92 protein-coding genes and 2 tRNA genes (1 of these 94 cut by a window edge) are annotated in these 115,343 nt (G+C 44.3%); 56 read left to right on the forward strand and 38 right to left on the reverse strand.

Annotated elements, in window-relative coordinates; all coding sequences use genetic code 11:
- The 3 genes from ACXACS_RS15650 to ACXACS_RS15660 form a co-directional block, all read left to right on the forward strand.
- On the forward strand, positions 1-1,266 hold the end of the coding sequence (locus ACXACS_RS15650) for an insulinase family protein (RefSeq protein WP_474807936.1). 1,482 nt of this gene lie to the left of the window's left edge; 1,266 of the gene's 2,748 nt are visible here — the last part of the coding sequence; its start codon lies off the left edge, out of view; the stop codon is at positions 1,264-1,266.
- Between the two features lie 398 nt (positions 1,267-1,664).
- Positions 1,665-6,215, forward strand: a complete 4,551-nt coding sequence (locus ACXACS_RS15655; protein ID WP_474807938.1) for an EAL domain-containing protein — start codon at positions 1,665-1,667, stop codon at positions 6,213-6,215.
- A gap of 299 nt (positions 6,216-6,514) precedes the next feature.
- The gene (locus ACXACS_RS15660; protein WP_474807940.1) at positions 6,515-6,682 is read left to right on the forward strand and encodes a hypothetical protein; all 168 of its coding nucleotides are present in this window, start codon (positions 6,515-6,517) and stop codon (positions 6,680-6,682) included.
- A gap of 99 nt (positions 6,683-6,781) precedes the next feature.
- On the opposite strand, the gene ACXACS_RS15665 is transcribed toward ACXACS_RS15660, so the two are convergent.
- The 3 genes from ACXACS_RS15665 to fadI all read right to left on the reverse strand — a co-directional run bounded on the left by ACXACS_RS15665 (position 6,782) and on the right by fadI (position 10,658).
- Positions 6,782-6,979, reverse strand: coding sequence for a hypothetical protein (locus ACXACS_RS15665; RefSeq protein ID WP_474807942.1), 198 nt, complete (start codon positions 6,977-6,979; stop codon positions 6,782-6,784).
- A gap of 207 nt (positions 6,980-7,186) precedes the next feature.
- The gene (gene fadJ / locus ACXACS_RS15670; RefSeq protein WP_474807943.1) at positions 7,187-9,328 is read right to left on the reverse strand and encodes a fatty acid oxidation complex subunit alpha FadJ; all 2,142 of its coding nucleotides are present in this window, start codon (positions 9,326-9,328) and stop codon (positions 7,187-7,189) included.
- A 19-nt stretch (positions 9,329-9,347) separates the two neighbouring features.
- A complete protein-coding gene (gene fadI, locus ACXACS_RS15675; RefSeq protein WP_474807945.1) occupies positions 9,348-10,658 on the reverse strand; it encodes an acetyl-CoA C-acyltransferase FadI in 1,311 nt (436 codons plus the stop codon).
- 472 nt (positions 10,659-11,130) lie between these two features.
- On the opposite strand from fadI, the gene ACXACS_RS15680 reads away from it, so the two are divergent.
- From ACXACS_RS15680 to ACXACS_RS15760, 17 genes are all read left to right on the forward strand, one after another.
- A complete protein-coding gene (locus ACXACS_RS15680) occupies positions 11,131-12,087 on the forward strand; it encodes an AAA family ATPase (protein ID WP_474807947.1) in 957 nt (318 codons plus the stop codon).
- A 3-nt stretch (positions 12,088-12,090) separates the two neighbouring features.
- Positions 12,091-13,065: a DUF58 domain-containing protein gene (locus ACXACS_RS15685; protein WP_474807948.1), complete on the forward strand. Its 975-nt coding sequence runs from the start codon at positions 12,091-12,093 to the stop codon at positions 13,063-13,065.
- A complete protein-coding gene (locus ACXACS_RS15690; protein ID WP_474807950.1) occupies positions 13,065-13,685 on the forward strand; it encodes a DUF4381 domain-containing protein in 621 nt (206 codons plus the stop codon). The genes ACXACS_RS15685 and ACXACS_RS15690 overlap by 1 nt, the downstream gene beginning before the upstream one ends.
- Positions 13,678-14,754 carry a vWA domain-containing protein gene (locus ACXACS_RS15695; RefSeq protein WP_474807952.1) on the forward strand — a complete coding sequence of 359 codons (1,077 nt, stop codon included), beginning with the start codon at positions 13,678-13,680 and terminating at the stop codon, positions 14,752-14,754. Before ACXACS_RS15690 ends, ACXACS_RS15695 begins: the two co-directional genes overlap by 8 nt.
- Positions 14,754-16,802, forward strand: coding sequence for a vWA domain-containing protein (locus ACXACS_RS15700; RefSeq protein ID WP_474807954.1), 2,049 nt, complete (start codon positions 14,754-14,756; stop codon positions 16,800-16,802). The genes ACXACS_RS15695 and ACXACS_RS15700 overlap by 1 nt, the downstream gene beginning before the upstream one ends.
- On the forward strand, positions 16,803-18,602 hold the full coding sequence (locus ACXACS_RS15705; RefSeq protein ID WP_474807956.1) for a BatD family protein: 1,800 nt from the start codon (positions 16,803-16,805) through the stop codon (positions 18,600-18,602).
- Positions 18,603-18,806: 204 nt separating this feature from the next.
- Positions 18,807-20,660 (forward strand): DUF885 domain-containing protein, encoded by a 1,854-nt coding sequence (locus ACXACS_RS15710; RefSeq protein WP_474807958.1) that lies wholly within the window; start codon positions 18,807-18,809, stop codon positions 20,658-20,660.
- A 116-nt stretch (positions 20,661-20,776) separates the two neighbouring features.
- Positions 20,777-21,334 (forward strand): sigma-70 family RNA polymerase sigma factor, encoded by a 558-nt coding sequence (locus ACXACS_RS15715; RefSeq protein ID WP_118489846.1) that lies wholly within the window; start codon positions 20,777-20,779, stop codon positions 21,332-21,334.
- Positions 21,327-22,031, forward strand: coding sequence for a DUF3379 family protein (locus tag ACXACS_RS15720; protein WP_474807960.1), 705 nt, complete (start codon positions 21,327-21,329; stop codon positions 22,029-22,031). Before ACXACS_RS15715 ends, ACXACS_RS15720 begins: the two co-directional genes overlap by 8 nt.
- A gap of 195 nt (positions 22,032-22,226) precedes the next feature.
- Entirely contained in the window at positions 22,227-24,188 is a 1,962-nt protein-coding gene (locus ACXACS_RS15725; RefSeq protein WP_474807961.1) for a GGDEF domain-containing protein, read from the forward strand.
- 117 nt (positions 24,189-24,305) lie between these two features.
- Positions 24,306-25,811, forward strand: coding sequence for a sodium/proline symporter PutP (gene putP / locus ACXACS_RS15730; protein ID WP_474807963.1), 1,506 nt, complete (start codon positions 24,306-24,308; stop codon positions 25,809-25,811).
- 252 nt (positions 25,812-26,063) lie between these two features.
- On the forward strand, positions 26,064-26,978 hold the full coding sequence (gene cysD, locus ACXACS_RS15735; protein WP_474807965.1) for a sulfate adenylyltransferase subunit CysD: 915 nt from the start codon (positions 26,064-26,066) through the stop codon (positions 26,976-26,978).
- The gene (cysC, locus tag ACXACS_RS15740) at positions 26,978-27,574 is read left to right on the forward strand and encodes an adenylyl-sulfate kinase (RefSeq protein ID WP_474807967.1); all 597 of its coding nucleotides are present in this window, start codon (positions 26,978-26,980) and stop codon (positions 27,572-27,574) included. The genes cysD and cysC overlap by 1 nt, the downstream gene beginning before the upstream one ends.
- Positions 27,574-28,365, forward strand: coding sequence for a 3'(2'),5'-bisphosphate nucleotidase CysQ (gene cysQ, locus ACXACS_RS15745; RefSeq protein ID WP_474807968.1), 792 nt, complete (start codon positions 27,574-27,576; stop codon positions 28,363-28,365). Before cysC ends, cysQ begins: the two co-directional genes overlap by 1 nt.
- A 1-nt stretch (position 28,366) precedes the next feature.
- Positions 28,367-29,782, forward strand: coding sequence for a sulfate adenylyltransferase subunit CysN (cysN, locus tag ACXACS_RS15750; RefSeq protein WP_334057748.1), 1,416 nt, complete (start codon positions 28,367-28,369; stop codon positions 29,780-29,782).
- 16 nt (positions 29,783-29,798) lie between these two features.
- Complete coding sequence (locus ACXACS_RS15755; RefSeq protein WP_474807970.1) at positions 29,799-31,523, forward strand: SLC13 family permease; 1,725 nt, start codon at positions 29,799-29,801, stop codon at positions 31,521-31,523.
- A gap of 295 nt (positions 31,524-31,818) precedes the next feature.
- Positions 31,819-32,523: a YIP1 family protein gene (locus tag ACXACS_RS15760; protein ID WP_474807972.1), complete on the forward strand. Its 705-nt coding sequence runs from the start codon at positions 31,819-31,821 to the stop codon at positions 32,521-32,523.
- Between the two features lie 79 nt (positions 32,524-32,602).
- Here ACXACS_RS15760 and ACXACS_RS15765 read toward each other — a convergent pair whose 3' ends face one another.
- Entirely contained in the window at positions 32,603-33,556 is a 954-nt protein-coding gene (locus tag ACXACS_RS15765; RefSeq protein ID WP_474807974.1) for a DUF3025 domain-containing protein, read from the reverse strand.
- Between the two features lie 70 nt (positions 33,557-33,626).
- Here ACXACS_RS15765 and ACXACS_RS15770 point away from each other — a divergent pair, with 70 nt between their 5' ends.
- Both ACXACS_RS15770 and asnB read left to right on the forward strand, forming a co-directional pair.
- The gene (locus ACXACS_RS15770; RefSeq protein ID WP_474807976.1) at positions 33,627-35,294 is read left to right on the forward strand and encodes a M28 family metallopeptidase; all 1,668 of its coding nucleotides are present in this window, start codon (positions 33,627-33,629) and stop codon (positions 35,292-35,294) included.
- A 399-nt stretch (positions 35,295-35,693) separates the two neighbouring features.
- Positions 35,694-37,364: an asparagine synthase B gene (gene asnB, locus ACXACS_RS15775; RefSeq protein ID WP_118489858.1), complete on the forward strand. Its 1,671-nt coding sequence runs from the start codon at positions 35,694-35,696 to the stop codon at positions 37,362-37,364.
- A 51-nt stretch (positions 37,365-37,415) separates the two neighbouring features.
- On the opposite strand, the gene ACXACS_RS15780 is transcribed toward asnB, so the two are convergent.
- Complete coding sequence (locus tag ACXACS_RS15780; RefSeq protein ID WP_474807978.1) at positions 37,416-38,315, reverse strand: type 2 periplasmic-binding domain-containing protein; 900 nt, start codon at positions 38,313-38,315, stop codon at positions 37,416-37,418.
- Between the two features lie 88 nt (positions 38,316-38,403).
- The gene (queE, locus tag ACXACS_RS15785; RefSeq protein ID WP_474809304.1) at positions 38,404-39,078 is read right to left on the reverse strand and encodes a 7-carboxy-7-deazaguanine synthase QueE; all 675 of its coding nucleotides are present in this window, start codon (positions 39,076-39,078) and stop codon (positions 38,404-38,406) included.
- A gap of 94 nt (positions 39,079-39,172) precedes the next feature.
- Between queE and queC the strand changes: the two genes are divergently transcribed.
- Entirely contained in the window at positions 39,173-39,829 is a 657-nt protein-coding gene (gene queC, locus ACXACS_RS15790) for a 7-cyano-7-deazaguanine synthase QueC (protein ID WP_474807979.1), read from the forward strand.
- Positions 39,830-39,938: 109 nt separating this feature from the next.
- Here the strand turns inward: queC and ACXACS_RS15795 are convergent, their stop codons facing one another.
- The 3 genes from ACXACS_RS15795 to ACXACS_RS15805 all read right to left on the reverse strand — a co-directional run bounded on the left by ACXACS_RS15795 (position 39,939) and on the right by ACXACS_RS15805 (position 44,696).
- Complete coding sequence (locus ACXACS_RS15795; RefSeq protein WP_118489862.1) at positions 39,939-40,865, reverse strand: LysR family transcriptional regulator; 927 nt, start codon at positions 40,863-40,865, stop codon at positions 39,939-39,941.
- A 336-nt stretch (positions 40,866-41,201) separates the two neighbouring features.
- Positions 41,202-43,217: an excinuclease ABC subunit UvrB gene (gene uvrB / locus ACXACS_RS15800; RefSeq protein ID WP_474807980.1), complete on the reverse strand. Its 2,016-nt coding sequence runs from the start codon at positions 43,215-43,217 to the stop codon at positions 41,202-41,204.
- Between the two features lie 96 nt (positions 43,218-43,313).
- Positions 43,314-44,696, reverse strand: coding sequence for an MATE family efflux transporter (locus ACXACS_RS15805; RefSeq protein ID WP_474807982.1), 1,383 nt, complete (start codon positions 44,694-44,696; stop codon positions 43,314-43,316).
- A gap of 998 nt (positions 44,697-45,694) precedes the next feature.
- On the opposite strand from ACXACS_RS15805, the gene ACXACS_RS15810 reads away from it, so the two are divergent.
- From ACXACS_RS15810 to ACXACS_RS15850, 9 genes are all read left to right on the forward strand, one after another.
- Positions 45,695-45,771: transfer RNA gene (locus ACXACS_RS15810), tRNA-Asn, on the forward strand.
- A gap of 27 nt (positions 45,772-45,798) precedes the next feature.
- Positions 45,799-45,875, forward strand: a tRNA-Asn gene (locus ACXACS_RS15815).
- A gap of 194 nt (positions 45,876-46,069) precedes the next feature.
- Positions 46,070-46,651: an electron transport complex subunit RsxA gene (gene rsxA / locus ACXACS_RS15820; protein ID WP_179982770.1), complete on the forward strand. Its 582-nt coding sequence runs from the start codon at positions 46,070-46,072 to the stop codon at positions 46,649-46,651.
- Entirely contained in the window at positions 46,651-47,232 is a 582-nt protein-coding gene (gene rsxB / locus ACXACS_RS15825) for an electron transport complex subunit RsxB (RefSeq protein WP_179982769.1), read from the forward strand. The genes rsxA and rsxB overlap by 1 nt, the downstream gene beginning before the upstream one ends.
- A 5-nt stretch (positions 47,233-47,237) precedes the next feature.
- Positions 47,238-49,826 (forward strand): electron transport complex subunit RsxC, encoded by a 2,589-nt coding sequence (gene rsxC, locus ACXACS_RS15830; protein ID WP_474809306.1) that lies wholly within the window; start codon positions 47,238-47,240, stop codon positions 49,824-49,826.
- Positions 49,823-50,908 (forward strand): electron transport complex subunit RsxD, encoded by a 1,086-nt coding sequence (rsxD, locus tag ACXACS_RS15835; RefSeq protein WP_474807984.1) that lies wholly within the window; start codon positions 49,823-49,825, stop codon positions 50,906-50,908. The genes rsxC and rsxD overlap by 4 nt, the downstream gene beginning before the upstream one ends.
- A complete protein-coding gene (locus tag ACXACS_RS15840) occupies positions 50,908-51,762 on the forward strand; it encodes an RnfABCDGE type electron transport complex subunit G (protein WP_474807986.1) in 855 nt (284 codons plus the stop codon). Before rsxD ends, ACXACS_RS15840 begins: the two co-directional genes overlap by 1 nt.
- Position 51,763: 1 nt before the next feature.
- The gene (locus ACXACS_RS15845; RefSeq protein ID WP_474807988.1) at positions 51,764-52,456 is read left to right on the forward strand and encodes an electron transport complex subunit E; all 693 of its coding nucleotides are present in this window, start codon (positions 51,764-51,766) and stop codon (positions 52,454-52,456) included.
- Positions 52,457-52,578: 122 nt separating this feature from the next.
- The gene (locus ACXACS_RS15850) at positions 52,579-53,301 is read left to right on the forward strand and encodes an endonuclease III domain-containing protein (protein WP_474807989.1); all 723 of its coding nucleotides are present in this window, start codon (positions 52,579-52,581) and stop codon (positions 53,299-53,301) included.
- A gap of 68 nt (positions 53,302-53,369) precedes the next feature.
- On the opposite strand, the gene ACXACS_RS15855 is transcribed toward ACXACS_RS15850, so the two are convergent.
- A complete protein-coding gene (locus ACXACS_RS15855; protein ID WP_474807991.1) occupies positions 53,370-54,170 on the reverse strand; it encodes a hypothetical protein in 801 nt (266 codons plus the stop codon).
- A gap of 198 nt (positions 54,171-54,368) precedes the next feature.
- Here ACXACS_RS15855 and ACXACS_RS15860 point away from each other — a divergent pair, with 198 nt between their 5' ends.
- On the forward strand, positions 54,369-55,787 hold the full coding sequence (locus tag ACXACS_RS15860; protein ID WP_474807993.1) for a M20/M25/M40 family metallo-hydrolase: 1,419 nt from the start codon (positions 54,369-54,371) through the stop codon (positions 55,785-55,787).
- A 234-nt stretch (positions 55,788-56,021) separates the two neighbouring features.
- Here the strand turns inward: ACXACS_RS15860 and ACXACS_RS15865 are convergent, their stop codons facing one another.
- Together ACXACS_RS15865 and cspE are read right to left on the reverse strand one after the other, a co-directional pair.
- Positions 56,022-56,201 (reverse strand): hypothetical protein, encoded by a 180-nt coding sequence (locus tag ACXACS_RS15865; protein ID WP_474807995.1) that lies wholly within the window; start codon positions 56,199-56,201, stop codon positions 56,022-56,024.
- A gap of 163 nt (positions 56,202-56,364) precedes the next feature.
- A complete protein-coding gene (gene cspE, locus ACXACS_RS15870) occupies positions 56,365-56,577 on the reverse strand; it encodes a transcription antiterminator/RNA stability regulator CspE (protein ID WP_025254517.1) in 213 nt (70 codons plus the stop codon).
- A 328-nt stretch (positions 56,578-56,905) separates the two neighbouring features.
- On the opposite strand from cspE, the gene ACXACS_RS15875 reads away from it, so the two are divergent.
- The 3 genes from ACXACS_RS15875 (at position 56,906) to glpQ (ending at position 59,517) form a co-directional block, all read left to right on the forward strand.
- Positions 56,906-57,616: an SDR family oxidoreductase gene (locus ACXACS_RS15875; protein ID WP_474807998.1), complete on the forward strand. Its 711-nt coding sequence runs from the start codon at positions 56,906-56,908 to the stop codon at positions 57,614-57,616.
- A gap of 200 nt (positions 57,617-57,816) precedes the next feature.
- Positions 57,817-58,212, forward strand: a complete 396-nt coding sequence (gloA, locus tag ACXACS_RS15880) for a lactoylglutathione lyase (RefSeq protein ID WP_474808000.1) — start codon at positions 57,817-57,819, stop codon at positions 58,210-58,212.
- 108 nt (positions 58,213-58,320) lie between these two features.
- On the forward strand, positions 58,321-59,517 hold the full coding sequence (gene glpQ / locus ACXACS_RS15885) for a glycerophosphodiester phosphodiesterase (RefSeq protein WP_474808002.1): 1,197 nt from the start codon (positions 58,321-58,323) through the stop codon (positions 59,515-59,517).
- Positions 59,518-59,554: 37 nt separating this feature from the next.
- On the opposite strand, the gene ACXACS_RS15890 is transcribed toward glpQ, so the two are convergent.
- On the reverse strand, positions 59,555-60,427 hold the full coding sequence (locus ACXACS_RS15890; RefSeq protein ID WP_474808003.1) for a flagellar protein MotY: 873 nt from the start codon (positions 60,425-60,427) through the stop codon (positions 59,555-59,557).
- Positions 60,428-60,766: 339 nt separating this feature from the next.
- Here ACXACS_RS15890 and rnt point away from each other — a divergent pair, with 339 nt between their 5' ends.
- The gene (gene rnt / locus ACXACS_RS15895) at positions 60,767-61,402 is read left to right on the forward strand and encodes a ribonuclease T (RefSeq protein ID WP_474808005.1); all 636 of its coding nucleotides are present in this window, start codon (positions 60,767-60,769) and stop codon (positions 61,400-61,402) included.
- Between the two features lie 71 nt (positions 61,403-61,473).
- Here the strand turns inward: rnt and ACXACS_RS15900 are convergent, their stop codons facing one another.
- A complete protein-coding gene (locus ACXACS_RS15900) occupies positions 61,474-62,079 on the reverse strand; it encodes a peroxiredoxin (RefSeq protein WP_474808007.1) in 606 nt (201 codons plus the stop codon).
- Positions 62,080-62,375: 296 nt separating this feature from the next.
- On the opposite strand from ACXACS_RS15900, the gene ACXACS_RS15905 reads away from it, so the two are divergent.
- On the forward strand, positions 62,376-62,570 hold the full coding sequence (locus ACXACS_RS15905; protein ID WP_179982758.1) for a bacterioferritin-associated ferredoxin: 195 nt from the start codon (positions 62,376-62,378) through the stop codon (positions 62,568-62,570).
- A 150-nt stretch (positions 62,571-62,720) separates the two neighbouring features.
- On the opposite strand, the gene ACXACS_RS15910 is transcribed toward ACXACS_RS15905, so the two are convergent.
- The 5 genes from ACXACS_RS15910 to ACXACS_RS15930 all read right to left on the reverse strand — a co-directional run bounded on the left by ACXACS_RS15910 (position 62,721) and on the right by ACXACS_RS15930 (position 70,930).
- The gene (locus ACXACS_RS15910) at positions 62,721-65,792 is read right to left on the reverse strand and encodes a TonB-dependent receptor domain-containing protein (RefSeq protein ID WP_474808009.1); all 3,072 of its coding nucleotides are present in this window, start codon (positions 65,790-65,792) and stop codon (positions 62,721-62,723) included.
- Between the two features lie 100 nt (positions 65,793-65,892).
- Positions 65,893-66,948 (reverse strand): FecR family protein, encoded by a 1,056-nt coding sequence (locus ACXACS_RS15915; protein WP_474808010.1) that lies wholly within the window; start codon positions 66,946-66,948, stop codon positions 65,893-65,895.
- Between the two features lies 1 nt (position 66,949).
- The gene (locus ACXACS_RS15920; RefSeq protein ID WP_474809307.1) at positions 66,950-67,510 is read right to left on the reverse strand and encodes an RNA polymerase sigma factor; all 561 of its coding nucleotides are present in this window, start codon (positions 67,508-67,510) and stop codon (positions 66,950-66,952) included.
- A gap of 165 nt (positions 67,511-67,675) precedes the next feature.
- Positions 67,676-70,246, reverse strand: a complete 2,571-nt coding sequence (locus tag ACXACS_RS15925) for a TonB-dependent receptor plug domain-containing protein (RefSeq protein WP_474808012.1) — start codon at positions 70,244-70,246, stop codon at positions 67,676-67,678.
- Positions 70,247-70,579: 333 nt separating this feature from the next.
- On the reverse strand, positions 70,580-70,930 hold the full coding sequence (locus ACXACS_RS15930) for a Grx4 family monothiol glutaredoxin (RefSeq protein ID WP_136780857.1): 351 nt from the start codon (positions 70,928-70,930) through the stop codon (positions 70,580-70,582).
- A 349-nt stretch (positions 70,931-71,279) separates the two neighbouring features.
- On the opposite strand from ACXACS_RS15930, the gene sodB reads away from it, so the two are divergent.
- From sodB to ACXACS_RS15950, 4 genes are all read left to right on the forward strand, one after another.
- A complete protein-coding gene (gene sodB / locus ACXACS_RS15935; protein ID WP_025254504.1) occupies positions 71,280-71,861 on the forward strand; it encodes a superoxide dismutase [Fe] in 582 nt (193 codons plus the stop codon).
- Positions 71,862-72,101: 240 nt separating this feature from the next.
- Complete coding sequence (locus ACXACS_RS15940; RefSeq protein WP_474808014.1) at positions 72,102-74,024, forward strand: PrkA family serine protein kinase; 1,923 nt, start codon at positions 72,102-72,104, stop codon at positions 74,022-74,024.
- A 102-nt stretch (positions 74,025-74,126) separates the two neighbouring features.
- Positions 74,127-75,413 (forward strand): YeaH/YhbH family protein, encoded by a 1,287-nt coding sequence (locus ACXACS_RS15945; protein ID WP_474808015.1) that lies wholly within the window; start codon positions 74,127-74,129, stop codon positions 75,411-75,413.
- Between the two features lies 1 nt (position 75,414).
- Positions 75,415-76,962, forward strand: a complete 1,548-nt coding sequence (locus ACXACS_RS15950) for a SpoVR family protein (RefSeq protein WP_474808017.1) — start codon at positions 75,415-75,417, stop codon at positions 76,960-76,962.
- Positions 76,963-76,990: 28 nt separating this feature from the next.
- Here the strand turns inward: ACXACS_RS15950 and ACXACS_RS15955 are convergent, their stop codons facing one another.
- From ACXACS_RS15955 to prmB, 3 genes are all read right to left on the reverse strand, one after another.
- Complete coding sequence (locus ACXACS_RS15955; protein ID WP_474808019.1) at positions 76,991-78,208, reverse strand: MFS transporter; 1,218 nt, start codon at positions 78,206-78,208, stop codon at positions 76,991-76,993.
- Positions 78,209-78,344: 136 nt separating this feature from the next.
- Positions 78,345-79,442: a chorismate synthase gene (gene aroC / locus ACXACS_RS15960; RefSeq protein WP_474808020.1), complete on the reverse strand. Its 1,098-nt coding sequence runs from the start codon at positions 79,440-79,442 to the stop codon at positions 78,345-78,347.
- 9 nt (positions 79,443-79,451) lie between these two features.
- On the reverse strand, positions 79,452-80,387 hold the full coding sequence (gene prmB, locus ACXACS_RS15965) for a 50S ribosomal protein L3 N(5)-glutamine methyltransferase (protein ID WP_474809309.1): 936 nt from the start codon (positions 80,385-80,387) through the stop codon (positions 79,452-79,454).
- Between the two features lie 152 nt (positions 80,388-80,539).
- Between prmB and smrB the strand changes: the two genes are divergently transcribed.
- Positions 80,540-81,190, forward strand: coding sequence for an endonuclease SmrB (gene smrB, locus ACXACS_RS15970; protein WP_474808021.1), 651 nt, complete (start codon positions 80,540-80,542; stop codon positions 81,188-81,190).
- A gap of 21 nt (positions 81,191-81,211) precedes the next feature.
- On the opposite strand, the gene ACXACS_RS15975 is transcribed toward smrB, so the two are convergent.
- The 6 genes from ACXACS_RS15975 to ACXACS_RS16000 all read right to left on the reverse strand — a co-directional run bounded on the left by ACXACS_RS15975 (position 81,212) and on the right by ACXACS_RS16000 (position 88,185).
- Positions 81,212-81,337, reverse strand: coding sequence for a hypothetical protein (locus ACXACS_RS15975; protein WP_259462646.1), 126 nt, complete (start codon positions 81,335-81,337; stop codon positions 81,212-81,214).
- Positions 81,338-81,526: 189 nt separating this feature from the next.
- Complete coding sequence (locus tag ACXACS_RS15980) at positions 81,527-81,946, reverse strand: hypothetical protein (protein ID WP_474808023.1); 420 nt, start codon at positions 81,944-81,946, stop codon at positions 81,527-81,529.
- 135 nt (positions 81,947-82,081) lie between these two features.
- Positions 82,082-82,540, reverse strand: a complete 459-nt coding sequence (locus tag ACXACS_RS15985) for a hypothetical protein (RefSeq protein WP_474808025.1) — start codon at positions 82,538-82,540, stop codon at positions 82,082-82,084.
- 395 nt (positions 82,541-82,935) lie between these two features.
- Positions 82,936-83,574 carry a transglycosylase SLT domain-containing protein gene (locus tag ACXACS_RS15990; protein ID WP_269916053.1) on the reverse strand — a complete coding sequence of 213 codons (639 nt, stop codon included), beginning with the start codon at positions 83,572-83,574 and terminating at the stop codon, positions 82,936-82,938.
- A 67-nt stretch (positions 83,575-83,641) separates the two neighbouring features.
- Entirely contained in the window at positions 83,642-85,240 is a 1,599-nt protein-coding gene (gene gshA, locus ACXACS_RS15995) for a glutamate--cysteine ligase (protein WP_474808027.1), read from the reverse strand.
- A gap of 74 nt (positions 85,241-85,314) precedes the next feature.
- Entirely contained in the window at positions 85,315-88,185 is a 2,871-nt protein-coding gene (locus tag ACXACS_RS16000) for a M16 family metallopeptidase (RefSeq protein WP_474808029.1), read from the reverse strand.
- Positions 88,186-88,521: 336 nt separating this feature from the next.
- Between ACXACS_RS16000 and ACXACS_RS16005 the strand changes: the two genes are divergently transcribed.
- From ACXACS_RS16005 to ACXACS_RS16015, 3 genes are read left to right on the forward strand one after another with little or no spacing between them, the layout of a single operon-like run.
- Positions 88,522-89,082, forward strand: a complete 561-nt coding sequence (locus tag ACXACS_RS16005) for an Hpt domain-containing protein (RefSeq protein WP_474808031.1) — start codon at positions 88,522-88,524, stop codon at positions 89,080-89,082.
- Positions 89,082-89,849, forward strand: coding sequence for a pseudouridine synthase (locus ACXACS_RS16010; protein ID WP_474808033.1), 768 nt, complete (start codon positions 89,082-89,084; stop codon positions 89,847-89,849). Before ACXACS_RS16005 ends, ACXACS_RS16010 begins: the two co-directional genes overlap by 1 nt.
- Positions 89,850-89,907: 58 nt before the next feature.
- Positions 89,908-90,849, forward strand: a complete 942-nt coding sequence (locus tag ACXACS_RS16015; protein WP_474808035.1) for a ketopantoate reductase family protein — start codon at positions 89,908-89,910, stop codon at positions 90,847-90,849.
- A gap of 40 nt (positions 90,850-90,889) precedes the next feature.
- Here ACXACS_RS16015 and lysS read toward each other — a convergent pair whose 3' ends face one another.
- Entirely contained in the window at positions 90,890-92,458 is a 1,569-nt protein-coding gene (gene lysS / locus ACXACS_RS16020) for a lysine--tRNA ligase (RefSeq protein ID WP_474808037.1), read from the reverse strand.
- Positions 92,459-92,481: 23 nt separating this feature from the next.
- Positions 92,482-93,580, reverse strand: a protein-coding gene (gene prfB, locus ACXACS_RS16025; RefSeq protein ID WP_474808039.1) for a peptide chain release factor 2 whose coding sequence is annotated in 2 segments (ribosomal slippage) — positions 92,482-93,504 and positions 93,506-93,580 — 1,098 coding nt in all. Because the reading frame shifts where the segments join, the coding sequence is not laid out codon by codon here.
- 336 nt (positions 93,581-93,916) lie between these two features.
- On the opposite strand from prfB, the gene ACXACS_RS16030 reads away from it, so the two are divergent.
- On the forward strand, positions 93,917-94,135 hold the full coding sequence (locus ACXACS_RS16030; RefSeq protein ID WP_474808041.1) for a hypothetical protein: 219 nt from the start codon (positions 93,917-93,919) through the stop codon (positions 94,133-94,135).
- A gap of 162 nt (positions 94,136-94,297) precedes the next feature.
- Here ACXACS_RS16030 and ACXACS_RS16035 read toward each other — a convergent pair whose 3' ends face one another.
- Positions 94,298-95,383 (reverse strand): alkene reductase, encoded by a 1,086-nt coding sequence (locus ACXACS_RS16035; RefSeq protein ID WP_474808043.1) that lies wholly within the window; start codon positions 95,381-95,383, stop codon positions 94,298-94,300.
- 290 nt (positions 95,384-95,673) lie between these two features.
- On the opposite strand from ACXACS_RS16035, the gene ACXACS_RS16040 reads away from it, so the two are divergent.
- Positions 95,674-96,732, forward strand: a complete 1,059-nt coding sequence (locus tag ACXACS_RS16040; protein WP_474808044.1) for a flavin reductase family protein — start codon at positions 95,674-95,676, stop codon at positions 96,730-96,732.
- Positions 96,729-97,892 (forward strand): fatty acid desaturase family protein, encoded by a 1,164-nt coding sequence (locus ACXACS_RS16045; protein WP_474808046.1) that lies wholly within the window; start codon positions 96,729-96,731, stop codon positions 97,890-97,892. The genes ACXACS_RS16040 and ACXACS_RS16045 overlap by 4 nt, the downstream gene beginning before the upstream one ends.
- Here ACXACS_RS16045 and ACXACS_RS16050 read toward each other — a convergent pair.
- Positions 97,870-98,307, reverse strand: a complete 438-nt coding sequence (locus ACXACS_RS16050) for a DUF2177 family protein (protein ID WP_474808048.1) — start codon at positions 98,305-98,307, stop codon at positions 97,870-97,872. The genes ACXACS_RS16045 and ACXACS_RS16050 overlap by 23 nt on opposite strands.
- A gap of 203 nt (positions 98,308-98,510) precedes the next feature.
- On the opposite strand from ACXACS_RS16050, the gene ACXACS_RS16055 reads away from it, so the two are divergent.
- Positions 98,511-98,969: a hypothetical protein gene (locus ACXACS_RS16055; RefSeq protein ID WP_474808049.1), complete on the forward strand. Its 459-nt coding sequence runs from the start codon at positions 98,511-98,513 to the stop codon at positions 98,967-98,969.
- A gap of 52 nt (positions 98,970-99,021) precedes the next feature.
- Here the strand turns inward: ACXACS_RS16055 and ACXACS_RS16060 are convergent, their stop codons facing one another.
- Positions 99,022-99,480, reverse strand: a complete 459-nt coding sequence (locus ACXACS_RS16060; RefSeq protein ID WP_474808051.1) for a hypothetical protein — start codon at positions 99,478-99,480, stop codon at positions 99,022-99,024.
- A 231-nt stretch (positions 99,481-99,711) separates the two neighbouring features.
- Here ACXACS_RS16060 and ACXACS_RS16065 point away from each other — a divergent pair, with 231 nt between their 5' ends.
- The gene (locus ACXACS_RS16065) at positions 99,712-100,590 is read left to right on the forward strand and encodes a DUF417 family protein (RefSeq protein WP_474808053.1); all 879 of its coding nucleotides are present in this window, start codon (positions 99,712-99,714) and stop codon (positions 100,588-100,590) included.
- 61 nt (positions 100,591-100,651) lie between these two features.
- On the opposite strand, the gene ACXACS_RS16070 is transcribed toward ACXACS_RS16065, so the two are convergent.
- On the reverse strand, positions 100,652-103,510 hold the full coding sequence (locus ACXACS_RS16070) for a ligand-binding sensor domain-containing diguanylate cyclase (protein WP_474809311.1): 2,859 nt from the start codon (positions 103,508-103,510) through the stop codon (positions 100,652-100,654).
- A 102-nt stretch (positions 103,511-103,612) separates the two neighbouring features.
- Positions 103,613-104,827 (reverse strand): endonuclease/exonuclease/phosphatase family protein, encoded by a 1,215-nt coding sequence (locus tag ACXACS_RS16075; RefSeq protein ID WP_474808055.1) that lies wholly within the window; start codon positions 104,825-104,827, stop codon positions 103,613-103,615.
- Between the two features lie 410 nt (positions 104,828-105,237).
- Between ACXACS_RS16075 and ACXACS_RS16080 the strand changes: the two genes are divergently transcribed.
- The 5 genes from ACXACS_RS16080 to ACXACS_RS16100 all read left to right on the forward strand — a co-directional run bounded on the left by ACXACS_RS16080 (position 105,238) and on the right by ACXACS_RS16100 (position 111,165).
- Entirely contained in the window at positions 105,238-106,281 is a 1,044-nt protein-coding gene (locus tag ACXACS_RS16080; RefSeq protein WP_474808057.1) for a PLP-dependent cysteine synthase family protein, read from the forward strand.
- A 154-nt stretch (positions 106,282-106,435) separates the two neighbouring features.
- Complete coding sequence (locus tag ACXACS_RS16085) at positions 106,436-107,596, forward strand: DUF2891 domain-containing protein (protein WP_474808059.1); 1,161 nt, start codon at positions 106,436-106,438, stop codon at positions 107,594-107,596.
- 105 nt (positions 107,597-107,701) lie between these two features.
- A complete protein-coding gene (locus ACXACS_RS16090; RefSeq protein ID WP_474808061.1) occupies positions 107,702-108,337 on the forward strand; it encodes a response regulator transcription factor in 636 nt (211 codons plus the stop codon).
- Positions 108,338-108,580: 243 nt separating this feature from the next.
- Entirely contained in the window at positions 108,581-110,431 is a 1,851-nt protein-coding gene (locus ACXACS_RS16095; RefSeq protein WP_474808063.1) for a methanol/ethanol family PQQ-dependent dehydrogenase, read from the forward strand.
- Positions 110,432-110,493: 62 nt separating this feature from the next.
- Positions 110,494-111,165: a pentapeptide repeat-containing protein gene (locus ACXACS_RS16100; RefSeq protein WP_474808065.1), complete on the forward strand. Its 672-nt coding sequence runs from the start codon at positions 110,494-110,496 to the stop codon at positions 111,163-111,165.
- A gap of 42 nt (positions 111,166-111,207) precedes the next feature.
- Here the strand turns inward: ACXACS_RS16100 and ACXACS_RS16105 are convergent, their stop codons facing one another.
- The 3 genes from ACXACS_RS16105 to prfC form a co-directional block, all read right to left on the reverse strand.
- Positions 111,208-111,774, reverse strand: a complete 567-nt coding sequence (locus ACXACS_RS16105; RefSeq protein WP_474808067.1) for an NADPH-dependent FMN reductase — start codon at positions 111,772-111,774, stop codon at positions 111,208-111,210.
- Between the two features lie 204 nt (positions 111,775-111,978).
- Positions 111,979-113,709 (reverse strand): arginine--tRNA ligase, encoded by a 1,731-nt coding sequence (gene argS, locus ACXACS_RS16110; RefSeq protein WP_474808068.1) that lies wholly within the window; start codon positions 113,707-113,709, stop codon positions 111,979-111,981.
- Between the two features lie 33 nt (positions 113,710-113,742).
- Positions 113,743-115,332 (reverse strand): peptide chain release factor 3, encoded by a 1,590-nt coding sequence (prfC, locus tag ACXACS_RS16115; RefSeq protein ID WP_461851326.1) that lies wholly within the window; start codon positions 115,330-115,332, stop codon positions 113,743-113,745.
- Between the last annotated feature and the right edge of the window lie 11 nt (positions 115,333-115,343).

The following is a 115,343-nucleotide window of genomic DNA, read 5'->3' on the forward strand; positions in this document are numbered from 1 at the left end:
GGTTATCGCTTTTGGTTTGCCCAAGACCAGCAATTCCATAGCCCTAAAGGCGATATTTATATCTCTTTTGACGCCGCAAAATTTTCTGACTCTTTACTGGCGGTTGCTGCGAAACGCATTTGGTTGGGCGCATTAAATGATTACCTGCAGGCGAAATACTACAGAGCCGAAATAGCGGGCCTGCATTATCGTATATACGGACATCAGGCTGGGTTTACGCTTCACACTCGAGGCTTCACTAATCAACAAACTTTATTAGCCAACCAGCTTCTTGCTGCCGTGCTTGATTTCATACCTGATGAAAAAGCCTTTGAACATCACAAAGCGCTGCAGATTCAGAGTCTTCACAATTCGCTATTAAATAAGCCCACCAACCGATTATTTTCACGATTGAGCGTGCTTATCCAGCGCAACACCCAAGCCCCAGTAGAGCTGTTAGATGTAATAGATAGTATCACCTATGAGCAAATGCTTAACTTCAGAAAACGTGCTTTTGAACATTATTTCATTGAAGCATTTATGCACGGGAACTGGTCTAGCGAAGAGGCAAAAGTATTTTCAAAGGCGCTTCAAGAACAGTGTCCTAATGCTGGTGGCGGCCCACTTTCACGAGCGGTGTCTAAACTGCCTGTGGGGGGAACGCTTTACCATGAGGTACTTTGTAACCACGATGACTCGGCGGTAGTACTCTATCTTCAAGCTCCCTCCCCGGGCTTTACCGATACGGCACTTTGCATGATTTTAGAGCAAATGCTGGCCGCGCCATTTTTCAATGCATTAAGAACAGAACAGCAATTAGGCTATATCGTAGGAACCGGCTATGTTCCGCACAACCAGCATCCCGGCATGGCGTTCTATATTCAAAGCCCGCAATGTAGCCCAAAACATTTGCTAGATGCTATGACAGAATTCTTGTTTCAGCAGCTAAATGAAATTGAGTTTTATCGCTTCTACTGGCCTACTATTCAGCAAAATCTAATAAAACAGCTAGAGGAACGAGACCTAACACTTTCTATGAAATCTCAGCGACTATGGGTGAGCTTGGGTACCCAAGACTTAGGGTTTAATAGAAACGTAAAACTAGCAGAGCGAGTTAAAGCGCTGAGCTTTGAAGAAATTCAAGATTTTGCGCATCAACTTGCCAAGCGTGAACGCTGTGGAGAGCTAGTCCTATTTTCGAAAGGAAAATTCGAGACAATTCCAACTCAAGAGAAACGTACGATAAACAGTATTTCCCACTTCAAACAAGAGATACCGTACTACTAAGCACAGTTTTCAATAATCACACTGTTACACACTTCCAACTACTCTGCTTTTTGTTTAAGGACAATCTTATGCATTAGTTTAGCGCTAACTTCATTGCTTTTTCTTAAATAACGCGGTTAACCTCCCCACAATATTCCCTTTATTGTCAATACATTATAGAAAACACATACTAACCAGCGATTTAAAAAAGATATAAACGTCAAGTTTTTGACCGAGGTGTCGATAAATAGACACCGGATTTATTTAGTTTTGCTTAATAAGTAACCCATCATCCCTGCAAACCCTAAAAAGTGCTTGTGGAGACTCAGTTAATTCGGCATATTTATTGTTCTGGTCGTTAGGGATGCTGCCAGTCACAAGTAAAAAAATAATAAATGGCGTATGCCAAAGGTGTATAGGTGCGCTCAACCCTAATTTATTCAATGCTGCTTCTTTTGTTGGCTTTGTCAGGAATGTGTTTTAATCCTGCGAAGGCGATAGAAGTGTCTGATCTTCATTTCACAGAATTAAATAAGCAACACGGCCTCTCAGACACCGCAGTTTTGGATATCGTGGAAGATGACATGGGCTTTATTTGGCTGGCAACGTCAAATGGCCTCAACCGCTATTCAGGTTATAACGTAAAGCAATACCACCCATCAGATGTCGATCCCAACTCCTTACCCTCCGGTTACATTCAAACACTATTTGTCGATTCCGAAGGACAACTATGGGTTGGAACGCATTCAGGGCTGGCGCTCTACCAGCCAGTGACAGACGACTTCAAAGTCTTCAATAAAGACAACTCTGTGATAAAGACAGAGTTTATCACTGCAGTCTCGGAGGCTAAAAACGGAGACATTTTATTCGCGGATAAGAAATTTCTTTACCGCTATTCAAAACAAACTTCACAAATAAGCGTTCTTGTTCAAGTCTTTAAAGAAGAAAGCTTTATAAAGGTGATTTTTGAAGAGGCCAACCGTATATGGGTTGGATCCAATAAATTCGGCGCTGCACTAATAGATACTGAGACGCTGGATGTTTACGACGCAAACAAAGTCAATCCCTGGGGTGTTACTTTAGACATACGTGCACTGCACGATATCACTGTAATTAACGGCAATTATTGGTTAGCAACCAATGAGGGGCTTATTGTATTGGCTTCTAACGGCCGTATTTTAAAGCGGATTAAAAGCGATGACTTGGGAGTCACCGAAGAGGTTAATTCTTTTTCACTCTCTGTGGTTGGTGAAGATATTTGGGTGGGCACTTATATTGGACTGTTTTTATTATCAGACGCTGCTGAAGCGACAATATCTCCCGATTATCGCCCTGATTATCTGCATTTAAACTCAGACACCTACAGTACTACCGGCATACCCTCTGCAATAGTAATGCGGGTGATTGAAGATCGCACAGGCGTGGTGTGGGCCGCCACTTTTCACCGCGGCGCTTTTAAGTATCACCCTGAATATGCCAGCGTACATTTTCAACCGGTTTATAATTCCGAGCGCCAAAGTGAAGACAATTTTTCCACATTGTGGGGCTTTGCAGAAAGCAGCGACAAGACACTTTACCTAGTGTCCCAGCAAAAGGGACTAGGCAAAATATCCCGAGAGACGGGAAATGTTACGTTTTTCGACTTTTTCGAAGAAATGGACCCAGCTATTCATTATTGGGATATTGAAATTGATGATCAGGATAATATCTGGATAGCATCCTCTGTCGGGTTACTTGTGGTCAAAGATTCTGGAGACAACTTGACGCTAGTTCGTGAGTATTTCAAAGGTTCATTTATTGATTATATCTTCAAAAGTGACTCAGTAATTTGGGTTCAGGTAACTGTTGGTCATGTATACTCAATAGACACTATTTCAGGGGAAGCTCGAAACGCCAGAGTATTAAATACAGCACTAACAGAAAAACAGGGGGATATGTTAGCCATATATGAGGATGGCAATAATAACATTTGGTTTAGATCGGGTGAAAAGCTTGTTATTTACTCTGTTAACGATGGCAAAGTCATTAATGCTTTAGACTCTTCGAACGGAATAAACTCCATGGTCTATGGCGTACATGAAACCCCATCAAGCTTATGGCTAACAACCCGTTCTGATGGCGTTATCCAATTAGATAAAAAAAGCTTTACCCTAATTAATAAACAAAAAAGAGACAACCAAAGTGGTTTTATAACTTCAACAGTAGCTGTAGGAAACAGCATTTGGTATTCCGATGCAAAGGGCGTGCACAAGGTTCACCTACCTTCGCTCAGAGAGGCTGATAGTATTCCTAACGCCCAGTTAGAATTTAACTCACTTGGTGAAGGCGCCGTGATTGCCACTTCTGATAAGACAATTTATTTTGGCGGCAACAAAGGCTTTGTTAAAATTTCAAAGCAGGCTATAAGCGAAAGTGACCAAGTAAAGCGCACTCTTTCCCCTCAACTTTATCAAGTCAGTGTGTTTGGCTCGTTGGCTAAGACCAAACGCAAAACAGTTGAAAATGACGAGGCTTCAAGCTACTTATCGTTAAAAGAAAATATCACGTACGAAGAACAGTTATCATTAAAGCACGATGAAAGCCGCTTTAGTATTTCCTTTGGCCTTGTTAATCCGATTTATCCAAACCAAGTAACCTATAGGTACAAGCTGACCGGTTTTGAAAGTGATTGGGTTTACGTCGACAAAGAACGTACTGCTCAGTTTAACAATATTTCTTTCGGTAACTACGTATTTTCAGTGCAAGCGAAAGAGCCGGGTAAAGCTTGGTCTGAAAGCAGAAATTTGAAAGTAACCATTGAGCGCCCCCCTTGGCTTCACACCGTAGCCCTTGTTTTCTACGGTTTAATTGCATTGGCTATTTTTGCCTTTATTTTACGACAATACCAAATAAGAAAAGCAAACCAGCTTGCCATTAAAGAGTCGGAAGAGCGTTTAAAGCTAACCCTGTGGAGCTCTGGCGATGAGTTATGGGACTGGGATGTATATCGAGGGCAGGTATACAGAGCAAACACCTGGGGCACACTAGATTTTCCTCAAGACGATATTCGTACTACTGGCGCCTATGACGCCAATATTCATCCTAACGATATTACTCGAGTTAAATCTGCGCTAAGAGCACATTTAGAAGGCGATAGTGACTTTTACGAGCTAGCCTATCGCGCTAAGACATTTAAAAATCAGTGGATTTGGATACTAGATCGCGGAAAAGTGGTAGAGCGCGACCACAACGAACAGCCGGTGCGAATGACGGGCACGCTCAAAAACATTCACCACTTAAAAGAAGCTGAAGAACAGCTTAATTTGTTTAAGCGCTCTATAGAGAACATCTCAGAAGGGGTATTTATTACCAATACCCAATTCAAGTTTATTAGCGTTAATAATGCATACTGCAGCTATACCGGTGAAACGCGTGACCAAGCGCTTGCTAGCTATATGCACTTTCATTTATACCCAGATGCCTTTACCGAGGAAATTAAGAAAACCCTCAAATCAAAAGGCAACTGGTCTGGCGAAGTAGAGAGCGTACGAGTAAACGGTGAACGTTACGAAATGGAGCTAAATATTGACGCTGTACACGATGAAGACGGCAAAATCAGTCACTTTGTCGGGGTGTTCAGCGACATTACGTCTCGTAAAAGTACTGAAAAAGAGCTTTTAAAACTTGCCAATGTCGACCCGTTGACCGAGCTCCCTAACCGTTCGTTCTTCCAAGCCAGTCATCAGAATTTAGTGCGTAAGTCTAGCGCCCACTCCTTGCTTTGCTTGGACATGGATAACTTTAAGAAGATAAACGACTCGTTGGGCCATCAAACCGGCGACATTTTAATTAAACAAATTGCTAAACGGCTACAGCGTATTACCGGCAAAAATGCCACTTGTTATCGCCTTGGCGGAGATGAGTTCAGTATCTTAATGGAAGATAACGCCGATATTCATACAGTGACTCATTATGCGCAAAGCTTGTTAGACACCTTATCGCGCCCCTTTATTATCAATAAACAAGAGTTTGTGCTAGGCGCGAGTATTGGTATCGCCTTTTACCCTGACGATGGTGAATCCCCACAGGAAATGCTGAAAAATGCCGATACAGCAATGTATTTTGCAAAAAATAATGGCGGCAATAGCTATCAGTTCTTTAGTGGTGAAATGAATCAAAACGCGGTTAGGCAGCTGCAAATTGAAAATTTGATCCGTCAAGGTATCAAAGACGACCTTTTCACCGTTTACTACCAGCCTAAAGTGGATATAGCCTCTGGTAAGTTAGTCAGTATGGAAGCCCTAGTGCGTTTTGAACACCCGCAAAAGGGCATAGTAAGTCCGGGGCAATTTATTCCGTTAGCAGAGCAAACCGGCCAAATTATTGAGATTGGCGAGCAGGTACTTCGCAAGGCCTGCGCCGATACTAAACGCTGGGTTAAGCAAGGTTTATTTAGTGGCCGTGTTGCCGTTAATATTTCGGCAAAACAGTTCGAACTGCCAGATTTGGACGACAGAATAAATAGAATACTAAGCGATGTCGGTCTGTCACCACTGCATCTTGAGTGTGAAATTACCGAAGGTACGCTGATGGAAAGCCCTGAAAACGGCCTGCAAATGATGACGCGACTACGCGAGCGGGGCATTCACTTAGCACTAGATGATTTCGGTACCGGCTACTCATCACTTGCGTACTTAAAACGCTTCCCTTTAAATACTTTAAAAATCGACAAAGCCTTTATTGATGATATTGCAAAAAGCAATGTAGACCGACATATGGCTGCGGCCATCATCAACATTGCGCACAACTTAGGCCTTAAAGTTGTAGCAGAAGGTGTAGAAGAAGAGTCTCAACTAGAGATACTGCGTCGCTACGACTGCGAAATGTTGCAGGGCTTTCTGTACAGCCGCCCGTTAAATGCAGAACGTTTTGAAAAGCTGCTTACAGAAAACCAAAAGCTGCACACGCTCTTAGGCAATAGCCAGTTTTAAAATCCCCTTCTTTCTTTGAGAAGGCATTAATTGGCTTTTAGCTTCCTCTAAAACGGCAAACTAGGGCAAAAAATCTCCCCATAAACCTTCGTATATTAGACTTTAGTGTCATTATAATGGCGCTAGCGCTTTTTCTACTTCCACCACAATAATCAAACAAACATAAACCTCTGATTTGTAAGCACTATATTCATTCCTGTCTATGTTGGCACGTATCTAGCTTTTACTAGGGAGCCGGTAACAAATATAAAAAATCGGCTTTGTTTGTTCGTTCAAAATAATAATCAGAGGAAATCAACATGTTAAAAGAGTACGCAGTTGCACTAGTACTTTCTACCGCTACCCCAGTTGCTGCCGACAAACTAGAAGGCGCTAAACAAGCTCCTGAGTCGCAAAAAGAAACCACTACTCAGCCAGAGTATATAAGACCTAAGACAGGCGGTGCCGGTCATGGCGTGGGCTTCTAATTGAAGTTGAAACGATTTTCAAAAAAAGAGAGTACATACTCTCTTTTTTTATATCTGAAAATTAGAGCCCGTCGTTAGTGGGTAACGTAATCGGTATGTCTACGCTGCAATACAAAGATTATTAAACCCTACCGCGTTGCGCCAATGCATGTGGCGGGAGATAGAGAACATAGGTAATAAGATTGGACCTAACGCAAAACCCGCTATTGCCCACTTCTTCGCGTTCATTCCCCATTTAAACGCTTCTACATAAAAATACAGAGAAAAGATAACGCCTAGTATTACGAGTGAAATCACACTACCTCCAGCTGTTTTACCTAATAATGCGAAGTCTCTTGTTTCCATCAATTATTTGAGTTAACCCACTGATAATCGACGCCAACAATTTGACACGTTTATTTTTTAATCACGCGAATTCTACTCAAAATAGAACAATAAACCAGCAAAAATAAACGCTGGACATAAAAAAACCGGGCTAAGCCCGGTTTTTAACATTTTATAAACTTATTCGTAAAATTTCTGATCATTTTCTGCCATTTTGACTAACACATCAGCAGGTGCAAACTTATCACCCACTGCTGTAGCATAATGGTTTAAACGAGCAACTACGTGCTTAATGCCCAATGTGTCCATGTAGCGGAATGGGCCGCCTAGGAATGGAGGGAAGCCAATACCAAAGATAGCACCAATGTCGCCATCGCGGGCATTGCGGATAACACCCTCGTCTAGACAGCGTGCAGCTTCATTTAGCATCATAAGCACGCAACGTTCAGCAACTTCTTTTTCGCTTAGCTTGGCAGATGGTGATAGCCCAAGTAATTCGTAGATTGACTCATCCACTTCTTTACCTGGCTTCTTACCCTCATAAGAATAGAACCCTTTCTGGTTCTTCTTACCTTTTCTGCCATCTGCCAGTACTTTATCGAAAGCACTTGGCGCAGTGAAGCGCTCGCCGAATGCCTCTACAAGGAATGGAATAATCTTAGTACCAACATCAATGCCCACTTCATCAAGTAGTTTCACTGGTCCCACAGGAAAGCCAAATTTAACCAAAGACTTGTCGATGTGTTCAATTGGCTCACCATCAAGAATCAAGTTTGCCGCTTCGTTCATATAAGGGGCCAAAATACGGTTTACGTAGAAGCCCGCACCGTCTTTAACAACAACTGGCGTCTTACCTTGCTTCTTAGCAAACTCTACCGTTGATGAAATAACTTGGTCAGACGTTTTGTCGTGAGCGATAACTTCAGCCAATGGCATTTTGTCTACAGGCGAAAAGTAATGAAGGCCAATCACGTTTTCAGGACGTGCTGCTTTTGCTGCAATTTGTGTAATTGGAATAGACGAAGTATTCGAAGCGAAGATCGTGCTTTCTTTGCAGTTCTCTTCAATATCCGCCACCATCTTCTGCTTAAGATCTAAGTCTTCAAATACAGCTTCAACCACGATATCCGCGTCTTGGTAGCCGCTGTAATCCAGTGTACCGGTAAGAAGCGCTAACTGCTTCTGCATTTCGCTGTTACGCATGAAACGCTTCTTCACCTTTTTGTTTAGGATGTCATAGCTGTATTTCATTGCGTTCGCGATGCCATCGGCACGTACGTCTTTAATGCGCACAGGCACGCCGGCTTTCGTTGAGGTTACATAAGCGATACCACCGCCCATCAAACCGCCACCAAGCACGCCTACTTTCTTCATCTTTTCAGGTTTAACACCTTCAACGCCGTTTTCTTTCTTCATTTCTGTGGTAGCAAAGAAAATCTGACGAAGTTGGAAAGATTCTGGCGTCATCACTAGCTTACCAAAGGCTTCTGCTTCGGCTCTAAGCCCCGCTTTCATGCCTTCGTTCATGCCTGTTTCAATAACGTCGATAATATAACCCGGCGCAGGGTAATTACCTTTGGTTTTAGCAAACGTTGCTTCACGGGCTTTTTTGAACATCATGTTACGGCCTGGGCCCGTTTTTTCTAACATTTTGTCCATAGCGCTTTTTTGCGGCGCTTCACGTTCTGGCTTGCGTTTAAGGGCAAACTGCTCTGCCACTTTCAAAAGTACGCTATGCGGAACAACTTCATCAACAATGCCGTATTTCTTGGCTTGCTTGGCCCTTGCAGGTGAGCCAGTTAGCATCATTTTCATAGCTGCCTGAATACCGATAAGACGTGGAAGACGCTGAGTACCGCCACTGCCTGGCAATAGCCCAAGCTGCACTTCAGGTAGACCTACCTGAGTACTAGATGAATCGGTACATACGCGATAGTGACACGCAAGCGCAAGCTCTAAACCACCACCTAACGCAGGGCCGTGAATCGCTGCAACGAAGGTAGCCTTCATGTTTTCAATTCTATCGAAAATGGCTTGTCCACCAGCTGCTATAGTCGTTGCATCCTCAGCAGTTTTACACGCCGCTAGCATGGTAATATCAGCGCCAGCAACAAAAGAACTTGGCTTACCGCTCGTTAATACAACGCCTTTAATGCTGCTATCGCGCTCAATATCGTCAAGCATGGCTGATATTTCATCACCAAACTCAGCTTTAAGCGTATTCATGCTCTCGCCAGGTACGTCCATACTAAGAATAGCAACGCCATTATCTTGCTTAGTTAGCGTAAATGCGCCTGATGTTGGCTGAACTTCATTTGTCATTTCTTGTTCCTGACTCATATTATTCTGTCTCCACGATCATTGCGGCACCAAGACCACCCGCAGCACATGCAGTCAGTAGACCTGTACCACCGCCACGGCGATTTAGTTCGTTAAGCATTTGCGTAATCATACGTGTACCGGTTGCAGCAAACGGGTGACCATAGGCAATTGAACTACCCATTACGTTAAACTTGTCCATGTCAATTTCGCCAGTCGCTTTATCGCGGCCTAGTTTCTCTTTGGCGAACTTGTCACTTGCGAACATCTTAACGTTAGCCAAGGTTTGCGCTGCAAAAGCTTCGTGCATTTCAATTAGCGTTAAGTCATTTAGGGTCATTCCCGCACGGTCTAGTGCGATAGGTGTCGCGTACGACGGCCCCATTAGCATGTCTTCCCATACGTCGATTGCCGAGAATGCGTAGCTTTTGATGTAGCCTAACGGTGTATAGCCTAATTCTTTGGCTCGGCTTTCTGTCATCATGATCACAGCAGACGCACCGTCTGTTAGCGGTGTTGCGTTCGCAGCTGTTACAGAGCCGTATTTCTTATCAAACACTGGGCGAAGTTTCGCGTAGCTTTCAAGCTTTGAATCGAAACGTACGTTGTTATCGCGCTCAAGCGCACCTTTGTACGGTTCTGCATAGGCAGTCATCACTTCGCTAGACAGTTTACCTGCTTCCCAGCTTTCAGCGGCTAGGCTATGCGAGCGATGAGCTAGTTTATCCTGCTCTTCACGAGAAATTTGGTGTGTTTTTGCCATTTGCTCTGCCGTTTGCCCCATCGACAAACCTGTAGAATACTCAGCAACCGCTGGAGGAACTGGCGCTAAATCTTTTAAGCTTAAGCGCTTGAAGATGTTGAGCTTCTGACCCAGTGTTTTAGTTTTCTGCAAATCCACCAACGCACGTGCAAGGTTCTTAGACACGCCGATAGGTGATACTGATGTTGAATCTGCACCACCAGCGATACCCACCTGAACCGTACCGGCCATCATGCTTTCAGCGATGTTGACCGTAGACTGAAAACTCGTGGCACAAGCGCGAGATACGCTGTAAGCATCGGTATGAACATTCATGCCTGTACCGAGTACGATTTCACGCGCAATATTTGGCGCCTCAGGCATTTGTACTACCTGACCGTAAACTACTTGGTCAACCCATTCTTTTTGAACACCATGGCGAACGAGTAGTTCGTTTACGACCATTTTACCTAAATCAACAGCCGGTACGCCGTGGAAATATGTAGCCATTTTAGCAAACGGAGTACGCAACCCCGCGACAATGGCGATGCGATCACCCTCTCGGGTAGTAACTGATTGTTTTGTTGCCATAATGCACCTAAATTGATGACCGACTTCATGATTAGCTCGTTGCTATAAAGTGGTCTGACCTGTAATAAACCTGATTTTTACAAACAATGAACAAAATAGCAAATAATGCAGAGCTAAGGGCAATATAAATGAAACTAAAGTTTACCTGAGCAGCTCAAACAATCGGCAAAACTTCCTCTTGCCTCCTATAAATACGCTCTGGTGGTCCAAGTAACTTGTTATTGCCCTCCCAAATATCGCATTTTTATTACTATTTAACGACTTGAAGAAAGATAGAATGAACCTTATATCGAAATTAAAGTCTGTTTTGTGTCAGTCTTGCTAAGGTAAAAAGTGGCTAAGGTAAAGTGTGACTAGCGTAAGATTAATTAATTCACTTTTTACTAAGGCGATCACATTTTAATAGATTAGTTAACCCCATTGTCCAACTGACACTTCCTGATAACGAGAACTCAAACGGAAATTTTGCATTATGGCAGCAGCGCAATTTCAACAGTTACACGCTTATTTAGACCAGCAGATTATTGGTCAGAGTGCGTTAACCAAAAGTCTTCTAATCGCTCTTTTGGCCGATGGCCACCTTCTAGTAGAAGGCCCACCAGGACTTGCTAAGACACGTGCAATTAATGCATTAGCTAACGGTATTGACGGTGATTTCCATCGTGTACAGTTCACGCCAGACCTTTTACCGGCCGACTTAACCGGGACAGACATTTATCGTCCCGAGACCGGCGAGTTTGTTTTTCAAAAAGGGCCCCTTTTTCATAACCTAGTGTTAGCAGACGAAATTAACCGTGCTCCAGCCAAAGTGCAATCTGCACTGCTCGAAGCTATGGCTGAACGCCAAATTACCGTGGGCAGTAAAACTTATCCCCTGCCCCCGCTATTTTTAGTTATGGCAACGCAAAACCCATTAGAGCAAGAAGGAACGTATCCGCTACCTGAAGCGCAGCTTGACCGTTTCTTAATGCACGTAGACATAGATTATCCAGGTGCAGAGACTGAATTAGAAATACTGCGCTTAACTCGAGGCGAAGCGCTTTCAGAGCCGCCTATTACACCGCCTACGCTAACTCAGGATGATATATTTACATCTCGCAAAGAAGCCTTGTCCTTATACATGGCACCAGAGCTAGAGCAATACTTGGTACAACTAATAATGGCGACCCGTCAGCCAGCTAATTTTGATGCAGAATTAGGCCAGTGGATAGCGATGGGAACAAGTCCTCGCGCCACCATTAGCTTGGACCGCTGTGCACGCGCCCACGCTTGGCTTAGCGGTAGAGATTTTGTCGGCCCTGACGACATCCAAGCCGTCGTTCATAACGTACTTCGCCATCGTATTATCTTGTCTTATCAAGCTGAGGCAGAAGGTATAACGATTAACGACGTACTCGATAAGATTGTTGCTACTGTCGCAGTTCCTTAAGCTATGGTGAATGTACAAGCGCAGCTGAGTAAGCTGCAATGTAACGGTGTCTCGCTGTCTAGTGCAGAGTTACTTCGCTACCAGCAGTTGGCCAAGCTTTTTAGCTTGGCGCCAAAACGTATGCCACAAGCCAAACTTGCTGGGAGTTATTTGACTAAGCACAAAGGCCGAGGTATGGAGTTTGACGAGGCCCGTCACTACCAACCCGGTGACGATATTCGCGCTATTGATTGGCGTGTTACTGCGCGCACGGGTAAAACCCACACCAAAGTGTATCGGGAAGAGCGGGAACGCCCGGTTTTTCTTTTCTGTGATTATCTGCCTTCAATGGCCTTTGGTACGCAGCTGCTTACCAAAGCAGTTCAGGCCGCGCATGTATCGTCATTGATTAGCTGGTCTGCTGCGGCCCGCGGCGATAAGGTTGGCGCATTGGTATTTAACCAACAACAGCACAAAGAAATTAAGCCCCTTACTCGTAAAAAAGCCGTACTTCACGTTTGTCATGAGCTTATGGCATTACATGAACAAAGCACACAATCTAAAGCTGACAAAGCAAAAGACGAACAAGCTTTTGCTGATGCTTGTGCCCGCGCAAGACGTTTAGCTAGGCCAGGAAGCTTAGTTTATTTGGTATCAGATTTTCAGCACTTAAGTACCCAGGCTATTCAGCATTTAAGTCACTTAACGCGCCATTGTGAAGTAAGGGCTATCGTGATCCATGACCCGATAGAGCATGCGTTGCCACAAACCAATTCACTGCAAACCGTTAGCGTTTCAGATGGTCACAATCAACAGCGCTGGGTATTAGGCGACAATACCGAACAACAGCAATATTTAAAATGGCGAAATGAACACAACAGCGCAATTTACGATACGTTGCGCAAAATTAACATCGCCAGATTCAGTGTGAGTGCCGGCCTTCCGTTAGATGAACAGCTTCAAAGCATGCAACAAGAACAACGGTTGGAGCTTAATTAATGCAAAGCAATAATCTTTCAACCCATTTTTTATCAAACCTTTTACCAAAGTCAGTACAATCGATGCCACCTGCACATCAAATGCCGGCAGCGCCTCAGCAGCAAGACCCCCTCGCCCAGCTGCGCGATATAAGCGTGCCCAATGAGGTCAGTATTTGGCCATTAGATTGGGGTTGGTGGGTACTTATCGTCGTGGTTTTATTAGTGTTATTTGGTCTCTATAAAGCTATTTCTGCTCATGTACGGCATAACAAGCCTCGTAAGCAAGCATTAGCATTGCTCGAATCAGTTTCAGCACAACAAAGTAATTGGCCGGTAGCCCTAAACTCTATTTTGAAGCGCACCGCTATAAGCTATTACTCTACTCAACAGGTTGCTGGGCTATACGGCAAACAATGGCAAGCGTTCTTAACATCTGCGCTAAAAAGCCATGATAACAAACTTGAAAGTGACTTAGCATTATTGATAAGCAATGTTTACCAAGCTAACCCTAACCCAAGTGACTTTGAAACCTGCAAAGGGGCGGTAAAAAGTTGGCTTTCGAAAGCGAAGCTCCCGAAAAATAAGCGGACGGTGAATGGCCTTTCCTCTGAAAATGTAAAGGAGCCGCATCATGCTTAATTTTGCTTGGTGGTGGGTCTTCTTCGTACTCCCCCTGCCTATTATCGTACGCCTTCTTTCTAAAAAAGCCCAAGACATGCCTATGGCCGCGCTGCGGGTTCCCAGCTTGCGACCTGGTGATGTGTCAGAGCAAACCCAGTTGAAACAAACCAAAATACCGCTAATAGCAAGTAGCTTAATATGGATACTACTGGTAACAGCTGCCGCACGCCCTCAATGGTTAGGTGAACCTGTTAGCATACCGAATGAAGGCCGAGAAATGATGTTGGCGGTAGACTTATCTGGCAGCATGAAGATAGACGACATGCAGCTAAATGGAAGACAAGTTAACCGTTTAACCATGACAAAATCAGTGGTGTATGACTTTATTCAGCGCCGCGTGGGCGATAGAATCGGGCTAATTTTATTTGCCGATACCGCGTATGTTCAGGCGCCACTAACCTATGACAGAGACACGGTTTCTACGCTTCTCAGTGAAGCTGTGATTGGCTTAGTTGGAGAACAAACTGCCATAGGTGATGCCATTGGTTTAGCAGTGAAGCGCTTTGACGAACGAGAAGAATCTAATAACGTATTAATTCTTCTTACCGACGGACAAAACACCGCAGGAAATATTACGCCTGAGCAAGCTAAAGAATTGGCTATAAATAAAGGTGTGAAGGTTTACACTATTGGCGTAGGCGCCGACAAAATGCTGATTCAAAGCTTTTTCGGCAGCCGACAGATAAACCCGTCGCAAGAACTTGATGAAGGCATGTTAACTGATATTGCTACCGCTACCGGCGGCCAATACTTTAGGGCGAGAAATGCCCAAGAGCTTCAGGCAATTTATCAACAGCTTGATGCACTTGAGCCTATCGAAGGCGAAACTCGGAAAATGCGTCCACTGAGCGCGCTGTTTTACTACCCTCTAGCGGCTGCAATTTTATTGTCGGCGCTTTGGGCTTTCCTCACTATTTCGATTTCTTCATTTCGTTGGTTCGTACAAAAGCGGAATAACACGTCAACGCAACAGCTAAATTCTGCTAATGCAGCACAAGTAACTCAAACAAATAGGGAGACGAAATAATGAATTTCGACTTCTTAAACCAATTTCATTTTTTACGCCCCGAATGGTTTATCGCGCTCGTTCCTTTGATGCTGCTTGTGCTTTTAATTAGAAAAACCACGGCTAAACAATCTGGCTGGCAATCGGTTATCCCTTCTCACCTTTATCAACATATGGTGATTGGAAAGACCGAAATGGGTGTAAAGCCGCCAATGTGGATGCTGGCGTTTGTGTGGGTAATAAGTGTTACAGCACTCGCCGGCCCAACGTGGGAACGCCTGCCTCAGCCGGTTTATCAACTAAAAATGGGGCACGTTATCGTAATAGACATGTCGCTTTCGATGCGTGCAACCGATATGGCGCCAGACAGGCTGACAAGGGCTAAATACAAAGCCATTGACTTAGTTAACGCCATCGGCGAGGGTGAAATGGGCTTGGTTGCTTATGCCGGCGATGCGTTTGTTATAAGCCCATTAACCGAAGATGCAGGGAATATTACCACGCTAATACCCAGTCTTTCACCCGAGATAATGCCCGTCCCCGGAAGCGACCCGTTGCTGGGTATTGAAAGTGCTGCTGAACTGTTAACAAATGCGGGTTATAACACAGGCATGATCTATTGGATTACTGACGGTATAGAGTTGGAGCAGCAAAAAGAACTTCAAGAATATGTGGCATCTGTCCCTTTTACGGTAAATGCACTTACCGTTGGCACAAGTGAAGGCGCGCCTATTAGGCAGCAAAGCGGTGAACTATTAAAAGACTTCACCGGCAGCATCGTTATACCCAAGCTAAATGAAAGCGCGGTGGAAGGTGTAGTGAAAACAAGTGGTGGTCGCTTTGAATCCTTTACTTCTAACGACAGTGACATTGATGCTCTCGCTGCGGTATCGCTGCTAGATAAAGGCAGCAGTGAAGAGGATGAAGAAGAAAGTAATTTACAGGGAGATCAGTGGAAAGAAGTTGGCCCTTACTTATTGCTACTACTTCTGCCATTTGCGGCCTTTGCGTTTAAACGCGGATTAGTATTTATCGTATTGGTTGGCCTGCTAAGCCCTTCAATAGTTAAAAACGCCCATGCTGCACAAAATATAGGTACGTCTCAAGGCGCTCAATCTATTCCAAGCACGAAACTGTCGGAAGAGCCTGCGCCAGTAACGACAAATAGACCTGAACCGCTTGCATGGTGGCAAAAGCCATTTATGAATGATGATCAGGAAGCTTTGAATAAATACCAAAGAGGTAAATACAAAGACGCCGTTAGCCAATTCAATAGCGAAGCGTGGAAGGCATCATCCCTTTTTAAGTCAGGTGACTATGAAGGTGCTTTAAATGCTTACAAAAATATTCCGGGCGCTGAAAGCCTCTTTAATCAGGGCAATGCATTGGCCAAACTCGGAAAGCTTGAAGAAGCGATCGAGAAATACGAGCAGGCTTTAGACGAGGCACCTGAGTTTGAAGACGCGAAAATTAATAAAAAAATTGTTGAGGATTTACTGAAACAGCAGCAACAAGAGCAAGACCAGAATCAAAGCGAAAATGGTGATGATGGCGAACAAAGTGACTCGCAAGATAGTGACCAGAAGCAATCAGGAGATCAGAACAATGAGGAGGGTTCGAATGATCAGAATGGCCAGCAAGACAATACTGAAGGACAACAGTCTGACCAAAACCAAGAGCAGCGCTCTGATGACGAACAACAAAATGGCGGAGATAACTCGGCGCAGCCTGATGATACTGAGATGAATAATCAAAACGAGTCATCAGACTCTCAGCAGCAAAATGCGGAACAAGAACAGTCTGAGCAAGGTGATAGTGCACAGCAAGAAAACACTCAGCAAGCTAGTGCGCAAGCTCAAGAAGACGAACAAAAAGCACAGCGGGAAGCGCAGGCAATGCAAGGTCAAGAAGCCGAGCTTACCGATGCAGAAAAAGAAGAACTACAGCGAATGGAAGGTTTAATGCGTCGCGTGCCAGACGACCCAGCATTCTTACTAAAACGAAAAATGCAATTAGAAGCACAAAAACGTCAGCGTCAACGTATGCCTTCAAACCGGAGTGATTGGTAGATGAGAGCCTTATTACAATCTACAGGAATAATTTTTTTACTAACCTTACTTATTAGCGCGGCTGCTCATGCCGATGTAAATTCAGTTGAAGCAACCATTGACCGCAATCCGGTTATGCTAGATGAAGCTATTCGTTTAACCATTACGGCAGATGGAAGCGCCGACAGAGATGCATTTGACAGTTCTCCCCTATTGAAAGATTTTGTAGTGGGCAGGACATCGGTAAGTAGCCAAACGTCTATCGTCAATTTTGACACCAAACGCACTACCGTTTGGACCACCACGTTATTCCCTCGAAAAGAAGGTACCTTCACAATTCCTTCATTAGCTATTGAAGGGAAATCGACAAAGCCTATTCAAGTTGAAGTTATTCCTGTTCAAGAACAAAGCAACGTGGCCCGCGACTATTTTGTTACTACAGATATCGACTTGAACGAGGCCTATTTAAACCAACAACTGCTGTACACTGTTAAGCTTTTTCTCTCTAGCAATATTGAGCGTGGCAGCCTGCAAGCACCAGAAATGCAGAATGCGGAAATTACTCAGCTAGGTGAAGATAAACAGTATACCGATATAGTAAACGGCAGACGATATCAGATTATTGAGCGTCAATTTGCTGTTGTTCCTCAAGCTTCAGGAGAGTTCACGCTAAGGGGCCCCATCTTTACCGGTGAAGTTATGGCAGCTAATACTAACCAGCGTTTTGGCTTCTTTAATCGTACCCAGCAAATTAATCGTGTTGGTCCTGACATTACGGTAAACATCAAGCCTATCCCTCAGGGAATTGACTATCCTTGGCTGCCTTCTGAAATGGTTCGCGTTGACGAAGAGTGGCCGCAAGGAGATAACTTTGTCGCAGGCGAACCGGTAACACGCATAGTTACGCTAACCGCATTGGGCGTAGTAGAAGAACAGCTTCCTGATATTCCTGAGTTTTATCCGCCGAACTTTAAGTTATATCCAGATCAATCAAATACAACGACTGTTGAAAAAGACCAGAGCTTGATTTCACAGCGCCAAACGTCTTTGGCAATTATTCCAACACAGCCTGGCGACTTTGTTTTACCTGAAATTACTATTCCTTGGTTTAATACGCTTACTCAAAAGACTGAGTATGCCACAATTCCTGCTCGTTCAATTACGGTAGTACCGGCGACTGGCAGCAACAACCAGAAAAACGCCAGTGCCCCATCAACAAGTACTGCGGCGGTAAACGACGCACAAAGTGATTTACCGTCAGCAGCAGTTAAGCCCGACGTCGATTCGGGTGAGGAAAGCAAACCGTCTAATAGCAATGCCGATAACGCTAGTATTAGTGAAAAAACACAGCTTGATTGGATTGTGAGCAGTGCACTACTTGCACTTTTGCTGGTCGCGCTTATCGGGTGGCTATTTACCTATAGAAAACTTAAACAAGCTCAGTTCATCGGAAATGCTCATGGCCCTAAACTGCGCCTGATTCCTACAGCGGAGTTTGATGAGAAAGCCCAATATCAAAAACTGATGGCAGTGATAAAAGCAAAAGATACCAGCTCAGTAACACTTACTCTTAAGCAATGGATAAACGCACTAACTAACGGAAAAGCACAGCTTTCACAGTTCGAAGGAGTTAATACCGCTGTAAATGAGCTTTACGCACTGCGCTTTTCAGCCAAACAAGCTGATACATGTGCTCAGACTGAACAAGTATCTAAAGCGTTAGAAAAACTTACCGATGAAGTAAAGCGCGCTCGCAGCATATGGCAGCAAACAGGTGCAAAGAACAGCCACACGCTATCTAACTTGTATCCTGCTTCATAAAACGCATTTCATTTGCTAATACACGGAAACCTGCGTAATTAAAGCCCTTGTATAGAGCTGAACGACAGCCGCAAGGGTTTTGAAAGCATTATCTGTAGTTAATATTCAGCACAAGTCTCGGTCTTTAGTGCCCTTTGAGAGGCTCAAAAATCCGAACCGCTTGTAGCCTATAAAAATAATCAATTAAACGCGACGGGGAATAGAATGAAGAAAACACTACTAAAGCTAACGCCAATTGCGTTGGCAGTTACCACATTAGCTGCTTGCTCTCCAGCAAGTGAAACCGCGCAAACAGCGCCAGAGCCGATTAAAACCGAACAGCCAGCAGGCCAATCAGAGTCCGAGCGTTTGACTGCTTTTTTCGAACGTACTTTTGAAGAAGACCTTAAGCGCTCTCCTCTATTCCAAAGTTACCTCGGGAAAAAGTGGGATTACGATAAGTGGGATGACATTAGTGATGAAGAAGCCGACGCCCGTGTAGCTATCGCAAAAAACCGTTTAGAGAAGCTTAATAGTTTCGACACCAGCAAGTTAAGCGAACAAGAAAAGTTAAGCTTGCGCCTTTATAAACTTGGTATTGAACGTGATTTAGCTAACGACGAATTTAGACATCACCGCTATATCGTACATCAATTCCGCGCTGCGCATACCCAAGTCCCTAGCTTTCTTATTAATATTCACAGTGTAAAAAGCAAAGAAGATGCCCAGGCATATATTGGTCGTTTGGACAATGTACGCACCTACTTTGACCAAGTTATCGAACAGATGAAAGTCCGTGAAAAAGCCGGCGTATTCCCACCAGCATGGGCTTATGACCAAATGATTGATGCGTCGAAAAACGTGATTACCGGCGCACCATTTGACTCAAGCGAGACACCTTCAACTATTTGGGAAGACTTTCAAAATAAGGTAAACAACCTTGATATTACCGAAGCTGAAAAAACCACGCTGCTAGGTGAAGCAAAGGCCGCTTTGGTAACATCGGTCATGCCGTCGTACGAAAAGTTTATTGAAGAACTCGCCCACCAGCGTGAAGTAACTCCTGAAGGCGATGGTGTATGGCGTTTACCGAACGGCGATAAGTGGTATCAAAATCGCCTTAACTGGTTTACTACTACTGACCTTACTGCTGAAGAAGTCCATCAAATTGGACTAGATAATGTAGAGCGCATACACAACGCCATGCGCGACATTATGAAACAGGTAAAATTTGAGGGTACGCTGCAAGAGTTTTTTGTTTTCATGCGTGAAGACGAACAATTCTATTTACCTTCAACAGATGAAGGCAGACAGCAATACCTTGATATGGCCAAAACCGCCATAGACGAAATGCGAGAAGCTATACCTGAGTACTTTGGTATTCTCCCAGAAGCGCCAATGATTGTTAAACGCGTCGAAGCATTCCGCGAACAGTCTGCGGGCAAAGCATTTTATCAAAGCCCAGCGCAAGACGGCAGCCGCCCAGGTATTTACTATGCAAACCTGTACGATATGAAAGCGATGCCGACCTATCAGCTAGAGGCGCTGGCCTATCATGAAGGCATTCCAGGCCACCACATGCAGCGTGCCATTGCACAAGAGCTTGAAGGCGTGCCGCAATTTCAAAAGTTCTTGAGCTTTACTGCGTACACAGAAGGCTGGGGTCTATATACCGAAGAACTTGCCAAAGACATGGGCTTTTATGAAGACCCTTATTCTGATTTCGGCCGTCTAGCGATGGAACTATGGCGCGCATGTCGTCTTGTTGTGGATACGGGTATTCATGCGAAGAAGTGGACCCGTGAAGAGACTGTAGATTACCTCATTGAAAATACGCCAAACCCTGAATATGACGCGCAAAAAGCCATTGAGCGCTACATAGCTATGCCAGGTCAGGCTACCGCCTATATGATTGGTAAACTAAAAATCATGGAACTTAGAGCGCATGCTCAAGGTGAACTTGGTGACAAGTTTGACTGGAAAGGCTTCCATGACGAGGTGCTAAAATACGGTCCAGTACCACTTTCTACACTAGAAGAAAACATCAACGCGTGGATAGCCACTCAAAAAGGTGCTTAGCATTCCTTAATAGGTGCTCTGGTCACTGGAATTAAAATAAAAACGCGCCTTTCGGCTAACGAAATGGCGCGTTTTTTGTGCCATAGTGAAAATTCTTTAAGTTTTTGGATTTTTTTATGTTTGGGCGAAATAAATCCGACAGTGGTCAGGTCTTATCGGGTATGAAAGCAAAACACCAAAGATATGAAGCACTGGTAAAGGCATTCCACGCCGACATTTACCGCTATGCATTCTGGCTTATTAAAGACCAGAGCATTGCTGAAGATGTTGTACAGGAAACGTTTCTACGTGCGTGGCGATCGTTAGACGCCCTAAATGATGAAAAGGCGGCAAAGTCATGGTTAATAACCATTCTTCGTCGTGAGAATGCCCGCAGGTTCGAGCGCAAGCAATTCGACACGGTAGATATTGACGATTGTCATATACAAGATGACACCCAACATGCAGACGGCGACCTGAAAGACAGAGAACTTCAGCGACTGTTAGGTGGGCTTAGTGTGGAATACCGCGAACCGTTAATCCTTCAATTGATTTTCGGGTTCAGTGGTGAAGAGATTGCCAACCAGTTAGGGCTTAATAAAAACACAGTAATGACGCGTTTATTTAGAGCGAGAAACCAGCTGAAAGAGGCATTAGAGAAACAAAATGAACAGAGAGGTCGTATAAATGGATGAGTTAGAATTTAGGCGTCGAATCTACGCCGATCCAGAAACGACTGACAGTGATGTTGTAGAAGCAGCGAAAGCGGATGAAAGCAAACGCAATTTCTGGAATGAACAAAAGCAGTTAGATAAGCAATTAAAGCAAGCCTTAAAAGTCGATGTGCCAGAAGACCTTGCTAGCAAGCTCATTTGGCAACAGTCGACTGACGAGTTTAATCGCTACAAACGCAGAAGTCGTTGGTATTTGGCGATGGCCGCATCCGTTGCTTTCACTATAGGTATCGGACTTACCATGTGGTACCACCAACCGCTTAGTATTGGTGGTCAAGCGCTAGCACATATGCAGTATGCCGAAATGGAAACTGCGCATTCGCTACTTCCAGCTGATTTGGATATGGTAAATGCAAAACTAGCCAGCTTTGGCGGTAGCTTTAGTGAGATGCTTGATGGTGTTGAAGTGGTGAACTATTGTCACTTAAGTACGGTGAGAAGCCTGCACCTTATCCTTGATACGCCACAAGGGAAAATGTCGGTATTTGTTGTGCCTGAGCGCGGTGATATCACTGTACCTAGCGAATTTTCTGACGACCAGTACCACGGCGAAAGCATCAAAATGAGACACGCCAATGTCATGATAGTGGGCGACAAAGATGCTGACTTAAGTGAAATGAAAAAAGCCGTATCTGAAAGGATTCAATTTTCGGCCTAGAAAAAAGCTTGTTCATTGTTCCAAAAAAGTGCTGAATTTATGCACTTCCCTTCATCGGCCCACTGTGGCCGATTTTTTTTACCTAAATTTAAGGTGAAAATACGTTCAATAAAACTTATACTTTAGGATTAAAACAACCGTTTTAATTTTCAGCAAACATTTCAGCTTATCCGCAGTATAGAGGTAGCAAATTCAATGGCCGCTTGGTGTCGTTTTACAAGGGGGAAGTTTTGTCTACTTTTCATCATTTTCTTCAGTCACTCGCTTCATGCACAGTTAGACACTAATTCTGAGAAGTTGAGGCTTAAAAAGTTAGATGCTTATAGTCGGTTAGCAGCAGTAACTATCTATAACTGGAATAATCAATCTGATATTGATAATGACCAGATAAAAGCAAAAATCGAAGACTTACAAATTCAATCTGATGATAGTAGTGAAGGCATAATCTTTAGACATTTATTGGCTACGGGGACAGCTAACGAAACGGAAGGTCCTCGAGTTCCAATATACGTTAAGTCACCTTTGCTTGAGAACCATTGGGACGAGCTAAAGTTGCTCAATACAGATTTGTATGCTGCCGCAAGGGCGTATTATATCTATGCCAGAGCAGTTAACGACTTTGACCGATCGTCACTGCGAATCAATGTTACAGTGCCAGCGCTTAAACGCTTAAAGCGTGAAGTTTTGGAAACGGGTAGCAAAACAGCAACCGCCATAGCTAGTGTGTGGCTGTCAATGGAACTCACCCTAGCTAATCCCATTCAGGCAATCAATGAATTAGAATATGCACTCCCCCATTTGCCCGCCCGCTCGTCTACGCTTACTTTGGAAAATGCATTAGATAGCGATACTGCCCATGAATGGCTTCGCATCGCTTTTACTGAGTTATCCGTACCAAGTCGAGCTTATTTTCACTCTATGAAGATAGTAAAAGAGAGCACTCAACGTGACGATATTGTAGCGTGGGCATATTATACAGCGATTGATGCCTTGCTACTTCAAGCTAAATACGAGGAAGCTTTATTCATCTCGGAAAAAGCTATTGAGTTTGTAGAAAACAGAAATTCAAAAGCCGACATGTTTGCAATTCTGTATCAAAAATTAAGAGTACTCATTATGGGATTTCGGGTAACTCATGATAGTCAAATACGCTCTATTGTAAGTGAGATAGATGCTATAAGCGCCCTTCGGTTTGAAACTGATTTAAAAGAACTTGTTTCCCTTTATCAGTCTTATAAAGCCATTGTTGAAAATAACGAAAAGCAACTCGCTTTGGCAGTTAAGAATTACGAAAATTCGGTACTTGAAAACGTATCTTCAACCGAATTTAAGAGCAGGTTTCTTTTACGTAAAGAACTCGAACTTACAAGAATCTATGATACTGCAGGCAATTACGAAAAAGCCTACGAGCATTTAAAAGCGTACAACCAACTTCTCTTCGAGAAGAACACAGAGCAATTTAAGTATTCTTCGTCTGACTTCTCAAATAGCATCGCGAAAGATATTGAGCTTGTCCATTATAGACAAAAAGAAGTCAATGCCCTGCGAGACGAAAAAGAAGGGTTATCCACCGATAAAGAGGCAATGAAAACGACTATTTTTGCGCTCATTGTCACTATTCTTCTTATACTTGCTTTGTGGCTTTGGATTTCTAAACGACAAAGTGACTTACTCGCGGAACGAGACTCTCTCACTGGCGCCCTCACCCGTCGCGCAATGTTGAATAGCCTCAAGAAGTCACTTAAAGGCGACAATACATCATGCATAGCCCTGCTTGATGTTGATAACTTCAAAAAAATTAACGATAGATATGGTCACACAGTAGGCGACGAAGTGTTAACTACACTTACCAGAATCATCCAAAATAGGATTAGAAAATCAGATAAGCTTTGCCGATATGGTGGTGAAGAGTTTTTGATCTATTTCTCTGACTCGGATGAACAATCGGCAAAGCGTATACTCGATGAGTTAAATGTGGCGCTTTCTCACCAAAAAAACTGGACGCATACCAATAAGAAGTTTTCAGTTAGCTTTTCTTCTGGGCTGCTGAATGTCCGCGGAGAAACCAATTTGGATACTATTATTAAAGCCTGTGATGAGCTTCTCTACAAAGCAAAAAGATCCGGGCGCGCGCGAGTAGAATCTTTCGCGTATTAAAATTTTTGCCAAACTTTATTTACCGGTAGCCGTATATAAAACAAGCAAGGTCGCCGACTGACGTAGAGACTCTAAGTCATAGGTGTTAGCATGAAATAAAAAACATAGGGAATTTATATGGCTACTGGCACGATAATCTCGTTGGGTTTGTATTTTGTTGTAATGTTGGGAATAGGCCTTTTCGCCTATCGGCAAACAGACACCAACGTAGAAGGCTATATGCTTGGCGGCCGCCAATTAGGCCCCGCTGTAACCGCACTTTCAGCAGGCGCATCAGATATGAGTGGCTGGATGCTCATGGGTTTACCTGGTGCCATGTACGTATCGGGCTTATCTGCAGGCTGGATTGCCGTCGGGTTAGTTTTAGGTGCACTCGCAAATTATATGTTGGTCGCTCCGCGCCTTCGCGTTTACACCGAAGTGGCTAACAACTCCATTACCCTCCCCGACTATTTTGAGAACCGTTTTGCCGATAACACGCGTTTATTGCGCGTTATAGCCTCTGTAGTTATCGTTGTCTTCTTCACGCTTTACACCTCTTCTGGCGTTGTCGCCGGTGGGAAGCTCTTTGAAACATCTTTTGGCTTAACCTATGAGACAGGTTTGTACGTTACCGCCGGTGTTGTGGTTGCTTATACCCTTGTAGGTGGATTTATGGCAGTGAGCATGACCGATTTCGTGCAAGGCTGCATAATGTTCGTATCACTCATTATGGTACCTGCTGTGGTCATCAGTGAGCTTGGCGGCATTCGGGCTTCAATTGACGCACTAGATACCATTAACCCTGCTTTATTTGATGCATTCATGGATGCCTCTACTAACGAAGCATTAAGCGTAATCGGTATTGTTTCACTGATGTCATGGGGTCTAGGCTACTTCGGTCAGCCACATATTATCGTTCGTTTCATGGCTATCCGTTCGGTAAAAGATATTCCTACCGCTAGAAACATCGGCATGAGTTGGATGATTGTTTCTATCATCGGCGCGCTAATGACGGGTTTATTTGGGTTGGCTTATATTACCGGTAACGGCAATGACATTGACCCAGAAACAGTATTTATCTACCTTTCTCAAATTTTATTCCATCCGCTTATTGGAGGCTTCTTACTAGCTGCGATCCTAGCGGCTATCATGAGTACCATTTCGTCTCAGCTACTAGTAACGTCTAGTTCACTTACCAGCGACTTTTACCAAGCCTTCCTTCGCAGAGATGCATCTGATGGTGAGTTAGTAATAGCGGGTCGTGTAAGCGTTGTAGCCGTAGCACTCGTGGCTATCTACCTGGCTTATGATAGAGACAGCACGATATTGACCTTAGTGAGTAACGCATGGGCTGGCTTTGGTGCAGCATTTGGCCCGCTAGTACTGTTTAGCTTATTTAAACGTGAAATGACCCGCCGCGCGGCATTGGGGGGCATGATAGTTGGTGCTGTTACTGTACTACTATGGATTTATCTTCCGATAGAAATTGGTGGACAAAAGCTTGGAGCGTGGATGTACGAGATTGTACCCGGGTTCATTTTATCGAGCTTAACCATAATGATTTTGAGTAAATCAGGTACACCAAGAGAAGGCGTGCTAGACACATTCGATGCATTCCAGACCAAGCTGAATGAAAAGTAATTAAAAACAACGCGTAAATAAGAGTAAAAGTAAGGCCCTGTTTAGTTTTCTAAGCAGGGCCTTATCTTCTTCTACCCCTGCAAAATAGGGCCTTATGCTTCAATTGTATGACAGTTTTATTTATTGGAATAAGATTGCTATTTTAAATAGCAAAATCGCATACTACTTTTGAATTTAAATATGTTATCGTTCTATGCAGAAAAATAACCCGCATATAACTTTTTTATATATAACATAAATTCGGACTTCAAAATGACTGCTAGTATCCCGTCTGTAACGCATTTGAAACAACTCGAAGCCGAGAGTATTCAAATTTTCCGTGAGGTAGCTGCTGAGTTTGAAAACCCAGTAATGCTTTACTCTGTAGGAAAAGACTCTTCAGTGCTGCTTCACCTTGCCCGTAAAGCGTTCGCGCCAGGCAAAATTCCTTTTCCACTTCTACACGTAGACACCACGTGGAAGTTTGGCGAAATGATCAAATTCCGCGACGAGCAAGCAGAGAAACACGGTTTTGATTTGCTTGTTCACATTAATGAAGAAGGTGTTGAAGCTGGCGTTGGTCCATTTAGTCACGGCTCATCGAAACACACTGATATCATGAAGACTCAAGCGCTTAAGCAAGCGTTAAACAAATATAAGTTTGACGCAGCGTTTGGTGGTGCACGACGCGACGAAGAAAAGTCTCGTGCTAAAGAGCGCGTTTACTCTTTCCGCGACAACAACCACCGCTGGGACCCTAAGAACCAGCGCCCAGAACTTTGGAATATCTACAACTCACAAGTTAACAAAGGCGAAAGCATCCGCGTTTTCCCAATGTCTAACTGGACTGAGCTAGATATCTGGCAATACATCTACCTAGAAAACATTGATATTCCACAACTGTACCTTTCTAAGCCTCGTCCTGTGGTAGAGCGTGATGGCGTGCTTATTATGGTTGATGACGACCGTATGCCGCTTGAAGAAGGTGAAGTTCCAGAAATGCGCTCTGTGCGTTTCCGCACTCTTGGCTGTTACCCACTTACCGGTGCAGTAGAGTCAGAAGCAGCAACCCTACCTGAAGTTATTCAAGAAATGCTGCTTACCAAGACGTCTGAACGTCAGGGCCGAGTTATCGACCATGACAGCGCAGGTTCTATGGAGAAGAAGAAAATGGAAGGGTACTTCTAATGGCCACCGACAACGTTGTTTGGCATAAACATGAAGTAAACAAGACCACCCGCTCTGAAAAGCTTGGTCAAACGCCTCGTGTATTCTGGCTTACGGGTTTAAGCGGCTCTGGTAAATCGACATTAGCAAACCTGCTTGAAAAAAAGCTTCACGAGCAAAACAAGCACACCTACCTGCTTGATGGCGACAACGTACGTCACGGCTTATGCGGCGACTTGGGTTTTAGCGACAAAGATCGCGTTGAAAATATTCGCCGCATCAGTGAAGTTGCGAAGCTGTTCGTTGACGCAGGTACTCTAGTGCTTACCGCTTTTATCTCTCCGTTTAAGGCAGACCGCGATTACTGCCGTAGCCTAATGGATGACGGTGAATTTGTAGAAGTGTTTGTTGATACGCCACTTGAGGTGTGTGAAAAGCGCGACCCGAAAGGGCTATACAAGAAAGCGCGCAGCGGTGAGATCAAGGACTTCACGGGCATAGATTCAGCCTATGAAGCACCTGAATCACCAGAAGTGCACCTAACCTATCAGGATGAACCGGCAGAGCAAACCGCTGAGCGTTTATATGCTTTGCTACAAGAAAAGGGATTGGTTTAATGACACAGCCTTTAAATACCCTTGCACAAAAAGTGCTAACTATTGCCAAAGAAGCTGGCGATAAAATTATGGCGATTTATGAAAAAGATTTTGCCATTTATGAAAAGCAAGACACCAGCCCGCTAACCGAAGCTGACCTTGCCGCCCATAACGTTATTGTAAAGGCCCTTGAAGCGGAATCTGATCTGCCTATTTTGTCTGAAGAGTCAGCTGATATTTCGTGGGATGAACGCAAAACATGGTCGTCATACTGGTTGGTAGACCCGCTAGACGGCACCAAAGAGTTTATTAAGAAAAACGGCGAATTTACGGTAAACATTGCACTTATCGAAAATGGCAAACCGACAATGGGTGTGGTTTACGCGCCTGCGCTAAACAAAAGCTATGTCGGTATTGTAGGTAAAGGTGCGTGGACCGAAGTAGATGGTGAATTCACTGCCATTTCTGCACGCAAGCACGATGGTGCACAAGTGTGGAAAGTGGTGGGCAGTCGTTCTCACCAAAGTCCTGAAATTCAAAATTTATTGGCACAGCTTAAAGGTGAAACCGAGCTTGTGGCGATGGGCAGTTCACTAAAACTTTGCTTAGTGGCAGAGGGCGAAGCACATCTTTACCCTCGTTTGGGCCCAACATCTGAGTGGGATACAGGCGCTGCACATGCAGTTGCACTGGCTGCTGGGGCAAATGTAACTGTCCTAGACCCAGAAAATCCATTAGATGACAACGCCGACGCTCTTACCTATAACCAAAAAGAGTCTGTGTTAAACCCCTTTTTCCTTGTGAGCGCATAACATGAACAACGAAAACGAATTATTAAGACAGGACGTTCTGTCTTACCTTGAGCAACACGAAAAGAAAGACATGCTACGTTTCCTTACCTGCGGTAGCGTAGACGACGGTAAGAGTACCCTTATTGGTCGCTTACTTCACGATTCGAAAATGATTTATGAAGACCAGCTTGCTGCCATTACAAAAGACAGTAAAAAAGTAGGTACTACGGGTGAGAAAGTTGACCTTGCCCTTCTTGTAGACGGCCTTCAGTCTGAACGTGAACAAGGTATTACCATTGACGTAGCATACCGCTACTTCTCTACCGACAAGCGTAAATTTATTATCGCTGATACCCCAGGGCATGAGCAGTACACCCGCAACATGGTAACAGGCGCATCTACCTGCGACCTTGCAATTATTCTTGTTGATGCCCGTGGCGGCGTTAAGGTACAAACCAAGCGTCACTCATTCCTAGTTTCACTTCTAGGTATTAAGCACGTTATTGTTGCAATCAACAAAATGGACTTAATGGACTATTCAGAAGAAGTGTACAAGCAGATTCAAGAAGATTACCTGAAGTTTGCTGAACAACTTGATATCCCAGACATTCAGTTTGTTCCTATTTCAGCACTTGAAGGCGATAACGTTGTAGGTGTCAGTGAGAAAACACCTTGGTTTGACGGCACGCCACTAATGGAAATGCTAGAAAATATTGAAATTGGTGAAGATGACAATCAAGAAGATTTCCGCTTCCCTGTTCAGTATGTTAACCGCCCCAACCTAGACTTCCGTGGCTTTGCTGGTACGGTAGTATCAGGCCAGGTCGCACCAGGCGATGAAGTGACGGCACTTCCATCAGGTAAGAAATCAAAAGTTAAGCAAGTGGTTACATTTGAAGGCGATCAAGAACGCGCTTATGTACCTCAAGCAGTTACGCTAACGCTTGAAGATGAAATTGATATCTCTCGTGGCGACATGATTGTGAAATCAGACAACTTGCCGCTTCTTAACACCCAGTTCAAAACACATTTAGTGTGGATGTCTGAAGAGCCGCTAATGCCAAACAAGCAATACTTGTTTAAGTTCGCGACTAAATCAACGCCAGGGGTTGTTGCTCATATCGATAATCAAATTGATGTGAACACGCTGGAAGAAACAGATGCCATGCACCTAAATCTTAACGAAATTGGTGTGGTAGACGTTAAGTTCACCCAGCCAGTCGCCTGTGATCCGTACAAGCGCAACCGTCCTACAGGTTCATTCATTGTTATCGACCGTTTAACCAACGGTACGGTGGGTGCAGGTATGATCATCGACGAAATAGCGGGTGATGCACAACATACTTCGCCTAACTTCTCTGAGTTTGAACTTGAATTCAATGCATTAGTTCGCAAGCACTTCCCGCATTGGAACTCTGTGGATATCAGTAAACTATAAGCAGGACTGGAGCAATATGGATGTGACCCAGTTCATCGTACTGGCAGTATTTGCCGGTACGATATGCGCGCTGATTTTTACCAGTCAGCGCCCTTCCACTGTGTTTTCTGGCGCAGTGTTAGCTTTACTGGTTACCCAGCAGTTATCTCTTGATGACATCTTGCTAAACTTAACAAACAAGGGCTTAATCACCCTTGTTTTGTTGCTTTTAGTAAGCAGTGCTATTGATAAAACCGCGTTAATAAAACGTATTGGTAGAAAACTTGTTAGTGCTAACTTTACGCAGTCTTACTGGCGACTGTTTTCACTTACTTTCGTGTCGTCAGCACTACTCAATAACACCGCTATTGTGGCCAGTCTTATTGGCCCTATAAAGCAAAACCAATATCACCCCGCTTCCCGATTATTGATCCCGCTTTCCTACGCCGCAATACTCGGTGGCACGGTTACTTTAATTGGTACCTCAACTAACCTTATTGTAGATAGCTTTCTACAAGAGCACGGGCACCCTGGTTTCAATTTTTTCGACTTCACTCTTTATGGCTCCATTGCTGGGCTAAGCTGTGGACTTCTCATGTTCATGTTATTACCTTTGCTGCCCAATATCGGCAACAAGAATAATAACTATCACGAGTACATGGTTGAGGCTGAAGTTGAATCAGGTTCAGAGCTAATCGGCAAGACCGTGGAGCAAAACCATTTACGCAACCTGCCAGAGCTTTTTTTGGTAGAAGTAGTGCGCAATGGCAACCTAATCTCGCCTGTTGGCCCTGACTTAGTTATTCTGGAAAACGACAAGCTGATCTTCTCTGGCAATGTCCAAAAACTAGATAACTTAAGCCATATAAAAGGCTTAAGCATGTTCGCAGAAACCGATGGGGTATTGCGTGAAAGCTTAACTGAAGTTGTGGTGGCAAACCGCGCTCAAATAATTGGGCAAACCATTAAAAAACTTGGCTTTAGAGCCCTGTTTGATGCGGCCGTTGTAGCCATTCGCCGCGATGGAGAGCAACTATCAGGAAAGTTAGGAGAAATAAAGCTTCAAGCCGGTGACTTTTTGTTGTTAGCGACAGGCCCTGACTTTGCAACTCGTCAAAACTTAAACAAAAACTTTTTCATTTTGTCTGAGCAAAAAATTGCCCGTCCTTTGACCAATAAGCAAGAGTGGATCACGCTTGGCGGTTTCCTTACCACGGTGTTATTGGCCGCGACTAATGTCATCTCATTGGCTATCGGTCTATTGTTCTTAGCTGCTGTGCTTATCGGCGTTAGGGTTACGTCAAACGGCGAGATGAAGCGAAACCTCCCGCTAAACTTGATTGTTGTGATAGTTGGTGCGTTAAGTTTAGCCACAGCACTCGAAAACTCTGGGGTTATTACGACTACAACCAAAGCGCTAATGCCTCTTTTGGCGGGCACTGATTGGTTTGTAGCGCTCGTGGTTATCTACTTGCTAACCTTACTTTTAACTGAGTTCGTTACCAACAATGCGGCAGCGGCATTAATGTTCCCGTTTGCTTATGGGCTAGTGCAAATTATCGGCGCACCGCTAATGCCATTTGCTTTAGCCGTTGCCTTTGCGGCAAGCGCGAGCTTTATATCGCCATTTGGTTACCAGACTAACCTCTTGGTTTACAATGCTGCCAACTACAAATTTGCGCATTTTATAAAGATAGGGTTACCTATATCTGTAATGTACAGCACAATAGTGCTTACACTGCTGAATATAACTTATCTATAGGCTGTATACGGTCTTACTAGCATAAAAACAAAAGGGAAGCTATGCTTCCCTTTTTACTGCTCTTTAACCGAGCCTGCGCTCTGCACTTTATACCAGTCCGCATAGATAACACTATCCTTATTCATTTCCCCTTACAAAAAATGACTCTTTATCAGAATCTTGTGCTGTACATAATGTGTGCCCGCCAGTAATCTTTATACCCAAACTTATCCACGTGTTAACGAACAATAATTTACAATCATTGTTTTACACAGAATCTGAACAGCAAATAAAAACTAAGAAAGAGGAGCAAAGGATGCACACTGTGACGAATCCTTTCCAAGCGTGTAATGATATCTTTTTTAAACCGAATGGCGTATTCAAAGCGGTTGGCGAGCACAATAACTGGAGCTGGATGCCGTTTATCTTGGTAATGGCTATTACGCTGGTATCTCAATATCTCTACGTGAACTTTGTCGATATTGAGTGGTTTGCAGAAATGAACATTGCCGCACAAGGCGATATGAGCCCGGCTGAAGAAGAACAGATGAAGGCTTTCTTTACCAGAGATGCGCTGCTTTGGTCTTCTATTATCGGCGCTTTTTTCATTCCTATTATCGTTAACGCTGTTTATGCCGTATACGTAAACCTGATGACTCGTTCAGACGATAGCCATGTCTTCGGTTTCACAGATTGGTATGGTTTTGCATGGTGGCTTTCAATGCCTTACGTACTTACCGGTTTAGTTGGCGTTGCACTGCTATTGTTCACCGGCGACCACCAGGTGGCACCATCAATCTTATCACCAGCATCCTTAGGCTTTATCGCAAGTATTCCTATGGATTCACCTTGGTATGCTTTCGGCCAAGCTTTAAGGTTAGAGCTTTTTTGGGGAATTTATTTGGCCACCGTAGGCATCTCGCAGTGGACGTCTTTTCCTATTAAGAAAGCGGCACTCATTGCAAGCGCTCCGTATGTGGTTATCTACGGTATTTGGCTGATTGCTTTAGCGCTATTCTAAAAAATACACTTAATAGCCGCCTTCCATTTGGCTATTTGTTGGCGCTGCTCCGAAAAAAACTGGGGCAGCGCCAAGCCCTTTAAGACCACAAAGGTAGCTGAATTGTCGGCTTACTTCCCTCGCGTAGCGGTCTAAAATAGTCTTTATTCTGATAAAAAACTTCATTTTGTTGTCCATGCCACATTGGTACCCCAAGCAAAGGCAATGGCTTTAAAAGCGGTGTGCTCTCAAAATAATTTAACGCTTTGATGCGTGCTGTCATCGCATCGTCTAACAGCAAGCGCTGCTGCCATTTATTGAGACGGCTAAAACCATGTGGTACAGCTACTGCTAACCACTTGCCCGTAAGGCCTATAAATGGGTTTAGCATCATTTCTAAATTCGCGTGTCCGAAGATAAAAGGGCTGACCTGTGTGTGCCACAGTGACCGTTTTGCCATAAAAACACGCTCCCACTGATGGGACGCTAATTCCGCTAAAAACGTTTCAAGGGCGTCACGAGCACACGGCGCACCTTGCATGGCCTTATCTGTTGTTCCGCTATATGAGTCAGTAAGTGTTGCTGTGCGCTTTGGCTTGTTTAAAGCAGTGTTCTCGGGTGCTTCAATGGCAAGTACTACCCCACACTCATCGAAGTGAGTAATGCGGTTGCGGCGCGCCGTTCTGGGGTTTACACCATACGCTTTGATATCTTTGATATGCAACTCATTTAGTAACGATTTTGTTTTAGGAAACTGCAGCCAAATAAGTGCATTAAACAAGTCGTGCCAGCTTTGCTCCCGTGTAGGAACTACACCGTCTTCACTAATAATGGTTTCGTAATATCGTTGTTCATCGTTTGAAAACTGGCTTTGCCCTTTGAACTGAGGCCCCTGCCAATGCTCACAATACCGGGTCGTCAATTCATTTAGCTGGTCAGGTGCAGGGAATTCGGTATTACTTAGCAAGCCAACCTCTTCAAGAAGCGCCGTAACCGGTTTACTGGCGTGTTTTAGTAAGTAGTCTTTACAGAAGGGGATTAAGTTTGATTGCATATCAACTATTGGTTCGCTTTGGGGTTTTCTCTATACTGGACGCGTATTGTAGAGCAAACAGAGACTAACAATGAAAAAAATGTTTTTGCCGTTGCTTGTACCTACCCTTCTAGGCGTAAGTGCTTGCACTCCTAACAACGACAGCACCTCAACAAACGAATCAGCGCAGAAGACTATGCCTGCGGCTTCTAACTTCGACAGCGTTTACAGCAGTATTTCTGATGCTGACATTCGCGAGCCGCTAAAAGTTTTGTCTTCTGATGAGTTTGAAGGTCGTTTACCAACGACTGAAGGTGAAAAGAAAACCATTGATTACTTGGTCAGTGAATTTACTAAAGCTGGGCTTCAGCCAGGTAATGGCGATAGCTTCCTTCAAAAAGTAGCGCTTATGGAGATCACTGCTGATCCAGATATGACCATGACGATAGGCGACAATACCTTTGCCTACAAAGAGCAAATGGTAGCCTCTTCAAAGCGCGAGCAAAACTCGGTATCTCTTGAAGACTCTGAACTGGTGTTCGTTGGTTATGGCGTAAATGCGCCAGAATACGACTGGAACGATTACGAAGGGTTAGATGTTAAAGGCAAAACCGTGGTTATGCTAATTAACGACCCAGGTTTTGAAAACCCAGAAAGCGGGAAGTTTCAAGGCACTACCATGACCTATTATGGCCGTTGGAGCTACAAGTATGAAGAAGCGAGTCGTCAAGGTGCAGCAGGCGCTATTATTGTTCACGAAACCGCACCTGCATCTTACGGCTGGTCTGTTGTTGCAAACAGTTGGAGTGGTCCGCAGTACGGTTTAGTGAGTGCCGATAAAGGCGCGAGCCGCGTTGCCGTTGAAGGCTGGCTTACGTTAGATGCAGCGAAAAAAGTGTTTGCCGATGCTGGCCTTGATTTTGACACAGAGAAAGCTAACGCCATGCAGGGTCCATATAGCAAAGCAATGGATATTAAAGCGTCAGTTACCGTGAAAAACACGTTCGAAAAGTCAGAAAGCAACAATGTTATCGCCACATTACCGGGTACCGAGTTTCCTGATGAGCATATTATCTACACGGCACATTGGGATCATCTAGGTAAAGATGAAAGCAAAGAAGGCGACCAAATCTATAACGGCGCCCACGACAACGCCACAGGTACTGCAGCAATGCTTGCTATGGCTAAAGCCTATTCAGAACTTACGCCTGCACCAAAACGCTCAGTCTCATTTTTAGTGGTAACCGCTGAAGAGCAAGGGCTATTGGGCAGTAAGTTTTATGCCAGCAACCCCGTTATTCCTATTGAAAATACCGTTGCGAACATCAATATGGATGCAATGAACGTTTTGGGTAAAACCAAGAACGTGGCGGTTGTAGGCATGGGCAAATCAGAAATGGAAGACTACCTTGAAGCCGCTGCAGCTAAGCAAGGCAGAACACTTACCCAAGAAGACCGACCTGAAGCAGGTTACTACTACCGTTCTGACCACTTCAGCTTTGCTAAACAAGGTGTACCAGCACTTTATGCAGAGGGCGGCAATGAACCAGCAGATGAAGAAACGGCTAAGTACAGAAAACGTATGAACGTTATCGTGACAGGCTGCTACCATCAAGTGTGCGACCAATATCGCGATGACTGGGACTTAAGCGGCATTGTACAAGACACGCAGATGCTGTTTGATGTGGGTGTCGGCGTTGCGAATGCTGACACTTGGCCTAAATGGAATGAAGCAAGTGAGTTTCAGCGCAAGAATTAATATCCGCTCTGACTTCTAAGCGTCAAAAATGCGTAGTTATGCAGTAAAACTAAAAGGGCCTTTTTACAGGTCCTTTCTTACTTCTCTTTCCTATATCACTGCTTCAAGCGGCTTCGAATGACTACTTTATATTGTTCAGTAAACTCACTCACTATTTAATTCATCTAATAATTATGCGCTCGAAATAGGATAAAAATGTTAATAAACGGCTGTTTTGAGATAAAAGGAATAAGTATTTCCATTTTCTCATCATAATGTACTTGCAATTTCCTGTCAGACTGGCACATTCAAGGCACGCGAAAAAAGAATAAAAACAATCCTTCGCTCACTCGTACGCGAGTACCGACAGAAAAAACTTCTATTATTTTTTTCAACAAGTGAACAGAGAGAATCCGTTATATGTGTGGTATTTTCGGTATCCTTGATATCAAAACCGATGTGTCTGAACTCAGAACCCAAGCCCTCGATTTATCAAAACTATTGCGCCACCGTGGCCCTGACTGGTCGGGTATCTGGAATAATGACAATACCATTCTTTGTCACGAAAGACTGGCGATTGTCGACGTAGATACAGGGGCACAGCCTCTTATCAGCCAAAACGATAAGCAAATTCTTGCGGTTAATGGCGAGATTTATAATCACAAGCAGCTAGCCGCTGACTTAGATGAGCCGTATCCATTTAAAACCCGTTCAGATTGTGAAGTTATCCTTCCGCTTTTTCAGCAAAAAGGCATCGACTTTATTGATGACCTAGAAGGCATGTTCGCGTTTATTCTTTACGATGAAGAGCAAGACGCTTACCTGATTGCCCGTGATCATATTGGTATTATCCCGCTTTATACGGGTTACGATGAGCACGGAAACTTTTATGTTTCGTCAGAAATGAAAGCACTAGCGGGCGTATGTAAGACAATTAGTGAATTCCCTCCAGGCCATTACCTATGGAGTAAAGAAGGAAAAATCACTAAGTACTACAAACGCGACTGGATGGAATACGACAACGTAAAAGACAACACAAGCGATTTAGACGAGCTTCGCGTAGCGTTTGAGAAAGCGGTGAAGTCACACATGATGTCTGACGTGCCTTACGCAGTTCTGTTGTCTGGTGGTCTAGACTCATCACTGGTTTCTGCTGTGGCTGCACAGTACGTAGCCAAACGTGTTGAAGATGAAGACAAGACTGACGCGTGGTGGCCACGCCTACACAGTTTTGCTGTAGGTCTTGAAGGTGCTCCTGACCTTAAAGCTGCGAAGAAAGTGGCGGATATGATTGGTACCGTTCACCATGAAATCCATTTCACCATTCAAGAAGGTTTAGATGCCATCCGTGATGTTATTTTCCATCTCGAGACCTACGATACAACTACTATCCGCGCTGCTACCCCTATGTACCTTATGACCCGCAAAATTAAAGCAATGGGCATAAAGATGGTGCTTTCGGGTGAAGGCTCTGATGAAATCTTTGGTGGCTATCTGTATTTCCATAAGGCGCCAAATGCCAAAGAGTTCCACGAAGAAACGGTACGTAAGCTGGATCGTCTCCACATGTTTGACTGTGCTCGCGCCAACAAAGCGACGTCAGCATGGGGTGTTGAAGCACGTGTTCCTTTCTTAGATAAGAACTTTATTGACGTAGCCATGCGCTTAAACCCACAAGACAAAATGTGTCTTGACGGAAAAATGGAGAAGTGGATCCTTCGTAAAGCGTTTGATAACGGCGAAACCCTTCCCGCGGAAGTATTGTGGCGCCAAAAAGAACAGTTTGGTGATGGTGTAGGTTATTCGTGGATTGACTCAATTCGCGACTTTGTGGAAAACGAAGTAACCGACCAACAACTGGCTACTGCGGAGTTCCGCTTCCCGGTGAATACGCCTGACACCAAAGAAGGCTATTACTACCGCACTATTTTCGAGAGCTATTTCCCTCAAGAAAGTGCCGCTCGCTGCGTACCTGGCGGTAAGTCAATCGCCTGTAGTACTGCAGAAGCTCTTGAATGGGACGAGAGCTTTAAGAACAATGCCGACCCATCTGGTCGCTCAATGAAAGATGTTCACGCTGGCGAGTCTTAATAGACGCGACAAAACAACGATATGTAAAAAACGCAGCTTAGGCTGCGTTTTTTATTTCTGTTTTACTCTTTTTGACGTAGGTTTATACCAGAGTGCAGAATTAGTGACAGGCGTTTCAATAGGAAGCAATGGGTTTTCCAGAGTAAATATTTTGCGCTCACTAACGTCTAAAGACTCTAAGATAGGCGCATAGGTAGACTCAAATAGGGCGTCGAATGACCCGTCTTCTATAGCTCTATTTAGGCCAGTCTGAATGAGGTTTTCTAATGTTTTATTATTCCCATTAACGAAGTAGTACATTGCTGTTGGGTAATAAAGCGCTATTGAAGGCTCAAGATAGAGGTTTGTACGACGGCCCTCTTCTTCAAGTTCAGCACTCACTTCCATCACAGAACGAGGAAAAAAGTCTCCTTTGCCCTGTTTAATCATGTCATACGCTTCACGAAATTCAGGCACGGTGAAGACGTTGAACCCGTTAGCTTGCAAAATCTTAGTATCTGGCCACTCTTCTCCTTGGATAGGAACAAGTTTACGCATATCGTTCAACGACAATACATCATCAAACTTCGACTTCTTATCTTCGTTAATAACAAAAACGCGAAAGCCAATAAGCCCTTTGGCGATAGGTATTCGAATGGGAGTCAGCTCTTTTTCTCGCTGGTTATCTGTCATGCTCCACACAACGTTAACTTCTCTATTCTCACGTAGCTGGCGCATAGCCTTACTCGTCAGTAAGATGCGATCCGAAGGGCGAAGCTCGTAATTGACACCTGTTTTATCGAGAGCGAGTTTAAGTAAAGCGATTGGATATTGAGCTCGTGCGTCAGAGTCGTCGATAGGACGGGGATAGGTAATCGTCCACGTAGCGCCATCAGCCATTGGAACGATAACCAAAAGACATAAAGAAACCGCTGCAGTAACAGCTTTTTTAAGCGAGTTGAAGCTGTTCATTTTCTTTATGCCCAAGTTGAATTAAAGAGTGAGTTGAGTACTCATAATCTCGTTTAGTTCTTCTAATAAACCCATGCATATTAAACATTCATTCAATGCCAATGTATTTGTGTGTTTGTAAAGATAGCCGCCAGTTGCGCTCAATACAAGTCCGCACAGCCAGTTCAGTTGCTCTCTTCTGCTGGCTAATTGGTTGTAAACAAACCTGTTTTCCTTCCAGCAATGATACGCTGCTCAGCAGAGCGTCAAGTTCATCAATATGCTTCTGCATAGCGATAGGATGCTTAATTTCGTTAGCTCTTTCTAATGCGCTGACTAACACATCATATCCACCTTTCATGTTTATTTTAGGTGAAACGGTTACGTAAGTACGCTCATCGCAAAGCACTTCAAACGTACCGCTGGTCTCTATTTGTGTTGTGTATCCGTTGTCGTGAAGTAGGCTCGTCAGAGGACGTAGGTCGTACATACATGGCTCACCGCCAGTAATAACTACATGCTTTGCCACATAGCCTTGTTTCCCAAACTCAGCCAGCAAAGCCTCCTCACTAGAGATGAAATAGGTCTCAGACTCTTCGCCTTTGGTTATCACAGCCTGAGGCGAAACACTTAAATCAGGATTAATTTCCCACGTATGTTTAGTATCACACCATGGGCAGCCTACAGGGCAGCCCTGCAGGCGAACAAAGATAGAAGGAATACCTGTGTGAGCACCTTCACCCTGGATAGTTTCAAACATCTCATTGATGTTTAATGTGGACATTACAGACAAATTGACACCCTTTAACGATTGTATGTTGGGATTTTACCAAGGATCACATAAAATTCGGGCATAATTTCTTAAATCTTCGAAAACTATGTCAGAAAATGTTGTTGTTATCTATTCAGGAGGCATGGACTCTTTCACAGTACTGCACAAAGCACTAAAGGCAGGCAAAAAAGTCCACGCGTTAAGCTTTAACTACGGTCAGCGGCACAAAAAAGAACTCGACTATGCGGCGAACGTGTGTAAATCACTTAATGTGCCACATAAAATTGTTGATATTAGCGCTATTAATACGCTTATTGGTGGCTCTGCTCTAACGTCAGATATCGACGTACCTGAAGGTCACTATGAAGAACCAAGCATGAAACAAACCGTAGTGCCTAATCGTAACATGATATTGCTGTCTTTGGCGGTTGGCTATGCTGTGAGTTTGGACGCCAATGAAGTCTATTACGGTGCACACTCAGGCGATCACGCCATTTACCCCGACTGCCGACCAGAATTCGTGCATAAGATGAATGACGTATGTGGTATTGCAAACTATACCCCAGTTACCATTATGACGCCTTATATCGACGACAGCAAAACAGCTATTTTGACTGACGGTTTGTCGATGGGTTTGGACTATGGGCAAACATGGACATGCTACAACGGCAGAGAGAAAGCGTGCGGAAAATGCGGTGCATGTGAAGAGCGTTTAGAAGCATTTAAGGAAAACGACGCTACCGACCCTTTAGAGTACGAATAAGTACTGCTCATACAAATAAACAGACTCAATAAAAAACACCTCTTGTTCCCTGCGTATTTATGAACGCTTTAGAACAAGAGGTGTTTTTATATTAGCTGTATTGATGAAACTACTTCTGGCTTTCAGAAATAAAATAACTTAACTCTTTAATGCAGTGGCGTAATACCGGGTTTAACCGCGTGTTTTTACCATTCATCACAAATAGCTCGTGGCTAAAGTTAAAAAGACTCCCTTGAGCAATAGGCACAAGTCCTAACGCCGCCCCCTGCTCTTTTGCCATGTAATCAGGTAACAAACCGATATATTCGCCCGTCATAATTGCGGACATCGCAGCGTCGAAAGAATCAGAAAAGGTTTGTATAGATAGCCTTGTCTCATCTTCAATGTAGTTAGCTGATGACAGGCCAGCAATGCCAATCGCAGGATAATCACCAATCTTCACATTCTCTGGCAATTCAGTATCGCGATACTTTGCCAACGGATGGGTTGGCGCACAATATAGACGCCCTTCAGTTTCAATCCCCACAGGGTGAAAAGTCACTGATTCAGGTTTTACCATGTCATAGGTTGAAACCACAAGGTGACACTCACCTGATAACGCAACATGTTCTACTTCGTTATATAAACGAGTTTGGATATTCACGTGGATATCATCAAACTTCTTCATTGTACTTTTAACTGCTTTACTTACAGCCATGTGCATTGAAAGTGGGAGGCCTGCCATTAACACTAGCGTGATATGGCCAGAATAATCATCGTGTAGCGATTTTAGATTAAAAACAAAGTTGTCGAAGGCATTGAAGATGCGCTTGGTTTCTTGAAAAACCACCTCACCTTCTTTTGTCATTTGAAAACCACCACGACCACGATGACATAGCACCAAATCCAAACGCTCTTCGAGCTTTTTAATGGCGGCACTGATATTTGGACGTTGCATACGCAACACGGGTTCAGCCGCAGTAAATCCGTTGCAGCTTGCTACAGCATAAAACACACGCAGTAGCTTGATATCTGACTCCTGAAGACGATTAAGCATGTTAGCACCTGTTTTTAGGTATAGTTATAGATACTCTAATGAGAACTATATGTAACTAATCGTGCTATTACAACGACATTTTGCTGCTTTTCGTCTCATTTAATAATAAAAAAACAACTTCTCTGTTTCGTAAATAGTTATCTACAGGAATATTTTTACATAAGTAAAAAGAACTAAGCAAAGGTGAAGAGCAAGTAGAGATCTGTTATTCAGATTTATACGAAACATGTGTTTAGGAGGCTTTATGGCAATTTTTAACTCAAGATTTGAATAAAAAATGCCTGCCCAAGTAAAGCGCCCCCAATAAGTACTGAGGGCGTTGACTGGGTAAAATGCTTAAGAAAGCGCAACTACCTGTTTTCTAAGTGATTCAATATCGTCACGAAGTGACGCCGCTTTTTCGAACTCAAGTTCCCGAGCATATTCGAACATCTGTTTTTCCAGTTCGGTGATTTGATCCATTAACTCAGTTGCACTTGCTGTCTTCTGTTGCTTTTTCTTTTCTTCAACCTTGCGCAGTCTTACCTTACCAGAAGCAGGATGTGCACTATCACCTAAGTCCATTATATCGGTAATAGGCTTATTAAGACGCATTGGTGTAATACCATTGGCCTCGTTATGCGCCATTTGCTTTTCACGACGGCGTTCGGTCTCGTCCATCGCCTTTCTCATCGACTTAGTAATACTGTCAGCGTATAAGATAGCTTTACCATTCACGTGACGCGCAGCTCTACCAATGGTTTGAATAAGCGAACGCTCAGCGCGCAAAAAGCCTTCTTTATCCGCATCTAGGATAGCCACCAGCGAGACTTCAGGCATGTCTAAACCTTCACGCAACAAGTTGATACCGACCAACACATCGAATTTACCCAATCGTAAATCACGGATAATTTCAATTCGCTCTACAGTATCGATATCCGAATGTAGATAGCGCACCTTTACGCCGTGCTCGTTTAAGTACTCGCTTAAATCCTCGGCCATACGCTTTGTTAAGGTAGTAATAAGCACACGTTCGTCAAGCTCTACCCGCTTTTGAATTTCAGACAGAACATCATCGACTTGAGTTGCAACAGGGCGCACTTCAATAACCGGATCTAAGAGCCCAGTGGGCCGTACCACTTGCTCGACTACCTCGCCGTCAGTTTTCTTCAACTCATAGTCACCCGGCGTTGCAGAAACATAAATGGTTTGAGGACAAATTTGCTCAAATTCTTCAAACTTAAGCGGACGATTGTCTAACGCAGATGGCAATCTGAAACCAAACTCCACTAGCGTTTCTTTTCTAGAGCGATCCCCACGGTACATAGCCCCTACTTGGGAAACCGTAACATGAGACTCATCGATAAACATCAAGCCATCTGCCGGAAAATAATCTAACAAAGTTGGAGGCGGCTCGCCCGGCGCTCGTCCCGACAAGTAGCGGGAATAGTTTTCAATACCCGAACAATATCCAAGCTCCATCATCATTTCGATATCAAACTGGGTACGTTGTGAGATGCGTTGCTCTTCAATAAGCTTATTAGTTTCTTGAAGCTGCTTTTTGCGATCGCCTAATTCATCCTTTATATGCTCAATAGCATTCAGAATTTTCTCTCGCGGAGTTACATAGTGCGTTTTTGGGAAAACCGTCGCGCGAATAACAGACTTATCCACTGCGCCAGTTAGCGGGTCGAACAGACTTATCTTATCTATTTCATCGTCAAACAGCTCAACCCGCACGGCTTGCTTTTCAGAGTCGGCGGGGAAGATATCAATGACATCGCCACGCACGCGAAATGTACCCCGTTCAAAGGCCAAATCGTTACGCTTGTACTGCAGTTCTGCAAGGCGACGTAAGATATCACGCTGATCCATAGTGTCGCCCTGTCGAAGGTGCAACAGCATTTTCATATAGGATTCAGGATCACCCAAGCCATAAATAGCCGACACACTGGCCACTATCACTACGTCCCGGCGCTCCATCAGTGCCTTGGTAGCTGATAATCGCATTTGTTCGATGTGATCATTTATAGAGGCGTCTTTTTCGATAAAGGTATCGGTACTAGGAACGTAGGCTTCTGGCTGGTAGTAATCGTAATAGGAGACAAAGTACTCTACGGCGTTATTGGGGAAAAACTCTTTCATTTCACCGTACAGTTGAGCCGCAAGTGTTTTGTTGTGTGCCAAAATAAGTGTTGGTCGCTGCACTTCTTTAATCACGTTAGCCATGGTGAAGGTTTTACCTGACCCCGTAACACCTAGCAGTGTCTGGCCGGCCAAACCACTTTCCAAGCCATCCACCAAAGCTTCTATTGCTTTTGGCTGGTCGCCTGCTGGCTTGTATTTAGAATGAAGCTCAAACCCTCTACTCATTTACTTAACCTTTTCTTTAGCTTACTGCTTAACATTTTGCTCTCGGTCAAACTACTTAAAGTTACAAACACACAACCTTGGTTGGCCACTATGGTATTAGCTGCGCTCAGATGTTTTTTTATCTGATTCAAACTGAGTAATCGCACGTTTGAAAACAACAAATGAAACACACGCCATTGCAATATTGGCAATGACAGTACCGGCAAATAACCCTTTCAGTTCAAATAGAAAACTACCGGCAACACTTATTGGTACGAAGAAAATAAATAAGCGGATGACACTTAATACTAATGCCGTCATGGGGCGGTGCATTGCGTTCAACGATGAATTAGTCAGAATTATAATGCCTTGCATGCCATAACCCAGAGGTACAATCATCAAAAATAGCTGTATTAATACGCTTACCTCTGCTTCATGGGCAAAAGCAACGGCTATCCAGCTAGACATTGCCCACATAAAAAGAAAAATGCCGAACTGCCAAACAAGAACAAACTTCAAAGTAAGCGAATATGCTTTTTTAACCCGCTCTACCTGCCCTGCCCCTACGTTCTGGCTAATAAATGGAGGCAGCGTCATGGAAAGTGCTAGTACAACAATACTAGCAATAGACTCCATTCTATTTCCCACTCCCCACGCTGCAACCGCTTCAGCGCCGTAGCCAGCAACTACAGCTGTCATTACACCACCGGCAACAGGGGTAAGCATATTCGCACCTGCCGCGGGCAGTCCTATCTTGAGAATTTCACGGCTGCTATCACGCAGCTCGGCGAGTGTTAGAAGTCGAGGTAACATTAACTTTCGACGAACCGATAAAATATAAAGTATCCATATTGCGCCAACTATCCACGCGATAAAGGTAGCTAGCGCCGCACCTTTTATTCCCATCGCCGGTATAGGCCCAAGTCCGAATATAAAGATAGGGTCTAGCAACGCATTTAGACCGCCCCCTGCTGCCATCACTATGCTAGGCGTTCGGGTGTCACCACATGCGCGAAGTACACTATTGCCCACCATAGGCATGGCTAAAAAGATGCTCGACAAATACCATAGCCCCATATAGTCAGATATATATGGCATTAAGTTGTCTGTGGCATTAAGCAGTTTAAATACAGGCTCTATGGTAAAAAAGCCAATTATTGCTAATGTCCCTACCAGCAACACCGACAGCATTAGCGAGCCTGTAGCATAGTGTTGGGACTTGGTTATTTCCTTACTCCCTTGCAACTTCCCTATTATTGCTGACGTTCCTATACCTAAACCAATGTTCAGACTGATTACTGTAAAAGTTACTGGAAAGGTAAAACTGATAGCAGCTAGTGGATCTGTGCCCAACAAGCTGACGAAAAAGGTATCGATAAGCCCAAAGCTCATCATCATTACCATTCCTAATATCATAGGAATAGTCATACGCTTTAACGTAGTACCTATATCTCCTCCCAATAAGTCGGAAGTACGTTGTTTAGCGTTACTTTTTATCACTAGATCTCCGGCTGAATGAATTTCCCTCATTAATTGCACGCTAGTGTAAAACGGTGAACGCTATTTAGCCATTCTGTTTCGATAAACAAAGCAAAGAGCAAGAGGGAGAGAAGAAATATGGTGTTTTTAATAAAAATGCATGCGTTCTACGAATTTGTTCGCTATTCGCTAAAAGCACTACTTTATCGATAGTTGTACGCGATAAATGTGTCAGTAAGTCCGTGACAGTTTAGTTTCTATTCTATTTCACTTTTAATATAGTCACTTCTGAAGTTCGTTCACGTTAAGTTTTCACTGCTTAACGATTGAAAGAACAACAAAAATGTTAATATATTGTAATAACCTGGGACATAACATGGATTTCGTTGGATAGCATTTAGTCATTCGTTGAATTAACACACAAGCTACTTTTTGTTCAACCGATCAATTTAGATCGAAGGATGCGATCACAAAAACAGCGCTAACCCTTTGTAGTATATAGAATATCACCCCACATTCAGGCCTATTCAATCGGATCAATTAATACCTGATCTTACAAAAGCAGTAGGCGAATCTAAGCTATCAACATAGTTATCCACAGATTTAGTGGATAACTACCGCCAGACCATATTCGGCGGGATTTCGTGCTCGATTAATTTCTCATCACGTAAGTGGTGACTAACCTTTTAATCCTCAGGTACAGGTTACAGATTTATTAAAGCCTGTACATAATAACAGTATGGAAGCGATTTTTTATTCTTTTTAGTTATAGCCTTTAACTTTACCGAGATATATCAGAAAAAAGAAAAAATCATTTCTTTAAAAGCTAAAAGCACACGTGTTTATGTGTAAACAAGCAATAATGTGCAGTTATTAACCATCACTTTCGCCACATTGACGACAAAATGAGCATTAAAGCCGTAAAAAGCTATTTTTTGCGCAGTCAGCACAAATATTTCATTTATGTTGTTGACAGTTCCTAAGTACGTCTTTAATATTCGCCTCCGTTGAAGCACAGGTCCCCCTTAGCTCAGTTGGTTAGAGCGACGGACTGTTAATCCGCAGGTCCCCCGTTCGAGTCGGGGAGGGGGAGCCAACTTCAGCAAACAACTTAGGTGTCGATTCCCCCTTAGCTCAGTTGGTTAGAGCGACGGACTGTTAATCCGCAGGTCCCCCGTTCGAGTCGGGGAGGGGGAGCCACTTAGTTGGCTTCTAAATCGCCTCACCCACATCATTCTATTTTAATTCCTAAAACAACGCGTTTAGACATTAAATAACCCTAATTCAATCAAGTTGTTAAACCCGTTCTAAAAAGGGATAATAGACCTAATCTGTTTTTCTTTTTAATTCGCGGGCATTGTCCGTCAAAATTCCTCGAAGGAATTGCGTTATTCATGACTGAATTTTTACTGCTATTGATTGGTACAGTACTGGTTAACAACTTCGTGTTGGTTAAGTTTCTCGGTTTATGCCCATTTATGGGTGTATCTGGAAAATTGGAAACCGCCATGGGCATGTCTATGGCCACCACATTTGTACTCACCCTTGCCTCGGCTTCAAGTTACCTGGTTGAAACCTATTTACTTGCGCCTTTAGGTATTGGCTATCTCAGAACCCTGGCCTTCATCCTTGTTATTGCGGTGGTTGTTCAGTTCACAGAAATGGTAGTGAACAAAACAAGTCCTACCTTATATAGATTGTTAGGTATATTTCTTCCTCTTATCACAACCAACTGTGCAGTTCTTGGTGTAGCTTTGTTAAACCTTACGGAGCAGCATAATTTCATGCAGAGCCTTATTTATGGATTCGGGGCTGCAGTAGGTTTCTCCTTGGTATTAGTGTTATTTGCAGCTATGCGTGAGCGCTTAGCAGCTGCTGACGTACCTGTCTCATTCAAGGGTGCATCAATTGCCATGATTACCGCAGGCCTTATGTCCCTCGCATTTATGGGATTTAGTGGGTTGGTGAAGGTGTAATGTCGATGTCTACTACGATCATACTTGCTGTCATTGCAATTGGCGTCCTAGCCCTTATTTTTGGCCTAGTCTTGGGCTATGCGAGCATTCGCTTTAAAGTAGAGGGCGACCCCCTTGTCGAGCAAATCGACGCCGTGTTACCACAAACCCAATGTGGTCAATGTGGTTATCCAGGTTGTAAACCTTATGCTGAAGCCATTGCAGATGGCGATGACATTAATAAATGTCCTCCGGGCGGTGAAGCAACGATCAAAAAACTTGCAGACTTAATGGGGGTTGAACCCAAGCCCCTTGACGCAGCACACGGCGAAGAAGACGTCAAAAAAGTTGCTTTCATTCGAGAAGATGAGTGCATCGGCTGCACCAAATGTATCCAAGCCTGCCCTGTCGATGCCATATTAGGTGCCGCAAAACACATGCATACAGTTATTACTGATGAGTGTACAGGATGTGACTTATGTGTAGACCCCTGCCCTGTCGACTGCATTGACATGGTGCCAATCGTTCAAACTACTTCTACATGGAAGTGGGATTTCGAATCATCACCTAAAGGTGATATCCCTATCAAAATGGTATCGTAATTGTGATGTATCCAAGTTTTGATTCAATTATAGAAGCGCTTGAAGCGGGGAAGCTGTACTCATTTCCAGGTGGTGTGCATCCTGACGATAAAAAATCACTTTCTAATACGTCGGTAATTAAAAAGCCATCGTTGCCTGAGTTATTGATAGTACCATTGCGCCAGCACATTGGTTCAGACGGCATATGCTGCGTAGAAGTTGGCGATACCGTGTTAAAAGGCCAAATTCTTTCGCAAAGCTCCTCGCCTTTTTCGGTACCTGTACACGCTCCCACCTCTGGAGAAGTCGTTGCAATAGCGCCGCATGTTATTGCTCATCCTAGCGGCTTAACCGAAATGTGTATATCAATACGCCCGGATGGTAAAGACACATGGTGCGACCTATCTCCAATAGCAAATTATAGCGACATAGATAAGAACAAGCTTATAGAAGCTATTTGCCAAGCAGGAATTTCAGGAATGGGTGGTGCCGGCTTCCCTACCCATATAAAAACCTCAACGTCTAAACCTGTTGAGTTTCTTATTTTAAACGGGATCGAGTGTGAACCTTATATCACATCTGATGACCGGTTAATGCGTGAGCACGCATGGCAAATACGCCAGGGTTTAGACATTCTGACTCACCTTATCGAACCTAAGGCAATTATTGTTGCGGTTGAAGACAACAAACCCGAAGCGTTCGAGGCACTCAATATTGCCTGTCAGGATAAGAAAGACTACCGCGTGGTTAGCGTTGAAACTAAATATCCTGCTGGCGGTGAAAAGCAGCTAATTCAAGTTGTTACTGGCCGAGAAGTGCCAAGAAATGGATTGCCTGCCGACGTAGGCGTGATGATGTTCAACGTTGGTACCTGCTATGCCATTGCAGATGCTATTTTACACGGCAAGCCGCTGATTGAGCGGGTTGTTACCGTAACCGGTGAAGCAGTTAAATCCCCTAGCAATTTCAGAGCGCTATTAGGTACACCAGTTTCTCATTTGTTAGAAGAAGCAAGTTACAACCCGAAAAAACAGAAAGCGCCCAAAGTCATTATGGGCGGCCCTATGATGGGTTTCACCTTATCAGACGCAACTATTCCTGTGGTAAAGACCACAAACTGTTTACTAGTCCCGGCTAAAAAAGAGCTTGTAGATGATAATGCAGAACGTCCGTGTATACGCTGTAGCGCGTGCGCCGACGCATGCCCTGCGTCATTGCTTCCCCAACAGATGTTTTGGCACGCCAAAGCAAAAGAATACGACAAAGCCGAAGAATATGACCTTTTCGACTGTATAGAGTGCGGCGCATGCGCTTACGTTTGCCCCAGCGAGATACCGCTGGTGCATTACTATCGCCAGGCTAAGTCTGAAATACGCATTCAGCGTGACGAAAAAAATAAAGCTGAAAAGGCCAAGCAGCGTTTTGAAGCGCGTAAAGAACGTTTAGAGCGTGAAAAGCTGGAGCGAGAAGCAAAGCATAGAAAAGCAAAAGAGGCGCGGTTAGCCGCAAATAAAGCCAAAGAACAAAACGCTGCAGCTGTAGATAATGCAAATAGCACGGCTGATACTGGCGCAACGGGAGCAAAGGATAAAGTAGCGGCGGCGCTTGCACGCGCAAAAGCAAAAAAAGCGGCAATGCAGGCCAAGGCTAAAGACGAAAATATGCCAGTAAACGCTGACGAGCCTAACCCAGCGGCAGACGATAAAAAAGCTCAGGTAGCCGCTGCTATCGCCAGAGCGAAAGCGAAGAAAGCAGCCCAAGCTCAAGGCTTAGATCAAGCTGAGAACGTCACTGAGCCAGCGGCTCAGGTATCATCGCCAGAGGATGATAAAAAGGCAAAAGTGGCCGCTGCCATTGCTAGAGCGAAAGCCAAGAAAGCAGCTCAAGCTGGCCAGCATTCAGATGCGTCAACAGAAAACCAAGCGGGTTCACAAAGCGAAAAATCTGCTGGTCTTTCAAATAGCGAGCTTTCAAATACTGAGCCTTCAAAGACCGAAACTAACGCAGACCTATCAGTTGAGGAACAGAAAAAAGCGCGTATTGCAGCAGCCGTTGCTAAAGCAAAAGCGCAAAAAGCCGCTAAAAATAACACGAGCGGCCAACCTGAGCAGGCTACGTCCACTCAATTTGGCGAGGAGCAAGACAATCAGTCTAAAGAACCGCTAGGTGAACCGGACGCTAAGGATGAAAAGAAGGCTAGGATAGCTGCTGCCGTTGCTAAAGCGAAAGCCAAAAAGGCCGCGTCGCAAAAAGCACAAGCATCTAGCCTTGTTAGTGAAGCTGACACAGACAGCCAAGACGTTAGCTTGCAAAAAGAAGCGGATCCTCAAAGTGTCAACGGCCAAGATAATGGTGCTCAGGATAACAAGGCTTTAAATTCATCTAGCAACTTGAGCGAAGCGGAACAGAAAAAGGCCCGCATTGCTGCCGCCGTGGCAAAAGCAAAAGCCAAAAAAGCGGCCAAACAGGAAGGGAATCTAGAGGACAATATAAAAGGCGAGCAAACAACTTCTCAACACACTGCTCAAGATGAAAAGAAAGCACGTATAGCGGCAGCCATTGCAAAAGCAAAAGCGAAAAAAGCGGCGGCTGAACAAGAGAAAGAATCAGAATGAAGTTAAGTTTATCGAGTTCACCACACCAACGAGTTAAACGCGATACCGGACAGGTCATGCGCATGGTCATTTACGCTATGATCCCAGGCATGATAGCCCAATCTATTTTTTTTGGTTGGGGCATGCTTATTCAAGCAGTTATTGCGGTAGCAAGTGCACTAGTTATTGAAGGGGTTATTTTATATCTAAGAAAACGCCCTATCGAACGCACTCTTACTGATTACAGTGCGGTTTTAACCGGCTTGTTAATCGCGATTAGTATTCCACCTACTCTGCCGTGGTGGATGACGGTGACAGGCGTTTTCTTCGCCATTGCGGTAGCTAAACAGGTTTACGGTGGGCTTGGCTTTAATATTTTCAACCCAGCCATGATTGCTTACGTGGTGCTGCTTATTTCATTTCCTGCAGCGATGAGCCTATGGCTGCCTCCCGCGACTCACGCTGGCATCACGCCAAGCTTTTTAGATTCGGTTTCACTCATCTTTACTGGTTTTACTACCAGTGGATACGATGTCACTCAACTCAAAACCATTGCCGATGGTGTAACCATGGCAACACCGTTAGATACATTGAAAACCGACCTAACGCAAGGCGTAACCTACTCAGAGTCATTAGCCAAACCTATCTTCGATGGCGGTATATTCGAAGCCGCCGGTGCAGGATGGGGCATAGTAAGTCTTGCTTATTTACTCGGTGGTCTCTACCTATGGAAAACCCGCGTTATTAGCTGGCACATCCCAGGCGGCATGCTGCTGAGCGTATTCTTTTGTGCATCACTGCTTCATTTAGTTAACGCCGACTACTATGCTTCACCGCTATTCCACCTGTTTAATGGGGCAGTAATGGTAGGCGCATTCTTTATCGCCACCGACCCGGTTTCAGCGTCAACAACCCCAAAAGGCCGAATTATATTTGGAGCTGCCATTGGTTTTTGGGTAGTTATAATACGTACATTTGGTGGTTACCCCGATGCGGTGGCGTTTGCGGTGATCATTATGAATATGGCGGTACCGCTTATTGACTATTACACCCGCCCTCGTGTTTACGGTAAAAATGTGGGCAAAGGCCGAGGTAAGCAGTAATGATGAAAGATAGCTTGGCCAAAAACGGCCTTATGTTAGGTGCGTTTGCCGTTGTCACCACAGCGTTAATAGCGTTAACCTTTTTCAGCACCCAAGACAAAATTGAGCAACAAAAGCAGCAAAAGCTTCTAAGCGTACTGAATGAAGTCGTACCTAGCGAATTCCATGACAATGCTCTGTACGCCAACTGCACAGAAGTCAATGCCCCTGAACTGGGCATAAAAAAAGCCCATAAGATATACCGTGCCACGCTAAGCGGCCAACCTAGCGCGCTCGTGCTGGAAGTCACCGCCCCCGATGGTTACAGCGGTGATATAGATATTGTTGTCGGTGTAAAAGTAGATACACATATTGGTATCGATAAACAACAGAGTATGAAAAGCGACTCCCGTAGCGGTGAGAGTGAAAACCTCAATACCTCTGCCCTACCACTTACCAATATGGCAGAGCTCGGCGGGAGTTCTTCCGAAATGGATACGGCTGAAATAAAAACAACCAATATGAGAGTGCTTGGCGTACGCGTTATCGAACACAAAGAAACCCCTGGACTTGGTGATAAAATAGAGCTTGCAGTAAGTAATTGGATCACAAACTTCAGCGGCAAGTCTTTCTCACCAGATGACTTAGCTCCATGGCAAGTCAAAAAAGATGGCGGCGAATTTGACCAATTCACAGGCGCTACTATAACGCCAAGAGCGGTAGTCACAGCCGTACGTGAAGCTTTACTTTACGCTCAGGCTAACCAAAGCGCGTTATTCTCCGCTCCCAACACCTGTGCAACAACAGATTCGGTTGAAACAATAGACGCCGTTAACGTGGATGAAACGCAACCTCATAGTGTAGAGGAGTTATAACGTGACTGACTTTCGCGACCTGTCCTTGCAAGGACTTTGGAAGAACAACCCTGCGCTAGTACAGCTGTTGGGATTGTGCCCCCTACTAGCCGTTACTGCTACCTTCATTAATGGTTTAGGACTTGGCCTTGCTACCATGTTGGTTTTAATTGGCAGTAACATTACCGTTTCACTCGTTCGAAATGTGGTAAGAAACGAGATCCGTATCCCTGTTTTCGTTATGATTATTGCAGCATTTGTAACCATTGTTCAGCTTTTAATGAATGCCTATACCTACGACCTTTACTTGGCGTTAGGTATTTTCATTCCACTGATTGTAACTAACTGCGCCATTATAGGTCGCGCAGAGGCCTTTGCATCGAAAAATGGGCCCCTTGCGTCCGCATACGATGGGTTCATGATGGGCTTAGGCTTTACCGCTGTGTTGGTTGTACTAGGCGGCATGCGAGAAATATTGGGTGCGGGTACGTTATTAGCGGGTGCAGATAGGCTATTTGGCCCCATTGCTGCGAACTGGACTATTACACTGTTCAACACAGAAAACCCATTTCTACTTGCCATATTACCGCCGGGTGCGTTTTTAGGAATGGGACTTCTTATTGCTATTAAAAACAGCGTAGATGCCAAGTTAGCAGCTAAGCAAACATCGCCTGCGGTGAAAGCTGAGCGCGTGCGCGTCACTGCAGAGAGTTAAATCATTCTGTAATTATTAGCGTGGCTTGACGGAGTAAGCGAAAACTTCAGCAGATGGCGCAAACGTTTTAACTTAAAAAATTTACACCTTGTTTAGCGACCATATTAAAAAAGTATATAGAAATGAATGATGTAGTTAAGCCGGCAAAGCCGCTTTCTAAGCAGGAAAAAGTAAAAGAAATAATGCGAATTTTGGATGACCTTTATCCAGAAATTCCTATCTTTTTAGATCACAAAGACCCATATACGTTACTCATTGCGGTTCTATTATCGGCCCAATGTACCGACGAGCGCGTTAATCAAATTACGCCAAAGCTGTTCGCCCGCGCAGATAACCCCTACGACATGGTGTTGATGAGTATTGAAGAAATACAAGACATTATCCGCCCTTGTGGATTATCGCCTATGAAGTCGAAAGGCATTTGGCATTTGTCCGATATGATCATTAAACAACACAATGGTGAAGTTCCAGCGAACTTTGAAGCGCTGGAGGCCATGCCTGCTGTTGGCCACAAAACGGCCGCGGTGGTTATGTCGCAAGGCTTTGGTATTCCTGCTTTCCCGGTAGATACTCATATTCATCGTTTGATGTACCGCTGGGGTTTATCGAACGGAAAAAGCGTAGAGCAAACAGAACGCGATGCAAAACGCCTGTTCCCTAAAGAAAGATGGAACGACCTCCATCTGCAGATTATCTTGTACGGCAGAGAATACTGCCCTGCTCGCGGTTTTGATTTAAATAAGTGCACTATCACCCGTGAATTTGGTAGAAAGAGCTTTATAAACGAAGTGCTGAAAGAACAAGAGAAAAAGCAAAAATTGGCGCTTAAGAAGAAGCGTAGATAGAACTTAAGGCAAGCCTTTGCGATTCAAACAAGGAGTCTATAGACTCCTTGTTCATATACCGGATAGCGCTAATCTTGCGGGCTAAATTGGCGAAAAGCATAAGCTCTTGATGAAGCCTCTGTTGATATGACAATACCATTTCTCTCAACAATCGAGTTCTGATATTCAAAGGGAAATACACCATAAGCGAGAAGCCCTTCATATTCGAAATCTTCAAAGCAAGTCTCCGCTTTAATCGTAATATCGAAAAGTGAATTGATCCCGATAATTGGCTCGACAGAGCCTGAGTATATGCAACCATTAGTATCTGAACCGCTGATCATCCCTTCGTTATCGATAGCAAACGAACGAGTGTAGGCGCCATCAGACCAAGAACTTGCATAATTGCCAGCAATATCGATAAGTGAAACATCCTCGGTAGCGCTGACTTTGTTGGCAGAGAAATCAAGTGTGAGACCCGATACTGTCGCTGAGCCTTCTAAACTGTCACCATTCGCTGTGAGCTGCATTGTGCCATGCTTAGTCATGCCTTCTCCTGGATACAGCATGGTATCGTCAGAAGTAAAGGTATCTTCGCTTATGTCGCCGTGAGCAATAAGCGTGTCTCGCGAGGCCTGCGAAAATACAATAGCTTTACCTTCAGAGGAAACCGCAACAACAACCTCTTCTTGCCCATCTTCAACTGTTGAAGTTTGCCCAAACCATACGCCTAGTACTGAATCTGGCCTCACTACATTGTCATTTGAACTACCGCCACAACCAACAAGCCAAAATGCACAGACCAATGAACCGAAACAAGCCTTATTGTTGATAATACTTGAGAAGGCTAATGTTCTATTTTTGAAATAAGTATAGAGAGGTATCTTCATATTTACTTTCCTTGTTATTTTTTTCCTTTTCAGAAGGTAACATTATTTTTAACAACCAAGTAGATCTGCTTTGCGATTAACTTACGACTTCGGCTTGTGGTTTACCTCGAAAGCACATCTCAATTTGGCTATGATAAGCACGTCATATTTTTGCTCACGCAAATAAACAAAAATATAAAAATAATCCACGGAGAACACATGTCCCGATTGAATAATATCGCTAGGAATCTAGCGTTTGGTGCACTAGTAAGTGCATGCAGTTTCGGTGTTTTTGCTGAAACTTCCCCCATTACTGACGAGCAAAAGAAAAATGCCGAGACGCTAATTCAAAAAGCGCTGAAAAGTGACTTAGGCTATAGCATCGTAGAATCACTCACTACAGAGATAGGCCCACGCCTTGGCGGTTCAGAAGCAGAAAAGCGCGCCAGAGATTGGGGTGTTAAGGTAGGAAAGAACCTTGGGTTTGATAAAGTGAGCATTGAAGAGTTTACCATGCCCTTCTGGGACAGGGGTCACTTACATATTTCACTTACTGCGCCATACATGCAGCCCCTTTACGGTACCGCATTAGGTGGAGCGGCTCCTTCAGAGAGCGAGATCAACGCTGACATCGTGTATTTCAGGGATATTCATGCACTAACCGCAGTTAAAGACGGCGCGCTGAAAGGCAAAATTGCGTTTGTCGATGGCGATGCCATGGTAAAAAGTCAAACGGGTGCGGGCTATGGCCAAGCAAATCAACGTAGACGCATTGGCTGGCAACATGCGCAACGTGGTGGTGCTGAAGCCTTAGTTGTACGTTCGGTAGGCTCAGACTCTCATCGCTTCCCTCACTCTGGCATGATGAGCTCAGACGGTGATGAGTGGGCTGATATCCCAGTAGTTGCTATTTCTAACCCCGACGCCGATCATTTACGACGCCTACACAATTTAGGCAAACCACTGTCGTTATCGCTCCATTCTGAGTCAAAGTGGAAAGGCGAAGTGAATAGCGGCAACGTAATACTAGATTTAGTAGGAAGTGAAAAGCCTGAAGAGATTGTGCTCATTGGTGGCCACTTAGACAGCTGGGACTTAGGCACCGGCGCTGTAGATGACGGCGCGGGCGTTGCTATTACCACAGCGGCAGCCGCATTAATTGCATCACTGCCTGAACGCCCTAAACGCACCATTCGTGTAGTTATGTTTGGCGCTGAAGAAGTAGGCTTGTTAGGCGCGTTTGCTTATGCAAAACAGCATGAAAAGAACCTTGGTAACCACGTACTTGCCACAGAGTCTGATTTTGGCGCGCAAACAATTTGGCAACTTGTGTCGAATGTGAACCCTGAAGCAACAGTGCTGGTAGATGAAATCGCAAAAATCCTGTCCCCGCTAGGTATAATTCGCGGTGGTTCAGACGTTGCTGGTGGCGGCCCCGACATTATACCGCTAGCAGCGAAAGGCGTACCGACTATCCGGTTGAACCAAAACGGACGAGATTATTTCGATCTTCATCACACGCCTGATGACACATTGGATAAAATTAACCCTGATGAACTGGCGCAAAACATTGCAGCTTATGCAGCGAGTATATATTTGATAGCAGATTCAGACGTCGACTTAAAAGCCAAACAATAACCACAGGTTATTTCTATAATGACGTTGGTTAGTACACACCCGTACTAGCCAATGCTTCTCTTGCAACAGCACCATTATTTACAGCGCTTAATACATACGATGCAGTTGCACGACTGAACACGTAAGACCTATAACCTTTTAGCTTTTTAGCATCATTATTGACTATACAGCGATAAAGTCTCTTAAGCGCTTGTTATCAAGCACGAAAGCATAGAATGGATAGTTAGAACTTAATTAGCTCTCTTGAATAAGCTGATCAATAAATCGCTTTGCTTCTTGTCTCGATGATAATTGAACATGTCGATAGGTGTTCGCATGTTTAAAGGCAACAGCTGTTTTATTTATGGAGATATTTGAAATTAACGCACCTGGAATAAGGCTGTTAATGGTAGAGATAGAGATTTGAAATTGCATATTAAATACTTTTTTATTGATATTGTTTGTTTTGAATTCCTCGCAGGTTGGGTTAAGAAATCTAAAAACGAAAATTAGGCTCTTTCACATTTTTCGTGGAAAAGAGCCCATCTTTGCGGGTTACTTCAGATAAGAGAAATAACCCTAAGCTGGCTTACAGATCTTAAAGAACTGTTACGTTAGCAGCTTGTGGGCCTTTTTGGCCTTGTTCAACTTCAAAGCTAACCGCTTGACCTTCAGCAAGAGTCTTGAAGCCGTCAGAAGTGATTGAACGGAAGTGTACGAATACGTCTTTGCCACCAGCTTCAGGAGTAATGAAACCGAAACCTTTTTCTTCGTTAAACCACTTAACTGTACCATTTACAGAATTAGACATAATAATAACCTTTTAAAAAATTGATGTAATGGTGGAAGCCACCGAATAGCAATAGACATAACTAAGCTAGTAAAGCAGTTGTATATCTATCTAGCACTTCAATTTGAAGGTATAAAGAAAGGTACAGCGCAGTATTAGGTAAAGCATAAAACATATCTAGAGCGAGCGAGACAGTACAGGTAATTAGTCGCCATGTCCAATTATTTCGGGATTATTTTTTAAGCATTGCAACGCGAGCTTATCATTTGGGCCCACAATGAATACGTATGTTTGTATAACGCCAATAGCGGCTAAGTTAATCTTATTCTTTTTTCGCTAGGTTTTAATTATGACAGACATGTACTTATTATCGGGTAAAACCGCCATTGTGACAGGTGGCGGCAAGGGGCTGGGTAAAACTATTACCCGCTTTCTATTAGATGCAGGAATGAAAGTAGCTATTTGCGGACGCACTGAAGAAACGATTAACGAGACAGTTAAACAATTAGATTCGCTATTTCCCGGTAAGGTCATTGGGGCGAAATGTGATGTATCAAAAAGTGATGAAGTAGCAAGTTTCGTAAAAGAAGTTAAAAATACATTTGGCGAACTTCACGTTCTTATCAATAACAGTGGTTTTGGTAAAGAAACGCTCATCTGGGAAACCAATGAAGACGATTGGGACGAAGTGATGGATACCAATGTAAAAGGTTCCTTCCTTATGTGTAAGCAAGTAGTGCCTCATATGATTGAAAATCGAGAAGGTTACATTATCAATATTGCCTCTCAGGCGGCACTAAATGGGTATGCCAATGCAGGCGTTTACTGCGCGTCGAAATTCGCATTGGTGGGGCTTGGGAAAGCTCTGCAAGAGGAAGTGCGACCTTATGGCATTCACGTTCACTCACTCAACCCTGCGTTAATTCAGTCACAGAAAACAGGATCTGAGAATGTAGACAAGGGTCTGATTCAAAACGAAGACTTAGGAAAAATGGTGGTTTATCTGTTAAGCCAACCACGTAGACTTAAAATTGATAATATCGGCATGTGGGGTTTTTAATACGTTTAAGGGGAATGGTAAAACTGTCTTAAAGCGTTAACATTTTCCCATTATCATGGTGTGTCGTTTGCGTTGACCAACGAAAGTACTATGCGGGGATCTGTGTTGCTAGAGTTCTGGGTACATGTGGCAACTGCTAACGCACACTTACAATGCAGTGTACCATCGGGTAACTCTGATGGTTCAAATAGGAAATAGTTATGCGAATGCTTCACACCATGCTTCGAGTTGAAAACTTAGAGGCGTCACTTCACTTTTACACCTCATTGATGGGCATGCGCCTTCTTCGACAATCAGAAAACAAAGAGTATGAGTACACCCTCGCTTTTGTAGGATATGGAGAAGAGACCGATAGCACTGTGTTAGAACTTACCTATAACTGGGGTGACAACACCTACGATAAGGGTAACGCGTACGGCCACATCGCCATTGAAGTAGACGACATCTATAAGTTTTGTGAAAACTTAGAAGCAAATGGCGCTGAGGTGTATCGTAAACCCGGCCCCGTAAAAGGTGGCTCTACCGTCATCGCTTTTGTTCGCGATCCAGATGGGTATGCCATAGAACTTATTCAAAATAAGTCTATTTCATTATAGCAGCACGACGTCGCCAATATCTTTTAAGCGCTTGCAACATAAGCTTTCTGTGAAATGTACGGCATAAATAAGAAGGCGATAAATGTAAACACATGGAGTGGCAGTCACATGCTAGGTAACCGTTTATTATTTTCTTTAAACCGTGTAAGCAAGGCTGTAGCGGGTTCGTCGAACAAGCTTAAGCTGCTATTAAAGGGCAATGCTAGGTTTCGCAATAGATATACGACCAGGTTGGCATCGTTACTACCTGCTTTGGTGGTGCTATTTACAGGTGCCCTTGCCTCTGAGAGTACGTTTGCAGCTGATGCTACGAATAGTAAAACTTCGCACGCTGAAGCAGAACATACCGCTAGTGAAAGACTGCACTTTACCGTTATCGCCCATCGCGGTGCTTCTGGCTATTTGCCGGAACACACACTTGAAGCAGCCACGCTAGCATTCTCGCTGCGTCCTGACTTTATAGAGCAGGATGTTGTTATAACCAAAGATGACATTCCAGTGGTACTACACGACATTCACTTAGAGACAGTCACTAATGTAGAAGACATTTTTCCAGCACGTCACCGAAAGGACGGACGCTATTACGCCCGTGACTTCACCCTCGAAGAGCTTCGAGCATTGCGGGTACATGAGCGTGCCAACAGTGATGGCAAACAAGTTTTTAAAAGTAGGTACCGCGGCTCCCAGGCTAATTTCAAAGTGGCCACGTTAAGTGAACACTTTGAGCTAATCAGCGAACTTAATCGCCAATTCGGCACGTCTGTAGGCGTATACCCAGAAGTAAAGTCCCCTGCTTTTCACATTGCTGAAGGTATTGATGCCAGTAAGATGGTTATCGACACATTAAAAAACTACGGGTTTGCGGGAGAAAACGGCAATAGTTACCTGCAGTGCTTTGACTTTAACGAAGTCAAACGCATTCGTGAAACCCTTGGCTATAAGGGCAAAGTAGTTATGCTGATTGGCGAGAACGATTGGGGCGAGAGCGACACCGACTACGATTGGCTGCGTACACAAGATGGCATGAAGCAAGTCGCGAAGTATGCAAACGGCATAGGCCCTTGGTTAGGCCATTTAATGGATAATGAGGCGATGGCTAAAGGTAAAGTTGAAGCAGCTAGTTGGCTTAAGTACGCTCACGATAACGAACTTACCATTCATCCCTACACTTATCGTCAGGATGCGCTTCCGGCGGGCATGTCTGGAGAACAAGTTTTAGATGTATTGCACAAGGTAGTGCGAGCTGATGGCGTTTTCACCGACCATTTAGTGCCTGTATTAACCTGGCGAGACAAAACAAATTAACGCAAGTTAAACGGGTTTAAGGCGCTTTAGCAAGCGCCTAAGACTTGGATAGTCGTACCACTACACGTCTGTTTTGTGCACGGCTTTCCCGCGTATCGTTTGGCGCGATATGACGTTTTTCACCGTGGCCTGTCAGCTGGATCCTATCTTCAGGTACACCTAGCGTAGTTAAATAACTTTTTACTTCATTGGCCCGTCGAATAGACAATTGTTCGTTGTTGTAACGTCCACCGTAACTGTCCGTATAACCATCGAGAAGCACAAGCTCCAATTCGCTGTCTTCTTTTAAATATTCGCCAATCATAGTTAAACGCTTTTGTGAATACTTAGTAAGTTCGGTGCTGTTATTCTGATAAGACAATACGGTGTAAGCAATGTCATCAAAACTAAAAGGAAGCAGGTTCGACACGCACTTAACAAAGTCGCGATACACGCCTGAGAAGTTGCTTGCGTTTAATGCCACGCTCACCTGGTCATATTTGTTATACCAGTCTTGATAGTAAATCGTGGGCCAAAAGCCTTTTTCTAATTCAGATAACATGGTCCATGCAGCATCCTGCGGCAGGTCGCCATTGTATTGCTTTCGAATAGACATATCCGCGATGGTCTTTGGCGCCACACCCGGCATCCACTTTGGCGGAACAGAGTAGACCGCAGCCACATCGAACTTGTTTGGCAGCATGTACATATCTAATTCAAATTCCATGTTGAGCTGCTTCGATGCAGAACTAGTGAACATGGCTTCGCCGTAACCAGGGAGTTCGTGGTTAAGCGTACACTGCAGGCGCGTGTCAGAATCAATACGCCAGTTGGAGCTTTCTATGGTTGCAGAATATTGCCGCATGGCAGCATGGGACGACAGCGACCCCACCATCCCCAATAAAGCGATATATTTTAATTTCGACACCATTTCGACACCATAACGAAAGTCAGACTAACATGAATGTAGGCCTTTCATACGCCCACCAATCTCTAGCGCCATAAATTGTACCCATTCGTTTTAAGTCGCGAATTGAGTGTTCTAAAAATTCATGGTTAATATGATTATCGTCCAAAGTGTAGAAAAGTTTAGCGCTTAATACCATTAACGTTTCGTACTACTAGCGCTTCTCATCTTCGCGGTTTTCAAATTGAAACTGGCAACTCGAAGATATCCTTGCGATAATTCTTCGTGCTAATAAGTTTCGCAGGTAGGTTTGCATAAAAAGCGACCAACCAGTTTCTGCAATCTAGTCTTACAAGAGTGTTTATGTCTGCCAACCCGCCCCTTCTTTCCCAGCGCTTTCGAGGTTATTTCCCTGTTGTTATCGACGTTGAAACGGCCGGATTTAATGCAGGCACTGACGCCTTATTAGAGTTAGCAGCGGTTACGGTGAAAATGGATGAAGACGGTATACTGCATCCAAACCAAACCTTTCACTACCATATAGATCCGTTCGAGGGCGCTAACCTTGAGCCTGCGGCATTAGAATTTAATGGCATTGATCCGAATTGCGCATTGCGAGGTGCTATTGAGGAAAGCGAAGCCATGAAGGATTTATGTAAAGGCATTCGCAAAGCACAGAAAAATGCAGACTGTCAGCGTTCTGTTATCGTTGCTCATAACGCAACTTTTGATCAAAGCTTCGTTAATGCTGCGATTGAGCGCTGCAATATAAAGCGCACGCCCTTTCACCCATTTGTTTCCTTCGATACCACCAGCCTAGCGGGCCTTGCCCTTGGTCAAACTGTGCTGGTAAAAGCATGCCGGGCGGCTGGGATATCGTTTGACCAAAATGAAGCGCATAGCGCCCTTTACGATGCACAGAAAACCACCGAGCTATTTTGCTATATGGTAAATCGCTATAAGGCCTTAGGTGGCTGGCCAGTAGAAAATCAAGAATAGTTTTTTCGATAAACGCCATAAACAAAAACAGCGCCAAAAGGCGCTGTTTTATTATCTTTGAACAGGTTAGCTTATAGCTTGTCTGCTTCTTCAGATAGGTATTTAGCTACACCTTCAGGTGATGCATCCATACCTGATTTACCTTCGGTCCAACCTGCTGGGCAAACTTCGCCATGCTCTTCGTGGAACGCTAGTGCATCAACCATGCGAAGCATTTCGTCAACGTTACGACCAAGTGGAAGATCGTTTACTACCTGGTGACGTACCATACCTTCTGCATCAATTAGGAATGAACCGCGGAAAGCAACACCATCTTCAGGGTGCTCAACATCGTATGCTTGGCAGATGTCGTGTTTTACGTCAGCAACAAGAGTGTATTTAACTGGACCAATACCACCTTGATTTACTGGGGTATTTCTCCACGCATTGTGTGAAAATTGAGAGTCGATTGAAACACCAATTACTTCAACACCGCGCTTTTTAAACTCGTCATAACGCTTGTCGAAAGCGATAAGCTCTGACGGGCATACAAAAGTAAAATCTAGCGGGTAGAAGAATACAACCGCTTTTTTACCCTTGATTGCTTCACTTAGTGTGAAAGAATCTACGATTTCACCGCTACCAAGTACCGCTGCAGCAGTAAAATCAGGCGCAGGACGGCCAACTAATACACTCATGAGTCTCTCCATTTATATTTGGATTGTAATAATAGAAGTGATTACATTGCGTAACCACTTTGATAGAAAATTTCCTTCCCAGAAAATAGGTACGAATACGGAAATAACAATGTTAAACAATGAGTTTTTTTACTGCTCGTACCAATAATGCTCGTCCACATAAATAATTAGCTAGACATTACCCAGTCATTACCCACTCATTACCAAATTGTGGTTTATTAAACTTGCCATTATCTGCTTGCCAAAACAAAGAATAACAATTATTATCATTTACAGATTCATTTGGAGTACGTTTAATGTTTGTTTGCATGTGCTATGGGGTAACAGATAAAAGCATTCGCGCGGCGGTTGAAGAAAACGGCGTGGGAAATGTACGTGAGTTACGCCAACATTTAGAGCTAGGCTCACAGTGCGGTAAGTGCATCAACATGGCGCAACAAATTATCGATCAAACCATCATTGATGAGTCGCTTTTCAAAGACGTCGGCTAATATTAAAGTCCAAGGCTATCAAGGCTAAATATCGCAGTCTTATTTCCGAACACGCTTACCCTATCTATTGAAGTTAACGCTTTATTCATCTTAAAACGCTCGGTTTAGCTCCCTCACCTTTTCTTAATTAAGCTTCGTCAGTACTTTCAGCTAATTAAAGCGATACTCGACACCTGCATAGTAAAACGCGCCATTAATGCCGCCCGGAGATGTTGGAGGGTAAAGGGCCCCCACTTCCCCTTTAAAGGGGTTTTCATCTGGCAACGCATCAAACAAGTTCTGCGCTCCAAAAGTAAGTTGAGTATCAGGCAAAACCTTCCAAGCGAGTTGAGCATCGAAAGTGGTTAGCGCACTGCCGTAAATATCCAAGCCTGCCGAAGCATCTAGATGATCTTCATAAAATTTACCGTAGTAGTTTATACGCCAAGTGAAGGCCCATTCATCTTTTGACTGTTCTAAGGTAATGCTCCCTCGATGAGCAGGGAGATTGTCCTCTAACATACGTATTCGAGCCTCGGTTAAGTTGGGCAGAAGCGTTGTTTCCCCATCGCTTAACACCGGGTACAGAGATACACGCTCAACTTGCGTGTCTGTCCAGTTGTAGGCAACCAACACAGAGTTTGACCAGTCACTTAACGCAAAATTGTAGTTTACAACTAAATCGATACCCTGGGTTTTGGTATCAAAATCATTGGTAAAATACTTAGCGGAGTTATATCGGGCCGCATCAAAACGCCCTTGAGCAACAAGCGTATTAACGTCATCCTCGGTTAAAGGAATGGCCGATGTGGTACTGATACGATCGGTAAGGCGAATATTAAAATAGTCAAGGGTAGCAAAGAAGTTGTCACTTGCTTGCATAACCAAGCCCAAGCTAAAGTTTACTGACTCTTCAGGCGTCAGCGGCGTGGCCCCAAGCTGCTGCGAGATAAGGTCGGTTGGCGGCAATGTTGCTTGGTCTTCCAAGCCGTTAAGGCCATAGGCAGTAGTTACATTTATAACATTACTTTGGCCCACAGTCGGAGCTTTAAAGCCCGTATTTAAAGAACCTCGCAGTGCAAACATATCGTTAAGTGTGTAGCGAGTACTTAGCTTTCCATCAAATGTTGACCCGAAATCACTGAAATGCTCTACTCGCGTTGCTACACCAAACTGCCAATCTTCAGTCGCGTAAAATTCCAAGTCGGCATACACAGCCCAATTGCTGCGACTCCAGTGACCAGCAGACTGAGGTTGATAACCAGGAAAACCGTTAGAGCCTATTGAGAAGCCTTCACTTAAGCCTATCGGTGGTTCTAAAGCGAAAGGGCCAGCGATATACGAAGCTTCATCTCCCGCTTTTTGAAAATACGTCTCTTTTCTCCACTCAACGCCAGCAGCAATGCTCACCGGGTCGTCAAAAATAGTCTGGATCAGTTTAGTAAAGTCTAAGTTTAGCGTGCGTTCTACTTGTGATACCCCGCCTGGAGAAAAGGTCGTTGGGCTTTGCGGCCCTAGCGAAGGATTAACCGTATTCGATATGGTGTACTCAATATCGCTATAGCCCAAGGTGGCACTGATATCCATCGCCCAACCGTGAGGCAATTCATGCTTTATACCCATTGCAATAGATGCATCGGTTATCGTACCACCGAATCGAGGAGTAAAACCACCAGGGAACCACTCATTGAAGGCAAAGCAGTTTGCTCCAAGTGCTGTCGTGTTATCTGCAATAAGTTGGTAGTCGGGATCTTCTAGCACATTGTCATTCGATAAAGAGATTGAAGGGCATGCTATGCCGCTGTTTAGTCCATCTAAATCGGCAACGATAAGACGGCTTTCGCCGGTATTTGGATCCGTTCGGCTAAAAACACCTTCACGAGTTTGCGGGTTTCGAAAATAAAAACCTCCGTTTATTTCTCTTCTCGCAGCGGTTGCAAAGCTATAAAAATGGGAGCTTGCCGAAAGATCAGCACCAGTATTGAGTGCGAGCTTAATATCCTCGCTAACATCAAGTGCTCCCCAAATTTGAGATGGCGAGGCAATAAAGCTATTTCCTTGGTCAATTAGCATTTGAGCATCGCCTCGCTGCACCGAGCGCGACGTGCCGTTTTGCTGTCGGTATTCCGCAGTGGCGTTAAAAAATCCCGAGTCTCCTAACGCAAAGCCTTTATTAAGTTGTATTTGAAACAGTTCGCCATCACCCTCGCTGTATCCTCCGACTTTAAGCGCAACGTTCCCACCCTCACGGTCATCTTTTAGCACAAAATTGATCACGCCAGCGATAGCATCTGAGCCATACTGGGCAGAGGCCCCGTCTCGCAGTACTTCCACTTGTTTTAACGCATAAGCAGGTATAACGGATATATCGGGACCTTGAGCACCATCAGATAACCCCCCGCCTAAAAACGTAATAACCGCTGAGCGATGTCTCCGCTTGCCATTTAAAAGCAACAGAGTGTGATCTGACGACATGCCTCTTAAATTAGCAGGCCTCACCAAGCTACTTGCATCATTGATGGGCTGGTCGTTCACGTTTAGTGAAGGCACCATAACGCTTAGCATGGAAAGGACGTCGCTATTGCCCTGAGAACTTAGTTTATCTGCTCCAATAACATCAAGAGGCACTGCCGAGTCGACAGCGCTTCGAGGCGCGTTACGAGAGCCAACGATAGCAATTTTTTCAAGCCCGTTTGTGCCCTCGTCATCTGACTGTTCATTATCATCAGGCTGTTTACTTTGCGCTGTTAGCGATGCACGAGAACGAATACTCAACGCCCCATTCTCATCAGCAACCACCGCTAATTCCGTTCCCTCAAGTAATTGAGCCAATGCTTCACTTAAAGTAAAGGTTCCTTTAAGCGCATTGGTCGTTACTTTCTTCGCCAAATCAAAAGGAAACAAAAGGGTAGTGTTGGCTTGTTTAGCTAATTCAGTTAAGGCTTCGTTAGCGTTCTGTGCTGGAATAGAGAAACTAAAAGCATCGGGCGCTGATGCCGGAAGAGTTTTAGAAGGTTGAGAATTTATTAACGTCGAACCGCTTTGGTCTTGCGCGTAAAGTGACGGTGTTACGAATAAAAATAAACATACACTCGAGGCAATATGTAAGGGCGCTGCAAGAGCAACGTGAGAAAACCACGCCGTTGTTTTGTGCGAAACGCAACCAGCCGAACACGCAAGGGCATGCAGCTTCTCTATTGCCTTTTTCGTTTGCCTGCTTATCGCTAAATTGCCGTAATGCAAGATATATGGTCGATGTACTTATTATTTTAATTATATTGTCACATTAAATAAATTGATGCCAATGGGGAATAGCCAATAGCACCTATCTATCAAACATTGATTAACCTTTCGCTAGCTTAAGCTCAATACTGGTTTCTGTAACTTTCTCATAGGTAATATTAAAGCTGCTTTCTAGTGCAGACAACAAGCCGTCAATGTCGCCCACTTTGAAATAGCCCGCTACTCTGCGCTTACGTAAACTATTGTCAGAAATGTGAAAACGAACTGGCGTATAACGCCCAATTTCTAGTAGCACCGACTCAAGGGGCTCGCCTTTAAAAACTATCATACCCTGCTGCCATGCTAAATCATCATCAATCTCATCTTGCGACATGCTTTCTCGGGTTTCTACTTTGCCCAAAACAGTCGCTTTCTCCCCTGCAAACATTAGCAAACCTTCCTCTGTAACAGGGCGCTTACCAAACAGTGATTCATTTGAAGATGATGCTTTAAAGCGGTCTTTAACTAATACTTTGCCATCGGTAACAACAAGTTCAAAAGCGTTGTCGTCAACATACTGCATATTAAACGCGGTACCTACTGCTGTTACAGTATTGTTTCCAGCGGTAACTGAAAATGGACGGGTTTTATCATGAGCCACTTCAAAATGGGCTTCGCCTTTTAAAAGTACAATATTACGTGCACTTGATGTGAAATCTACCGTTACTAAAGAGTTGGTGTTTAGATGAAGCTGCGAACCATCGGATAAGGTTACATTTTTCTGTTCGCCGACACCCGTCTGAACTTTTTGGCTAACAGCAGCAAATTCAGGTGTGCTATTTAACCATGTGCGCTGAACAATGACGCCAATCGCGATTGCCATGACTAAGAAAGTGGCAGCAATCCCCCATACAGCGTTTTTCGGTAGGGCGCGCTTTTTGGCAGTGTGCCTTGCTGTTGGTTGTGGGAATAAGCCGCTTAATTCATTAAGCACCGACATATCATCCCACAAGCTTGCGGCATCTAATAGAGCTTGGCGATGGGCATTACTCTCTGCCAACCAGGTGTCTAACTCTACCTTTTCGTCACTTTTTAAACCGCGATCGAGACGGCTCACCCAGAGGCACGCTTGCTCTTGGATATCTTCTTTGCTTGAAAACTGGCGAATATTATTCATGTTAACTACTGCTTATGTCCTGAGTCGCGGTAGCAGTGGCACGGGGAGATGCACTGTCATTTGAAAGCTCGGCTAAATACCTAGAGCACATCATTAAACCTTTGGCGACATGCTTTTCTACGGTGCTTTCGCTTAGCCCCACAAGCTCTGCAATCTCTTTTTGTCGCATGCCATATACTTTTTTAAGTAAAAATACGCGTTTTACATCAGCAGAAAGCGTGTCTGTCGCTCGGCAAAAATGAATAAAGCGCTCTTTACTCTCTACATTTTTTTCTAAACTGTGCCCCACTAGTTCGTAAGGCAAAATATCCATGTCATCTAGCTGCTGCTTGTTTTTATTTTCTGCTTTTGCAACATGGTTCAACGCTAAATTACGCGCTGTTTTGAGCATGTATGTTCGCTCATAATGTATTTCTTGTTTTAATTCTGCTTCGTAGCTTTTTATGAAAGCTTCTTGCACGATATCTTCAATGTCGTCGGCGCCAACAATAGAACCTACCGCGCGCATTAATTTCGAGCGGTATTTTAAAAAGGTTTCAGCTACTGTCGACTTTCTTGTCATAATAATAAAAGTTGTGTGTTTCGAATTGCTTACAATGGCATCAATAATGCCTGTTTCTTCATGATTTTTCACGTAAATGATGTTCAATATAGAAAATAAAAGGGGAGCTAACGCTCCCCTCCACGTCGAAACAATTGTGAAAGTTGTTTTCGCTAGTATTAGCGATTAGAACGTGTAAACACCTCTTAGATAATAGAAGCCACCGTTAATACCGATTGGTGAGGTAGTTGGATACAACGAACCTGCGATACCGGCATACTGTGTATTCTCATCTGGGTATTCATCAAAGGCGTTTTTCGCGCCTACTGTTACAGTAAACTCTTCAGTGAAGTTATAAGCCACTTCTAAGTCCACAGTAAATTCCGAACCTACTTTTTCAATAGGTAATGCAGAATCTAAGTGATCTTCAAAGATGCTACCGTAATAGTTCAAGCGTGCAAGGAAGCGCCAGTCACCGTTAGTGTGATTTGCTGTTGCACTGTAGCGCACTGCTGGAAGGTTATCTTCTAGCATGCGAATACGGAACTCAGAAATATTATCTGAAGCGCGATCTACCTCTGTAGATGTCCAGTTGTAGGCTAGTGAGAATTTAGTTTCACCACCCATCATCTCCATCGAGTAGTTAGCAACTACATCAAGACCTTCAGTAGTCGTATCAAAGTCATTCGTGAAGAAACTAATTTCAGAGAAACTAGATGCATCATTAATGCCTTGCGCTAGTAGCGTCGCAATATCTTCTTCTGTTAACGCGATACCAGACGCTGTACTGATACGGTCTGTCAGTTCAATGTTGTAGTAGTCGGCAGTAATGAATAGACCATTTTCAAAGTCTGCTACCACACCAAATGTGATGCTCTCTGACTCTTCTGGCGTTAACTGTTCACCGCCTTTAAGCTGAGATACCGGGTCTGTTGGAGGTAGTGTTGCACGGTCAATTAGCTCACCGCCCGTACCAAACGCAGTTGTTACGTTACGTACATTACTTTGACCAAGCGTAGGGGCTTTAAAGCCTGTTGAGAACGCACCACGGAACGCTATGTTCTCTAGCGCTTGCCAACGGAAAGCAATCTTACCTTTGGTTGTATTACCGAAATCAGAGAAATCTTCGTAACGTAGCGCACCGGCTAGCATAAAGTTTTCAGTGATATAGGCTTCTGCATCAATGTAAAGCGCGATGTTGTTGCGGGACACACGACCTTGGCTATTGGCCGCCAAGCCAGGGAAACCATTTGAGCCAATGCCAAAGCCTTGTGTCGCCAGCGGACCTATTTCATAAGAGGCAGTATCACCTGCAAAGCTCTCATAACTTTCGTTGCGGTATTGGAAGCCAGTTGCTACAAATAGCGGCTCATACAAACCAACATCGAAAGGTTTTGTAAAATCAATATCAAGAGTTTGCTCAGATTGGGTATAACGACCTGGGCTAAACTCGAAAGGCGTTTCTGGGCCTAAAGACGGGTTGATAGTGTTACTAATAGCAAAATCGACTTCGTTTTGGCCAAGGTTCAAACTTACGTCATAGGTAATATCGTTGTCTAACTCGCCTTTAGTACCAAAGACAAGAGACATATCCGTTACCGTACCGCCAAAGCGAGGAGTGAAACCACCTGGAAGTATTTCGTTAAACGCGAAGCAATCTGGATTGTTTAATACCTGATTGATATAGGTAGGGTTTTCAAGGACGTTGTCACCAACCACGATATCAGTTGGGCAATTACCTGACATATCGCCAGTTAAATCACCAACAAGAAGTAGCTGCTCACCGTCTTCATTTGTACCACCATCGTTTACACCACCTCTGTTGTGTGGGTTACGATAATAGAATCCACCTTCAACTTCACGCTCGGCGAAGTTGCCAAATATATAGGCTTCTGACGTGTCAGAAAGCTCAATACCTGCGTTTGCAAAAAGCTTGATGTCATGCTTGATTTCAGGGGAGCCCCAAATTTGTGCAGGATCTGCCACAAAGGTATTGCCCGCTGCAATAAGCGCTGCCGCATCGTCACGCTGGATGCTACGCGAAGTATCATCAGCAGTGCGGTACTCTGCAGAAAGGTTGATAAAGCCTTTGTCAGATAATGGTAAACCCACGTTACCTGACAGCTGGATCATGTCGCCATCGCCTTCGTAGTAAGAGCCATAGCGGGCTTCAAATGTACCGCCTTCCGACGCGTCATTCAGTACGAAGTTAATTACACCGGCAATAGCATCTGAACCGTATTGTGCTGCTGCACCGTCACGTAGTACTTCCACCTGCTTTAGTGCCGCTGCTGGAATTACTGAAATATCAGGGCCTTGTGCACCGTCTGATAAACCGCCACCTAGGAAAGTGATAACCGCAGAGCGGTGACGACGTTTACCATTTACAAGCACTAGCGTATGGTCCGATGCCATGCCGCGAAGGTTTGCAGGGCGAACTAACGTCGATGCATCGTTGATTGGCTGGTCGTTAACGTTAAAAGACGGAACAACGGTTTGCATCATAGATACCATATCTGTGGCACCCTGCTGCTTGAACTCTTCGTCAGAAATAATATCAATTGGAACCGCTGAGTCTGCTACAGAGCGAGGCGCTGCGCGTGAACCAACGACGGCGATTTGTTCATAATCTTCAGCTTTAGCACTCTCTTCTGCTTCTTGCGCATAAACAGGTGCTGTAGCCATTACTGAAAACGCCGCAGATGCAGCTAATACGCCGCGCACGTTTTTAGTCAATAAAGACAAGGATGTATTCATGGTGGTTTCCCGGATTTTCTCTAAAACACTTTCAGCGTTATTCACACAATAAAAAAGTATTTCGAGAGGTTGTTGTTTTATACCTTCAACACTGACTCATTTGCGGCCAGCTGCATGTTTTATAGAACGCAAGATATTAAAAAACAAACCTTTTCCGACAAAATAAAAATATTTTTTCAAACCATAGAGGATCTCTATTTCTGACCTGTCTATATAGTTTTTACGGGAATGAAAGTGAGAAGTTTTTGGCGGTTCTTAATGAAAAAAGCTGGCATAAAGCCAGCTTTTTAATCGATATTTTAAATATCAGAAATCTGCTACAAATCGACAGATTTACTCTTCTTCTTTGTATTTTTCAGCTGTCTCTTTGATAAGCGGCTGAAGTTCGTTTTGTTGGAACATTTCGATAATAATATCGCAACCACCAACAAGCTCACCTTCTACCCATAGCTGTGGGAATGTAGGCCAGTTCGCGTATTTAGGTAGTTCAGCACGAATATCAGGGTTTTGTAGAATATCTACATAAGCAAATGGTTCGCCACATGACATCAACGCTTGTGATGCTTGTGAAGAAAAGCCACAGCTAGGTAGTTTAGGAGAACCTTTCATATACAACAAAATTGGGTTTTCTTCGATTTGCTGCTTGATTCTATCTAGCGTTGATTGATTTTCAGTATTATCCATTTGATTCCTCTGAGCACAAAAGTGTATTCCCTCTAAGATGGGAATGCATGTATGATTTATCAAGGCGAAGGGTATCATAAAATCCCTTTTAATTACCCATTACTGAATTGATCTTTTAGTACGCTCTATCCCTATCTACCTGTATATCTACCAACGCTAGATTTCCACAAAATAGATTTTGAAAAAAAATTCACAATTTTGTCATTGAGTTATAAGACTTTATCCCCACATTTGGGATATGCTTTAGCGTCTAAAGTGATATAGTCGGCTAAGCGTTGACTGGCACTTATTGAACAGGCGAAGATAAGTGTGCTTTAGACTACAATACTAAACCAACATGGAGACCGTCATGGCTTTTGAACTACCAGCATTACCATACGAACAAAATGCACTAGAACCGCATATTTCTGCTGAAACGCTTGAGTACCACTATGGCAAGCACCACGCTACTTATGTAACTAAGCTTAACGGCCTAGTTGAAGGTACTGACATGGAAAACAAAAGCCTAGAAGAAATCATTAAATCTTCTGAAGGCGGTGTTTTCAATAACGCAGCGCAAGTTTGGAACCACACGTTCTACTGGCACTGCCTTAGCCCGAATGGCGGCGGCGAGCCTACTGGCGCACTAGCTGACGCGATTAACGCAAAATGGGGTTCATTTGCAGACTTCCAAGCAGCGTTTAACGACAAAGCAGTTAACAACTTCGGTTCTAGCTGGACATGGCTAGTTAAAACTGCAGACGGTAGCCTAGATATCGTTAATACTAGCAATGCAGAAACACCTATTTCTGGCGATGATCTAACACCAGTACTTACTGTTGACCTTTGGGAACACGCTTACTACATCGACTACCGCAACGCGCGTCCTAAGTACCTAGAAAATTTCTGGGCACTGGTTAACTGGGAATTCGCAAGCAAAAACTTTGCATAAGCCAGGCGCCGTTTTGTAGTACACACTGTGTGCTACACGGTGTTGAAAAAACAAATGAAAAGCCCCGCTATTTAGCGGGGCTTTTGTTTGTGTAAAAGCTTCATTAAGAGACACTAAATTCTTATTAAAGTTGCATTTTTCATTAGACGAAAAGATTAAAAACTATACACAATAATTACTATCCTTTTCTCAAATACCTACTAAGCTGAAATTACGGGGTTCCGTATTTAAGGGGTATTCATGGGTATTTTTGAACACTATCAAAGTCGCTATGAAGAGCGAAAACAGGAAGAGTTCACCATTGGGGAGTTCCTTGAAATTTGTAAGGAAGATCAAAGTGCTTACGCAAACGCTGCAGAACGTTTGTTACAAGCCATCGGTGAGCCAGAACTAATCGACACTGCCAACGACCCGGCTCTAAGCCGCATTTTCTCCAACCGCGTCATTTCTCGTTATCCAGCTTTTTCAGAATTCTATGGCATGGAAGAAGCCATTGAACAAATCGTCTCTTACCTCAAGCATGCCGCACAAGGTCTTGAAGAGAAGAAACAAATACTTTATTTACTCGGCCCAGTGGGCGGCGGTAAATCGTCACTGGCTGAAAGACTTAAAGAGCTAATGCAGCACGTGCCTATTTACATGCTTAAAGGCTCACCAGTGAATGATCATCCATTCTGTCTATTCGATGTCAAAGAAGATGGCGACATATTAGAAAAAGAATATAGCATTCCTAAGCGCTATCTGAAAACAATCATGTCACCATGGGCTCGCAAACGCCTTCATGAGTTCAATGGTGATATTACCCAGTTCAAAGTGGTTCGGGTTTATCCATCGGTGCTTGACCAAGTGGGCATAGCTAAAACCGAACCGGGAGATGAGAATAACCAGGATATTTCAGCTCTTGTGGGTAAGGTTGATATTCGCCGCTTAGAACAATATGCACAGAATGACCCAGACGCTTACAGTTATTCAGGGTCACTGTGTAAAGCCAATCAGGGCTTAATGGAATTTGTAGAGATGTTCAAAGCACCGATTAAGGTGCTGCATCCCCTATTAACTGCTACACAAGAGGGTAACTACAACCCGACAGAGGGCTTCTCTGCCCTTCCCTTCGATGGATTAATACTGGCACACTCAAACGAATCTGAGTGGCAATCGTTTAGAAACAATAAAAACAACGAGGCGTTTTTAGACCGTGTTTATATTGTTAAAGTCCCTTACTGCTTAAGAGTAAGCGAAGAAATTCGCATTTATAAAAAATTACTCGATAGCAGTGAACTTAGTGGCGCTCCCTGTGCACCAGACACTTTGGAATGCTTAGCACAGTTTACCGTGCTATCCCGTTTAAAAGAGCCTGAAAACTCTAGCATGTTTTCAAAGATGCGGGTCTATGACGGAGAAAGCTTAAAAGACACCGACCCGAAAGCGAAGTCTTATCAGGAGTACAGAGACTACGCAGGTGTCGACGAGGGCATGGAGGGGTTATCCACCCGCTTTGCATTTAAGATCCTCTCTCGCGTGTTTAACTTCGATCATCAAGAAGTGGCAGCGAATCCAGTTCATTTATTCTACGTATTGGAACGTCAGATTGAGCGGGAACAGTTCCCCCAAGAAATCGCTGATAAGTATTTGGAGTTTTTAAAAGGCTACCTGATCCCCCGCTATGTGGAGTTCATAGGCAAAGAAATTCAAACCGCTTATTTAGAGTCATACTCTGAATACGGGCAAAACCTATTTGACCGCTATGTGACTTATGCTGATTTCTGGATCCAAGACCAGGAGTATCGCGACCCAGAAACCGGGCAGCTGTTTGACAGAGCATCGCTTAATGCTGAGTTAGAAAAAACAGAGAAGCCCGCTGGGATTAGCAACCCGAAAGACTTCCGTAACGAAATCGTTAACTTTGTTTTGAGAGCCCGTGCAAATAACGGCGGCAAAAATCCAGCATGGACAAGTTATGAGAAGCTTCGCACCGTCATTGAGAAGAAGATGTTCTCTAACACGGAAGATTTACTGCCCGTTATTTCTTTTAACACCAAAGGCTCAGCAGAAGAGCAGAAAAAGCACGACGACTTTGTAAATCGTATGACCGAAAAAGGCTATACGCAAAAACAAGTTCGCTTGCTTTGTGAATGGTACCTACGCGTACGAAAAGCGTCATAGCCTAAAGGCTAGAAGCTTCTAGAACGTAATTGGTACTAAAGCGTGCGCTAAGCGCGCTTTAGTACCGGTATTTGTAGTTCACAACAACTCAAGCAGGTGTGTATGGCGCATTTCATAGACCGAAGGTTAAACAGCAAAGGTAAGAGTACGGTAAACCGCCAGCGCTTTATCAAGCGTTACAAGCAGCAAATAAAGCGTGCTGTATCTGATGCTGTGGGAAAACGTTCTGTTACCGACTTAGATTCTGGCGAGCAAATTAGCATTCCAGCCAGAGATATTTCTGAACCTATTTTTCATACCGGTCGCGGCGGCAGTAGAGATATTGTCCACCCAGGCAACGACCAATTCACTGCAGGAGATAAAATTGACAGACCGCCAGGTGGCGACGGTAAAGGCGCAGGTGAAGGCGACGCTAGCAACGAGGGTGAAGGGCAAGACGAGTTCGTATTTTCAATATCCAAAGACGAATATTTAGACTTACTATTTGAAGATTTAGCGCTTCCAAATTTAAAGAAAAATCAGTTCGACAAAGTCACCCAGTTCGAAACCTACCGCGCAGGTTATCAGACCGACGGCGTACCAAGTAACCTTGATATTGTTCGCTCACTCAAAGGTTCTGTAGCAAGGCGTATTGCCCTAAGCGGAAGTGATAGAAAGAAACTCAAAGAACTTGAAGAAAAATTGGTACTGCTTGTAGAAGACAAGCACGACAATACGCTGGCTATTAATGCACTAAAAGAAGAAATTGAAGCACTTAAAGCCAAAATAGCTCGAGTGCCTTTTATCGACACGTTTGATTTACGCTTTAAAAACTACGACAAGCGCCCGCTTCCTTCAAGTAAAGCGGTGATGTTTTGTTTAATGGATGTGTCTGGCTCTATGGACCAAGCCACTAAAGAAATGGCAAAACGCTTCTATATTTTGCTTTATCTATTTTTAAGTCGCACTTACGAAAACGTAGACGTGGTATACATTCGCCATCACACTCAGGCTAAAGAAGTAGACGAGCAGGAGTTTTTCTATTCTCAAGAAACTGGCGGCACTATTGTTTCAAGTGCCTTGAAACTAATGGATGAAGTAGTGCGTGAGCGCTATAGCGATGGAGACTGGAATATCTATGCAGCACAGGCGTCTGACGGCGATAACTGGGCTGACGATTCGCCACAATGCCGCGATTTGCTTACCACTAAACTGCTGCCGGCCACCCGCTATTATGCCTATATCGAAATAACAGAAAGGCAACATCAAAGCTTGTGGCGTGAATACGAGAAAGTCGCCGCCACTCACGATAATTTTGTATGTAAGCACATACAAACCCAGGCCGACATCTATCCTGTGTTCAGAGAGCTATTCAAACGCTCTGAGCAAGATGCGCAGCAAGGAGCCTAATATGACAACCGACGCTATCGCAACAGAAAACAGCAAGGCTAAATCATCAAAACGACATTTGCTAAGCGATGGGCCCGACTGGACATTTCCGCTTATCGAAGAGTACGAGCAGCACATCGATCGCATCGCTAAAAAGTTTAAGCTAGACACCTACCCTAATCAAATTGAAGTCATTACCGCAGAGCAAATGATGGATGCCTACGCCAGCATAGGTATGCCGCTCAATTACACGCACTGGAGCTTTGGCAAAAAGTTTATTCAAACCGAGCAACAATATCGTCGCGGACAAATGGGCTTGGCTTACGAAATTGTTATTAACTCTGACCCCTGTATTGCGTATTTAATGGAAGAAAACACCATTACTATGCAAGCGCTGGTGATGGCCCATGCCTGCTACGGGCACAATTCGTTTTTCAAAGGTAATTACTTATTTAAAACCTGGACCGATGCCAGCTCTATCATCGACTACCTGGTATTTGCGAAAAACTACATTGCTAAATGCGAACAGAAGTACGGTTATGACGAGGTCGAAAACATGCTCGATTCATGCCACGCGCTTATGAATTATGGCGTTGACCGATATAAACGCCCGCAGAAGATTTCGCTACAAGAAGAAAAGAACAGGCAGGAAGAGCGGGAAGCCTATCTGCAATCGCAAGTGAATGAACTTTGGCGTACCTTGCCCGATAGCCCGCACAGCAAACACAAAGAAAAAATTCGTTTTCCACAAGAACCGCAAGAAAACCTGCTTTATTTTATCGAGAAAAACGCTCCTTTACTTGAACCTTGGCAGCGAGAGATTGTGCGCATTGTACGCAAAGTTTCACAGTATTTTTATCCGCAGAAACAGACTCAAGTGATGAACGAAGGGTGGGCCTGTTTTTGGCACTACCATATCCTTAATGAGATGTATGACGAGGGCTTAGTTAGCGACCGCTTCATGATGGAGTTTTTGCACAGTCATTCAAGCGTAGTGATGCAGCCCGAGTACAACAGCCCTTATTACTCTGGTATCAATCCGTATGCTCTTGGCTTTTCCATGTTCATGGATATTAAACGGGTATGTCAGTCGCCTACTGAGGAAGACTATAAATATTTGCCAAGTATTGCAGGTAAAGACTGGCTGGAAACCGTGCATTTCGCTATGCAAAACTTTAAAGACGAGAGCTTTATCAGTCAGTTTTTATCACCAAAAGTGATTCGAGATTTTAAATTATTCGCTCTTGAAGATGATACCGCCAAACCCTTTATCGCAGTCAGTGCTATCCACGATGAACGGGGTTATCAAATTATTAAAGAAAAGCTTTCTGCTCAATACAATTTGAGTAACTTAGAGCCCAACATTCAAGTACACAACGTTGATGTGCGTGGGGCCCGGTCATTGACTCTGCGCTATATTCCACAGCGCGGTATACCGCTTGGTGAATCTAAAGATGAAGTCATGCGTCACTTGCACAGGCTATGGAAATTCGACGTACGTTTAGAGCAAGATAATGGGGATAGTGGCGTTGAAGTGATATCGGAGTGTAAACGCGTACCGCAGGGATAGGCCTGCGGTACGTCCTCAGAAAAAGGTATTAAGCTGCTTGTGCGCTTTCCATTTCTTTTCGTGAACACAATAGTAATGACAGTGCGCCGATTGCTGCAAAAACGGCTGCGGTGACAAAGGTCTCATAGGCGTTAGTGCCCTGTTGCCATTGCTGCCCCGCCATGTAATTACCCAATGCGCCACCCAGTCCAAAAGCGACACTAATGTACACCGCTTGCCCTCGGCTGTGATACGCCTTAGGTAAAAACTGGTGAATAAAGTGTACCGATACCGCATGGGTTAACCCAAAGCTTAACGCATGAATAAGCTGGCTTAATACGATCACCATAAAGCTGTCAGCAAATGCCGCCATTACGTACCAACGTAACCCTGTGAGCGCGATACTTACAAACAATAAATTCCACACGCCAAATTGACTAATAAGCCTGCGGGCAACAAGAAATATCCCCACTTCAGCAAGTACCCCCAGCGCGATAAATATGCCGGTTTGTTGTCCGCTGTAATCAAGGTCTCGCATATAGAGGGCAAAAAAGCCGTAATACGCACCAAAGCTAATTTGTAAGCACGCTGAAGCGAAGATAAAAATAGCAAAAGGTTTTTGCTTAGCGTACTTCCAAATACTGCCCGCCGTAGACGATTCAGACGCTGCTTCTTTCGGCGCGCGTATAAACAAGGTACTAATAAATAAAAGTGCAAGTACACCAACACTGGCGTGTACTGGCGTATCGGTAGAAAAAATATCTAGGGCCTTACCCACACCTACCGTTAAACAGATAAATCCAACGCTCCCCCATAGCCTTATTTGCCCATAGGTAGCCTTGGTTTTCGCCACTGTATTCATAGTGATGACTTCAAGCTGAGGCAATACCGCTGTCCAAAACATCATCATAAGGCCGAACGCCAGCGTAAGCCCCCAAAAACTAGTGAAGTAAAAGACAGAGCTAAAAGTCAGCACCGTAAGAAAGCAGCCTAAACGCATAACGCCTATAGCGTTTCCCGTTTTATCAGCAACCCCTGCCCACAAGCCAGGGCCTAGAATACGCGCTAGGGTAATGACGGCAAAAAGCTCACCAATTTCGGCAGAAGAAAAGCCCCGCCCATCGAGAAAGATCCCCAAGTATGGAACAAGTACACCAAGTTGTCCGAAGTATAGCCAGTAGGTAATAGCAAGGATAAAGAGCGCAGTTTTGCTACTTTTTGCGCTTGGATCAGCGCTTTTGGCGTGGTTTAGACCATTAGATGACAATTCACATCTCCATATGCAAAAACGCCACTAGCGCAAAACGGGTAGTGGCGAATAGTGAAATTAGTTAGCGCAACATGCGCTCATGCTGCGCGTATTTTTAACCCGCAAGAATGTCGCGGTATTGGGGTTAAAAATATTATGCCTGACCCGCAATGGGTTTGGTGGTCGATAGCACACCGGCATTTTGCGCACGGTGACGCAGCAAGTGGTCCATCAATACCAGTGCCAGCATGGCTTCAGCAATGGGTACAGCACGAATACCTACGCACGGGTCGTGACGTCCTTTGGTTACTATATCAATCTCTTCATTGTCTTTATTAATAGTTTTACCCGGTACCGAAATGCTCGAGGTCGGCTTAAGCGCCATGTGTACTTCAATATCCTGACCAGTAGAAATGCCACCTAGCACGCCACCGGCATGATTAGACGTAAACCCTTCAGGCGTTAACGTATCGCGATGTTCACTGCCCTTTTGATTAATAACATCAAAACCGTCGCCAATTTCAACGCCTTTCACCGCGTTAATTCCCATCATAGCGTGGGCAATTTCAGCATCCAGTCTATCAAAAACAGGCTCGCCAAGGCCAACGGGCACATTCTTCGCTACAACCGACACTTTCGCGCCAATGCTGTCACCAGATTTTTTAAGGTCACGCATGTATTCATCCAGCGCATCTAGCTTAGACTCATCTGGGCAGAAAAACGGGTTGGTATTGGTGACGCTGTGATCCACCTTATCAAAGCTAACAGGGCCAAGCTGAGACAAATAACCCAACACCTCAATACCGTGCACTTCTTTCAGGTACTTCTTGGCAATACCGCCAGCGGCTACGCGAATAGCTGTTTCGCGGGCTGATGAACGTCCACCACCGCGATAGTCACGGCTACCGTATTTTTGGTCATAGGTATAGTCAGCATGACCTGGGCGGAAGCGGTCTTTAATATTGCCGTAATCTTGGCTTCGCTGATCTTTATTTTTAATCAACAAACCAATGCTAGTGCCTGTGGTCTTGCCTTCAAATACGCCAGATAGAATTTGTACTTCGTCGTCTTCTCTTCGCGCTGTGGTATAGCGCGAAGTGCCTGGTTTGCGTCTGTCTAAATCCACCTGAAGATCTTCTTCTGTGATCTCAAGCCCTGGAGGACAACCGTCTACTACACCGCCAATTGCAATGCCGTGGCTTTCACCAAACGTGGTTACAGTGAAAAGTTTTCCGAAGCTGTTACCTGACATAATTAACTATTAATCCTTACTACTAAAATACTGTACGAGTGTGTCTTTGCGCACGGCAAAAATACCTGAACCGCCATTTTCAAACTCTAACCAAATGACTTCTAAACCAGGGAACCTTTCGTTCATGTGCACTTCGCTGTTGCCTACTTCTACGAACAGCCAGCCGCCATCATTAAGGTAATTTGGCGCATCTTTAAGCATAATGTCCACAAGGTCTAAACCGTCGTCGCCTGCGGCGAGCGCAAGTTCAGGCTCGTGATGATACTCTTCTGGCAGGTCAGCCATGTCTTCCGCGTCAACATAAGGCGGGTTAGACACGATAAGGTCGTATTTCTGCCCTTCTAGGCTAGAAAACAAATCTGACTGAATGGGATAAACCCGATGACTAAGACCATGTTCCTGAATATTGATGTCAGCCACTTCCAGTGCATCCGTACTAATATCAACGGCATCCACTTGGGCTTCAGGGTATGCATGAGCAAGTGCAATAGCGATACACGCACCGCCTGTGCACATGTCGAGAATAGTATTTGGCGCTGACTCAACAAAAGGGGTGAATTCGTTTTGAATAAGCTCGGCAAATGGCGAACGTGGAATAAGCACACGTTCATCCACGTAAAATGGAATACCGCAAAACCAGGCCTCGTTTGTAATATAAGGCAACGGCATGCGAGTTTGTACGCGCTTTAAAACAAGCTCGGCAATTTTTTCACGTTCACTTTTGGTCAAGCGAGAGCTAAGAATGCTCTCGCCAGCCTGCTCTAAGATAGGGTGAGGTAAATGCAGTGCCTGCATAACGAGGCTAGTCGCTTCGTCCCACGCATTATCAGTACCATGACCAAAGTACAAAGCCGCATCGTTAAAACGGCTGGTTGCCCATCGTGTCATATCTAACAGGGTATGCAGATCTTCAATGGCTTCTTCAAGGTAAAACTTATCGGTCATGGCGTTTGGGTACATCAAAAATTTCAAAGCTGGTATCATACCCAAACTTCATACCGATTCACATAATTAACTACGTACCGAATCTTTCTATTCGTTATAATTTAGGCGTTTTGAATTATTGAACTTGTGTTTATTTACCAAAGCTATATTTGATGAAAACCTTTAAAAAAGAACTCAAAGCATTAAAAAAGCAACTGGCTGAACCAAAGCGTCCTACGGGGCGAACTGGGCTAGAGGGCGCAAATAAGCGCAATACGTCCTCAAGCGCTGAAGAAGAGACTTTTTCGTTTGCTGATGTAATGCAGGGCGTCACACCTATATCGCAAGATAAGGTAGAGCCTGATAAAAAGGTTGAGTTATTTAAAAAGTCACAGCAAATAAAAGGTAAACATCTAAAACACAGCAAGCAACTGGCAGCTAGTTTTAATTTTTCTGACATGTATCAAGCGGCACTACCTCAAGAAGGTCCTATGCGCTTTTGCCAAGAAGGTGAGTCTACACATATTTTGAAACAGTTACGTCGCGGCGACTACTCGCCCGAAATGACACTGGATTTGCATGGGTTAACCCGAGAAATGGCAAAAGCAGAGCTTGCGGCGCTTATTCACACGGCGAGAAAAGAACTGATTGATTGTGTTTGCGTGATGCACGGTTTTGGGCAGGGCGTGTTAAAAGCTGCCCTACCTCATTACTTAGTCCAGCACCCACACGTACGCGCTTTCCATCAAGCCCCTCTTGAATACGGCGGGCAAGCTGCATTACTGGTGCTTATTGACATACCGCTTCAAAACAACAAACGATAGGGCAATGCTGCGTAGTGCGGTCTATTTATCTTCATCTGCACTGTTATGCATAAATAGATAAGTGTAATACATCATCATCGCTACAATAATGCCTATACCTAATAGTGAGCCCCACACCACTGGGTCTTTCATCATAGTCCACATCATAATAAGTCTCCTCTTTAACTAAGTTCATAATAGAAGAGACTGGTGTTAGCGATTGTGATCTAGATCAATAGTGAAAATTAGCCTTTCGGCAACTTTTAGTATGCTTGATCTAGGTCAAATTGAGGTTGTCATTTTAACATTTATATTTTGTTAGGGTAATTAGAGCGCAGGCATACCGAGCGCTTTACATTATCTCGACCCAAATCGGTTAAAGATATTGAGCTCGTTTTCATTCCCTAGCATCAACTCAGCAGTCCTACAGAGTGTTTCCATCGACTCACTCACTTTCATGTCAAAGTTAGAAGGCGTAGATTTTAAACTGTGTTGAAAAATCTTTGCGTTAGTGTGTGTCGCTAAAAGCAAAAAGCCAAGACAACCATAAGATTTTAGATAGGGCAATCGGCTACAGAGTTGCTTTGCTGCGGTATGGGTGACAGTTAAACTTTTATCAGGGATAGAGAATATTACCCAATGTTCTCTCTTTCTCCCTTCTTTAACAATTGCCGCAAACCAGTCGTCTACCGTTCTGTCGTCGTATACGCTGCTTGGAATATCAAATAGCACATCATTGACGTTGAAAAAACGATATTGATGCTGACTTCCTACCATGGCTACCTCCTGTTATGCCTTTATAGAATTGATAAGAAGTGTTGTGATGCTTAGATCATTTAATGAAAAGGAAATAATTTCAAAGATAGAAACCGAGAAAACGAATGAGTTCGCACTGTTCGTACTCTTTACCCTTTACCTTATAATGTTGTTGTTTTGATAAACGCCCTTCGTGCGCATGCCAGAAGTAATTTTCTCGCTCAACCACTCTGAGGCTTTAGGTGCTTCACTAAAAAACTGGAACGGTATTGTGGATGCATCGTAAATTCTAGACCAAAACTTTTGCTGCAGTGCGAGTCCCTCTGGTTCATGAAGTACTACAGCGGTGGCAACAAGCCCTGAGTCCACAGCTTCCTCTACTATCAGTTGCGCATCTGCTGTACCTTCTAGGGGCGCAAGCGCCAAGCCGTAAATATTAACTAGGCTTGCCCAACGAGGAACATTAATCTTTCTTCTTTCTGCGCCCACCACACGTTGATATTTGCGGATAAACTCTAAATTGAAAGGGCCGTTGAGATCGATGGTTAGTATCCGTCTGTCCTCTACGAAGTGAGCCTTAACATCGCCGTGTGCGCTAAACTTTTCGTTGTCCATAAATTGCTGTCGCTACTTTTTACCTAATGCAGTATTGCTAGTTGTGAGTAAAGTATAAAGTAGGATCTAAGATTGCGCCTGCAAACTAACCAAGAAAACTGCGTAATTTAAAGAAAGTAAAAATAACACCATAAAGTTATTGCAAATCATTATCATTTACACTATCTTGTAAATGCCTGTTCGACGTTGGGTAAAAAACGGTCTTGGCTTAGCGTCGCTGAGGGATAGACGCCCGTCTATCCCTCATTTTTTCATCTGCCACAATGAGTATTGCCGTGTTGTTTTCATTCACTACTTCTCGATAATCAGTCTCTTACTGACATAAAAAACGCGACTTAAAAAACGCGACTTAAAAGTCGCGTCTTAAATACTAAATAAATATTCGCTTTTTAAAGCTAGCTAAACAGCTTCATAAACCAACCTTTTTGAAGATCTTCTTCGCAGGTTTTCAGTTGTGTCGCGTAACGCAAAGAACGGGCTTTTACTTTTGACGCCACCTTCTTAAGCCAAGGTTTTCTGTCATAGCTTCTGCGCTTATAGCCGCCCCATCCTTCGTGATAATTTAGGTATTGCGCGTAAGCATCCCATTTAGAAATACCGTTCACTTTTTGCGATTTGTAGATAAACCAACCCATAAAGTCGATGGCATCTTCAAAATCATCTCTATCCGCACCACTATTATCAGTCTCGCGCATGTAGTCTGCCCACGTAGGCGTTTTAGCCTGTGAGTAACCATACGCCGAACTGACACGCCCCCAAGGAATAAGCCCGAAGAACACATAATCGCGAGGTGGTAGCGCATCGTGACGGAAAGAGCTTTCCTGGTACATCATGGCCATAGGCACATGGATGGGCACGCCCCACTTATCTCTGGCGTCAGCAGCTGCATCATACCAATCATCCTTTTCGTAGAATATTTCGCACAAATTACTGATGTCTTTAGGAGGCGTAGTTGCGCACCCAGCGATAAACAGCGGAAAAAGAACGATGAGAGTTGATAAAAAAACAACCAGTTTTTTGAACTTTTGGTTCATAGCTTGTCTTAACTAATGTTCTAGTAAAATGTGTGTTTCCCTGGAACCTTTTAATGCCTGACCTATGTCAGGCATTTTTTTTTGCTGGGGCTTCAGCGAAATAATCACGTATGAATGTATCGAAGTCTTTCACGTCAGCCGCTTCTATTTCTTTTTGAGCAGCAAACGACACGTCAGCTTGGGCAGCAAATCCAGCAGCATCCGTATCCGTGTATTCAAAAGATTTCATCTCAGATTGATAAGCTTGTGCCAGTTCTAACCCTAGCACCCCATTGTCTTTGTCGTCTGCTAAAAGCATAGAAAGCAGTTTGCCTGACGGCGTTAACTCAGGGTCTTGTACTTTGGCAAACTCAGTTTTTACTGCTTCACCGTAGCGAGAAGTATCGTTAGCCATATCAAGTAACTCAGCGGCCTGCTCGAAAGACTCAAACAGCGAAGTACACCATTGAGGTAACGTGATATCCACGCCACCATTTTGTAGCACTAGGTCCGGGTTTCTACCCTCTAATACTACTCGGTTCATATTCTCTTTAGCTTCGTTAAGCTGTGTTTCATCAAGTTCAGCACTTGGCATTAGTAAACACGCAACTAAAAATACATCTAAGAAATCAAACTGGGTCTGTGAAATACCCACTGCGGAAAACGGATTTACGTCTAGCGCACGTACTTCAATGTAATTGATACCGCGGCGAACCAAGGCGTCTGTTGGCTTTTCCATTGACCTGGTAGGCTGCTTTGGTCGTATAGGCGAGTAGAGTTCATTTTCAATCTGAATGATATTGCGGCTAAGTTGCTGATAATTGCCCTCATCCCCAGCAGCAAACTGGCTGAAGCGCGTAGACGGTGTATTCATGGCATCCCGCAACAGCTTGACGTAATTATCTAACTGGTTGTAACAGATTTTAAGCGAAGACTGCTCGGCACTGGTATAGCCCAAGTCACTCATTCGAAGACATGTGGCATGGGGCATGTATACCGTACCTTTGCCCACTTTCTTAAACGGCAAAGCGTGCTTTTTACCTTTTAGGAACGAACCACAAAGTGCTGGAGACGCGCCGTAGAGATAAGGAATGAGCCAGCATAGACGACGATAATTGCGAATTAACCCAAAATAATCCGCTGAAATCTGGTCTTGCGAATGTTCTTTACCGTTCAGTTCAGCCCATAGTTTCCAAAAGCTGTCTGGTAGAGAAAAGTTAAAATGAACGCCAGCAATAGCCTGCATCATACTGCCATAACGGTTTTTAAGGCCAATACGGTACACCCGTTTCATTTTCCCTACATTTGATTCACCAAAGTAAGCGATAGGAATGTCGGCTTCATCTTCGATGAAACACGGCATGCTTAGCGGCCATATCTGCTCGTCATCAATGTTATCAATAACAAACCTATGGATATCTTTTAACTGATTGATGGTTTTGGCTGCGCTATTCTCTGGCGGTGTAATGAACTCAAGCAGTGATTCAGAAAAGTCTGTAGTTATTGAATCGTGAGTCAGTGCAGAGCCCAGAGGTTTAGGATGAGGCGTTTGCGCCAACGTACCGTTCGGGTTTATACGAAGGGCCTCGCGCTCTACTCCGCGCTTTATGTCTTTAAGCGCAGCTAGGAACTCGGGTGACTTAAGCGCAGCGATGCGCGCTTCAAAACGGGATGAGTCTACAGTCAAAATGGTGGTCCGTTATGTCAATATTGCCCCCTTTTATGGGGGGCAATAGTGTAAATTCAACAAAAATCAATCTATCAGTTTAACGTTTCTCGGGTATTACTCTCTACTGATAATTCGATAATTGGCATCGATAGCGCGTTTAACTGAGGCAAAATTTTAGCTTTATCACCTACTACAATAATTTGCATCTTATCGAGATTCAAATATTGCTTCGCTAACGCATCCATCGTTTCCTTATCAATATTGTTGATAATAGTAAGCTGCTCTTCACGATAGCCTTTCTCCAAATCGTAACTAAGCAGCTGTCTTAGGAAGCGTGCTTTGCTGGCAGGTGTTTCAAATTCTAACGCATCGCTTAGCGTAAAGGCATTGCGCATAAAGGCTATTTCTTCTTCATTCACGCCCTCGGTGCGGTAGCGATTAACCTCTTTAAGAATTTCAGAAATGCCTTCACCTGTATTAGCAGCGGTTAAGTCGGTACTTGCTTCAAACCACCCAAGTGTTTTACCACCCACAAAGCCGCTATTTGCTCCATAGGTGAAGCCTTTATCTTCTCGCAAGTTAAGATTTATACGGCTATTAAATGCCCCCCCTAATGGGAAGTTCATAAGACGAGACTTAAAGTGATCGCCTGTTGCATCAAAAGGTAGGCTTCGATCAACTAGATATACCACTGACTGCACCGCTTCAGGGCTATCTATCAAGAATATCTGATTTTCTTCATACTTAGGAAAGTCGCTATAATCAGCGAACTCATAGGTTTTACCTTGCCACTTACCGATGAATTCTAAAGTATTTACCATAGCCTCTTTCGGTAAGTTACCGACAACAACAATACTCGCTTTATCAGGTGAGTAATAATTGGCGTAAAACGCTTTAATGTCTTCTAACGTGATGTTTTGTACTGATTCTAAAGTACCTTCGTCAGGCAGGCTTACGCGATTCTCTTCCCCAAACAAGACTAGGTCTCGTGCACGACGCGCCAGGCTTGAAGGCGTTTTGGCTTGCTGCTGTAACCCCTGCACAACACGCTCTTTCATGCGGTTGAAGTCTTCTTGCGTAAACGCTGGGTTGAACAACTTTTCTTTTAACAGTGCTAGGGTTTCATCTAAATGCTTAGTTAAAGTTGATACATAGACTTGCGAGTACCTACCAGAAGTGCTGAATCGGATAGCACTTCCCAGCTTAGCAAGCTCGTTAGCCAATTCTTCGTTACTGTAATTTTTTGTAGTTTCATTCATAAGCAAAGCCGTCAGATAAGCCGTACCAGCTTTACCTTCAGGGTCTAACAACATGCCACCATCCATGCCTAGGGTTAACGTTACCGTTGGTGTTTCAGTACTGGTAACGCCAAGCATTTCTATACCGTTAGCAAGTTCAGCTTCCCAATAATCAGGAACTTCTACAACCGGAGCCTCGCCAGCCTTTGGCATTTCGCTTCTATCGAAACTTGATGCTGCGCTGGTAAAGGCTTCCTCATCTGTAACCTCTGCGGTTTCTATCTCAATATTTCTTACCGGGCGCTCAAAGTTCTGCTCGGCCGCAGCAAGTTGCACCTGCCCCTTTGGTACCACACTTAGTACTACGCTGTTGGCATCTTTAATATACTTGTTGTAAACACGCATGATGTCTTCAGCCGTTACCGCGTTATAGCGCTCGATATCCTCGGCTATTAAATCAGGCGTTTGATAGAAGGTTTCGTTAGCAGCAAGGGCTGACACTTTGCCAGACACACTTTGTAAGCCGAACACCGTACGCGCTTCAATTTTACCTTTTGTGCGCGCTAAATCATCGGCGGTGACACCTCTTGTTTCGAACTCTTTAAGTGTTTCACTCAGCACATTTTGAAGTGTTGAGAGCGAGGTAATTTTTGCTGGATTAGCCAAGGCAAGTAGCTGAAATTCACAGGCGAGTTCACGGCAAGGATGAGACACCACGGCCTGCACTGCCATACCCTCTTTTACTAAGTTTTTATAAAACAATGACGTTTTACCACCACCTAAAATATCGGCTAAAACATCTAGCGGCGCTTCATCTTCGTGGCGACCGTATACTGTTGGATAGGTTATTTGAAGAAGTGGAAGGTGAACCTTATCTTCAAGGGTAACATAACGGGTTTCGTTTAACGTCACCGGCTGCGGCTCAGGCTCTTCTACTGCGGGGCCTGCTGGTATTTCGCCGAAGTACTTCTTCACCCAAGCTTTAGTTTTAGCTACATCGATATCTCCACCGATGGTAAGTACAGCGTTGTTAGGGCCATACCAGCGCTTAAAGAAGGCTTTTAAGTCGTTTACGTTTACCCGATCTAAGTCTTCTACATAACCAATGGTCATCCAGGAATACGGGTGACCTTCAGGGTACAACGCTTCGCCATTAAGCTCAAAACGCAACCCGTAAGGCTGGTTGTCCACCCGTTGTGCGCGTTCGTTTTTAACTGTCTCTCTTTGATTTTCAAATTTGGTTTGGTCTACGGCTTCTAGCAAGTAGCCCATTCTGTCAGACTCAAGCCATAACACTTTTTCTAACTGGTTTGCCGGCACAGTCTCAAAGTAGTTAGTGCGATCGGTATTTGTCGTGCCGTTTAAATTGCCGCCAGATTCTGTAATAACTTTAAAATGCTGCTCATCAGCAACGTGTTTTGATCCTTGAAACATCATGTGTTCGAAAAAGTGGGCAAAGCCGGATTTGCCAATTTCTTCTCGTGCCGAACCGACATGATAGGTTACATCGACATGAACCAGCGGATCTGAATGGTCTTCGTGAAGGATGACGGTCAGCCCGTTACTAAGCGTATATTTTTCATAAGGAATAGATACGCTATTTGATGTGACTACGGCGGTATCTGAATTACTAATCGCCTGTTCTTCCTGCACGTGCTGACACGCTGATACTGCAATGACGCCTATGGCCATAAAGAGGGTACGAAGGGTCAGTTTTCCTGACATGATGATTCCTTTTCAATTACTACATGTTTTCACTCGCCTTCACTCTAACTTCACTTTGACGTAACCACTTAACTTTACGGTCAAGAATGAAGTTGCGATTTCAAAAGCGCGAGCGAATTTTCGAAGACTACCAGACTTTTTAACGCTTTACTTGCTTTGACTTTGCTATGATTGTATTAATTTGTGTATTTCTGAAATACACTTACACTTCATAGTCTTTAGTAATAAAGGCTTTAGCCAGTTGAATTCGTTAAGCGGTACGAATGAACTGACAAATGGTTTGCGTTCGGACTAGAAATTGTCCGGAAAGAAGTTGCGAAATAAAAGGATAGATGTATGGATCAGTCAACAACAGTACTTGATATAGACTTCGGAATGTCACAGTTAAGCGGTAACAAAAAACTGTTGTTCACCCTACTAGGTAAGTTCACGGACGAATACCGTTCTCTTGATGCTGACTTACAAGCGCATATAGCAAAGGGTGACTTCACTGAGGCTTATTCACTTGTTCATACCCTTAAGGGAGTGACAGGAAATCTTGGTATGTTTGCGCTTCACAACGCAAGCAAGCCGGTTGAAGCCAGCTTTCGAAATGACAGACAAGTAGCTGATGAATACCCTGCGTTTGTCGCTGTGCTAAATGAGACCATTACCACGGTAGATGCGCTCATCAAAGAGCCAGAAGTTACCGCTTCTGCCCCTGCAAATGGCGCTGCCGCTGAGCAAGCTCGAAAGCAATTATTAGCGGCACTGAAAGCCAGTGAGTTTATTGCGCAGGATAAGTTAGACGAATGGCTAGACGCCCTTGCCTTACCGCAAGAAAAACGCACGGCTATTATCGATGCGGTTGACGAGCTAGATTATGAAGAAGCTATCGAAGAGTTAGAAAATAGCTAGTGCTGCACATCCCTATCCTCTTTGAAAACGCTGAGCTTCTTGTCGTTAATAAGCCTGTTGGCGTTGCCATGCATGACGCTGGTAATGACGCTGGCGTAGAACAGGAAACAACTGAAGGTATTAAAGCAGGAAAGGTAGACGGCATTGTTACTGTTTTAAAAAAGCAGCTCGCCGTTAAAGAATTGCACCTTTGTCACCGTTTAGATACCGGTACCTCAGGTTGTTTGTGTCTGGCTAAAAACGCCACAGTGGCGGCAGAAATCGGCGAGCTTTTTTCATCAAGACGGGTTAGCAAATTCTACTTAGCCTTGAGCGATAACAAACCTAAAAAGAAACAGGGCACGATAATCGGCGATATGAAAAATCGTCGCGGCGGCCAGCGCATTTTACTTAAAACTCAGGAAAGCCCAGCGATAACTCAGTTTTTCAGTAGCGCTGCTAAACCCGGCATTCGTGGTTTCGTTGTTAAACCTCATTCAGGGAAAACCCATCAAATTCGAGTCGCGCTCAAAAGCGTTGGAGCCCCTATTTTAGGTGATGCACTTTACGGCGGCGCGGCGTCAGACAGGCTCTACCTTCATGCTTGGCACTTGCGCCTTCCTCTATCTAAAGGTGAATTAGCGGTAAGCGCACCTTTTGATACAGGCGAAGTAATTAACCAAGAAGACGTGCAAGCCTGGATAAAGGAACTTAATGTGCCTGAGACTTATCCATGGCCTTCAATACCAGCGCGCTTTATGTCTGCATCTGTTAAAGAACATTGTTGAGTTAAGCCAGTTCCGCATAAGTAAAACCGTAACCTTATACAACATTTGATAGATATTAATGGGAAAACTACACATAGTCGGTGGCGGTGCCATCGGGAGTTTAATTGCAGCGAGCGCTCATAAAAATGGCGTGCCCTATGATTGCTACCCCAGAAATATTAGGACCATGCCAGCTCGCGCACAATGGCAAGATGGTCAAAGTATTGAACTGAAAGCTGCTATGTCAGCGCCTGTCGTTCTCGAAAAAGATGACGTGTTAATACTCCCACTTAAAGTGTACCAACTTAACGCAGCTCTAATACAATGGCTTCCCTACCTTAATCAAAAACCGACGGTTGTACTGATGCACAATGGTATGGGCGGTTTAGAGGTTGCACGAAATTTGTTAGGCGGCGATTATCCGCTGCTTCTTGCTACAACGAGTCACGGTGCGTTAAAAGAAAGTACATTAAGCGGCGATTTTCATGTGAAGTATACTGGAGTTGGCGCAACGCAAATTGGCGCGCCTAATTTAGCTAAGCCAATACCTCAAAAGCTAGCAGACCTTATACAAGTAGCACCGTTGCTTGCAAACGCAATTGCTACTTTAAATAGTGCGCTTCCGCCCGTGCAGTACCGAAGTGATATTTTAAAAGCACTGTGGACCAAGCTTTCCGTTAATGCCGTAATTAACCCACTAACGGCACTTCACAATATCCAAAATAAGCATATCGCTGATGCAGAATTTGAGCAAAGCCGTATCGCAATTTGCAATGAGTTCACACAGGTAGCGAATGCTTACGAGCTAGATTTCGATGCCCGGTCAGTTCATGAAAACGTACTGTCGGTAGCTAATGCAACAGGTGAAAACTACTCCAGTATGCATCAGGATGTGGCCCACGGTAGACAAACAGAAATAGACGCCATCAACGGTTACATTGTAGATATGGCAACAAAAAAGGGTATTCCCGTTCCCGAGAATACCCTTTTAGTAGAGCGTGTTAAGGCGCTTAAGCTTTAACAGCGCCGAGCACCTAAATCACGCAATTTAAGGATTAAGATTATTCTTGTTCACCCGCATCTTGCGCGTCTTTTGGCGCCTGAGGCTTCATGTGTGGGAACAAGATAACATCTTTAATTGTTGAGCTATCAGTAAATAGCATAGCTAGACGGTCAATCCCGATACCTTCACCCGCCGTTGGCGGCAAACCATATTCAAGCGCGCGAATGTAATCGTCGTCAAAGTGCATGGCTTCATCATCGCCTGCATCTTTTTCTTCAACCTGCTTCGCAAAACGTTCTGCCTGATCTTCTGGGTCGTTAAGCTCGCTAAAGCCATTCGCTAATTCACGTCCACCTACAAAGAACTCGAAGCGGTCGGTAATGAATGGGTTGTTGTCGTTACGGCGCGCAAGCGGCGATACTTCCCACGGATATTCTGTAATAAACGTAGGCTGCTCAAGCTTTTCTTCAGCGGTTGCTTCGAAGATTTCACAAAGATACTTACCTGCACCCCAAATACCGTCAACTTCAGGCTCTTTGATGTGAAGCTGTTTTGCCATCGCTTTAAGCGCATCAAGGTTAGCTTCTGGGTCGCGAATAGCTTCCTCGTTAGCTTCTGGCCAGTACTTAAGAATAGCTTCGCCCATGCTTAAGCGGTCAAACGGCTTACCAAAATCGTATTCAACTTCAGACGTTACGTTGCCTTCAGCGTCTTTAGTTGTATTTTTGATAATGCTTGTACCAAGAATATCTTCTGCCAGCGTGCGCAGCATATCTTCGGTAAGGTTCATCAGGTCGTTGTAGTCTGCATACGCTTGGTAGAATTCAAGCATAGTAAACTCTGGGTTGTGACGGGTTGATAAGCCTTCGTTACGGAAGTTACGGTTAATTTCGAACACACGCTCAAAACCACCAACCACTAGGCGCTTAAGGTAAAGCTCTGGTGCAATACGCAGGTACATATCGATATCTAACGCATTGTGGTGAGTTACAAACGGCTTCGCAGTCGCACCACCCGGAATAACCTGTAGCATTGGCGTTTCTACTTCAAGGTAGTCACGTTCGGTAAGATAATTGCGAATACCGTTTACGATCTTGCTACGGATCATGAAGGTTTTGCGCGTTTGTTCACTTGTAATTAGGTCAACATAACGCTGGCGATACTTAGTTTCCTGGTCGCTCAAACCATGGAACTTTTCTGGCAATGGACGCAGTGCTTTAGTTAGCAACTCGTATTGCTCCATGTTTACGTATAGGTCGCCTTTACCTGACTTGTGCAAGTCGCCCGCTACACCAATGATGTCACCAATATCCAGCGCACCGTATTTTGCTTTAAGGGCTTTTTGCGTGTCTTTATCAGCGTAAGCTTGAATACGGCCTGTCATATCTTGAAGCAGCATGAAAGGACCACGCTTTGCCATGATACGGCCAGCAATGCTTACTTTATTACCCTGCTCTTGTAGCGTTTCTTTGTCGAATTCACCGAACTTAGCTTGAAGCTCATCCGCATAGTTTTCGCGACGGAAGCTGTTTGGGAAACCGTTTGCACGGCACTGCTCGCGAATAGCGCTTAGCTTGGCACGGCGCTCTGCAATCAATTTGTTATCGTCTGTTTGTTGGTCAGTCATAACCTTTCACTTCGTTGTTCGGTTTACAGCCCAGATTTCAGGCTGGCTTCAATAAATTTGTCCAAGTCGCCATCTAGCACGGCTTGAGTGTTACGTGTTTCCACGCCAGTACGCAAATCTTTAATGCGAGAGTCGTCAAGTACGTAAGAGCGTATTTGACTTCCCCAGCCGATATCAGATTTGCTGTCTTCCATCGCTTGTTTTTCAGCGTTTTGTTTTTGCAGTTCAAACTCATAAAGTTTGGCTTTTAACTGCTTCATCGCCTGATCTTTGTTTTTGTGCTGCGAGCGATCATTTTGACACTGCACCACAATACCCGTTGGCTCGTGAGTAATACGTACCGCAGAGTCCGTTCTGTTTACGTGCTGTCCACCTGCGCCCGATGCGCGATAGGTATCGATACGTAAGTCAGACGGGTTAATATCTATATCAATATCGTCGTCAATTTCTGGGTATACAAACGCTGATGAAAATGACGTATGACGGCGGTTACCCGAGTCAAACGGTGACTTACGAACCAAACGGTGCACGCCGGTTTCTGTACGTAGCCAACCAAATGCATATTCGCCCTGAATACGCAAAGTTGCACTTTTAATCCCGGCTACATCACCGTCTGATACTTCAATAAGTTCAGTTTTAAAACCGTGGGCTTCACCCCAACGCAAATACATGCGAAGCAGCATATTGGCCCAATCTTGCGCTTCTGTACCACCAGAGCCCGACTGAATATCAATGTAGCAGTCGTTCTCATCATTTGGACCAGAAAACATACGGCGAAACTCAAGCACTTCTAGCTGCTCAATTAAGCCTTCAAGTTCACTTTGGGCCTCGTTGAAAGTATCTTCATCTTCGGCTTCAACGGCCAATTCAACAAGACCTTCAACGTCTTCAGTTCCCTGGTCGAGCTTATGGATCGTTTCAACGATTTGCTCTAGGGCCACTTTTTCCTTGCCAAGTGCCTGCGCTCTGTCTGGCTCGTTCCAAACATCAGGACTTTCTAACTCTCGGCTAACTTCTTCTAAACGCTCTGACTTTGCATCAAAGTCAAAGATACCCCCTAAGCGCTTCGGTGCGCTCGCGGATATCTTTTATCGCATTAGTAACGGGGTTTATTTCAAACATAGTCCGCTTATTTCGTTAAAAATTTAAGACCGCGGATAGTACCGAATTTGAAGGAATTTTGATAGGGGTTGGCGCAAATATTGCGACCTAGTTTTTGCATAAGCTAGCGAATATTTTTTAGTCGCTTAAGGTGAATTGAATAATATTACCGATAAACGGCGCGCAGCTGGCATTGGTAATACAGTCAAAGCCCATAAGATTAAACTTATAAAGCATTAAACGCTTATTGGCATCTTAATTCGATGCACTGGTTTAGCACATTCTCGCTTCCCACAAGTGTGCAGTGCAAACCATAAAGTCGTTATAAGCGATAATTGGAAAAGTAATAGGAAAAGAATGTCGTTAAATAATTTGTCTTATGCTGTTATCGGAGTACTTCTCGGTCTCTTAGTATTGGCATTAGGCCAACTTGTTGACTGTCAGAACTTAGCCGGCGCAACCATGGCGCTACAGTGCCCCAATGGTACGCCTATTTCAAAACTATGGCTGGCCACCTCAATGTTAATAGCTGGAAGTGGTATCGCCGCTTGGCTATTTCGAAACCGCAACGTCTAATCGCGTTGCCATATTGTAAGCGCACTGCAATCTGCCAACGTAATTAATCATACATACTTACGTATTCTCAATTGTAAACTGCAGTGCGTATAGGTAAGTTGCCGAGCGCATAAAGGAGGCGAGCCTCTTTATGCGCAGTAGTGCTCACCTTTACATTTACGCCTATTTAGCCAACGTATAATCCGTATAGCCTTTCTCATCGCCACCGAACAAGGTGTCGGGATTATGTGTGTTTAACGGTAGATTATTCTCTAATCGATAGGGTAAATCAGGGTTTGCTACGAAAGGACGGCCAAAACCAATCATATCTGCCCACCCTGCTGACAGCGCACTTTCGGCACGCGCCTTGTCGTACTTTCCTGCATAAATCAATATACCGCTGAATGCTTTGCGAATAGCCTGCTTGAAGGATATCGGCATTTGCGGTGCATCGTCCCAGTCGGCCTCTGCAATGTGCATATAGCCAACATTAAAGCTGTTTAGCATTGAAGCTATTGCAAGGTAGGTCTCTTCCGGATTGTTGTCGACCGTCCCATTTAATGTTGTTAAGGGCGCTAGACGTACACCTACTTTATCAGCGCCAATTTCCTCAGACACAGCCTGCACCACTTCTTTCAAGAATCGAATACGGTTCTGTACACCTCCGCCGTATTCATCAGTTCTTGCATTACTCTGAGAATCAATAAACTGGTTAAGCAAGTAACCATTAGCAGAATGCAACTCGATGCCATCGAATCCGGCATCAACCGCGTTTCTTGCAGCAACGCGATACTCTTCCACCACGGCTTTTATATCTTCAATGGTCATTTCCCTTGGCATGACTGAGTCTACAAAGCCAGGGTTGCCATCTTCATCCACGAATACCTTAACCCCTTTTGCTTGAATTGGAGATGCACTGATAGGCTGCTGCCCTTCTGTATTTGATGGATGAGAAACACGACCCACGTGCCAAAGTTGTGCGTACATTACACCACCTGCGTCATGTACTTTATCTGTTACTAGTTTCCAGCCTTCAATTTGGGTCTTAGTATAGATACCTGGCGTCCAAGCATATCCCTTACCTAGCGCAGAAATTTGTGTGCCCTCACTTACGATTAGCCCTGCGCTTGCGCGTTGGGCGTAATAATCTGCCATTAACGCATTTGGCACATCTCCTGGCTGTGTTGAGCGGGAGCGGGTCATCGGTGGCATAACAACGCGGTTTTTAAGCGTTTTTCCAGCCAGCGATACGGTTTCAAATAATTTCATAATGGGGGTCCTTTAAGTTTTTCACTTTTGCAGTTTCATCTTATGTAACCCTATAAATGAGGCCCATTAGCTTTGTCAGAACCCGTACTTTTTACAAAGCACTTTTGCATTTTTCGCAAAAGTATTAGCCCATTTCGACGACGTTACACCAAAAATTCACTATCACCTCTTGACGCAGAAAATTTTAAGCTTACACTTGTTCGCTGAATTAGCGTACACTTGTACGCTTAAATATTTCATCCTTTTTTGTATTGAAAATATTCCGACGTTAAATAGGTGTGATTTCTACATTGAGACAATTACTAGATAAATTTACTGATCGCATATTCCACCACGGCTCTTGGAAGGGCTATTGGGAAGTACTGATTCAGCAAATTAAACCCGCATGGCGCGATGGGTATTTCAGAGCCAGAGTTATAACAGTAAACAGCGTAAGCACGGATATGCTCGAGGTGGTACTTGAGCCAGATAGTTCGTGGCCCACTCATACCGCGGGGCAGCATATCGCGTTAACCATAGAGATTAATGGCAGGCTCACCACCCGTGTATTTACCATAGCAAGTGGTGCTAATACCTACCAAAGAGACAAGCAGATCCGCTTGGTGACTAAGGTAAAAGCCCAAGGCGCGCTAACACCTTACCTACATACCTGTGTGGCTAATCAATGGGTAAATATCTCAGCCCCCATGGGAGAGTTTGCATGGCCTGAAACGCAAAAGCCTCTCCTTATGATTGCGGGTGGCTCAGGCATTACCCCTTTCATTGCCATGCTTGACGATGCTATTAACAATGCAGAGGTAAATCAAAAAGCGGTGCATTTGCTTTATTTTGCTAAGCCCAATGAACACGTATTGCTTAACGAGCTATCTGCCTTTAGTAAACGCTGTGAAAGCCTCACCTATGATGTTTTAACCAAGCAAAAAGATGGGGACGTAGAAGCCCATTTATCTTATTTCGCCGATGCACACTGGTTAGTGTGTGGCCCACATGCCATGTTCGAGCAAGTTGAAAGTTATGCAAAGACAATTAGCGCACCTGTTTCAAGCGAACATTTCGCTGCGTTGCCTGTGGTGAGCAACACAAGCCTTACCGAAAGCGAAACCTTCTCTTTAATTCACAACGGCCAATCTTTGGCTATCGATAATCAGCAAACCCTGCTTTCACAGCTTCAACAAGCAGAACAACCTGTGACCTATGGCTGTGGAATGGGGATTTGTCATCAGTGTCAATGTGTTAAGAAAAGAGGCGTGGTAAGAGATACCCGTACTGGCGAACTTTCAGATAGCGCAGAGCAACTTATTCAGTTGTGTGTATCACGAGCCGTTACCGATGTGGAGATTCAACTATGAACACAAGCGTAGCAATAGACAAACAACACCGAGAAGAGGCGATTGAACAAGCGCGCTTACCGGAGTGTGAAACTCATAATACTCAAGTAATTCGGTCAACGAGCACTAAAGAGAAACCGAACTACGAGTTACTTGCCGCTCAGCTTGATGAAATTAAAGCTGACATTAAACGAAAAGTGGGTGCTGAAGATGCGGCGTATATCCGACGTATTATTCTTGTTCAGCGAATTTGCGAGTGGAGCGGACGGATACTTTTAATGTTGGGATTCATTCAACCGCTGCTCTGGGTTGCCGGCGTATTAAGCTTAGCAACGGCTAAAATTCTCGACAATATGGAAATTGGCCATAACGTGATGCACGGTCAGTACGACTGGATGAACGATAAACATATTAACTCGAAAAGCTATGAGTGGGATATTGCCTGTGATGGCGCAAGCTGGAATCGCGTTCATAATTACGAACATCACACCTATACCAACATTATTGGCAAAGATAGAGACTTTGGCTATGGCTTGCTTCGCCTGTCTAACGATTTCAGATGGCGTGTAAAAAACCTATGGCAGTTCGCAACTTATATCGTACTTAGCGTGATGTTTCAGTGGGGCGTGTCTTATCACGAGATGGCCGCTGAGCGGGTCTTTTTTGGAAAGAAAAAAGACAACCGCAAGAATCAGGTTACCCATAGCGAGCTTAAGAAGCGCTTTTTCAGCAAGGGCGCACGTCAATTAGTAAAAGACTATGTGCTATTTCCTCTGATAGCTGGCCCCTTATTTTTATGGGTACTTGCAGGCAACCTTGTTGCCAACTTACTGCGTAATTTGTGGACGTCGACTATCATATTCTGTGGTCATTTCACTGGCGATGTAGAAACATTCAAAGAGGAAGATTGCGTTAACGAGACGCGAGGACAGTGGTACTACCGTCAAGCGCTAGGCTCATCTAACATCAAAGGCGGCAACTTGTTTCATGTTCTTACTGGGCATTTAAGTTTTCAGATTGAGCACCATTTGTTCCCGGATATCCCCGCTAGGCGCTACAGAGAAATGGCCCCCAAGGTAGAAACCGTATTCAAAGAACACGGCATGCACTACAACACTGGCGGATTTCTAAAGCAGTACGGTAGCGTATTAAAGCGCATTATTCGCTACTCTTTTCCTTAACGAGCTGAAACCCTAACCAGCCGGCCATAGCGCTCGCGCTGGTTAGGCACGTTCCCCACGCCCAATCAACCAGCATAATGAACAATGTAAAACCTTCAATAATGCTGTATGCCGTTAAGTTGTAAGCGCCATAACTGGCTAATCCTAAAAGCGCGCCATCTATTCCAGCATAAAGTAGCGATTTCTCTCTGTTCGCTACCACAGCAAGTACAAACACCACGCATCCATACATTAAATAAAACACTACCCAAGGCCACGTGATAAATTGACTTCTAAGCAAGGGCGCCATCTCACTTTGATACCAGCCGTCCGCGATAACGCCAAGCCAAAAGAAATCAAGTACGCCAAAGCACACAAAGATAGCAATTAACGACACGATGATGTTTTTCGAAAAGCGAATGATGTTGGAAAGCATGAAACCTATCCCTGTAAATAAGCAAATTGCTGATATAAGTTATTTAAAATATGAATACGTAAGTGTTGCACAATTAGCGCATTGGGAAAACGGTAAACCTATTCACTGCGCGTGTTCACTTTACTTAAAACTTACACTGGCAACTGCAACTTTAAAGACCGCTTAGTCTCAAAGTGACGTGGTTCAAATAAGCGTTAAATAAAATGAAAAAAACACTATTAGTCATAACGACATCGTTAATTGTCAGTGCGTGTGCTCATAGGCCACCACCTTTAGACATGGATGAAATATTCTTTGAAACGAAAATCAAGCAGGACGGTACCAAGCTCTTCGCGTTTAGCATTCCATTAATGAAACCGCGAGAAGGCGCTAAAGGTGGCGGCAGAGGCGGCCGTGGTCAAGGGGGTGAAGGTGGTGGTCGTGGCGGCCGTGGAGGGCAGGAAAACCGAGGAGGCTCATCACAAAATTCGTCAGATAGCAGTGATAGAATGACTGAGCAACTCTATGCCTCTCTTGATGAAAAATTGGATGAAACAGGGTATTGCCAAACCGGCTATATAGAAATCGATACACATCAAACCGAAGATAGGCTGCACCTATTAGGCGAATGTAATGAGACGGCGAGTGAGCTGGACAGACTCGACTTCCCGAACGTTAATTAACGCATTTTCCATGAAGCGGATTGCCGATGGCGTGCGCTTCATTTGAGCTCGCTTAATCAACACAGAGGGTATGCTCCACCACACCGTTAGACACATAGGCTCTACAGCCGAACAAATCCGTAGTTTCTAGACACACGCCACTGGCTTTTTGCCCTGCTTCTAGCTGGTTGTTTCCTGTAACACAGGCCACTTCGCACTCGCTGCTGTCATTGCAGGTATTGCCAGCATCACTCGCCGGTAAAACGCAAGCATACGCCTGCTGTCGGCCCACTTTCTTCCAGTCACCACCTTGTTTATCACACACTTTTTCAGACTCAATAGAATAGGCCTGCTGTACCAGAGGCAATGAGGTATCAACAACATGCTCTAATTTTTCAACTTCTTCAACACTTGCTATCGGCTGTTCAATGACTTCTGGGGGCCGCGCACCACAAGCCGCTAAAGTTGCACCCAAGCCCACTGCCAACCAGGCCCCAAACCGATGCTGTATCTTAACGCCTGCCTGTTTCATTCTTTCCCTCTATTTGTTTCACTTTTTAAACAACCACTACTTAAAGGCCACGTTTTTTCAAACCTGCGATACTTATGACCACGGCTATTAGATAAGTTCTTATTTTTTCGATAAATCCTTATTCGTGCGCTGCGATATACCCAATTAATTATCAAACCATTGAAATTTTAGTGATACTTAGGCAGGTCTCTACATACACTTCGCAAAACTTGCAGTATTTACGGATGCTTTATGACACTACACCAAACCGAAAACCTGGTAACCGCCTTAATAACTTTCAGCTTCTCTGTTCTTGGCCTAACATTTTTACTGGGTGCAAACGCCAATGCACTAATAACTACTTTTAACTTCTATTCGTTAGGCGCAATAGTTAGTGAAAGTGCACTTGGTGCTATCACTGGGATTACATTATTGCTGCTAGCCTTAATGACATTTGCAGCACGATTTAAGCTAGTGTCAGCAAAAACGGTTACGCTATTCGCTGCATTGGTTACTGCAATCCCCCTACTCACCTTGTTATCTCCCGGGCGATGGATGGCTGATTTAGGCGGCTTCCCGATTATCGGAAGTGGTCAAGGCATCATAAAGTACTTCGCAGTATTACCGCTTTTTCTGTTCTTGTTTTATCGCGACAAACTTTCGCATAAACAGCTGACTTACCTTAACTTTGCACCTGTAGCCATGGTTTTACTATGGATAGGAAGCATGAAGTTTTTCGAGTTTGAAGCCAATGCAATTGTTGGGTTAGTAGAAACCTCGCCGTTTATGTCGTGGCTTTATGATGTGTTCAGCGTACAGGGAGCATCGAATGTAATAGGTGGTTTTGACGTCTTCTTTGCGCTTGTTTTGGGCGTAGCCATTTATATTAAGAACAAACCAATGGTCATTGCGAGTGGACTGGCTTGTTTATCCGTATTTTTGATGACCCAAACATTTTTGTTTACTGTGCCGGATACCTTTAACAGTGCCACCATCGTTAACCGTTTAGGCCAGTTCGTTATTAAAGACCTTTGGTTTGTCGCTAATCTTGCCGTGCTGGCTTATTTTACGCTGTTCGAGGCAGTTTCACGAGAACGCAAAGAAGCGCGTTCAGGTCACTCGTCACAGTAAGGCTTTACGGCAAAGCCAAGTTAGAGATGTTGTAGTAATTAACAACTACCTCGCATATTGTTTATTCGAAAATGGTCACTTGGTTGCGGCCATTTTCTTTTGCAGTGTAAAGTGCTTGGTCCGCATGGGTTAACATTCTGCCGTGATCTTTTGCGCCATCTGCACTCGCTACACCAATGCTGATTGTGACCTTCAGCGTTTGCGCTATAAAACTGAAATCATGTGCAGCCACGATTTTTCGAACATGATCCATAGCAACCCTTGCATTTACCAAGTCATACTCGGGTAACAACACAGTAAACTCTTCGCCGCCCCACCTTGCACATTTAGCGTAATGCGGAACTTCGCGATTTAATATACGGGCCACCTCAGTAATGACTTTATCTCCCACTAAATGAGAGTACTGATCATTCACCTGTTTAAAATGGTCGATATCGATAACGGCGAGACATAGAGAAGTTTGTTTCGCTTTAGCCTCCTCAAAATATCGTACAAGCCAGCGGTCGAATGCTCGTCTATTTGCAATCCCCGTTAGATCATCGTGAGTTGCTTGGAACTCGAACCGCTTGGTTTGTAATTCTAATGATCTGGTTTGTTCATCGACCCTTTGTTTTAAAATCATTTCTGATTTTTTCAAATGATGAAAACGTATTTTATAAAGCGCATAGATGACAAAACAGAAGAAGAGAAATACCGAGAATTTAAAAGCAAATGTCTGATAAATGCTGGGTAGCACACGAATAGAAAATGGTGACGTAACCTCTTGCCAAGGACCACCAATGTAACGGGCACGTACTTTAAACTGATAACGACCAGGTGCTAAATTAGTGTATTCAGTCATTCTAAATTGATGACGGTTAACCCAATGCTGGTCATATCCTACTAACATAGCCTGATATTCTATACGCGAAGGCATAGCGAAACCCAACCCTGCATACTGAAACGCAACTCGCGTGGTTAACGGCGTTACATCTACTTCCCTCTCAGACGTATCAAATTGCTGGTCAGCTCCGTCTAGTAGTACCGCCTCTATGCTTACCGGAATAGGGAATTCACTTAACATGGCAAGGTTTGCAGGCGTTACTGTGGCAAGCCCTTTCGCAGTAGGAAGCCAGATATTTCCGTCTACATCGACAAACTGAGATGGCTGTGAACCACCATTGATTTGAATACTCGCTAGACCATTTTCTTCCTTAAAATGCTCAAATTCCAATATTGCACTTGGATATATCAGACACTCCTCAAGATTTGATAGTGAAGTGAAAATGACTCCTTGGTTTGAACTTAGCCATACACCGCTATTATGATCTATACCAATTGAAAACAGTTTATCTACGGGAAGTCCCTGCGACTTTTCGATTACACTAAGTGCCTGGGTATCATTGTCAAAATACGCAAGGCCACGATCGGTTGTAATCCAAGTTCCCTTTTCAACAACGCTAAAACTGAACGCGTGCTGCGCATCTGAATGTTCAGGAAACGGAACTGTGTGCACAATCCCCTGTTGGATATAGGCGAGCCCTATCCCTGTAGCAATCCAGATTCGTCCTTCGCGATCTTCTGCCAAGCCCATTGAAAAATGGGCAGGTAGACCATTTTGTTCATTAAAATGGATTAGCTTTCCATCTGGCGTTTGTTTAACTACACCTTGCGCCGTAGCATACCAAACACTGTGGTCACTCGCTAAAAGAATGGCCCTTACTTCATTACTCGGTAACCCTAGATGTCTATTAAGGTAAGGGGTAAGTTGGTCATTTTCATATCGCAGAACACCTTTTGTGTAGGTACCAACTAACGTTACCTCTTCAGTTACCGCTGCCAAACTGAGTACAGAAAAAGCTTCACCCGTAGTGAGCGATGTACTGGAAAACGCATCATTGAAAAATATATCTAACCCAGCACTTCCACCTGATAGAATTTTGCCATCAGACGTTTGCAAAACAGTTCGCAAAAAGTCTCCACTCATACCTTGGCTTTGCGAGAATGTGGTAAATAGCGCACGACGCAGCCTAAACAAACCACCATTAGTGCCAATCCAGATATTTTTTTCCAAATCTTCAAGCAGTGAAAAAACGCGGTTATTGGGACGACCTACTGTGGTATCCAGTTTTTCTAGGCCTAAATCACTTAGACGATAAAGGCCATGATTAATGGTGCCTACCCAAATGCTATTTTGATGATCAAGCAAAATACTACTTATAGATTTGTCGGCAAATGAGGTGTGAAGTAGCGCGAAAGTACCGTTTCTTCGCTGCCAAACACCGTGTTCTGTGCCAACTAAAACACGCTTATTGCTATCAAGAGCGAGTGTGAATGATGGACCAGAGAGTATGTTATGGTCAGGTAAAGCTAGCTGAAATTTATTGTTTATGTATTTGAACAACCCTTGGTTTGTTGCAAACCAAATTACTCCAAATCCGTCTTCGATTATGCGGTAGGCACTCGAATTTACAATGTATTCTTTTTGAGTGCCGTCAGGCATTCTCATTACAACCCCCGAGTCTTCCAACGCAAACCACAGCACGTCATTACTGTCTCTGAATGCATGATTAACCATTGAAGACAAGGGCGCTTGAGCATGCCAATGCTCTTCAATAAGCGACGTTATACCGCCTCGGTTTCCAGCCACGAGTAGCTCGTCGCGGGGCTCGTTATAATACAAGCTTCGAATGCCAGAGTCTGGTAATCCTGTTTGCGCGCCGCGGGTAAATACAGTGAATTGCTGACCATTAAACCGAGCAACACCTTCCCAAGTACCCGCCCATAGATACCCATTGGACGTTTGTGCTAATGCGTGAATACTATTGTGAGGAAGCCCGTCTTTCGTTCCCCACGATTGAGGGAAATACCGGTTGAGTGGCATGAGCTGAGAAGACTCTGCCGAAAAGCCATTGATGGGTATAACCCACAGCAAACACATCACAAAAGTGAGAGACACAAACTTCAATGGCTTCTCGGTACATTATTAGTTAGACGATGTAATGATACCTCTATCTATTAACTAACACAAAAATTGTGGTTTTTATTTATCTTGTTCTACCGACAAGCTCACCCAAACTAACCTATGATCTGAGCTGGCAGCACGGTCTTTAACTAATCGATACAGGTCACTTGTTTTAGCTGGCCAAAAAACGCCAGCATCATGTACATCGAACCCATATCGAGATGGTAGAACATAGTCAGCCCTGGCCCCCCAATAAGCGGTAAAGCGATTACTGTATTTAGCGCCAGATGCGCCCGCACCACCAGCGCTTGTTGGAATTGTTTCGTTATTAACTAGTGGGTGTTCGGTTAATTGCTCAATTACACCTTCTCTGTGTTTGTCCCCGATATCAGCAGCATTAAAATCGCCTACAAGTACAAAGCGCGTATTGTTTCCTAGGCTAACTTTTTCGCCCGTGTCATCATAGATATATGCGCCTTTGTCAGGAGAAAGGTAATCTGCCATCAACCTTATTTCATCAAAGTTGCGCTTACCGTTTCTGTCCTCTTTTCCATCAAAATTAGGTGGCGTTGGATGCATTGCAAGTATGTGAACGGTCTTACCGCCCACTTTCACCGGCACATCCCAGTGAGACTTGGAGCTTAGCCTTAGTGCGGCCCACTCTTCCACATCATACCAAGGCTCGCCATTATCAGTACTTCCACTCTCATCGGGAATAATGGGGACCTGTGGGTGAGGCATGTGATGCCATTTAAACGTCTGGAAAGTACGAATACCCTCAACATCAATTGGGTATTTTGACAGTAGCGCCATACCGTATTGTCCAGGATATAATCCAAACCCATAGGCATCGCCACCAAAACCTTCTGCCTTACCATTATTGTCTAAGTCGAAGGTGGTAGGCTCGCCCGTGTTTACTGGCGCTACGTAGGTGTAGGGGTAATCCACTGGCTTTAGGCCACGCTGAGAAACATTCAGGTAGTTTTCTATAAAAGCCTCTACCCCTTTGCGTTTATCTGCAATGTAATCAAACTCATTGAGTAATAAAATATCAGGGTTCACACGTTGAATGATCTCAGCAATATTTTTGACTTGAGGGTGCTCACCTGTAGATAGAACGTGTTGAAGAACTTTATTGCTTGGCGGCATATCCAACGATTTATAGTTAGTGGCTTCCATACTTACGTTAAACGTAGCGACTTTAAGCATTTGCTGATCTTTTGAATAAGCCAAAGTGGATACGCACATTGCGGGTAAAAGAGCTGTTACAAAGAAAAGCGCCCTAATTTTCATGTTGTTACCTTTAAATAAAGTCGTTTGCTAACGATACCAATATGCATGAGGATTCTAAACTATTTTGTACTGAAGAATAGCCAGGGTCTGTTAAGCGTTAGGAGCAATGAACCTTACCTAAAGTTACCTCACTTGCGGCTATTTTTTTGCCCTTGTCGTTACAATCTTGGGTTAGTTTTAATCTTTCCAATTCTTGTGCTATCAACATTTTAAAAAATAACCGCACAATTAAAGCATTCAACAAAATTATATTGCACAAAAACTACCACAAAGTGGAATAATAGAATCTATTACTCATAATGCACTGATATTCTTTTCCTGAAGTCTAGTGAGTAAAACTCTCCCTGACTTTAACTGCTGCACGCATTTTTAAGCAATGGCCAAGAATTTAATAGAAAGAGAGAAGTGTTATGAAAAGCTGGGTTTCAAAAGCGATTAATACCATCAATGCAGATTATCAGCGCTCTGCAGACACCCATCTGATAAAGCTTGAGCAAATAGCATTTCAAGGTATCGACATCTATCTAAAAGATGAAAGCACTCACCCCACGGGCAGCTTGAAACACCGTTTGGCTCGCTCCCTTTTTCTGTATGCCCTGTGTAATGGAAAAATTGTAGAGGGAACGACTGTGGTAGAGGCATCATCAGGCAGCACTGCCGTGTCTGAAGCTTACTTTGCAAAAATGATTGGTGTGCCGTTCGTTGCCGTCATGCCTAAGTCTACCGCCCAGAGTAAAATAGCGCTTATTGAACGCTACGGTGGTCAATGTCACTTTGTGGATTGCCCTACACAAATGCACAGCGAAGCCACTAAGGTAGCGAAAGAACTTAACGGCTACTTTATGGACCAGTTCCTTTACGCTGAGCGCGCTACAGACTGGCGCGGCAATAATAATATTGCTGAAAGTATTTTTGAGCAGATGAAAGCCGAACCCCACCCTGTACCACACACCGTGGTTATGAGTGCAGGTACAGGCGGAACATCAGCAACCATAGGCCGCTACATACGATACAAAGGCCTCACTTCAAAACTCGTTGTAGTAGACCCAGAATTCAGTGTGTTTTTTGATAGCTTCAAGAGTAAGGATCATACACTTACGGCTACCCGTGGAAGCCGCATAGAGGGCATTGGACGCCCCAAAGTGGAAGCCTCTTTTCAGCACGACGTTATAGACGACATGATTGCGGTCCCCGACGCGGCCAGTATTGCTACTATGCATTGGTTAAACAATACCATGGGAATAAAAGCCGGCCCTTCTACCGGTACCAACTTATGGGGCGCATTAAGTGTTGCCAAACGTATGAATCAACAGGGTGAAGCGGGTTCAATAGTTACGCTTATGTGCGACAGCGGAGAAAGGTATGGCGACACCTATTACAACGCTCAGTGGGTACTAAACAATATTGGTTGTACAAGTGTGTTTACTGACAAACTAGAAAGTATTGAAAGCTGAATTAAAACTAAGGCAGCTCGGTTTACATTTTAAGCTGCTACTTAAAGTGCTGGCACGCTATATGTCGCGCAGCACTTTATTCAAATCATGGTTCACTATACATTAGCGATAGATTTGTAATAAAAAAGCTCACGAAGCCATGATGAAAATAAAGATGAAAATAAAGAACATTATTCGCAGCAGTGTTGCATTAACTGCCATAATCGCTACCCCCAACGCCTTCGCTACTAGCATACCGACAGCTGAAGGCGTTAGCACCAGCAATACTAAGACAGATGCAAGTTACTCCACAGGTACTTCTAACAACAACTACGAAAGCGTTTTTGCCAATCTTGCACTTCACTGCATCCATCAAGAGTATCCCAATGTTGTAAAACACATGATGAATAGTGCCGACGACGTTAAAGCACCTAATAAACTCTACCCGGCCTTTTATGGTTGTTTAGACTGGCATTCGTCGGTGCATGGCCATTGGCTTTTAGTAAGAATGCTTAATACTGCGCAAGACGCAGTGAATAAAGATGAGATCATTGAAAAGCTAAATATCAGCTTTACGACAGAGAACATTCAAGGCGAACTTGCCAGCCTTAAGCGCGAAAACAATGCGTCATTTGAGCGCCCCTATGGCCTTGCTTGGTTTCTACAATTAACCGCGGAACTACGTCAATCGTCAATGCCACAAGCAAAGGTGTGGCTAAACACGCTACTGCCACTTGAGGAAGAAATTGTGGCAAGAGTAAGCGCATGGTTACCTAAATTGGCTTACCCTATTCGAACGGGTGAACACAGCCAAACCGCCTTTGCTTTCGGACTAATGTTAGACTGGGCGAAGGTAGCAGATAACGAGGACTTTGAAGCCCTGCTTACATCTAGAGTAAAAGAGTATTACCAGGCTGATAAGCAATGCCCCCTAGCCTACGAACCCTCAGGGCAGGATTTCCTATCTCCGTGTTTGGCCGAAGCTGACCTAATGCGCCGAGTAATGGCTAAAGAAGACTACAGCCAATGGCTTTCAGCATTTTTTCCAGACCTAACCGCTAAAACATCAAATTGGCTAGCGCCTGCGACCGTGACAGACAAAACAGACGGTAAGCTTGCCCACCTAGACGGACTGAATATCAGTCGTGCGTGGATGATTGAAGGCATTATGAGCGCTTTACCAGACGATGACGCACGCTTACCTGTATTGGAGAAAACGCTAAAAGCACATCGTGAAGCAGGATTAAACGCGGTGTTTGGTGATATGCACTACATGGGAAGCCATTGGCTTGGCAGCTTTGCCAGCTACTTGGAAACACAGCGCGGTTTGAATTAACTTTTATCCTACTAAAGTGTGAGATGAATGGGCACTAAAGTGCTATTCGTCTCACACCCCAACCGTGGCATGCTCATTCTATGGTGATATGAATAAAGCGCAGCTATGGAAATTTTACTTGTTGATGATCACGCAATAGTGAGAGAAGGCTTTTCTACGCTGTTATCTTCGGTACTCGAAGGCGCTGTCGTCACCAATGCAAAAAATGCGCAGCAAGCCACAAATGCACTTCGTACCAACCACTTCGACCTCATTATTTTAGACATTAATTTAGGAGCCACCAGCGGACTTACGCTAGCGGAATACATTATTCAGCGCTGGGAGCACGCAAAAGTACTTATGTTCAGCATGTTCGATGATATTTCCATCATCGATAGAGCTATGAAGCTAGGGGCAATGGGCTATGTTAGCAAACAAAGTGAACCTGATGTGCTGATAAGCGCGGTGACATCTATCATTAAAGGCCGGCGTTATTTGGAACACAATACTGCAATTGAACTCGCCACATTCAACCTGTCACATTCCGGAAGCAACTTAACAGATCTGACACAAAGAGAGTTAGATATATTCCTTGGAATAGCGAACGGCCTCTGTCGAAAACAGGTTGCAGAAAGCCTCAATATTTCCGAAAAAACGGTTTCAAACGTTATCACCCAGCTCAAGCGAAAACTTGAGCTACAAACAAATGCCGAGTTTGTTCACCTTGCCATCAAGCAGGGATATATCAAAATCGCCAGCTAAACAAGACCCACTAAATAAAGTCGGGAAATCTTCCCTGTACTTTCGTATCTTTTTTATACCCCTTTGGTACTGACTTTGTCTCATGATAAAGATACCTCATGCAAATCAATATATTAGCGTTTTCATTACACTTCAAACTAAGGGAAATTTTCCCGTGTTTTGGAGGACGAATTCCGTTTATAAGAGCCTCTACTTAGTTACATACTGTTAACACAACATCAAGGTAACAGTGGAAATAAAACTATGGCTAAGTTCTATTCAAAGGCTTCATTGGCCTTAAGCGTAATTATTGGTTTAGGTACGAGTTCACATTTATATGCGGACGATGGCGTGACATGGGCAGACATTGAAAATGATGCCAAGACGCCTGAGAACGTGCTGATGTATGGTATGGGTCCAGAAGCTCAGCGTTACAGCGGACTAGATCAAATCAACAAAGAAAATGTACACATGCTATCTCCGGCTTGGGTGATGAGTTTTGGTGATGAAAAGCAACGGGGTCAAGAATCCCAGGCAATAGTGTACGACGGTATTGTCTATGTAACCGGTAGCTACTCCCGTATCTACGCCTATGAAGCAAAAACAGGTAAGAAGTTGTGGGACTACGCCCACCGCCTTCCAGAAGGTATTCGACCTTGTTGTGACGTGGTAAATCGCGGCGCAGCAATTTATGGTGACTTAGTCTTTTTCGGTACGCTGGATGCTGGCGTTGTTGCCCTTGACCGGCTAACGGGAAAAGTAAAATGGAAGAAGCGCTTTGAAGACTATCGTGCAGGCTACACCATGACGGGGGCACCTACGATTGTTAAAGACCAAAAGTCAGGAAAAGTCATGCTTATTCACGGTTCATCAGGTGATGAGTTTGGTGTTGTAGGAAAACTATTTGCACGCGATCCTGAAACCGGTGAAGAGATTTGGATGCGTCCATTTGTTGAAGGGCACATGGGCAGATTAAATGGAAAAGACAGCACACCTACTGGCGGTTCATACGAAGTGACAACATGGCCGAAAGATGAAAATGGCGAAATGGTTGAGGCTTGGCACCACGGTGGTGGAGCACCATGGCAGAGTGCAAGTTTCGATGTTGAAACTAACACCATCATCATTGGTGCAGGTAACCCCGCTCCTTGGAATACATGGAAACGCACCGCCAAAGGCGGCGATCCGCGAGATTGGGATAACCTCTATACTTCCGGACAAGTAGGTGTAGATGCAACCACTGGTGAGGTTAAATGGTTCTATCAACATACACCTAACGACGCATGGGATTTCTCTGGCAACAATGAACTTGTTCTATTTGACTATTACGATAATGGAAAGCTCGTAAAAGCGACGGCTCATGCAGACAGAAATGGCTTTTTCTATGTAGTTAACAGACAAAACGGTGAATTCATCAGAGGCTTTCCCTTTGTAGATAACATTACGTGGGCCACACACATAGACCATGACACGGGTCGCCCAGTTGAAGTAGACGGACAGCGCCCGCCACTGCCTGAGCCGGGTGAAAAACGAGGAAAGTCAATAGAGGTATCGCCTCCATTCTTGGGCGGGAAGAACTGGAACCCGATGGCCTACAGCCAGAATACCGGCTGGTTCTATATGGGCGCAAACCACTGGAAAGAAGACTACTGGACGGAAGAAGTGACCTATAAGAAAGGTGCAGCTTACCTAGGACAGGGTTTTAGAATTAAGCGCATGTATGACGACCACGTGGGCGTACTTCGTGCCGTAGACCCCATTTCAGGTGAAATTAAATGGACACACAAAGAGAAACTTCCTATGTGGGCTGGGGTACTGGCGACGAAAGGCGGACTCATTATTACCGGAACGGGCGATGGCTATGTCAAAGCTTTCGATGAGGAAACCGGTGAAGAACTTTGGAAGTTCCAAACGGGCTCGGGCATCATTTCATGCCCTATAACCTGGGAAGAGGATGGTGAGCAGTACATTGGTTTAGCGTCAGGGTATGGTGGTGCAGTACCTCTATGGGGTGGAGATATGGCTGAACTCACTAAACCTGTAGCGCAAGGTGGTTCGTTTTGGGTATTTAAACTTCCTAATCACAATAAGAAGCAAAATGTAGCTAAACAATAGCTTTAAATTTGCAAACCAAACCGAGAGGCAGTGAAAAAGCCTCTCGGCATTAAGGAGCTCTCATGCGCTTACGTTTTCAAAAAACCAAACAACTCCCAGTATTATTATTAGTCGCCCTATATTCAGCAACTGCCAGTGCCATTCCCGATTTCGAAGATGATGTGAAGATTATCAACGGATGTGAAATAAAACCAAAAACAGTATGTAGCAATACAGACTTGAGCGGTGCTGATTTGAGCCATGCAAATTTGCACGGGGCAGTATTCACAAACGTTAAGTTCAACAAAACCAATTTAAGGCACGCCAACTTAAGCTACTCGACGTTTAAGAAAAGTAACCTAGACCACGCTGATTTAGCTACCGCCAACTTAAAACATGCAGATTTACGCAGTTCAAAAGTTCGCAACGCTAACTTAGAAGGTGTAGATGGCTGGGCGCTTTTCGGTCAAGGGGTTGATTTCACCAACTCCAACTTTTCAGGTGCCAACCTAGACCAAGGGCGTTTATCAGGTGCGACAATGGTAAACACCAACTTACGTGCCGCGCGCCTAGAGCGAGTTTGGATGAACAAAGCAAACTTTGAAGGTGCTTCACTCATTAACGCCAATATTCAGGAAGCAAAACTGAACGATGCAAGTTTGTATCGAGCGAACCTAACAGGCACGCGCATCCACTACGCAACATTTCAGGGCACTTTCATGGACGAATGTATAAATTGTCCGATTGACTGGTAAGCTAGAGCCCCCTTGGGGTTGCTCTAGCAAGGTCGCTCACGTCTAAGACAGTTTACCAGCCAACTCAGCGGTTTCTTTACCCAAATTCTTGAGCTGCTTAATCGTTTTTTCATCGGTAATTACGCCATCTTCCATAAGCGTACTGACCTTCGCGATAGCTTTTTGGTTTGGCAGGACCATAGTACCTAAGTTTTCAAGCAGCATTCTCAGTACCACCAGCACACGCATACCACCCAGCCCGCCGGCCGACGCGGCCATAATACCGGCCACTTTACCGCGATACGCTTGCAGTGGCTTTTCGCCTTCTCCCATACGTGATGCCCAATCGATAGCGTTTTTCAGCAGTGCTGGGTAGCTAGAATTGTATTCTGGTGATGCTATAAGAAAACCATCATGACTCATTAGCAATTCTTTGAACGCCTGCGCTTTTTCAGGCATGCCAAATTCAGCCTCTTCGTCTTCATTAAATATTGGCATTTGATAGTCGGCTAGGTCAATAACGGTAACCTCTGCGCCAGCTTCACGGGCGCCTTCAGCAGCGACGTTAACAATAGCTTGGTTAAACGAACCTTTACGGGTACTGCCTGCAAATGCAAGGATCTTAGTCATTTGGGTTTCCTGTCCTTAATTTGAATAGATAATTTAGTCTTCTTATTTATAAAGATGTGTTGGCCTATCGGTTTTATTTGAAATACCAAATCAATTAGTGAGACCGACAAGCTAGCTCTCTTGGTAGTTAGCGTTAAGCATAAAAAAAGGCTGACAATCAATGTCAGCCTTTTCAATATCACTACCTATGTTGTACCGCGAACACTACATTTTTTCTAGTGTTTCGATGCCAAGTAGAGTTAATCCTTTCTCTAGCGTATTGGCAACCAAAGCTGACAACGCTAGACGGCTATCACGTACAGTTGGCTCAATGCCGTCTTTTAACATTGGGCAAGCTTCGTAGAATGTCATGAATGCTGAAGCCACATCGTACAGGTACGTACACAATACGTGAGGTGTCGCTTCACGAGATACCATGCCAATCACTTCTTCAAACTGCATCAATAACACTGCTAGCGCATGCTCTTGTTTCTCAACTATATTGATATCTACCGGCATAGTTGCCATATCAACACCCGCTTTTCTAAACAAGCTTTTCACACGGGTATACGCATATTGAAGGTAAGGCGCAGTGTTACCTTCAAAACTTAGCATTGAGTCCCAGTTGAACATGTAATCAGTTGTGCGGTTTTTAGATAGGTCAGCGTATTTTACTGCGCCAATACCTACCTTCCGTGCAACTTCTTTAAGCTCGTTTTCACTTAAATCGTTGTCACGCTCGGCAATCAGTTTGCCCGCTCGCTCAACCGCTTCATCAAGCAATTCAACCAATTTAACCGTGCCACCGGTACGGGTTTTAAATGGCTTACCGTCACTGCCTAGCATCATGCCAAACGGACAATGTTCGTAAGTTTGCTCTTCTTTCATAAAGCCTGCTTTGCGGCCTACAATTTCAGTTTGCTTGAAGTGCAGTGCTTGGCGAGCATCGGTAAGAATAAGCGTACGGTCAGCATTTAACTTGCCGCTGCGATAGCGCATGGCCGCTAGGTCAGTAGTTGCGTAAAGATAGCCACCACCCGACTTCTGAACGATATAAACCGCAGGATTGCCTTCTTTATCAGCAAGCTCTGGAATAAACACCACCTGCGCGCCTTGGTCTTCAACAGCGATACCTTTTTCTCTGAGGTCGCTGATTACGTTGGCTAAATCTTCATTGTAAGCTGACTCACCCATAATATCTTTGCGGGTCAGGCTTACGTTTAGTTTGTCGTACACTTCTTCAGAGTGAGCGATAGACACGTCAATGAACTTTTCCCACAGCGCCAAACACTGAGCGTCACCGCCCTGCAGCTTAACTACGTATTCACGGGCGCGGTCGGCAAAACCATCTTCTTCGTCAAAGCGTACTTTGGCTTCGCGGTAAAAGTCTTCAAGATCAGAGAGCGCTGTTTCAGCTACTTCGTCTTGAAGCTTGTCTGAAAGGTGCGCAAGCAACATACCGAACTGAGTGCCCCAGTCGCCCATGTGGTTTTGACGAATAACGTTGTGGCCCAAGAACTCCAGTACTTTAACCACAGCGTCGCCGATGATGGTAGTACGCAGGTGTCCCACGTGCATCTCTTTGGCTAGGTTTGGAGAAGAGTAATCAACAACAATGTTCTGTTCTTTTGACTTTGCAATACCCAAGCGCGGATCGGTTAGCGATAGCTCACACTGATTAGACAGCCAATCGTCGTTTAAATGTACGTTGATAAAGCCAGGACCAGCCACTTCTAATTTACTGGCAATATCGTCAAGTTTAACGATCTCAACAATCTTCTCTGCAATATCTCGAGGCTTTTGCTTAAGCTGCTTGGCAAGGGCCATAGCGCCGTTAAACTGGTATTCACCAAACTCAGGGCGTGCACTGCGCGAAACTGGCACTGGCGCATTTTCTACGCCCATTTCTTGTAGCGCTTCAGTGAAACGGTTAACTAATAGTGCATGTATGTTCATAATGTATATTGTCTTTAATTAATTTTTTCTAGCTTAATTTTCGCGCGTATTCGTAAACTGAATATCTGGGTAACGCTCTTGCGATAGCTGCAGGTTCACCATTGTTGGCGCGATGTACGTCAGGTTGTCGCCTCCATCAAGGGCGAGGTTCTGCTCACCTTTACGGCGGAACTCGTCTAGTTTCTTCTCATCATTCGAGTAAACCCAACGGGCTGTTGCAACGTTCACGTGCTCGTAAAGTGCATCTACATTGTATTCGGCTTTAAGTCGTGCCACTACTACATCAAACTGAAGCACACCAACCGCGCCTACGATCAAATCGTTGTTTGCAAGGGGTCGAAACACCTGAACTGCGCCTTCTTCAGAAAGCTGAATAAGGCCTTTCAGCAGCTGTTTTTGCTTAAGTGGATCTTTCAAACGAATACGTTTAAATAGCTCTGGCGCAAAGTTTGGAATGCCAGTAAAGCGGTAGTTATCGCCCGAAGTAAAAGTGTCACCAATTCGGATAGTACCGTGGTTGTGCAAGCCGATGATATCGCCAGCATAAGCTTCTTCTAGTAAAGCACGATCACCTGCCAAGAAAGTCAGTGCATCAGAGATACGCACATCTTTGCCTAAGCGGCTGTTGCGCATTTTCATGCCTTTCTCGTACTTACCCGACACTATGCGACAAAACGCGATACGGTCACGGTGTTTCGGGTCCATATTGGCTTGAATCTTAAAGACGAAACCGCTGAACTTGCCGTCAGTGCTTTCAATAGTCCCTTCTTCGGTCTCACGACCAAGTGGCGCAGGCGCCCACTCGACCAATCCGTCAAGCATGTGGTCAACACCAAAGTTACCCAATGCTGTACCGAAAAATACTGGCGTTAACTGGCCTTCCAAGAAAAGCTCTTGCTCGAATTCGTTTGATGCACCGCGTACAAGCTCAAGCTCGTCACGCAAGGTTTCAGCTAGGTCACTTCCTACTGCGGTATCAAGCTCTGGGTTATCCAACCCTTTAATGATACGCACATCTTGAATAGTGTGACCCTGACCGCTTTGATACAAAATAGTCTCATCGCGGTGAAGATGATATACACCTTTAAAGCTCTTACCACAGCCGATTGGCCACGTGATTGGCGCGCACAGGATATCAAGCTCGGTTTCTACTTCATCAAGCAGTTCCATAGGATCGCGAATATCGCGGTCTAGCTTGTTCATGAAAGTCACAATTGGCGTATCGCGCAAACGGGTAACTTCCATAAGCTTACGGGTTCTGTCTTCTACACCTTTCGCCGCATCGATTACCATAAGGCATGAATCAACGGCTGTTAGCGTACGATAAGTATCTTCAGAGAAGTCTTCGTGCCCCGGGGTATCCAGCAGGTTTACCAAGTGATCGCTATAAGGAAACTGCATGACCGAGGTGGTTACCGAGATACCACGTTCTTTTTCCATTTCCATCCAGTCAGACTTGGCGTGCTGACCTGACTTTTTCCCCTTTACAGTACCCGCCGTTTGCAGGGCGCGCCCGAACAACAGTACTTTTTCAGTAATGGTGGTTTTACCCGCATCCGGGTGCGATATGATTGCGAACGTACGTCGCTTTTTAATCTCTTCAAGAAGCTTTTTATCTGACATCAATACTTATC

It is taken from the genome of Alteromonas sp. AWM4_230 (assembly GCF_056158305.1).

Excerpts from the sequence above, each read along its gene's own strand:
- ACXACS_RS15660 (WP_474807940.1), top strand. The coding sequence starts at position 6,515 with ATGTTAAAAGAGTACGCAGTTGCACTAGTACTTTCTACCGCTACCCCA.
- fadJ (WP_474807943.1), bottom strand. The coding sequence starts at position 9,328 with ATGACAAATGAAGTTCAGCCAACATCAGGCGCATTTACGCTAACTAAG.
- fadI (WP_474807945.1), bottom strand. The coding sequence starts at position 10,658 with ATGGCAACAAAACAATCAGTTACTACCCGAGAGGGTGATCGCATCGCC.
- ACXACS_RS15680 (WP_474807947.1), top strand. The coding sequence starts at position 11,131 with ATGGCAGCAGCGCAATTTCAACAGTTACACGCTTATTTAGACCAGCAG.
- ACXACS_RS15685 (WP_474807948.1), top strand. The coding sequence starts at position 12,091 with ATGGTGAATGTACAAGCGCAGCTGAGTAAGCTGCAATGTAACGGTGTC.
- ACXACS_RS15690 (WP_474807950.1), top strand. The coding sequence starts at position 13,065 with ATGCAAAGCAATAATCTTTCAACCCATTTTTTATCAAACCTTTTACCA.
- ACXACS_RS15695 (WP_474807952.1), top strand. The coding sequence starts at position 13,678 with ATGCTTAATTTTGCTTGGTGGTGGGTCTTCTTCGTACTCCCCCTGCCT.
- ACXACS_RS15700 (WP_474807954.1), top strand. The coding sequence starts at position 14,754 with ATGAATTTCGACTTCTTAAACCAATTTCATTTTTTACGCCCCGAATGG.
- ACXACS_RS15705 (WP_474807956.1), top strand. The coding sequence starts at position 16,803 with ATGAGAGCCTTATTACAATCTACAGGAATAATTTTTTTACTAACCTTA.
- ACXACS_RS15710 (WP_474807958.1), top strand. The coding sequence starts at position 18,807 with ATGAAGAAAACACTACTAAAGCTAACGCCAATTGCGTTGGCAGTTACC.
- ACXACS_RS15715 (WP_118489846.1), top strand. The coding sequence starts at position 20,777 with ATGTTTGGGCGAAATAAATCCGACAGTGGTCAGGTCTTATCGGGTATG.
- ACXACS_RS15720 (WP_474807960.1), top strand. The coding sequence starts at position 21,327 with ATGGATGAGTTAGAATTTAGGCGTCGAATCTACGCCGATCCAGAAACG.
- ACXACS_RS15725 (WP_474807961.1), top strand. The coding sequence starts at position 22,227 with ATGGCCGCTTGGTGTCGTTTTACAAGGGGGAAGTTTTGTCTACTTTTC.
- putP (WP_474807963.1), top strand. The coding sequence starts at position 24,306 with ATGGCTACTGGCACGATAATCTCGTTGGGTTTGTATTTTGTTGTAATG.
- cysD (WP_474807965.1), top strand. The coding sequence starts at position 26,064 with ATGACTGCTAGTATCCCGTCTGTAACGCATTTGAAACAACTCGAAGCC.
- cysC (WP_474807967.1), top strand. The coding sequence starts at position 26,978 with ATGGCCACCGACAACGTTGTTTGGCATAAACATGAAGTAAACAAGACC.
- cysQ (WP_474807968.1), top strand. The coding sequence starts at position 27,574 with ATGACACAGCCTTTAAATACCCTTGCACAAAAAGTGCTAACTATTGCC.
- cysN (WP_334057748.1), top strand. The coding sequence starts at position 28,367 with ATGAACAACGAAAACGAATTATTAAGACAGGACGTTCTGTCTTACCTT.
- ACXACS_RS15755 (WP_474807970.1), top strand. The coding sequence starts at position 29,799 with ATGGATGTGACCCAGTTCATCGTACTGGCAGTATTTGCCGGTACGATA.
- ACXACS_RS15760 (WP_474807972.1), top strand. The coding sequence starts at position 31,819 with ATGCACACTGTGACGAATCCTTTCCAAGCGTGTAATGATATCTTTTTT.
- ACXACS_RS15765 (WP_474807974.1), bottom strand. The coding sequence starts at position 33,556 with ATGCAATCAAACTTAATCCCCTTCTGTAAAGACTACTTACTAAAACAC.
- ACXACS_RS15770 (WP_474807976.1), top strand. The coding sequence starts at position 33,627 with ATGAAAAAAATGTTTTTGCCGTTGCTTGTACCTACCCTTCTAGGCGTA.
- asnB (WP_118489858.1), top strand. The coding sequence starts at position 35,694 with ATGTGTGGTATTTTCGGTATCCTTGATATCAAAACCGATGTGTCTGAA.
- ACXACS_RS15780 (WP_474807978.1), bottom strand. The coding sequence starts at position 38,315 with ATGAACAGCTTCAACTCGCTTAAAAAAGCTGTTACTGCAGCGGTTTCT.
- queE (WP_474809304.1), bottom strand. The coding sequence starts at position 39,078 with ATGTCCACATTAAACATCAATGAGATGTTTGAAACTATCCAGGGTGAA.
- queC (WP_474807979.1), top strand. The coding sequence starts at position 39,173 with ATGTCAGAAAATGTTGTTGTTATCTATTCAGGAGGCATGGACTCTTTC.
- ACXACS_RS15795 (WP_118489862.1), bottom strand. The coding sequence starts at position 40,865 with ATGCTTAATCGTCTTCAGGAGTCAGATATCAAGCTACTGCGTGTGTTT.
- uvrB (WP_474807980.1), bottom strand. The coding sequence starts at position 43,217 with ATGAGTAGAGGGTTTGAGCTTCATTCTAAATACAAGCCAGCAGGCGAC.
- rsxA (WP_179982770.1), top strand. The coding sequence starts at position 46,070 with ATGACTGAATTTTTACTGCTATTGATTGGTACAGTACTGGTTAACAAC.
- rsxB (WP_179982769.1), top strand. The coding sequence starts at position 46,651 with ATGTCGATGTCTACTACGATCATACTTGCTGTCATTGCAATTGGCGTC.
- rsxC (WP_474809306.1), top strand. The coding sequence starts at position 47,238 with ATGTATCCAAGTTTTGATTCAATTATAGAAGCGCTTGAAGCGGGGAAG.
- rsxD (WP_474807984.1), top strand. The coding sequence starts at position 49,823 with ATGAAGTTAAGTTTATCGAGTTCACCACACCAACGAGTTAAACGCGAT.
- ACXACS_RS15840 (WP_474807986.1), top strand. The coding sequence starts at position 50,908 with ATGATGAAAGATAGCTTGGCCAAAAACGGCCTTATGTTAGGTGCGTTT.
- ACXACS_RS15850 (WP_474807989.1), top strand. The coding sequence starts at position 52,579 with ATGAATGATGTAGTTAAGCCGGCAAAGCCGCTTTCTAAGCAGGAAAAA.
- ACXACS_RS15855 (WP_474807991.1), bottom strand. The coding sequence starts at position 54,170 with ATGAAGATACCTCTCTATACTTATTTCAAAAATAGAACATTAGCCTTC.
- ACXACS_RS15860 (WP_474807993.1), top strand. The coding sequence starts at position 54,369 with ATGTCCCGATTGAATAATATCGCTAGGAATCTAGCGTTTGGTGCACTA.
- ACXACS_RS15865 (WP_474807995.1), bottom strand. The coding sequence starts at position 56,201 with ATGCAATTTCAAATCTCTATCTCTACCATTAACAGCCTTATTCCAGGT.
- cspE (WP_025254517.1), bottom strand. The coding sequence starts at position 56,577 with ATGTCTAATTCTGTAAATGGTACAGTTAAGTGGTTTAACGAAGAAAAA.
- ACXACS_RS15875 (WP_474807998.1), top strand. The coding sequence starts at position 56,906 with ATGACAGACATGTACTTATTATCGGGTAAAACCGCCATTGTGACAGGT.
- gloA (WP_474808000.1), top strand. The coding sequence starts at position 57,817 with ATGCGAATGCTTCACACCATGCTTCGAGTTGAAAACTTAGAGGCGTCA.
- glpQ (WP_474808002.1), top strand. The coding sequence starts at position 58,321 with ATGCTAGGTAACCGTTTATTATTTTCTTTAAACCGTGTAAGCAAGGCT.
- ACXACS_RS15890 (WP_474808003.1), bottom strand. The coding sequence starts at position 60,427 with ATGGTGTCGAAATTAAAATATATCGCTTTATTGGGGATGGTGGGGTCG.
- rnt (WP_474808005.1), top strand. The coding sequence starts at position 60,767 with ATGTCTGCCAACCCGCCCCTTCTTTCCCAGCGCTTTCGAGGTTATTTC.
- ACXACS_RS15900 (WP_474808007.1), bottom strand. The coding sequence starts at position 62,079 with ATGAGTGTATTAGTTGGCCGTCCTGCGCCTGATTTTACTGCTGCAGCG.
- ACXACS_RS15905 (WP_179982758.1), top strand. The coding sequence starts at position 62,376 with ATGTTTGTTTGCATGTGCTATGGGGTAACAGATAAAAGCATTCGCGCG.
- ACXACS_RS15915 (WP_474808010.1), bottom strand. The coding sequence starts at position 66,948 with ATGAATAATATTCGCCAGTTTTCAAGCAAAGAAGATATCCAAGAGCAA.
- ACXACS_RS15920 (WP_474809307.1), bottom strand. The coding sequence starts at position 67,510 with ATGACAAGAAAGTCGACAGTAGCTGAAACCTTTTTAAAATACCGCTCG.
- ACXACS_RS15925 (WP_474808012.1), bottom strand. The coding sequence starts at position 70,246 with ATGAATACATCCTTGTCTTTATTGACTAAAAACGTGCGCGGCGTATTA.
- ACXACS_RS15930 (WP_136780857.1), bottom strand. The coding sequence starts at position 70,930 with ATGGATAATACTGAAAATCAATCAACGCTAGATAGAATCAAGCAGCAA.
- sodB (WP_025254504.1), top strand. The coding sequence starts at position 71,280 with ATGGCTTTTGAACTACCAGCATTACCATACGAACAAAATGCACTAGAA.
- ACXACS_RS15940 (WP_474808014.1), top strand. The coding sequence starts at position 72,102 with ATGGGTATTTTTGAACACTATCAAAGTCGCTATGAAGAGCGAAAACAG.
- ACXACS_RS15945 (WP_474808015.1), top strand. The coding sequence starts at position 74,127 with ATGGCGCATTTCATAGACCGAAGGTTAAACAGCAAAGGTAAGAGTACG.
- ACXACS_RS15950 (WP_474808017.1), top strand. The coding sequence starts at position 75,415 with ATGACAACCGACGCTATCGCAACAGAAAACAGCAAGGCTAAATCATCA.
- aroC (WP_474808020.1), bottom strand. The coding sequence starts at position 79,442 with ATGTCAGGTAACAGCTTCGGAAAACTTTTCACTGTAACCACGTTTGGT.
- prmB (WP_474809309.1), bottom strand. The coding sequence starts at position 80,387 with ATGACCGATAAGTTTTACCTTGAAGAAGCCATTGAAGATCTGCATACC.
- smrB (WP_474808021.1), top strand. The coding sequence starts at position 80,540 with ATGAAAACCTTTAAAAAAGAACTCAAAGCATTAAAAAAGCAACTGGCT.
- ACXACS_RS15975 (WP_259462646.1), bottom strand. The coding sequence starts at position 81,337 with ATGATGTGGACTATGATGAAAGACCCAGTGGTGTGGGGCTCACTATTA.
- ACXACS_RS15980 (WP_474808023.1), bottom strand. The coding sequence starts at position 81,946 with ATGGTAGGAAGTCAGCATCAATATCGTTTTTTCAACGTCAATGATGTG.
- ACXACS_RS15985 (WP_474808025.1), bottom strand. The coding sequence starts at position 82,540 with ATGGACAACGAAAAGTTTAGCGCACACGGCGATGTTAAGGCTCACTTC.
- ACXACS_RS15990 (WP_269916053.1), bottom strand. The coding sequence starts at position 83,574 with ATGAACCAAAAGTTCAAAAAACTGGTTGTTTTTTTATCAACTCTCATC.
- ACXACS_RS16000 (WP_474808029.1), bottom strand. The coding sequence starts at position 88,185 with ATGTCAGGAAAACTGACCCTTCGTACCCTCTTTATGGCCATAGGCGTC.
- ACXACS_RS16005 (WP_474808031.1), top strand. The coding sequence starts at position 88,522 with ATGGATCAGTCAACAACAGTACTTGATATAGACTTCGGAATGTCACAG.
- ACXACS_RS16015 (WP_474808035.1), top strand. The coding sequence starts at position 89,908 with ATGGGAAAACTACACATAGTCGGTGGCGGTGCCATCGGGAGTTTAATT.
- lysS (WP_474808037.1), bottom strand. The coding sequence starts at position 92,458 with ATGACTGACCAACAAACAGACGATAACAAATTGATTGCAGAGCGCCGT.
- ACXACS_RS16030 (WP_474808041.1), top strand. The coding sequence starts at position 93,917 with ATGTCGTTAAATAATTTGTCTTATGCTGTTATCGGAGTACTTCTCGGT.
- ACXACS_RS16035 (WP_474808043.1), bottom strand. The coding sequence starts at position 95,383 with ATGAAATTATTTGAAACCGTATCGCTGGCTGGAAAAACGCTTAAAAAC.
- ACXACS_RS16045 (WP_474808046.1), top strand. The coding sequence starts at position 96,729 with ATGAACACAAGCGTAGCAATAGACAAACAACACCGAGAAGAGGCGATT.
- ACXACS_RS16050 (WP_474808048.1), bottom strand. The coding sequence starts at position 98,307 with ATGCTTTCCAACATCATTCGCTTTTCGAAAAACATCATCGTGTCGTTA.
- ACXACS_RS16055 (WP_474808049.1), top strand. The coding sequence starts at position 98,511 with ATGAAAAAAACACTATTAGTCATAACGACATCGTTAATTGTCAGTGCG.
- ACXACS_RS16060 (WP_474808051.1), bottom strand. The coding sequence starts at position 99,480 with ATGAAACAGGCAGGCGTTAAGATACAGCATCGGTTTGGGGCCTGGTTG.
- ACXACS_RS16065 (WP_474808053.1), top strand. The coding sequence starts at position 99,712 with ATGACACTACACCAAACCGAAAACCTGGTAACCGCCTTAATAACTTTC.
- ACXACS_RS16070 (WP_474809311.1), bottom strand. The coding sequence starts at position 103,510 with ATGTGTTTGCTGTGGGTTATACCCATCAATGGCTTTTCGGCAGAGTCT.
- ACXACS_RS16075 (WP_474808055.1), bottom strand. The coding sequence starts at position 104,827 with ATGAAAATTAGGGCGCTTTTCTTTGTAACAGCTCTTTTACCCGCAATG.
- ACXACS_RS16080 (WP_474808057.1), top strand. The coding sequence starts at position 105,238 with ATGAAAAGCTGGGTTTCAAAAGCGATTAATACCATCAATGCAGATTAT.
- ACXACS_RS16085 (WP_474808059.1), top strand. The coding sequence starts at position 106,436 with ATGAAAATAAAGAACATTATTCGCAGCAGTGTTGCATTAACTGCCATA.
- ACXACS_RS16090 (WP_474808061.1), top strand. The coding sequence starts at position 107,702 with ATGGAAATTTTACTTGTTGATGATCACGCAATAGTGAGAGAAGGCTTT.
- ACXACS_RS16095 (WP_474808063.1), top strand. The coding sequence starts at position 108,581 with ATGGCTAAGTTCTATTCAAAGGCTTCATTGGCCTTAAGCGTAATTATT.
- ACXACS_RS16100 (WP_474808065.1), top strand. The coding sequence starts at position 110,494 with ATGCGCTTACGTTTTCAAAAAACCAAACAACTCCCAGTATTATTATTA.
- ACXACS_RS16105 (WP_474808067.1), bottom strand. The coding sequence starts at position 111,774 with ATGACTAAGATCCTTGCATTTGCAGGCAGTACCCGTAAAGGTTCGTTT.
- argS (WP_474808068.1), bottom strand. The coding sequence starts at position 113,709 with ATGAACATACATGCACTATTAGTTAACCGTTTCACTGAAGCGCTACAA.
- prfC (WP_461851326.1), bottom strand. The coding sequence starts at position 115,332 with ATGTCAGATAAAAAGCTTCTTGAAGAGATTAAAAAGCGACGTACGTTC.